We start from the raw sequence: 115343 nt of genomic DNA, 5'->3' as shown, positions 1-115343 counted from the left end.
CGCCGGGTGGTGGTGGCTCCCGGATCCGAGCGCGCCGCCGGGTGGCGGTGGTGGTTCGCCGGGTCAGGGGTGCGGCGCCGGGTGTCAGGGGTGCGGTTCGCCAGGCCGGGATGCGCGGGTGTTCAGTCCTCGCCGCGCACGATGGTGTCCTCGGCGCCCGGGCCCGTCTGCCGGGCCGAGGTGCGGTCCAGGACGGCGGGCAGGCAGGTACGCACTCCCCGGTCCCGACGGCGGCGGGCCTTCGCCCAGCCCGTCTCCGCGTGGGGTATGGCCGGTTTCTCGCTCTCATGCGCGGTCACGTCGTTCATCTTCCTTCTGCGTCCCGCCTGCCGCGGGAGCCGTTCGCCGGGCCGCCCGGCCCGGGGGTGCGTCGTGTGCCTGGCCGGGTCCCCGGGCCGCGCTGCCCGCAAACACGAAGGTGCGGGGAGCCGGTTCAGGTCCGGCCGCCGCCACCGCCACCGAAGGACCCGCTGGAACCGGGTGACCAACGCGAGCGGCGCTGGTCCTCGGCTCGCCGGGTGCCGACGTTTCCGAGCTGGTGCGGGCTGAGGCGTTCGCTCTCGTCACCGGCCCGGGGCACCTCATCGGGCTCGCGGACCTCGCGGGTCTCGCGGACCGGCCCGGACGCCGGCATCCTGGGCTGCTCCTCGGGCCGCGGCGGCGCCGGTTCGCGCTCACGCACCTTGGCACCCAGCCGGAAGGCCCAGATCAGTCCAGCGACGCAGGCCACTCCGGCGATCAGGATGAGGACGTAGCCGAAGACCTGAGCACCCGCGGCTGCTTCGTACATGGCAGTGTTCATGGTCCTCGGGTACCCGGCGCGGCGCGCCGGATGCGCGGGACGGCGCCGGTCAGCCGGGCGGCGGCGGCCGCCGCGCGCCGGCCGCAGACGTCAGCTATCCTCCGCTTCCCCCGCCGCCCGCTCCACCTCCGCCTCGACCTCGGCCCGCGGACGGCCGGTGTCCCTCGCGTACTCGCTCACCGCCGTCTGCAGATCGCGGGCGAGGTCCCGCCAGGCGCGCAGGGCGGTCTCGTAGGTGCCGGACTGGGCGCCCGTCATCCCCCGCTCGGCGGGCGGACCGTAGGTGTCCCGCAGTTCCTGGACCTGGGCCTGGGCGGTATCGGCCGCGATCTGCTTCGCGACCAGTTCTTCGAAGGTGTGCGACACGCCAACCGACCCTAGGCACGGGCAGCGTGCGGGCCCGGTACGACCTGCCGTGGACGGCCGCACGCGTACCCGAGTGGCGGTCAGGCGTCGGCACCCGGGTGGCGGCCGGTCGTCACCGGCTCCATGCGCGCCCGGACGGCCGAACGTCCGCGGACACCCCCTGCTCCCTGCACACACGCCGGAGACTTTCAGCCGCCGACAACCACGCCCGCACCCCGGAGACGGTCAGGCGTCGGTCACCCCGGGCGTGTCCTGGAGGCTCTCAGCCGTCCGGTGCCAGGTCCGCCCACACCTGTTTGCCGCCGCTGACCGGGACCGTCCCCCAGGCCGCGGAGACGGCCTCGACCAGCAGGATGCCGCGGCCGCCGGTGGCCTCCCAGCCGATGCTGGTGGGCTTGACGGGGCTGCGCGGGGACGCGTCGGTGACGGCGAGCCGCAGGCGGTGGTTGACCAGGCTGAGGTCGAGCCGGACCTGGCCGCTGGTGTGCACCAGGGCGTTGGTGACGAGTTCGGAGACGACCAGCAGGGCCGCGTCGAGGGTGTCCCGGGGGAGGTCCCAGGTGCGCAGGGTGCGCCGGGTGAAGCGGCGGGCGTGCCGGACCGCCTCGGGCAGCCGCCACACCGTCCAGCTCTCCCGCAGCGGCCGCACGGCCATGCCGTCGTAGCGCATCAGCAGCAGGGCCACGTCGTCGCCGCGGTGGGCGCCGCTGAGCAGGGCGTCGGCGACCAGGCCGAGGTGGGCGGGGTCGGCGGCGGCCAGTTCCGCGGCCAGCCGTTCCATGCCGTGGTCGAGGTCGGCGTCGGCGGACTCCACCAGGCCGTCGGTGGTCAGCGCGAGCAGCGTGCCGGGCTGCAGCCGGAGCGGGGTCATCGGGAACTCGGCCTGGGCGAGCACACCGAGCGGCGGGCCGCCCTCGGCCCGCAGGATCTCGGCGGTGCCGTCCGGGTGGCGCAGGACGGGCTGCAGATGGCCGGCGCGCACGCACCAGGCGGTGCCCTGCTCCATGTCGACGTCCACGTAGGCGCAGGTGGCGAAGAGGTCGGTCTCCATGTCCAGCAGCAGCCGGTTGGCGTGCGCGACGACGACGTCCGGGGCGTGGCCCTCGACGGCGTAGGCGCGCAGCGCCGTGCGCATCTGGCCCATCAGGGTGGCGGCGCCGGCGTTGTGGCCCTGCACGTCACCGATGACTAGGGCGACGTGGTGGTCGGCGAGCGGGATCACGTCGTACCAGTCGCCGCCGACCTCCAGACCGGCGGTGGTGGGCAGGTAGCGGGCGACGGCGACCGCGCCGGGCAGCCGGGGCAGGCGGCGCGGCAGCAGGGTGCGCTGGAGCATGCCGACGAGTTCGTGCTCGGCGTCGAAGGCGTGAGCGCGCAGCAGGGCCTGCCCGGTCAGGCCGGCGCAGGCGGTGAGCAGGGCGCGTTCGTCGGGCGCGAACTCGTGCGGCCGGTCCCAGCCGACCAGGCAGGCGCCGGCCATCCGGCCGCCGGCCGGAAGCGGCAGGACGGCGAGGCCGCCGGGGCCGACCTCGGCGAGGGCGGGTTCCAGCGCCGAGCCGGCGGGCCAGATCCGGGCCCGGCCCTCGCGCAGCGCGGCGGCCAGGGTCGGCATGGCGCGCACCGGCGCGTCGGGCCATTCGGTGCGCCACTCGTTGCGCCACACCTCGGGCCAGGCCTCGGGTTCGGGCGGGTCGAGGACGGTGACGACGAGCCGGTCGTTCTCCAGTTCGGCCAGGGCGATGCGGTCGGCCTGCAGGGGCCTGCGCAGGGCGTCGACGACGGCCTGGCCGACGTCCTTGACGGTGCCGGCCGTGGCGAGCGCGGCGGCCAGGCGCTGCACCCGGGCCACGTCGGTGACGTCGGAACGCTGGGAGGAGGCGTCGGCGACGGTGCCGTCGAGCCGGGCCGGGCGGCCCTCGCCGCCGGGCAGCAGCCGGCCGCGCAGCCGCAGCCACTTGGGCGGGCCGTCGGTCTGCCGGATGCGGAACTCCAGCTCCCGGTCGCCGATGGACATGTGGTCGGCCTCGACCACGGACATCAGCGCGGGCAGGTCCTCCGGCACGGCCCGGCCGAGCAGGGTCTCCACCCTGCCGTCGAAGCCCTCCCGGGTCATCCCGAACACCTGCAGGATCGCGTCACCGACCTCCACCCGGCCGGTGTCCATGGCCAGGCTGAAGGCGTCCACGGGCAGTTCACCGGTGTCGCCCGCAGCGACCGGGGCGGGTACGGCGACGGCGCGGGCGATCAGCCCCAGGCAGGCCCGGTCGTCGCCGCCGAAGCCGCCGGGGTGCTCGCCGACGGCGAGCAGGCAGCCGCTGCCCGCCAGGCCGAGCGGCAGGACGGCCAGGGAGAAGTCCGGGAACGGGGTGCGGCGCGCGTCCGGGCAGCCGGCGAGTTCGGCGGGACCGAGCCAGCGCGGCCGTCCGCTGCGATGGGCCTCCGCGACCGGGGAGGCACCCGCGGCCGGATAGCTGTCCCGCAGGCCGTACACGGTGCGCGGCAGGCCGGCCGACTCGGCGAGGAGCAGCACCGAGGGGTCGTCGCCGGGCGTGTACACCCCGGCGAAGGACGCCCCGGCGAACACGAGTGCCTGTTCGAGTACCCGGCGCAGCCGGTCGGGAGTGGGGGGCGAGGCCATGAGGGAGACAAGGACGGCTTCAGCACGTTCCGTTCTCGTGCTGCTGATCGCCGCAGCGCCCTCACTCACCACGTGGCCATTACAGCGCGTGTGGGGCTCCTGCGCAGCCCCTGTGCACGCGCGCTAGGCGGACATGCTCCGGATGCCCTTGCCGAGGGTGGCCGTCACCGCGGCCACGACGACCAGCACGGGGAACACCAGCATGGCCGGTGCCGGACTGAAGCGGGCCAGCAGGGCGCCGGCCAGGGCCGGGGCGAGCGCGGCGGCCGAGCCGGCGGCGAGCAGCACACCGCTGACCACCCGGCCCTGCAGGTGGTCCGGGGTGACGGCGGCCTGGTGAGCGAAGAGGGCCGCGTTCGCCGTCGGGCCGAGGAACACGGCCACAGCCAGCGGTACGGCGGCCAGGACGGTGCCCGCCAGCAGCGTGCTCACCGCCATCAGCACCGCGGTGGCCCAGCACAGCAGCCGGATCAGGACCGGCAGCCGCAGCCGCCGCTGGAGGACCGGGGCCGCGAAGGCGCCGAGGAGGCCGCCCAGGGCGAAGACGGTGCCGGCGAGTCCCACCAGGAACGGGGAGACACCGGCACGGCGCAGCGCGAGGGTCATCGCGAAGATCATGCCGGTGAAGGCCATGTTCAGTGGGGCTGCGATCACCAGCAGGGCGCGCAGGAAGGGATGCCCCAGCAGGAAACGCAGGCCTTGCGCGGTGGAGGCGCGGGCGGTCGGGGACGCCTCCCGCCGGGCCTCCTGGAGGGGCCGCCGGATGCGGGAGACGGCCAGGAGGGAGAGCAGATGACTCAGTGCGTTGCCGAGGAAGGGGAGGGCGCGGCCGAGCCCGAACAGCAGGCCGCCCAGCGGCGGACCGGCCAGTGACACGCCGTACGTGCGTGCCTCGTTGCGGGCGACGGCGGTGGTGAGCTGGTCGGGGCGGACCAGGTTGCGCACGGAGGCGTGCTCGGCGGTGCTGAAGACGGACGTGGCGGCGGCCCCGGTGACCACCACGGCGAGGATGACCGGCAGACTCGCGGTGCCGGCCGCGACCGTCCAGCCGAGGAGGACGTAGCCGGCGAGCCGCAGCACATCGCAGACGATCATCAGCCGGCGCCGGTCGAGACGGTCGGCGAGGACACCGGCCGGCAGCCGGCACACCAGGGCGGTGACGAGCCCGGCGGTGCCGACGAGGCCGGCTCGCGCCGGTGACCCGGTCTGCTGGAGCACCAGCAACGGCAGCGCCAGTTCGATCATGGAGCCGCCCAGGTCGGACAGGCACTGACCGGTCCACAGCAGATTGAAGTCCCGGTTCCGAGCCAGCCCCGGCGCCGCCCCGGTACCCGCCACTTCGGCGGCGCCCTCACTGAGTGGAGGCCGGCTCATGCGGAGTCCTCGACGGTCGCCGCTCCGGCACCGTCCGCGGTGCTCACCGCCTGGGTCCCCTGACTGCCGCTCGCCGCTCGGGCCGGGGCCCCGTCCTGCGGCGCTGGTGTCTGATCCAGGGCCCCCGCCGCTGCTGCCGGGGCCCCGGCGTCCGTCGCCGTCGTCGGCAGCTTCGTGGAGATGACCAGCAGCTTCGTCACGGAGCCGTCGTCGCCGATGACGTCCCGGACGTGCCGGAAGCCCAGGCGGCGGCACATCGCCAGGCTGGCGGTGTTCTCGGCGCCGACCATGCCGTACGCCTCGGTCAGCCCGAGGTTGTCGGCGGCATGCCGGAGCAGGCCACGCACCACCTCGCCGCCCAGGCCTCGCCCCCAGTACCCGGGGGCGAGCGCGGTGACGAGTTCGTGGCCGTCGACGTTGCCGGTCGGCTTCACCTCGGCGTGGCCGGCGTAGGCGCCCGCCAGCCACAGTCCCCACACGTCGAACCGGTGCTGGGGGTAGACGTCGGTGAGGATGGCGCGGAACAACTCGCGCAGCTGCGGTTCGGGCGCGAGGTCCTGCCCCATCCAGCGGCACACCTCCGCGTCGCGCAGCAGGGCGACGAAGTCGTCCTCGTGTTCGGGCCGGTAGGGGAGGAAGTCCAGGCGTTCGGTGCGCAGGACGGGGGTCATGGCGGGCTCCTCGGGTGAGATGCGGTGCGGTGGGGGCCGAGGGCGGTGGGGCGCCGGGACGGCGACGCGTGGGGGGGGGAGGTGCCGGGCCGGCACGGGTGCGGCCGGCCCGGCGTGCGGGAGCGGTGGAGCCGGCTCAGGCGCCGGCGTTCTCCATGCGTTCGCGCAGGCTCTTGGGCCGCATGTCGGTCCAGACCTCGTCGACGTAGGCGGAGCACTCGGCCTCGGTGCCCTCCTTGCCGACGGGCTGCCAGCCGGCGGGCACCTCGATGTCGGCGGGCCAGAGGGAGTACTGCTCCTCGTCGTTGCGCAGCACCTGGTAGCGGGTGTTCTCGTCCATGTCGCCTTCTTTCGTCGTGCGGTTCGGATGGTCGGTGGGGTCGTCGTGGTGGGCGGTCGGGGCGCGGGGAGCGCGAGGGCCGTGCCGGGCGGTCCGCCGGGGCGGTGCCTCGCGGGGCGGGATCGTCGTCACCGGCCTCCCCGGGCGTGCCGGGCGAGGTGGCGCAGGGCCTCGGCGAATTCCTCGGCCACCCGGCGCACGGTCGCGGTGTCATGGATGCCGGGCCGGTGGTGCCAGGTGAAGGCGAGCCGGCCGTGCTGCACCGCGCCCACCACCTCGACCGGGTGCGAGCCGGGGTCTCGGGGATCGTGGTCCTGCCCGAAGGAGCCGTGTTCGGCGCGGACCAGTCCGCCGCCCTGCGTCTCGGGGCGGGCGTCCCACTGGCCGAGGTAGTTGAGCACCACCTGGCTGTGGGCGTGGGCGCCGAGACGCCGGCGCACTTCCGGCGGGCCGAAGGTGCGCAGGGCGCCGTAGCCGATGCCGTTGCCGGGTACGGCGCGCAGCTGGCGGCGCACCGACTTCACCAGGGACCGCCAGTCGCGGTCCGGTCCGAGGTCGCCGGGGTCGGGGACCTGGACGGCGACCGGGTAGACGGTGGTGAACCAGCCGACTGTGCGCGAGAGGTCGACGCCGTCGAGCAGGTCCTCCCGGCCGTGGCCCTCCAGGTCCACGCGGACCCGGTCGTGTCCGGTCCAGCGGGCCAGCGCCAGGGCGAGGGCGGCGAGCAGCACGTCGTTGACCCGGGTGCGGTAGGCGGTGGGCGCGGCGCGCAGCAGGGCCGTGGTGTCGTCCTCGCCGAGTTCCACGCCGACCGTGGCGGCCGGTCCGGCCTCGGGTGCCGGGTCCGGGTCCGGGTCGACCGGTCCGACCTCGGGTGCCGGGTCCGGGTCGGCCGGGCCGGGTTCGGCGTCCACCGTCTGCTCCCAGTGCGGCAGTTCGTGGTCGAGGCCGCCCTCGGCGACGTGGGCGGCCAGGCGCCGGGACCACTCACGGAAGCTGGTGCCGCGCTCCCCGAGCGTGACCGGGTCGCCGTCGAGGGCCTGCCGGTAGGCGGTCTCCAGGTCGTCGCGCAGGATGCGCCAGGAGACCGCGTCCACCACCAGGTGGTGAGCGACGAGGAGGAGGAACACGGGCCGGTCCGGGCCTCCCGTGAACAGGGCCGCCCGCAGCTGCGGGCCGTGGGCCAGGTCGAAGCTCGCGTGCAGTTCGTCGCCGGCCTTCGCCATGGCCGCGTCGGCCTCCTCGGCGGACAGCCCGGTGAGGTCGTGCCGGGCGAGGATCTGGTGGCCGGTGGCGGGCGGCGGGTTGAACTGCCGCCAGCCGTGCTCGTCCCGGGTGAAGCGCATGCGCAGGGCGTCGTGGTGCTCGAGCAGGGCGTCGAGCGCGGCACGCAGCGCCTGCGGGTCGGGGGTGCCGTCGAGTTCCAGCAGCGCCGACTGGTTGAAGTGGTGGTGGGCCGCGCGGGGAGTGGTCAGGAACCACTCCTGGATCGGGGTGAGCGGGACCTCGCCGGTCACCGGGCCTTCGGCGGCCCGCCGGGGCGCGGTGCGGGCCACGGTGGCGAGTTCGGCGACGGTCTGGTGGGTGAACAGGTCGCGGGTGGCCACGTGCAGGCCGTCGCGGCGCAGCCTGGAGACGACCTGCATGCTCAGGATGGAGTCGCCGCCGAGCGCGAAGAAGTTGTCGTCGGCGCCGACCTCTTCGATGCCGAGCACATCGGCCCAGATGCGGGCGATACGGCGCTCGGTGTCGGTGCGGGGGGCGGTCCGCGGTCCGTCACCGGCCTGGGCGGGCCCCGGCGCGGGCAGCGCGCGCCGGTCTGTCTTGCCGTTCGGGGTGAGCGGCAGCCGGCCGAGCGAGACGAAGACCGACGGCACCATGTGCGGGGGCAGCAGCCCGGCCAGGTGCACCCGCAGTTCACCGACGGGCAGCGCGGACCCGGCGGGTGCGGTACGGGGGGACTGGGGGCCGGACGCTGCCGTCCCGGAGGAATCGGGACCGGACAGCGCCGTCCCGGAGGAATCGGGACCGGACGCTGCAGTTCCGGAGACCTCGGGGCGGGAGACCTCCGGGCCGGAGACCTCTGGGCCGGAGACCTCTGGGCCGGAGACCTCTGGGCCGGAGGGACCGGTGCCGGAAGACCCGGTGCCGGGTGTTGCGGTTCCGAAGACCTCAGGGCCGGAGACTTCGGTACCGGACGGCGCGGGGCCGGAAAGTCCGGTGCCGGAGGGACCGGTGCCGGACGGCGCGGGGCCGGAGAGTCCGGTGCCGGGCGGTGCCGTGGCGAGGGATTCGGTGGCGGACGGCTGCGCCGGTACGACGTAGGCGACGAGCCGGGCCGGCGTGCCGGGCGTCTCCCCCGCACGTACGACCACGACGGCGTCCCGCACCAGCGGGCTGCGGCGCAGTGCGCTCTCGATCTCACCGGGCTCGATGCGGAAACCTCGCAGCTTGACCTGGTCGTCGGCGCGCCCGGCGAACCGGAGCCGGCCGTCGGCGCTCCAGCGGACCAGGTCCCCGGTGCGGTACATCCGCTCCCCCGGCGCGCCGAACGGGTCGGGCAGGAACCGCTGGGCGGTGAGTCCCGGCCGGCCCAGGTAGCCGCGGGCGAGGCCGGGCCCGGCGATGTACAGCTCGCCGGTCACGCCGGGCGGTACGGGGCGCAGGGCGGCGTCCAGCACATGGACGCGGGTGCTGCCGGAGGGGCGGCCGATGGGCGGGGCGCCGGTGCCGGGGGTCAGCGGACCGGTCCAGGTGGCGACGACCGTCGCCTCGGTGGGGCCGTAGGAGTTGATCATCCGGCGGCCGGGGGCCCAGGTGTCCACCAGGTCGGCCGGGCAGGCCTCCGCTCCCACGATGAGGGTGCGCAGGCGGGGCAGGGCGGCGGCGGTCTCCGGCGGGACGGTGGCCAGCGCCGCCGGGGGGATCAGCGCGTGGCTGACGCGCCGTTCGGCGAGCACCTCCGCCAGCCGTTCCCCGACCAGCGGCCCCTCCTCGCCCGTCACCAGCGCGGCCCCGCTGAGCAGGGAGACGCACAGTTCCAGCACGGAGGCGTCGAAGCTCGGGGACGCGAACTGGAGCACCCGGTCGCCGGGGCCCGCCGCGTATCGCTCGGCGGCTGCCGCGGCGAAGGAGGCGAGGCCGCGGTGGGTGACGACGACGCCCTTGGGGGTGCCGGTGGAGCCGGAGGTGTAGATGACGTAGGCGGGGTGGGCGGGGGTGAGCGCGGTGGTGCGGTCGGTGTCCGTGGGCGCGGTCTCCGGTCCGTCGGCGGACCACACCTCGGCCGGGTCGCCGAGGACGAGGTGGGCGCCCGCGTCCCGGATCATGAACGCGCGGCGCTGCTCCGGGTAGTCGGGGTCCACGGGAAGGAACGCGCCGCCGGCCTTGGCGACGGCGAGTTGGGCCACCACGGTCGCCGCCGAGCGGGGCAGCGCGAGGGCCACCACGCGCTCCGGTCCGACGCCGTCCCGGACGAGCCGGTGGGCCAGCCGGTTGGCGGCCCGGTCGACCTCGGCGTAGGTCAGCTCGCGGTCGCCGTCGGACAGCGCCACGGCGTCCGGGGTGCGGGCCGCCTGCCGTTCGAACAGGGCGGGCAGGGTCGTCCCGGGCACCGGCGGGAAGGTGCCCTGGCCCTGGTCCAGCAGGGCTTTCAGCTCGTCGTCGGAGGTCAGCGGCAGGGCACCGAGCGGGCGGCCGGGGTCCTCGGCGACGGCGTGCAGCAGGGTGCCGAGCTGTCCGGCCATTCGTTCCGCCGTGGCCGGATCGAAGAGGTCGGTGTTGTAGGTGAGCAGGGCGTGCAGGGTTCCGGAGCCGGCCTCGGCGAACTCCAGGGTGAGGTCGAACGCGGCCTGCTCCGACTCCGGTTCGATGTCGGTGACGTCCAGGCCGGGCAGGTCGAGGGCGGCGGCCGGGGTGTTCTGGAGGACGACCATCACCTGGAACAGCGGGCTGCGGCTGGTGTCGCGGACGGGCTGCACCTCGTCCACCACACGTTCGAACGGCACGTCCTGGTGGGCGAAGGCGTCGAGGACCGTCTGCCGTACGTCACCGAGGAACCCGGTGAACGTCCGTTCGGACCCGGCGCGGGAGCGCAGTACCAGGGTGTTGACGAAGAACCCGACGAGGGACTGGGTCTCGGGCCGGTCGCGGCCGGAGGTGACGGTGCCGACGGCGATGTCCTCGGTGCCGGAGAGCCGGGCGAGGTAGGCCTGGGCGGCGGCGACGAGCGTGGTGAACAGGGTGGTGCCGTGGTCCCGGGCGAGCCGGGTGAGCCGCCGTACGGTCGGGGCGGGCACCACCAGGCGGGTGGTCGCACCGGCGGTGGTGCGCACCGGCGGCCGGGGCCGGTCGGTGGGCAGCTCCAGCGGTGTGGTGTCGGCCAGTTGCCCCTTCCAGTAGGCGAGGTGCTCGTCGGCTTCGGTGTCACCGGCCGTGCGCTGCCAGTGGGCGTAGTCGGCGTACTGCACCGGTAGCGGCGGCAACTCCGTGTCGTCGGCGTCGAGTTCCGCTCGGTAGAGGTGGGCGAGGTCGCCGAGCAGGACGGAGGTGGACCAGCCGTCGGTGACGATGTGGTGCAGGGCGAGGGTGAGGACGTGGTCGTGCGCGGCGAGCCGGGCCAGGCCGGCTCGCAGCAGCGGGCCCTCGCGCAGGTCGAAGGGGCGGGCGCGCTCGTCGGCGAGCAGCCGGCGCAGCGCGGATTCCCGGTCCGTGCCGGCGAGACCGGACAGGTCGTGCACGGGCAGCGGCACGTCGTGCGGCGGGTGGACCCGCTGGATGCCGTGTCCGTCGACGCTGTCGAAGGTGGTGCGCAGCGACTCGTGCCGGGCCACCACGGCGCCGAGGGCGGCGCGGAGCGCGCCGGTGTCCAGGGTGCCGCGCAGCCGCAGGGCGAGCGCGGTGACGTACTCGGCGCCGCCGGGTTCGAACTCGTGCAGGAACCAGAGGCGTTGCTGGGCGTGGGACATCGGCGCGACCGCGTCGCGGGCGACCGGTACGAGCGCCGGGCGGCCGGAGCCCCGCCGGTCGCCGAGCAGGCGGGCCAGGGCGGCCGGCGTGGGGTGGGTGAACACCGCGCGTGGCGTGAGGTCGGTGTCGAAGGCCTCGGCGAGGCGGGAGGCGAGCCGGATGCTGAGGATCGAGTCGCCGCCCAGCTGGAAGAAGTCGTCCTCCACGCCGGGCTGTTCGCTGCCCAGCACCTCACCGAAGACGGCCGCCGTGCGGCGCTCGGCCTCGGTCCGGGGCTCGACCCGTGTACGGCCCGGCAGCTCGTCCGGTGCGGGCAGGGCGGCCCGGTCGACCTTGCCGTTGCGGCTGAGCGGGAGGGCGGCGAGCGGGACGACGGCGGCCGGGACGAGGTAGTCGGGCAGGGTGCGGGCGGCGAAGGCCCGCAGCTCCTCCCCGTCCTGGCCGGCCGGTCCGACGACGTAGGCCACGAGCCGCTTGGCGCCCGGGCGGTCCTCGCGGGCCAGGACGGCCACGTCCACGACCTCCGGGTGGGCGGCGAGCGCGGCCTCGACCTCGCCGGGCTCCACCCGGAAGCCGCGGATCTTCACCTGGTCGTCGGCGCGGCCGAGGAACTCGACGGTGCCGTCCGGGCGCCGCCGGGCCAGGTCGCCGGTGCGGTACATGCGGGCGCCGGGCGGACCGAGCGGGTCGGCGAGGAAGCGGGCCGCGGTGTCGCCGGGGCGGCCGAGGTAGCCGCGGGCCACGCCCTCGCCGGCCAGGTACAGCTCGCCCGGGCATCCGGGCGGTACGGGCCGCAGCCGGGCGTCGAGGACGTGCGCCCGCATGTCGTCCAGGGGACGGCCGATGGGGACCGTGCCGGGCACCGCCGCCGGGTCGGTGAGGGCGCAGGAGGTCGCGAAGGTGGTGGTCTCGGTGGGTCCGTAGCCGTCCACGACGGTCAGGCCGGGGCAGGCGGCGAGCACGCGGCGCACGGCCGGTGCCGGTACGACGTCACCGCCGGTCCACACCTGCGCAAGGCCCCGGAAGCAGTCGGGGGCGTCCTGCGCGAGCAGCCGGAACAGTCCGGCGGTCAGCCACAGCGCGGTCAGTCCCCCGTCGGCGGCCAGCCGGCGCAGCAGGGCCGCGTCGACGCTCTCGCCCGGGGCCACGACCACGCAGCCGCCGTTGAGGAGCGGCGCCCACACCTCGAAGGTGGCCGCGTCGAAGGCGACCGGCGAGTGCAGCAGCACCCGGTCGCTCACACCGCCGGCGAACCGGCCGTCGGTGGCCAGCGCCGCCACGTCCCGGTGCCGCACCGCGACCGCCTTGGGCAGCCCGGTGGACCCGGAGGTGAACATGACGTAGGCCAGCCGGTCGGGGTCGGCGGGCGGCAGCGACTCCGCCACGGGCCCGGCAGGCTGCGGGGCGGCCGGCACCGGTTCCGCGAGGGCCCCGGCAGGATGCGCGGCCGGCGCCTGATCGGCCGTGTCCCCCGCACCGTGCGGCAGCAGGCCGGAACCCGGGAGCGAGGACGACTCCTCCGCCGGTTCCGGACCGGCAGGGTGCGCGGGCGGCGCCTGATCGGCCGTGGCTCGGCCGCGTGCGGTGCTCACCTCGGCGGCGGTGAGGCGGACGGTCGCGCCCGCCTGGGCGAGCAGGGTGTGGCGGCGTTCCTCGGGGGCGCGGGGGTCGACGGGGACGTAGGCGCCGCCGGCGAGGAGCACCGCGAGCTGGGCGACGACGAGTTCGGTGGAGCGGTCCATCAGCAGTGCCACCCGGTCCTCGGGGGCCAGCCCGTCGGCCAGCAGTCGCCCTGCCAGGGAGTGGGCCCAGTCCCGCAGTTGACGGTACGTCAACTGACGGTCGCCGTCGTGGACCGCGGGCGCGTCCGGGGTGCGGCGGGCCTGCTCGGCGAACAGCTCCACGGGGCTGCGCGGGGCGGCCCGGCGGGCGGTGGTGTTCCAGGCGGCCAGCAGCTCGCGGTCGGCCGGGGTGAGCAGGTCCAGGTCGGCCAGGTTCGTGTCGAACCCGTAGGCGAGGGCGGTGAGCAGGCCGGCCAGCCGGTCCGCGGCGCGCTCGGCGGTCGCCGGGTCGAACAGGGCGGGGTCGTAGGCCAGGTCGAAGCCGAGCCGTTCGGCCAGGTGGGCGCGGAGGCACCAGGGGAAGGTGGTGGCGTCGTCGGCGCGCACCTCCTCGACCCGGACGCCCGTGCGGGCCGTCGCCGACTCGTCCACGGGGTAGTTCTCGAACACCAGCATGCTGTCGAACAGCGCCTCGCCGGAGGGGACGTCGGCGACGGCCTGGATGCGGGACAGGGCCAGGAAGTCGAAGCGGCGGGCGTCGCTCTGCCGTTCCTGGAGGTCGCGCAGCCACGGCAGCACCGGGCCGGCGGGTATGCGGACCCGGGCCGGCACGGTGTTGATGAACATGCCGATCATGCCTTCGACGCCGGGCAGTTCGGCCGGGCGGCCGGAGACGGTGGTGCCGAACACCACGTCGTCCCGGCCGCTGGAGCGGGCCAGCAGCAGCGCCCAGGCACCCTCGACCACGGTGTTGACGGTCACTCCGGCGCGGGCGGCGGTCTCCCTCAGCCGCTGCGAGACCTCGGCGTCCAGCGTGTGGTGGACGGCGGCGGCGGAGCGGGCGCGGTGGGCCTCGGCGGGCGTGCGGTCGTACGGCAGCGGGGTGCGGGCGGTGAACCCGGCGAGGGCGTCGGCCCAGTGCCGTTCGGCCGCCGTCTCGTCCTGCTCGCGCAGCCAGTGCAGGAAGTCCGCGAAGGGCCGCCGCACCGGGGGCGCCGGGTCCGGGCCGTCGGTGAGCGCCGCGTAGCGTTCGCACACCTCGGTGAGGAGCTGCCCGGTGCTCCAGCCGTCGAGGACGATGTGGTGGGTGGACCACACCAGCAGCACCTCGTCGCCGGGCAGTGCGGCCAGGGTGAGCCGGGTGAGCGGCGCGATGGTGAGGTCCATGCCGGCCGCACGGTCGGCGGCGAGCAGCCGCTCGGTGGCCTCGGCGCGCTCGGCGGGGGTGAGTGCGCGCCAGTCGAGGTGGGTGACGGGCAGCTCGGCACGGCGGTGGACCAGCTGGACCGGGTGGGGCAGGCCGTGCCAGTGGACGCTGGTGCGCAGTGCCGGGGTGCGGTCGGCGACCTGCTGCCAGGCGGCGGCGAAGGCCTGGGGGTCGGCGACGCCGGACAGCCGTACGGCCGTACGGTCGAAGTAGGCGTGCTCGGTGTCGACCAGGCCGTGGAAGAGCATGCCGGACTGGAGCGGGGTGAGCGGCAGGACGTCCTCGGCGTGCCGGCCGGTGCCGACGAGCCGGTCCAGCTGGTCCTGGCCGAGACCGGCGAGGGGGAAGTCGGAGGGGGTGCGGCCGCCCGCCCCGGATCCGGCGCAGTGGGTCACGATCTCCCGCAGGGCCTCCAGGGTGTCCTCGGCGAGCCGGCGGACGGTGGCCCGGTCGTGGACGGCCGGCGGGTAGGTCCAGCCGAGTTCGAGGCGGCCCTGCTGGACCACGCCGGTGACGTCCAGGACGTAGGGCCGGGGCTCGTCCGGGTCGGTGTCCCGGCCGGCCGGGGGCAGGGCGCCGCGGAGCAGGCCGCCGGTGCCGGTGCCGTCGGTGTCCCATCGGCCGTGGTAGTTGAAGCCGACCTGCGGTGCGGGGGCCGCGGTGAGCGGGCTGCCGGGCACGAGGTGGCGCAGGGCGCCGTGGCTCAGGCCGTGCAGCGGGACCGCGCGCAGTTGCTCCTTGACGGAGCGGAGGGTGTCGTGCCAGCCGGCGTCCGGGGCGACGCGCAGGGCGAGCGGGAACTCGGCGGTGAACCAGCCGACGGTCCGGGACAGGTCCATGTCCGCGAACAGTTCCTCCCGGCCGTGGCCCTCGACGCCCAGCAGCACCGTGTCGCGTCCGCACCAGCGGGCCAGGGTGCGGCCGAGAGCGCTGAGCAGGACGTCGTTGACCTGGGTGCGGTAGGTCTCGGGGACCTTGCGCAGCAGGGCGTCGGTCGTCTCCGCGTCCAGGGTGACCGTGAGGGTGGCGGCGGTGCCGTGGGTGTTCGGGCCGGACCGGCCGGCGGGCAGCTCGGCGCGGGCCGCGGCGGAGCCCGTCCAGTACGGCAGGTCGGCGTCGAGTGCGCCGGAACGGGTGTGCCGGTCGAGCCGGACGGCCCACCGGCCGTAGGAGGTGCCCGTGGCGGGCAGTTCGACGGGCCGGCCGTCCGCCGCCGCCCGGTGGGCGGTCTCCAGGTCCGCGAGCAGGATGCGCCACGAGACGCCGTCGACGACCAAGTGGTGGGCGGTGAACACCAGTTGCCCGGACCGGCCCTGGCCCCGGTCGAAGAACAGGACACGGACCACCCGCCCGCCGGCGGGGTCCAGGGCGGACTGCGCCTCGTCCGTGAGCCGCTGGACCTCGGTCTCCAGCGCGGTGTCGTCCAGCGCGGCCACGTCGTGCCGGGTGAAGACGCCTTCCGGTGCCTCCGGCAGCACGTCCTGGCGCCAGCCGTCGGCGGTGCGGCGGAACCGGGTGCGCAGGGCGGCGTGGTGGCGCACGAGGGCATCGGTGGCGGTGCGGAGCGCCGGGCCGTCGGCGCCGGGGGCGAGTTCCAGACGCTGCGTCATGGTGAACCGGAGGCGCTGCCCGGGCTCGCGGCCGTCCAGGTACCAGTGCTGGATGGGGGTGAGCGGTGCCTCGGCCGGCTCCTGTGCGGCGGCCGGGCCGGGGGCCGGCTCGGTGACCCGCAGGGCGAGTTCGGCGACGGTCTGGTGGCGGAAGACGTCCTTGGTGGTGAGGGCGAGTCCGGCCTGCCGGGCGCGGGAGACGATCTGGATGCTGAGGATGGAGTCGCCGCCGAGCGCGAAGAAGTTGTCGCGGGCGCCGACGCGTTCGACGCCGAGCACCTCCGCCCAGATCGCGGCCAGGCGTTCCTCCGTGCCGGGCCGGGGGGCGACGTACGGGGTGGTGCTGTCGGGCTGGGCGGGCGGGGCGGGCAGGGCGCGCCGGTCGGTCTTGCCGCCGGTGGTGCGGGGGATCCGGGTGAGCGGGACGAACGCGGCGGGCACCATGTGGTCGGGCAGGGTGCGGCGCAGCGCGAGGCGCAGGGCGTCGGCGGACGGGACACGGCCGGCGACGGGCACCACGTATCCGACGAGCATGCGGCGGCCGGCGTGTTCGCGTGCGGTGACGGCGGCGTCGGCGACGTCCGGGTGGTCCAGGAGTGCTGCCTCGACCTCGCCGGGTTCGATGCGGAACCCGCGGATCTTGACCTGCTCGTCCACCCGGCCGAGGAACTCCAGCAGCCCGTCCCGGTCCCAGCGGGCCCGGTCGCCGGTGCGGTACATGCGCTCTCCCGGCGCCCCGAAGGGGTCGGCGAGGAAGCGGGCGGCGGTGAGGCCGGGCCGGTTCAGATAGCCGCGGGCCACCTGGGTACCGGCCAGGTACAGCTCGCCGGGTGTCCCGGGGGGCACCGGGCGCAGGGCGCCGTCGAGGACGTAGGCGCGCAGGTTGCCGCCGGGGCGGCCGATGACCGGACGGTCGGGCCGGTCGGCGCAGCGGCCGTAGACGGCGTCGACGGTGGTCTCGGTGGGCCCGTACATGTTGTACACCGCGATGCCCAGGTCCCGCTCGGCGCGCACGAGTTCGCTCCAGCCGGCCGGGGTGACGGCCTCGCCGCCGACGAGCAGCAGGCGCGGGTGGTGACGGCCGGGGGCGAGCATGCCGGCGGCGGTGAGTTCGCGCAGGAAGGACGGGGTGACGTTGACCAGGTCGAGGTGGTGGTCGGTGACCTGGCCGCAGAACGCCTGCGGGTCCAGGCGGGTGTCCTCGTCGATCAGGTGGACCTCGTGGCCGAGGGCGAGGAGCAGTGGTCCTTCCCAGGAGGTGTCGAAGGAGAAGGAGGCACTGAGCGCGGCCCGCAGCCGCCGTCCGCCGGTGGTGTGCGGGGCGAGGAGGCCCGCACGGTGGTCGTGGCAGAGGTTGACCAGCTGCCGGTGTTCGACGGCGACGCCCTTGGGGCGGCCGGTGGAGCCGGAGGTGTGGACGATGTAGGCGGTGTGCTGCGGCAGCAGGGGGCGGACCCGGTCGGCGTCGGTCGGGTCGTGGGCGGGCAGCCGGTCCCAGGGCACCGCAGCGAGGCCGGTCAGCAGGAGGGTGTGGGGGCGGGCGTCGGCGAGGAGGAACTCCTGCCGTTCCGCGGGGAGTCCGGGGTCCAGGCAGAGCAGGGTGGCGCCCGCCTTGAGGACGGCGAGCAGCGCCACCATCAGGTCGGAGGTGCGCGGGAGCCGTACGGCGACCACGTCCTCGGGTCCTGCACCCCGGGCGATGAGGTGGTGGGCGAGCCGGTTGGCCCGCGTGTTCAGCGCGGTGAAGTCCAGGGTGGTGTCGCGGGCGGCCAGGGCGGTGTGTCCCGGGGTCCGGGCGGCCTGGGCCTCGAACAGGGCCGGGAAGGTGGTGTCGGGCTCGGGCAGCCGGGCGCCCTGTCCGTGGCGGAGGACCTGGCGGCGCTCGTCCTCGGTCATCAGCGGCAGGCTGCCGACGGTCTGTCCGGGGTCCGCGGCGGCGGCCTCCAGCAGGGTGCGCAGCCGGGCGGCCAGACGTGCGGCGGTGTCGGCGTCGAACAGGCCGGTGTTGTACTCCAGGTGGCCGGTGAGGCCGTCGTCGCCCTCCACGAAGTCGAAGGCGAGGTCGAAGGTGGCGGTGCGGACCGGCGGGACCATCGGCTCGGCCGTCAGGCCGGGCAGCCGGGGCGGCTCGGCGCCGAGGTTGTGCAGGGCGACCATGACCTGGAACAGCGGGGTGCGGCTGGTGTCCCGCTCGGGCTGGAGGGCGTCCACCACCCGCTCGAAGGGCACCTCCTGGTGGGCGAACGCCTCCAGGACGGTGGTGCGCACCTCGGCCAGCAGTTCCCGGAAGGACAGGCCGGGGCGGATCCGGGCGCGCAGCACCAGCGTGTTGACGAACATACCGACCACGTCGTGCAGTTCGGGCCGCTCGCGGCCGGCGGTGACGGTGCCGACGGTGACGTCCTCCTGGCCCGCCCAGCGGGCGAGCAGGGTCTGGCAGGCGGCCACCAGCGCCATGTAGAGGGTCGCGTCGGCCTCCCGCGCCCGTTCACGCAACCGCTCGGTCAGCGCGGCGGGGAGGGTGAAGGTGACCAGGGCGCCGTCGCGGGTGCGGACGGCCGGGCGCGGCCGGTCGGTGGGCAGTTCCAGCGGGGTCACGCCGTCCAGGGCCCGGCGCCAGTGGGCGAGTTCGGCCTCGGCGCGGTCCGCGCGGGAGCGCTGCCAGGAGGCGAAGTCGCTGTAGCGGACCGGCAGTGCGGGCAGTTCGGGGCTGCGGTCCGCCAGGGCCGCCGCGTACAGCTCGCTCAGGTCGCGGGCGAGTACGCCGATGGACCAGCCGTCGGTGACGATGTGGTGCACGGCCAGGACGAGGACGTGCTCGTCGGTGGCGAGCCGCGCCAGGCGGGCCCGCAGCAGAGGCCCGGTGGCCAGGTCGAAGGGGGTGGACGCTTCCCGGTCCAGGAGGTCGTCCAGGGCGGCGCCGTCCGGGAGGTCCGTCACCGGGAGGTTCACGGGCCGGGGCGGGTGGACGGTCTGCCGGGCCTGGCCGTCGTGTTCGGCGAACGTGGTGCGCAGCGCCTCGTGCCGGGCGACCAGACCGTCCAGGGCGGTGCGCAGGGCGGCGCTGTCGAGCGTTCCGCGCAGCCGCAGCACGGACAGGGTCGTGTACTCGGTGCTGCCCGGCTCGAACCGGTCGAGGAACCACAGGCGTTGCTGGGCGTACGACAGCGGCGCCGGGGCGTCCGGGGCGGTGGCCGGGATGGTGTCGGCGGTGTCCGCGTCGCGGGGCTCGCCCAGCGCGGCGGCCAGGTCGGACAGCGTGGAGTGGGTGAACAGCAGCCGGGGTGAGACGTCCGTGCCGAAGGCGGCGCGCAGCCGGGAGGTGACGCGGACGGCGAGGATGGAGTCGCCGCCGAGGGCGAAGAAGTCGTCGTCGGCGCCGGCCTCGTCGGTGTCCAGGACGTCCGTCCAGGCGGCGGCGACCAGCCGCTCGGCCGGGGTGCGCAGCGGGGTCCGCGTGCCGTCGGCGGCGAAGCCGTCGGGGCCGGGCGCGGGCAGGGCGCGCCGGTCGAGCTTGCCGTTGACGGTGAGCGGCAGTGCGGCCAGCGGCACGTAGGCGGCCGGCACCATGTGCGCGGGCAGCAGTCCTTCGAGGTGGGCGCGGAGTTCGGCGGCGGGCGGGGGCGCTGCGGCGCGCTCCCCGGTGCCGGTGCCGACGACGTGGGCGACCAGCCGGCGGGTCCCGGCGGTGTCCTCGTACACGCCGACGGTGGCGGCGCCGACGCCCGGGTGGCTGTGCAGGGCGGCCTCGATCTCGCCGGGTTCGATGCGGTAGCCGCGGATCTTCACCTGCTGGTCGGCTCGGCCCAGGTACTCCAGTGTGCCGTCGGCCCGCCAGCGGGCCAGGTCCCCGGTGCGGTACATGCGGGTGCCGGGCCGCCCGAAGGGGTCGGCCGGGAAGCGGGTCGCGGTCAGGCCGGGCCGGTTCAGATAGCCGCGGGCCAGGCCCTCGCCGGCGACGAACAGCTCGCCGACGGCGCCCGGCGGCACCGGCTGCAGGGTGTCGTCGAGGACGTAGAGCCGCAGGTCGGGGATGCCGGTGCCGATGGGGCTCGCGGCGTCGGGGCGGGCGGTGGAGCGGTCCAGCGCGGCGTGGGTGACGTGCACGGTGGTCTCGGTGATGCCGTACATGTTCACCAGGCGGGGCGCGGTGTCGGGGTGGCGGGCGTACCAGTCGGCGAGCCGGCTCACGTCGAGGGCCTCGCCGCCGAATATCACCGTGCGCAGCGCCAGCCGATCGCCGACGTCCGGGAGTTCGGCGTCCGCGCGGATCAGCGGATAGAACGCGGACGGGGTCTGGTTGAGGACGGTGACCTTCTCGTCGGCGAGCAGGCGCAGGAAGTCCTCCGGGGAGCGGGCGGTGTCCTCGGGGACGATCACGAGCCGGCCTCCGTGCAGCAGCGGGCCCCACAGCTCCCACACCGAGAAGTCGAAGGCGTAGGAGTGGAACAGGGTCCACACGTCGTCGGGCCCGAAGCCGAACCAGTGCCGGGTGCGGGTGAACAGCCGGACCACGTTGGCGTGCGGGACGACGACGCCCTTGGGGCGGCCGGTGGAGCCGGAGGTGTAGATGGCGTAGGCGGGGCTCTCGGGCAGGGCACGCCCGGCCGGGCCGGCTGCCGGGCGGCGGGCCAGGCCGGCGCGCACGTCCGGGTCGTCCAGCAGCACGCGGGGTATGTCCTGCGGGCCGGCCGCGGTCTGCCGGACGGTGACGAGCGCGACCGGTTCGGCGTCGGCGAGCAGGTGCCGGACGCGCTCCGCGGGCAGCCCGGGGTCGATGGGCAGGTAGGCGGCGCCGGTTCTGAGGACGGCGAGGACGGCCACGACGAGGTCGGTGGAGCGGGGCAGCGCGAGGGCCACGAACGTCTCCGGTCCGGCGCCGAGTTCGGCGAGCCGGTGGGCGAGGCGGCCCGCCCGGGCGTCCAGGGTGGCGTAGTCGAGCCGCTCGTCACCGCAGACGACGGCCACGGCGTCGGGGGTGCGCGCGGCCTGGGCGGCGAAGAGGGCGTCCAGGGTGTCGGCGGGTCGGCCGGCCTCGGTGCCGTTCCAGTCGGCCAGCATCCGCTGGCGCTCCTCGGCGGTGGTCCAGGCGAGGGCGTGCACGGGCCGGTCGGGGTCGTCGGCGAGTTCGGTGAGCAGCAGGCACAGCCGGCCGGCGAGATCGCGTACGGTCGCGGCGTCGAACAGCTCCGGGTCGTAGGCGAGGTCGAAGCCGAACCGCTCGCCCTGGTAGGCCCGCAGCACCAGGGGGTAGTTGGTGGCGTCGCGGGAGGAGACGTCCACCAGGCGTATCCCGGTCGCGGCGGAACGTGTCTCGTCGAACGGGTAGTTCTCGAAGGCCACCATGCTGTCGAAGAGCGCGCTGCCGGCCGGCACACCGCTCAGCGAGGTCAGCTCGGCGAGGGACACCGCCGCGAAGCGCCGCGCCTGCGCCTGTTCCTCCTGGAGTTCCCGGAGCCAGGCGGCGGCACTGCGGCCGCCGTCCACACGGACGCGGGTGGGCAGGGTGTTGATGAACATGCCCACCATCGACTCCGCGCCGGGCAGGTCGTCGGGGCGCCCTGAGACGGTGGTCCCGAACAGCACGTCCCGCTCGGCGCTGTAGCGGGACAGCAGCAGCGCCCAGGCGCCCTGCACGACGGTGCCGAGGGTGAGCCCGGCCGTCCGGGCGGTGCGGGCCAGCCGGGCGGAGACCTCGTCGGACAGCGTGGCGGTGTGCACGCCCGCGGACCGGGTCTCGTGAGCCGGGCGCCGGACGCGGTCGACGGGCAGCGGGGTGGGCGTGGCGAACCCGTCGAGGACGGTCCGCCAGTGCGCGTGCGCGGCCGCGGAGTCCTGCCCGGCCAGCCAGCGCACGTAGTCGCCGAACGGCCGGCGCGCCGGTGGCCGGGGTGTGGCGCCGGTGGTGAGCGCGGCGTACTCCTCGAACACCTCGGTGAGCACCTGGGCGAGGCTCCAGCCGTCCAGGATCAGGTGGTGGGAGGTCCACAGCAGGTGCAGCCGGGCGTCGGGCAGCCGGACGAGGGTGAGCCGCATCAGGGGTGCCGTGCCGAGGTCGAGACCGCGTGCCAGGTCGTCGGCGCGCAGCCGCGCCAGCCGCTCGTCCCGCTCCGCCGCCTCCAGCTCGCGCCAGTCCAACCGGGTGACGGGCACCTCGACTCGGCGGTGCACGGCCTGGAGCGGCACCGGTACGCCCTCCCACACCACCGAGGTGCGCAGGGCGGGGGTGCGGTCGGCCACCCGCTGCCAGGCCAGGGCGAGGGCGTCGGGGTCGGTCACGCCCTCCAGCAGCAGTGCGGCCTGGTCCACGTACACGTCGTCCGGTCCGCCGACCAGGCGGTGGAAGAGCATGCCCTCCTGGAGCGGGGTGAGCGGCAGCAGGTCCTCGACGTCCCGGCCGTCGCCGGCGAGCCGGTCCACGCCTGCCTGGTCGAGGCGGGCCAGCGGGAAGTCGGAGGGGGTACGGCCGCCCGCGCCGGGCCGGGCGCAGTGCCCGGCGATGGCGGCGAGCGCCCGCACCATGGCCTCGGCCAGGTCCCGGACGGTGCCCTCCCGGTGCACCTGGTCGCTGTAGTGCCAGGTGATCTCCAGTTCGCCGTCGGCCACCAGGGCGGACACGTCGAGCAGGTGGTCCAGCGGCGCGCCGGGGTCCATGTCCCGGCCGGGTACGTCGGCGACGGGCGCGAAGTCGCCTCCGGCGGGCGCCTCCCACTGGCCGTGGTAGGTGAAGCACACCTGCGGGAGCGGCCGTTCGGCGAGGGCGCGGGCCTCCGGCCGGGGTGAGCCGAGGTGGCCCAGCGCCTGGTGGCCCAGGCCGCGGCGGGGCACGGCCCGCAGCCGTTCCTTGACGGACTTGAGGGTGGCTGCCCAGTCGTCCGGGCCCGCCGGGGCCAGGGTGACCGGGTACTGGGTGGTGAACCAGCCGACCGTGCGGGACAGGTCGGCGCCCCCGGCCAGGTTCTCCTCGCGGCCGTGGCCCTCCAGGGCGACCGTCACCCGGTCGGCGCCCGTCCAGTCGGCCAGCACCCGGCCCAGCGCGCTCAGCAGTACGTCGTTGACCTGGGTGCGGTACACGCCCGGCACCCGGCGCAGCAGCGCCTCGGTGGTGGCCCGGTCCACCCGGGTGCGGACGGTGCGCACGGAGCCGGCGAGCGGGGTGCCGGGGAGGTCGACGGGGAGCGGAGTGCGGGGCGCCGCCGCCTCCTGCGTCCAGTGGGGCAGGTCGTCGTCGAGGTCGCCGGCCCGGACCCGGTCGGCCAGGGTGTGCGCCCAGTCGGCGAACGGAGTGTGCTCGGGTTCCGGCCGCGGTTCCTCGCCGGCGGCCGCCTGCCGGTAGGCCTGCTCCAGGTCGGTGAGCAGGATCCGCCAGGAGACGCTGTCGACCGCCAGGTGGTGGGCGGTGAGGAACAGCCGCGGGCGCGCCCCGCCGGTCAGCAGGGCCGCGCGCAGCAGGGCTCCGGTGGCCGGGTCCAGGGCCGCGCGGGCGGCCTCGGCGGCCTCGGCGGGTGGGGTTCCGCGGTCGTGGCAGGTCAGGAGTCCGGTGGCCGGGCCGGTGCCGGGGTGCTGCCGCCAGGTGCCGTCGGCGCGGGTGAAGCGGGTGCGCAGGGCCGGGTGGCGGGCCACCACGGCGTGCAGCGCCCGGTCCAGGGCCCGCGCGTCGAGGTCGTACGGCAGGTCGAGCAGCATCGACATGCTGAAGTGCCGCAGCGGGCCGTGCGTGGCGAAGAACCACTCCTGCACGGGGGTGAGCGGGGCGGGTCCGTCCTCGTGCGGACGCCGGGGGGCGGGCACGGCGGCGGTGCGGCGGGACGCGGCGGCGGCCAGGTCGGCGACCGTCTGGTGGCGGAAGACGTCCTGCGAGCCGATGTGCAGGCCGGCGGCGCGGGCCCGGGAGACGGCCTGGATGCTGAGGATGGAGTCGCCGCCCAGCTCGAAGAAGTTGTCGGTGACACCGACCCGGGCCACCCCGAGCACTTCGGCCCAGATGCCGGCCAGGGTCTCCTCGTCGGGGGTGCGCGGGGCGACGAACTCCCGCTCCTCGGTGGTGCTTTCGGGCTTCGGCAGGGCGCGGCGGTCCAGCTTGCCGCTGGTGGTCAGCGGCAGCGCGTCCAGCGGGGTGAAGGAGGACGGCACCAGGGCGTCGGGCAGCACCTGGCGCAGGGCCGCCCGCAGGTCGGCGGGGGCGGGCCGGTGCGTGCCGGGCGCGGGGACGACGTAGGCGGCGAGGCGGGTGTGGCCGTGCGGGTCGGGCAGGGCGACGACCGCGGCGGCGGCGACGGCGGGCAGCGCGAGCAGGACGGCCTCGATCTCGCCGGGCTCGATGCGGTGGCCGCGCACCTTGACCTGGTCGTCGGCGCGCCCGAGGTAGTCGAGGCGGCCGTCGGCGGTCCAGCGGGCCAGGTCGCCGGTGCGGTACATCCGCTCCCCCGGCCCGCCGAACGGGTCGGGCAGGAAGCGGGCCGCGGTCAGACCCGGCCGGCCGGCGTAGCCCCGGGCGAGCTGGGCGCCCGCGAGGTACAGCTCGCCGCCCACACCGGGCGGCACCGGCTGGAGCCGGTCGTCCAGCACGTACGCCCGCACCCCGGGCAGGGGGCGGCCGACCAGCGGGCGGTCCCCGCCGTCGATGCGGCAGGACAGTGCGTCGACCGTGCATTCGGTGGGGCCGTAGAAGTTGTGGGCGGCCACGTCCGGGTGGGCGGCCAGCTCACGCCAGAGCGCGGGCCCGACCGCCTCGCCGCCGAGCATGAGGACCCGGGGGCGGTGCCGGGGGTCGGTGAGCAGTCCGGCGGGCAGCAGCTGCCGCAGGTAGGACGGGGTGACGTCGAGGAAGTCGATCCGGTGCGCGACGACGTACTCGACGAGGGCGGCCGGGTCCATCCGGGTGACCTCGTCGACCAGGTGCAGCGGGTGGCCGTCGGCCATCAGCAGCACGCCCTCGAGGGAGGTGTCGAAGGAGAAGGAGGCGGTGAGCGCGACCCGCAGCGGGCCGCCGCCCGCCTCGGCGACGAAGCCCGCCCGGTGGGCGGCCAGCAGGTGGGCCGCCGCGCGGTGGGAGACGGCGACGCCCTTGGGGCGGCCGGTGGAGCCGGAGGTGTAGATGACGTACGCCGTGTGGTCCGGGTCCAGCGGGGCGCGCCGGTCGGCGTCGGTGGGATCGGTGTCCGGGGTGGTCGCGGGCACGGCGCGCAGGGCCGCCTCGTCCAGCACCAGGGCCGGGCGGGCGTCGTCCAGCAGGAACCGGACCCGCTCCTCGGGCAGGGCCGGGTCCAGCGGGAGGTAGCCGGCGCCGGACTTCCACACGGCGAGGATCGCGGTGATCACGTCGGCGGTGCGCGGCAGCCGCAGCGCGACCAGCCGTTCGGGGCCGGCCCCCTGGGCCATGAGGTGGTGGGCGAGCCGGTTGGCGCGGGCGTTGAGCGTGCCGTAGTCCAGCCGTTCGCGCCCGGCGACGAGGGCGAGGGCGTCGGGGGTCCGGGCCGCCCGGCGCTCGAACAGCTCGCGGTGGGTGGTGCCGGCCGCGGGCAGCGGGGCGGGGTTCCAGTCGTGGACGACCCGCCGGATCTCCTCCCCGGACAGCAGGGGCAGGCTGCCCAGCGGGCGGTCCGGGGCGGCGCAGGCGCCCTCCAGCAGGCGTGTCAGCTGTCCGGCCATCCGCTCGGCCGTCGCCGCGTCGAACAGGTCGGTGCGGTACTCCAGCAGACCGGTCAGGCCGTCGCCGTCCGGCACGAACTCGATGCTCAGGTCGAAGGTCGCCGCCTGCCGGGGCACGGTGACCGGGGTGGTGACGAGCCCGCGGGGAGCGGTCGCGGCGGGCGGGTCGGGGTGCAGCAGGACCATCACGTCGAACAGCGGGTTGCGGCCGGCCTCGCGGAGTGCGCCCACCGCCTCCACGATCCGCTCGAACGGCGTGTCGCCGTGGGCGAAGGCGTCACCCACCGTCTCGGCCGCCCGGGCCAGCAGGTCGCGGAAGGAACCGGAGGCGTCCACCGGGGTGCGCAGCACGACGGTGTTGACGAAGAACCCGACGGTCCGCTCCAGGTCGGTACGGGACCGGCCGGGCGTGAGGGAGCCGACGGTGATGTCGTCCTGGCCGGACCAGCGGGCCAGCAGCGCCTGGGTGGCGGCGACCAGGGCGGTGTGCAGGGTGCTGTGCTGTTCCCTGGCGAGGTCGCGCAGGCGCGCGGCCAGCCGGGCCGGCACGGCGAAGGTGTGGACGGCGCCCTCGCCCGCCTCCTCGCCGCGCCGCGGCCGGTCCAGGGGCAGCTCGGGGGCCACCGCTCCGGCCAGCTTCCCCTTCCAGTGGGAGAGTTCGCCTTCGAGGCGGGCGCCCGACAGCTGGGCGCGCTGCCACACCGCGAAGTCCGGGTACTGCGTGGCCACGGGGGGCAGCTGCGGTGCGGCGCCCTGCGCGAGGGCGTCGTAGGCGGTGCACAGCTCGTCCAGGACCACGCCCATCGACCAGCCGTCCGTGACGATGTGGTGGGCCGTCAGCAGCAGGACGTGTGAGGTCGCGGACTCGCGCAGCAGCAGGGCGCGCAGCAGGGGCCCGTGCCGCAGGTCGAAGGGGCGGGCGTACTCCGCCTGCAGATCCGCGTCCAGGTCGCCGGCGTCCCGGACCGGCAGCGGCACCGGGCCCGCCGGGTGCACGCGCTGCGCCGGGCGGCCGTCGGTCTCCTCGAAGGTGGTGCGCAGGGCCTCGTGCCGGGCCACGACGGCGGCGAGGGCCGCACGCAGCGCCTCGTGGTCCGGTGCACCGGTGAGGCGGACCGCGACCGCGCTGTTGTAGCGGGCGTCGCCGGGCCGCAGCCGGTCCAGGAACCACAGGCGCTGCTGCGCGAAGGACAGCGGCAGCGGGCGGTCACGGTCGGCGCGCGGGATGCGCGGCCGGGCCGCCGGGGCGGCGCCGCCGGCCGCCCGGCCGGCGAGCCGCCGCCGCAGCGCGTCCCGCAGCTCGTCGGGCAGGGCCTCGGCACGGTCCCGCAGGGAGGGCCGGTCGGGCCGCGCGGAGCCGGAGGGGTGCGAAGGGGTCGAAGACGTCATGGTCGTCGGATCCTCACCGTTCGTGGTCGTGGCCGCCGGACGCGGCGTCTTCGGTGTCGTGACTGTCTGCGGGGTCCGGGCCGTCGCTGTCGTACGCGGGGTCCGGGCCGTCGGCGCCGTGCGCAGGGTCCGGGCCGTCGGCGGCGTACGCGAGGTACGGGCCGCCTGCGCCGTATGCGGGGTCCGGGCCGTCGGCGCCGTGCGCAGGGTCCGGGCCGTCGGCGCCGTGCGCGAGGTACGGGCCGCCTGCGCCGTATGCGGCGTCCGGGTAGTCGTCCGCGCATCCGGCGTCCGGGCCGTCGGCGGCGTACGCGGCCTGTTCGAGTTCGCTCAGCACCTGTTCCTCCACCAGCTCCGCCAGGGCGGCGACGGTGCGCGAGACCAGGACGTCGCGGGGAGTGAGCGTGACGCCGAACGCGTCGTTGGCCCGGGAGGCGATGAGCAGGGCGCGCAGGGAGTCGCCGCCGAGCAGGAAGTAGTCGTCCTCGGCGCCCACGGCCGTCTCCAGGGTCTCCTCCCAGACGGCCGCCAGCGCCTCCTCGGTGGGCGTGCGGGGTGCCACGTACTCGGGCCGCTCCCGTTCCCCGGCCGGTGCCGGGGCGGGCAGGGCCGCCCGGTCGGTCTTGCCGTTCTCGGTGAGCGGGAAGCGGTCCAGCACCACGAACGCGGACGGCACCATGTATCCGGGCAGCGAGCGGCCTGCCAGCTCCCGCAGTTCGGCGGGAGCTGGCGGCTCGGCGCCGGGGACCGTGAGCAGGTGGGCGACCAGCCGCGGCAGGCCCGGTTCGTCCTCGCGTACGGTCACCACGGCGTCCAGCACGCCCGGATGGCGCACCAGGGCCGCTTCGACCTCGCCCGCCTCGATGCGGTGACCGCGCAGCTTCAGCTGGTGGTCGGTGCGGCCGAGGTAGTGCAGTTCGCCCGCGCTGTCGCGGCGCACCAGGTCGCCGGTGCGGTACATGCGGGTGCCGGGCGGCCCGAACGGGTCGGCGGTGAACCGGGCCGCGGTCAGTCCGGGCCGGCCGAGGTAGCCGCGCGCCAGCGCCGGTCCGCTGAGCCACAGTTCGCCGGTGACGCCGTCGGGGACCGGCCGCAGCCGGGCGTCGAGGACGTAGGCGCCCGTGGCGGGCAGCGGGCGGCCGATGGGCGGTGCGGTGCCGTCCGCCGCCAGCGGGGCGGACCAGGTGGCGACGACGGTGGCCTCGGTGGGGCCGTAGGAGTTGACCATGCGGTGGTGCGGGGCCCAGCGGGCGACGAGTTCGGGACCGCACGCGTCGGCGCCGACGATCAGTGTCTTCAGGTCCGGCAGCGTGCCGGGCGTGTCGGGCGGCAGGGTGGCGAGCGCGGCAGGCGGCAGCAGGGTGTGCGTGATGCGCCCGTCCCGCAGGACGCCGGCGAGTTCGGCGCCGAGCAGCGGTCCCGGCCGGGGTACGACGAGACGGGCGCCGTGCGGCAGGGACATGCACAACTCCAGCACGGAGGCGTCGAAGCTGGGCGTGGCGAAGGCCAGTACCCGGTCGCCGGGGGCCACTTGGTAGTGGGCGGCCTCGGCGGCGGAGAACGCGGCGAGGCCGCGGTGGGTGACGACGACACCCTTGGGGGTGCCGGTGGAGCCGGAGGTGTAGATGACGTAGGCCGGGTCGTCCGTATCGAGCGGGCGGGTCCGGTCTGCGTCGGTGGGCCGGTGCCCGGGCACGTCGTCCGGCGGTGCGGCGAGCAGACCGGCGATCTCCTTGGCGTCCAGGGTGAGGGCGGGGGCCGCGTCGCGCAGCATCAGCGCGATCCGTTCCTCCGGGTAGGCCGGGTCGACGGGCAGGAACGCGGCGCCGGCCTTCGTGACCGCCAGCTGCGCCAGCACCATGTCCGCCGAGCGGGGCAGCAGCAGCGCGACGAGATCGCCGGGGCCGGCGCCCCGGGCGATGAGCCGGTGTGCCAGCCGGTTGGCCCGGTCCTCCGCCTCCGCGAAGCTCAGCGGCGCGCCGGCCGCGTCGAGCGCGGGTGCGGCCGGCCACCGGTCGACGGCGGCCTCGACCAGGGCCGGCAGGGTGGTGGCGGGCACCTGGCCGAGCGCGGGGCGGGCCGGTCCGCGCAGCAGCCGCTCGCGTTGCGCCGGCGGCAGTACGTCGAGGTCGTCGAGGCGGGCGGTGCCGTCCGAGGCGGCCAGGACCCCCAGGGTGTGCAGCAGCTGCCCGGCCAGCGAGGCGGCGGTGACCTCCTCGAAGTACCGCGGGTCGTAGCCGAGTTCGACCGTCAGCCGGTCGCCGGGCGAGACGACCACGGTGAGGGGGTAGTTGGTGGCCTCCCGGGCGTCCAGGTCCCGCAGGGCGAGGCCGTGCGCGCCCGCGGTCGCATCGCCGACCGGGTAGTTCTCGAAGACCACCAGGCTGTCGAACAGGGAGGTGCCCGGCGGGAGTTCGCCGAGGGAGTGCAGCGTGCCGAGGGGCAGGTGGTCGTGGCGGCGGTCCTCGGCCCGGGCCTCCTGGAACGCGCGCAGCCAGGTGTCGCAGCGGGCACCGCCGTCGACCTCGGTGCGGGCGGGGAGGGTGGTGATGAACAGGCCGGTGATGGTGTCGGCGCCGGGCAGACCGGCGGGCCGCCCGGAGACGGTGGTGCCGAAGCAGACCTCCCGCTCCCCGCTCCACCGCGCCAGCAGCAGCGCCCAGGCACCCTGCACCAGGGTGTTGAGGGTGAGGCGGTGCCTGCGGGCGAAGTCCTGCAGCCGGTGTGTCAGGTCGGCGCCGAGAGTCCGGGAGAGCCAGGTGCCGGAGCGGGCCGTGGCGTCCGGGGCGGGCCGGTGGTCGTACGGCAGCGGGGTCGGGGCGTGCAGGCCGGCCAGGGCGCCGCGCCAGTGCTCCTCGGCCTGGCGGGTGTCGCGGGCGGCGAGCCACGCGGCGTAGTCCGCGAACGGCCTGCGCTCGGGCAGCCGGGGCCGCTCGCCGCGGACCAGGGCGTCGTGCGCGGCCATGACGTCGGACAGGACGTGGAAGACGCTCCAGCCGTCCAGCAGGACGTGGTGGAAGGTCCATACCACCCGGACCGCGTCCGGGCCGAGCCGGACCAGGGCGAGCCGCAGCAGCGGCGCGCGGTCCAGGGCGATGCCCCGGGCGCGCTCCTCGGCGAGCAGCCGCTCCAGCTCCGCGTCGTGCCGGTCCGCCGGGATCGCGCTCCAGTCGTGTTCGGTGACCGGCAGGGTCACGTGCCGGTGGACGACCTGGAGCGGCACGGGTACGCCGTGCAGGACGACGGAGGTGCGCAGCACGGGGGTGCGGTCGACGACCTGCTGCCAGGCCGCGGCGAGGGTCCTCGGGTCGTGGGCGCCGTCCGCCACGAACGTGATCTGCTCCACGTACAGGCCGTGTTCGGCGTCGTCCAGGCCGTGCATCACCATGCCGGTCTGGGTGGGGGTGAGCGGATAGACGTCCGTCACGTCCGTCCCGTCGCCGACGAGCCGGTCGACGGCCGCCTGGTCCAGCGGGGCGAGCGGGAAGTCGGAGGGGGTACGGCCGCCGGCGCCGGGTTCGGCGCAGTGCCGGACGATCGCGCGGAGTTCACCGGTCAGCTCGGCGGCCAGCCGCGCTACGGTCTCGTGCCGGTGCACCTCACGGGAGTACGACCAGGTGAACTCCAGCCGTTCGCCGGTGACCCGGCCGAGGACGTCGAGGAGGTGCGGCCGGTCCGCGGAGCGGTCCATGCCGCCGGCGAGTCCGCCGTGCGGCGCGAGCAGCAGGCCGCCCGGCGTGCCGGTGCGGTCCTGTCGGCCCAGGTAGTTGAAGCAGACCGGCGGCAGGGCGGGCAGTTCGCGGCCAGCCATGGGGTGCAGGAAGCGCAGCGCGCCGTAGCCGACTCCGCCGTGCGGTACGGCCCGGAGGTTCTCCTTGACGGTCTTCAGGGCGGTGCCGGTGTCCGCGTCCCGGGGCACGTCCAGGGCGACGGGGTACATCGCGGTGAACCAGCCGGCGGTCCGGGCGAGGTCGGTGTCCTCGAACAGTTCTTCGCGGCCGTGGCCCTCCAGGGTCACCGCCACCCGGTCCCGGCCGGTCCAGCGGGCCAGGACCCGGCCCAGCGCGCACAGCAAGACGTCGTTGACGCGGGTGCGGTAGGCCTCCGGCACGTCCTGGAGCAGCCGGCGTGTCTCCTCGGCGTCGAGTCCCGCGGTCACACTCTCCTCGTCGGCGACGGTGTCGGAGCCGCCGGGGTGGTCGGCGGGCAGCACGGTGCCGGTGTCGAGGCCGCGCCAGTGGGCGAGTTCGCCGTCGAAGCCGCCCGCCTCGGTGTGCTCGGCGAGCCGTCGCGCCCAGGCCTGGAACGACGTGCTCTTCGGGGGGAGGGCGGGCCGTTCGCCGTCCCGCAGCGCGCGGTAGGCGGTTTCGAGGTCCTCCAGGATCAGCCGCCAGGACACGGCGTCCACGACCAGGTGGTGGGCGGCGAGCAGCAGCACCGGCCGCCCGCCGTCGCCGGGCCGGCACAGCGCGGCCCGCAGCAGCGGCCCGCCGGCCAGGTCGAACCCGGCGGCCAGGGCCCCGGCCACCTCGCCCGGGGCCGCCCGGTCGTGCACCTCCAGGTGCGGGTCACGGTCGCCGGGGGCGGTGCCGTACTGCCGCCACCTCCCGGCACCGGCCGGCTCGAACCGCATCCGCAGCGCGTCGTGGTGCTCCAGTACGGCGGCCAGGGCGGCCCGCAGCAGCGCCTCGTCGGGGTCCGTGGCCAGCTCGAAGGAGACCGTCTGGCTGAAGTGGGCGGGGTCGCCGGTGAGGGTGTCCAGCAGCCAGTGCTGTACGGGGGTGAGCGGAGCCTCGCCGGTCACCGGGCCCTGTTCGGCGGTACCGGCGGACCCACCGGGAGCGGGCATCCGCTCGGCGACGGCGGCGAGTTCGGCGAGGGTCTGGTGGGTGAACAGGTGCCGGGGGGTCAGCGCGAGTCCGGCCCGGCGGGCGGCGGAGACGATCTGGATGCCGAGGACGGAGTCACCGCCGAGGGTGAAGTAGTTGTCGTCTGCGCCGACTTCGGGCACGCCCAGCACCTCGCACCAGATGGCCGCGAGTGTCTGCTCGGCCTCGGTGCGCGGCGGCCGGCCGGCCGTGCCGGCGGTCGGCGCCGTCCACTCGGGTACGGGCAGCGCCCGCCGGTCGAGCTTGCCGGTGGCCCCGAGCGGCAGCCGCTCCAACGGGACGACGAGGGCGGGAACGAGGTGGTCCGGGAGACTGCGGGCGAGGAAGGCCCGCAGCTCACCGAGGTCGGGCAGGCCGCCCGAGTGGTTGTGCCCCTCACCGGCGGGGACCGGCGAGCCCGTCGAGCGGCTCTCGGTGTGGCCGGCGGTGACCCGGGAGCCGGCCGGGCCGCTCTCCGCAGCACCGACAAGATCCCGCGAGCCCGCCGCACAGTTCTCCGTCCGGCCCGCGGGGACCGGGGAGACGGCCGGGCCGCTCTCCGCAGCACCGACAAGGTCCGGCGAGCCCGCCGCACAGTCCTCTGTCCGGCCCGCGGGGACCGGGGAGACGGCCGGGGCGCCGTCCGCAGCGCCGGCAGGGGCCGGGACGGCCGTCGTCCGAGGCACCACGTAGCCGATCAGGCGGCGGTGGCCCGCGTGTTCGACGACGCGGGCCGCTGCCGCGGCCACGGCCGGGTGGCGGGCCAGCGCGGCTTCCACCTCCCCGAGTTCGATCCGGAAGCCGCGCACCTTGACCTGGTCGTCCCCACGGCCGAGGTAGACGAGGTCGCCGTCGGCCGTCCAGCGGACCAGGTCGCCGGTGCGGTACATGCGGCTGCCGGGCGGCCCGAACGGGTCGGGCACGAACCGGTTGGCGGTCAGGCCGGGGCGGCGCAGATAGCCGCGGGCGACGCCGGTTCCGGCGAGGAACAGCTCTCCGGGCGCACCGGCGGGCACCGGGCGCATCCGGTCGTCCAGGACATAGGCGCGGGCACCCCCCAGCGGCCGGCCGATCGGCGGGTCCCGGTCGGGGTCGGACGGGTCGCAGGTGAAGGCGGTGGCGTAGACAGTGGCCTCGGTGGGGCCGTAGATGTTGCGCACCTCGCAGCCGGGCACGGCCGCGCGGACCCGGCCCACGGTCCGGGCGGGCAGCCCCTCCCCCGCGAGGACGACGGTGTCCGCGGTGATCCGGACGGCGTCCTCGGCGAGCAGCCGGTCCAGGGCCGAGGGCACCGCGCTGAGCAGTCCGGCCCGCCAGGCCCCGGGGCGCTCGGCGAGGGCCAGCAGGTCGCGGACGATCTCCACGCAGCCGCCGGACAGCAGCGGCGAGAAGATCTCGAAGACCGACACGTCGAAGTTGAGCGAGGTGGACGCCAGCACGTGCTCCAGTCCGCGCCCGGTGAACTCGGCCGCCGCCCAGTCGGTCAGGGCCAGCACGGACGCGTGGCTGACCACCACGCCCTTGGGGCGGCCGGTCGAGCCGGAGGTGTGGATGACGTAGGCGGGGTGCCCGGGCAGCAGGGTGCCGCGCCGCTCGTCGTCGCCGACGGGCGTGTCCGGCACCTCGCCGCGCACCTCGGCGGCGGGCACCTCGGCGGCCCGCACCTCGCCGCCGGGCACCTCGAAGCCGGGCACCTCGGCGGCGCGCATCTCTGCGGCGGGCTCCTCGTCCAGCAGGATCCGGGCGTACGGGCCCTCGGGCAGCCGGCCGGCGGTCTCCGCCGCGGTGATCACGGCGTCGGGCCGTACGTCCTCGAAGAGGAACGCGACCCGCTCGGCGGGGTACTGCGGGTCGACCGGCAGATAGCCGGCGCCGCTCTTGAGCACCGCGAGGAGCGCGACGACCAGGTCGGCGGTGCGCGGCAGGCAGAGGGCGACGAAGCGCTCGGGTCCGGCGCCGGCGGCGATGAGCAGCCGGGCCAGCCTGCTGGAGCGGGCGTCGAGTTCGCGGTAGCTGAGGCAGGTGCCGGCGTGGCGGACGGCCGGGGCGTCCGGGGTCCGCTCGGCCTGCCGCCGGAACGCCTCGGGCAGGGTGCCGTGCGGTGCCTCGGCTTCCCGTCCGCCGAACCTGGTCACCAGTGCCCGCCCCTCGGCCGGCTCCAGCAGCGGCAGGTCGGCCAGGCGGCGGTCCGGTGCGTCGGCCATGCCGGTCAGCAGGGCGCGCAGGCTCTCGCCGAGCGCCTCCACGGTGGTGGCGTCGAAGGCGGCCGGGTCGTAGTCCAGGTGCACGGCGAGGGTGTCGCCGGGCGCGACGATCACGCTGAGCGGGTAGTTCGTCGGCTCCAGGTCCCGCTCCTGTTCCATGGCCAGGCCGTACCGGGCCAGAGACCCTTCGTCGAAGGGGTAGTTCTCGAAGACCACGATGGAGTCGAACAGGCCCGTGCCGCCGGGCACCTCGCTCCACGACTGCACCTGCGCGAGCGAGACGAAGTCGTGGCGCCGGGCCTCGGCCTGGGCCTCCTGGAGTTCGCGCAGCCAGTCCAGCAGCGGTCGCCGCCCGTCGACGCGGGCCCGGGTGGGCAGGGTGTTGATGAACAGGCCGACCATCGAGGTGACGCCCGGCAGTTCGGCGGGCCGGCCGGAGACGGTCGTACCGAACACCACGTCCTCACCGCCGCCGTAGCGGGACAGCAGCAGCGCCCAGGCGCCCTGGAGGACCGTGTTGAGGGTCAGCCCGGCCCGCTGGGCGGTCTCCCGCAGCCGTGCCGAGACGTCCGCGCCGAGGATCATCCGCACGGACCCGGAGGAGGAGGCGCGGTGGGCCTCGGCGGGCCGCCGGTCGCGGGGCAGTCCGGTGGGGGCCTGGAAGCCGGCGAGCGTGGTGCGCCAGTACCGCTCGGCGCGGCCGGTGTCCCGGCCGGCCAGCCAGCGCAGGTAGTCGGCGAAGGGCCTGCGCTCGGGCAGTTGCGGGCGGCGCCCGGCGGTCAGGGCGGCGTACCGCGCGCACACCTCGTCGAAGACCTGGGCAGCGCTCCAGCCGTCGAGCAGGACGTGGTGGAACGTCCACACCAGCCGGACCCGGTCCGGTGCCAGTCGGATCAGCATCAGCCGCATCAGGGGCGCGGTGCCGAGGTCGACGCCCGTCTCCCGGTCCGCGGCGAGCAGCCGGTCCAGCTCGCGCGCGGCGCGCCCGTCCGACCAACCGGACCAGTCGTGGTGGGTGACGGGCACCGTGGCCCGGTGACGGACGACCTGGAGCGGCTCCGGGGTCTCCTGCCACACCAGGTGGGTGCGCAGCACGGGGTTGGCGTCCGCGGTGTGCTGCCATGCCTCGGCGAGCGCGCGGGCGTCGGTGACGCCGGACAGCACCAGCTGCACCTGGTTGACGTACGTACGGCTGTCGGCGTCGAGCAGGCTGTGGAAGAGCATGCCGGCCTGCATCGGGGTCAGCGGGTAGACGTCCGCGACGTCCCGGCCGTCCCCGGCGATCCGGTCCACGGCAGGCTGGTCCAGCCGGGCCAGCGGGAAGTCCGACGGGGTACGGCCGCCCGCCTCCGGCAGGGCGCAGTGCGCGACGATGTCGCCGAGCGCCCGGAGCATGCCCTCGGCGAGCGCGGTGACCGTCTCCGAGCGGTGCCGTCCGGCACTGTAGTGCCAGGTGATCTCCAGCCGGTCGTCCTCGACCCGGGCCACGACGTCCAGCAGGTGCGGCCGTTCGGTGCCCGGTGCCTCGGCGCCGCCCAGGCCACCGGGCACCGCCCCGATCAGGGTCCCGGTGTCGGCGGACCAGTCGAAGCGGCCCAGGTAGTTGAAGCTGATGGCGGGCTCCGGCGCGCCGGTGAGCCGCTCCTCGCGGGCGAGGTGGCGCAGCACGCCGTAGCCGATACCGCGGTCGGGTACGGCCCGCAGCTGCTCTTTGACCACCTTCAGGGCGGTGCCCCAGTCCCCCGCCGGGACGGTCAGGGCGAGCGGGAAGAGCGAGGTGAACCAGCCGACCGTGCGGGACAGGTCGACGTCCTCGAACAGCCGGTCCTCGCGGCCGTGCCCCTCCAGGCCGACGGCGACGGTGTCGCGTCCCGTCCAGTCGGCGAGGACCCGGCCCAGCGCGGTGAGCAGGACGTCGTCGATGCGGGTGCGGTAGACACCGGGGACACGGCGCAGGAGGGCGTCGGTGCGGTCGCGGTCCAGCCGGACGGTGACCTCGCGGACGTCGGCCGCGGTGTTGCCGCCGTCGGAGTCGACGGGCAGCGGGTCGGCGCAGGCCCGGGCGGTGCGCTCCCAGTGGGCGAGCTGGGCGGCGAAGCGGTCGTGGCCGCGCAGTCGTCGGGCCCACGCCTGTACGGAGGTGGTGCGGGCGGGCAGCCGTACGGGCTCCCCGGACGCGGCCTGCCGGTAGGCGGTCTCCAGGTCCTCCAGCAGGATCCGCCAGGAGACTCCGTCGACCACGAGGTGGTGGGCGACCAGCAGCAGCCGGGCGGGCCGGGTGCCGTCGGCGGTGAACAGCCGGGCGGCGACCAACGGGCCCGTGCCGAGCCGGAGTCCGGTGTGCGCGGCCGTGGTGAGGCGTTCCTCGTCCGCCTGGTCGTGGACCTGGAGCAGCTCGGGGACCGGGCTGCCGGTGGCGGCGACGTCCTGCGTCCAGATGCCGTCGCCGTCGAGGGTGAACCGGGCGCGCAGGGCGTCGTGGTGCGTCCACAGGGCGGTGAGGGCGGTGCGCAGGGCGTCCTGGTCGACGGCGCCGGCCGTCTCGATGACGACGGACTGGTTGAAGAAGGCGGCGTGCGCCGGCCGTGGGTCGAGGAACCAGTGCTGGATCGGCAGGAGACCGGCTGCTCCGGTGACCGGTTCGGTGCCGGCGACGGCGGGCGCGGCACCGCCGGTGGCGGCGGCCAGTTCGGCCACGGAAGGGTGCCGGAACAGGTCGCGGGGGCTGAGGGCGAGTCCCGCGGCCCGGGCCCGGGAGACCACCTGGATGCTGAGGATGGAGTCGCCGCCCAGCATGAAGAAGTTGTCGTCCACGCCGACCCGTGCCACGCCCAGCAGATCGGCCCAGATCCCGGCGAGGATCCGCTCGGTCTCGGTGCGCGGGGCACGGTGGGCCTGCTCGCCGCCCGCCGACCAGTCGGGGGCGGGCAGCCGCCGCCGGTCGACCTTGCCGTTGGCCGTCAGCGGCAGCTCCGGCACGGTGACGAAGGCGGCGGGCAGCATGTAGTCGGGCAGACCGGCCGCCAGGTGGGCGCGCAGCCCGGCGGCGGAGGGCACCGCGGCGGCTGCGGCGGGTACGAGGTGGGCGGCCAGCCGCTTGCGTCCGCCGTCCTCGTAGAGGGAGACGACGGCCTCGGCGATGCCGGGGTGTGCGGTGAGCCGGGCCTCGATCTCGGCGGGTTCTACGCGGAAGCCGCGGATCTTGATCTGGTCGTCCGCCCGGCCGACGAAGTGCAGTTCGCCGTCGGCGCTCCAGCGCACGATGTCGCCGGTGCGGTACATGCGGGTGCCGGGCGGGCCGTAGGGGTCGGCGAGATAGCGGGCTGCGGTCGCCCCGGGCCGGCCGGCGTAACCGCGGGCCAGACCGGCGCCGGCGATGTACAGCTCGCCGGGTATGCCCGGGGGCTGGGGCTGGAGGGCGGCGTCCAGGACGTAGGCGCGGGTGTTGTCGAGGGGACGCCCGATGGGCAGCACGGCGGGCAGCGGGTCGCCGGCGCGGAAGACACGGCGGGTGGCGAACGTGGTGGTCTCGGTGGGGCCGTAACCGTCCACGACGGTCAGGCCGGGGCAGGCGTCCAGCACCCGGCGCACCACCGCGCCCGGCACGGCCTCGCCGCCCGTCCACACCTCCCGGGCGCCGCGCAGGCAGCCCGGGTCCTCCTGGGCCAGGAGGCGGAACAGGCCCGCGGTCAGCCACAGGCAGCCGACCCGCTGCTCGGTGACGGCACGCCGGACCTGGGCGGCGTCCAGGTCGGCGGGCGGGGCGAGGACGGCCGTGCCGCCGCGCAGCAGCGGCACCCACACCTCGTAGGTGGCGGCGTCGAAGGCGTGCGGCGAGTGCACGAGGACCCGGTCGTGCCCGGCGAAGGCCCGGTCCAGGGCGAGCGCGGCGACGTCCCGCTGGCGCACCGCGACGCCCTTGGGGGTGCCGGTGGAGCCCGAAGTGAACATCAGGTACTGGACGTTGTCGGGATGCACGGTCCACGCGGGCTCGGGGCCGTCGGTGCCCGAGGTGTCGTCGGCCCGCAGGACGCGGTCGCCGGGCAGCAGTTGCCGGGCGGTCTCCTCCCGTGCGGCGTCGGTGAGCAGCAGGCCGGCTCCGGCCTCGGCCAGGGTCCGGCGCAGCCGCTCGGCCGGCGCCCTGCCGTCCAGCGGCACGTACACCCCGCCGGTGCGCACGAGCGCCAGCTGGGTGACGATCAGGTCGGCGGAGCGGTCCATGAGGACGCCGACCGGGTGTTCCGGCCGTACCCCGAGCCCGGCCAGCCGTGCCGCCAGCCGGGCCGCACGGGCGTCGAGTTCTCGGTAGGTGAGGTGTTCGTCCCCGGCTTCCAGGGCCACGGCGTCGGGGGTACGGCGCACCTGCGCGGCGAAGAGGGCGGCGACGGTGGTGTCGGGCAGGTCGGTGGCGGTGTCGTTCCAGGCGTGCAGCACCTGTTCGCGGCGGTCCGGGCCGAGCAACGGCAGCCGGGCGGGCGGGCGTCGGGAGCCGGTGGCCATGCCGGTGAGCAGGACGGTCAGGTATTCGGCCAGGCGCTCGGCGGTGGCGGTGTCGAACAGCTCGGGGTCGTGTCCGAGGCGCAGGACCAGCTCCTCGCCCGGGTAGGCGGTCAGGCTCAGCGGGTAGTTGGTGGTCTCCACGCCCTCCAGGCCGGTCAGGCGCAGCCCGTGGACGGCGGCGAGGTCGTCGTCCACCGGGTAGTTCTCGAAGACGACGATGCTGTCGAACAGTCCCACGCGCTCGGGGAGTCCGGTGAACGTCTTCATCCGGGTGAGCGGCAGGTGGTCGAAGCGCCGGTCCTCGCTCTGGTCGTGCTGGAGCGCGCGCAGCCAGTCGAGCAGGGTGCCGTCGCCGGGGACGGTGACGCGGGTGGGCAGGGTGGTGATGAAGAGGCCGGTCATGGCCTCGGCGCCGGGCAGCTCGGGCGGCCGTCCGGACACGGTGGTGCCGAACACCACCTCGTCCCGGCCCGCCTGGCGGGCCAGCAGCAGCGCCCAGGCGCCCTGCACCAGGGTGTTCAGGGTGAGGCCGGAGGTGCGGGCCAGCTCTTCCAGCGCCCGCGTGGTGGCCGCGGGCAGCGTGCCGTGGACCGCGTGCGTGGACTCGGCGCGGTGGGCCTCGCGCGGCTCACGGTCGTACGGCAGCGAGGTGGCCTCGGTCAGGCCGGACAGGCGCCGCTGCCAGTGCCGTTCGGCCGCTGCCCGGTCGCGCTGCCGCAGCCAGGCCACGTAGTCCCGGTAGGGCGGGCGGTGCGGGAGGGTGCCGGGGCCGGCGGCGTGGTGGGCGAAGACGTCCGAGAGGACCTGGAACATGCTCCAGCCGTCCAGCAGCAGATGGTGGAATGACCACACCACGCGCACGGCGGTGCCGGAGACGCGGGCGAGGAGCAGGCGCTGGAGCGGGGCCCGCCCGAGGTCGATGCCGTCGGCGCGGTCCCGGGCGAGCAGGTCGTCCAGCCGGGTGCGGCGCTCGTCCTCCGTGAGGTCGCGCCAGTCCAGGTGGGTGACGGGCACGGCCGCGTGGCGCTGCACCACCAGCAGCGGTTCGGGTACGTCGTGCCAGACGGCCCGGCCGCGCAGCACCTCGGTACGGTCGGTCACGTGCTGCCAGGCGGCGGCGAGGGCCTCCGGGTCGGGCACGCCGTCCAGGACGAACGTCAGCTGCTGGACGTAGACACCGCGGTCGTCCTGGGACAGGCCGTGGAAGACCATGCCCGCCTGGGTGGGCGTGAGCGGCAGCACGTCGGCCACCGCGGCCGGGTCGGCGCCGGTGATCCGGTCCACGGCGGCCTGGTCGAGCCGGGCCAGCGGGAAGTCGGAGGGGGTGCGGCCGGCGGCTCCCGGCCGGACGGCGTGCCGGGCCAGGTCGTCGAGCGCGTCGGCGAAGCGCCCGGCGAGGGCCGAGACCGTGTCCTCCCGCTGCGGCCCGTCCGCGTAGAACCAGGTGAACTCCAGGCTGTCGCCGACGAGTCGGCCGACGACCTCCAGAGCGTGCGGGCGCTCGGCCGCCGGGTCGGCGTCCAGCTCCAGCGGGCGTACGGTGCCCCGGTACAGGCCGTCGGGGTCGTCCGTCGTGTCCATGCGGCCGAGGTAGTTGAAGCTGATCTGCGCGTCCGCGGTGCGCGGTGCCGCCCCGGGTCCGGCCAGCCGGCGCAGCGCGTCGTGGCCCAGGCCGTGCCGGGGTACGCCGCGCAACTGCTCCTTGACCTGCTTCAGTACGGCGTCCCAGCCGGCGTCCTCGGGGACGGCGAGCGCGACGGGGTACCGGGTGGTGAACCAGCCGACCGTGCGGCTGATGTCCAGCTCTGGGAAGAGTTCCTCGCGGCCGTGCCCCTCGACGTCGACCACCACCCGGTCCCGGCCGCTCCAGGCGCACAGCGCCCGGCCGAGGGCGCTGAGCAGGACGTCGTTGGCCTGGGTGCGGTAGGTGTCGGGCAGGGTACGCAGCAGGGCCGAGGTCGCTTCGGCGCTCAGGCCCACGGTGAGCGAGCGCTGCGCGGCGTAGGTGCCGGGGCCGCCGGTCAGCTCGGCGGGCAGGGCGGGCTCGGTGCCGGGGACCGCCTCGGCCCAGTAGGCGCGCTCGTCGGCGAAGCCGCCGGCCGCGGCGTGGGCGTTCAGTCTGCGGGCCCACTGCCGCAGCGGCGAGGACTTCGCGGGCAGTGCCGCGGCGCCGTCCTCGCCGGCGCGGCGGGCCCGGTAGGCACGGTCCAGGTCCTCCAGCAGCAGCCGCCAGGAGACTCCGTCGACCACGAGGTGGTGGACGGCGAGGTGCAGCACGTGCGGACGGCCGGGGCCGGGGTCGTGCAGCACGGCCCGCAACAGCGGTCCCCCGGCGAGGTCGAACGGGCCGAAGTGCGGGGTGTCCGACTCAGGGCCCGTGTGGCGGGCCAGCCGGAGGCGGGGCGCCCGGTCGTCGATGCGCCAGCCGGTCCCGGCGGCCGCGTCGTCGGCGGTGAAGCGGGAGCGCAGGGCGTCGTGGTGGGCGACCAGGTCGTTCAGTGCTTCTTCCAGTGCCGCCGGGTCCAGGTCGTCGGGCATCCGGACGGACAGCGCCTGGGAGAAGTGGCCGGAGCGGTCGCCGGCGGCGCCGAACAGCCAGTGCTGGATGGGCGTCAGCGGGGCCGTGCCGGTGGCCGCCTCCGGTGCGGGAGCGGCCTCGCGCGGGTCCGTGGCGGCGTCCGCGCAGTGCGCGAGGGCGGCCACCGTCTGGTGCCGGTAGACGTCCCGGGAGGTGAGCGGCAGACCCGCCTGCCGGGCGCGGGCCACCACCTGGATGCTGAGGATCGAGTCGCCGCCCAGCTCGAAGAAGTTGTCGTCGACGCCGACCCGTTCGATGCGCAGCACCTCGGCCAGGATCGCGGCGAGGGTCCGCTCGGTGGGCGTGCGGGGCGCCACGTGCCGGACCGCGCGGACCGCGGGGCCGGGGTCGGGGAGCCGGCCGCGGTCGAGCTTGCCGTTGGGACTGAGCGGGAGGGTGTCCAGCACGACGACGGTCGACGGGACCATGTAGTCGGGCAGCGTGCGGCCGAGTTCCCGGCGTACGGCCTCGGGTTCGGCCCGCTCGCCGGCGGCCGGCACGACGTAGCCGACCAGGCGGCGGTGGCCGTCGCCGTCGGTCGCGGCGACGGCCGCAGCCTCGGCCACGCCCGCGCAGCCGCGCAGTGCCTCCTCCACCTCGCCCAGTTCGATGCGGAAGCCACGCACTTTGACCTGCTGGTCGGTCCGGCCCACGTACTCCAGCCGGCCGTCGGGACAGCGGCGCACCAGGTCTCCGGTGCGGTACATGCGGTCCCCCGGCGCGCCGAACGGATCGGCGACGAACCGGGCGGCGGTCAGTCCGGCACGGCTGAGATAGCCACGGGCCAGGCCGCCGCCCCCGAGGAACAACTCGCCGGTGACCCCCAGGGGCTGGGGCCGCAGGGCGGCGTCCAGGACATAGGCGCGGGTGCGTGCCACCGGGCCGCCGATGGGCGGGGCCTGCTCCGGCAGCCCGTCGCCGGCGAACCAGGCGGTGGCGTACACGGTGGCCTCGGTGGGGCCGTAGATGTTGGCGATCCGGCAGCCGGGCATCGCGGCCCGCAACTCCTGGACCGTCTGCAGTGGCAGGGCCTCACCGGCGAGGACCACGGTGTCGGCGGTCACGGGTGCCGTGCCGCCCGCGAGCAGCCGGGAGACGACGGACGGCACGCCGCTGAGCAGCCCGGCCCGCCGGGGTCCGGCACCGTCGGCGAGGGCCGGCAGGTCGGCGACCACCTCGACGGTGCCGCCGGCCACCAGGGGGCAGAGCAGCTCGAAGACCGAGACGTCGAAGTTCAGGGACGTGGAGGCGATCACATGGGCCAGTCCCTCGGCACCGAACCGCTCCCCCGCCCACTCCGCGAGCGCGGCGACACTGCGGTGGGTGACCATGACGCCCTTGGGGCGGCCGGTGGAACCGGAGGTGTAGATGACGTACGCGGGATGGTCCGGCAGCAGCGGCCGGAGCCGGTCGGCGTCGGTCAGCTCGGTGTCGGCCAGGTCGCAGGCGGCACAGTCCTCCAGCAGCAGCGGTTCGCACTCCGGCGGCAGCGCGGAGACCGTCTCCCGGGTGGCGACGACGAGAGCGGGCCGGGCGTCGTCGAGCATGAGGCGGACCCGCTCGGCGGGGTACCCGGGGTCGACGGGGAGGTAGCCGGCGCCCGAGGTGAGCACGGCCCACAGCACGGGCACGAGGTCGGCGGAGCGCGGCAGGCACAGCGCGACCAGGGTCTCCGGACCCGCGCCGCGCGCGACGAGCAGCCGGGCCAGCCGGTTCGCACGCCGGGCGACCTCGGCGTAGTCCAGCCGGGTGGGTCCGCAGACGACGGCGGTACGGTCCGGGGTCCGTGCCGCCTGCGCGTGGAGCAGCCCGGGCAGCGTGCCGTACCCGGTCTCCCGTGCCGGGCGGGCGGGCGGGTTCCAGCCGTCCACGAGTGTGCGCTGCTCCTCGGGCGAGAGCATGGGCAGTTCGGCCAGCCTGCGGCCGGGGCCGTCCGCCATGCCCGCCAGCAGCCGGTGCAGATGGGCGGTCATCCGTGCGACGGTCGCCGCGTCGAACAGGTCCGTGTTGAACTCGGCGGTGAGCAGGCAGCCGCCGTCCGCTTCCGGGGTGAACTCCAGCACCAGGTCGAAGCGGGCGGCCGGGCGGGGCAGCGGATGTCCGGCGACGCGCAGACCGCCGGCGAGCGGCGGCACCGGCAGCGCGGTCTGCTGCACGACGAGCGCCTGCACCAGCGGGGTGCGGCTGGGGTCGCGGGGCGGAGCCAGTTCCTCCACCACTCGGTCGAAGGGGACTGCGTCGTGGGCGAAGGCGTCCAGCACCGTCGTCCGCATGGTCTCCACGTACCGGTCCACGGTCGTCCGCTCGTCCACCTCGCCGCGCAGCACGACCGTGTTGGCGAAGAAGCCCGGCACGTCCTCCAGGTCCCGCCGGCCGCGCCCGTTCGTGACGGTGCCGAACGCGATGTCCCGCTGTCCCGAGTAGCGGGAGAACAGCAGTGCGGCGGCACCCGCGAACAGGGTGAACACCGTGGTGCCGCGGCCCGCGGCGAGTTGCCGCAGCCGGGCGGTCAACTCCGCGGGCAGGGTGTGCCGGTGGGCCGCTCCGGCGGTGGTGCGCACAGCGGGCCGCGGCCGGTCCGTGGGCAGTTCCAGCTGCTGGATGCCCGTCAGGTGACGTTTCCAGTAGGCAAGGTCGTCGGTGTCCGCGTCGCCGGCCCGCCGCGCCCGCTCCCAGACCGCGAAGTCCGGGTACTGCACGGTGGGTTGCGGGAGTCCGTCGGGCTCACCGGTGGTCTCCGCGTGGTAGAGGGCGGCGAGTTCACGGGTGAGGACGCCCACCGACCAGCCGTCGGTGACGATGTGGTGCTGGGCCAGGAGGAGCAGGTGGTCCTCGGCGGTGAGCCGGACGAGCAGGGCCCGGGTGAGCGGGCCGGCCGCCAGGTCGTACGGGCGGCTCAGCTCCTCGGTGAGCAGTTCCTCGGCGGCCTCGGCGCGGCGCGCGCCGGGTACGCCGGAGACGTCGGCCGTCCGCAGGGGCAGGTCCGGCTCCGGTGCGACCCGCTGGACGCCCTGGCCGTCGGCCGTGGGGAACGTGGTGCGCAGGGCGGCGTGCCGCGCCGCGAGACGGTGCAGGGCGCGGCGCAGCGCGTCCGGGTCCAGGGCGCCGCGCAGCCGCAGGGCCACACCGGTGTTGTACTCGGTGCCGCCCGCGGTGAGGTCGTCCAGATACCACAGTCTCCGCTGCGCGCTGGACAGCGGCAGTCTGCCCTCGCGCGGGGCCGGCGGGATCGGCTCCGGCGCCGCGGCGGCCGACGGTTCGGCGAGCAGGGGGGCGAGAGCGGCGACCGTCCGCGCGGTGAAGACGTCCCGCACGGTCAGCCGGACGCCCAGCTCGTCGCGGACGCGGGCGAGGACACGGGCGGCGAGGATCGACTCACCGCCCAGGTCGAAGAAGTCGTCGTGGATTCCGACCTCTTCGAAGCCCAGGACGTCCGCCCAGATCGCGGCGAGGGCCCGCTCCTGGGCGGACCGCGGCGCCACCCGGCCGGCTGCGACCGCGCGCTCCGGCGCGGGCAGGGCCCGCCGGTCGATCTTGTGCTGCGGGGTGAGCGGCATCCGGTCCAGCACGACGACGGCGGAGGGCACCATGTGCGCGGGCAGCACGGCGGCCAGGGCGGCACGCAGGGCGACCGGGTCGAGGGGGTGCTCGGGGGCCGGGGCGGAAGCGGTGGGGTCGGCGGGAGTCGCCGGGTCCGTGGTGGGCGGGCGTCCGGCCGGGGTGACGTAGCCGACGAGGCGTCGATGGCCCGGCTCGTCCTCGCGTACCACGACGACGGCCTCGCCGACGGTGCCGGCCCGGCGCAACGCGGCCTCGATCTCGCCCGGCTCGACCCGGAAGCCGCGGATCTTCACCTGCCGGTCCAGCCGGCCCAGGAACTCCAGTTCCCCGTCGGCGGTCCGGCGCGCCCGGTCCCCGGTGCGGTACAGGCGGGCGCCGGGCGGGCCGAAGGGGTCGGCGACGAAGCGCGCCGCGGTCAGGCCCGGGCGGCCCAGGTAGCCGCGGGCCACCGCGTCACCGCCCACGAACAACTCGCCCTCGGCGCCGGACGGCACGGGCCGCATCGCGGCGTCGAGCACGTACACCCGGGTGTGCGGCAGGGCACCGCCGATCGTCGGCGTGCCGCCGCCGGCGGTGAGCGGCCCGGTCCAGGTGGCGACGATGGTGGCCTCGGTCGGACCGTAGCTGTTGATCATGCGGCGGCCCGGTGCCCAGCGGTCGACGAGCCCGGCCGGGCAGGCCTCGGCGCCCACGATCAACGTGCGCAGATGGCGTGCGGTGCCCTGTGCGGGGTCGGGCAGGGTGGCCAGTGCGGCGGGCGGGATGAGGGCGTGGGTGATGCGGTGCTCGTCCAGGACCGCGGCGAGTTCGTCGCCCAGCCAGGGCCCCTGCGGTGGTACGACGAGCGTGGCTCCGGACAGGACGGAGACGCACAGCTCCAGGACGGAGGCGTCGAAGCTCGGCGAGGAGAACTGGAGCACCCGGTCGCCGGGACCCACCGCGTACCGTTCGGCGGCTGCCGAGGTGAAACCGCCGATGCCACGGTGGGTGACGGTCACGCCCTTGGGGGTGCCGGTGGAGCCGGAGGTGTAGATGACGTAGGCCGCGTGCCCGGCTTCGACGCCGACTGCGGCCGGGGGTACCGCGGCGGTTTCGGTGTCGAGCAGTTCGCCCACCCGGCGCGGATCGTCCAGGGTGACCGCGGGAGCGGCGTCGGCGAGCATCAAAGCTCGGCGCTCGGCGGGGTAGGCGGGGTCCACGGGCAGGAAGGCGGCGCCCGCCCCGGCGACGGCAAGCTCCGCCGCGATCAGCTCCAGGGAGCGCGGCAGGACCAGGGCCACCACCCGGTCGGGCCCGGCTCCCCGGCGTAGCAGGTGCGCGGCCAACCGGTCGGCCCGGGTGGCCAGTTCGCGGTAGGTCCAGGTCCGCCGGCCGTCGGTGAGGGCCGGTGCGTCCGGGGTGCGGGCCACCCAGGCGGTGAACAGTTCGCCGAGCGTCGGACACCCCGGAGCCGTCGCGCTTCCCGGCGTGCCGGCGGTGGAGCCGGCCTGGGGCAGGGAGGACGCCGGTGCGGGCTTGTCGTGCAGGTCCGTCATGGGTGAAGTCCTTTGAGAGCGGGACGATACGGCGCGGGCCACGCGGGCGACCCGGCCTCGCCACGGGGCGGTGCGCGGGATCGGAGGTGACACGCCGGGGTGTGCGCGACGGTGGGGCGGTGCGGTGGGCGGGCCGGGGTGGATCGGATACGGACGGGGACGGGCGGGCCGGGGGAATCGGATACGGACCGGGACGGGCGGGCCGGCGGGGCGCCGGGCGGTGGCGGAGTCGTCCGGGGACGACGACCGGTTCACGGACCCGGTGGAGGAGGTGGCGGAGCCGCCCGGCGAGCGTCCGCCACCGAGCCCCACGGGAGGGCCCCGGCGACCGGAACCGCCGGCCTGGCGACCGGAAGCACCGGGCCGATGGCCGACACACTGGCCCCGGTGACCGGAACCGCCGGGCCGGTGGCCGAACCTCCGTGCCGGTGACCGGAACCGCCCGCCCCGGTGGCCGAATCACCGGCCCGGCAGCCCTTTACCAGTCCCATCGGCCCACACCACGCGGTCCGGCCCGCAGGCCCGGTGATCGGGCCGGTCACCGGACCGATGTTCGCGCCGGTGACGGGAACCTCCAGGCCCGGCCGGTGCCCGGCGGTGCGGCGCGCCGCCCCCGTGGCCCGATGGGCACCACCGGGCCCGCCGGAGTGCCGGACGGACCGACGGCGGTGTCCGCCCGGGTTCGGACCGGCCATCGCTGCCCCACCGGATCCGGACCGGCCATCGCTGCCCACCGGATCCGGACCGGCCGTGGCTGCCCCACCGGATCCGGAACCAGAGCGGCGGCTGCCGGAGGCCGGGCCCGGTGAGCCGGAACCGGTGCCGGTGACCGCGGCTCAGCCGTCGTCGGTACGGCGTGCCGTGCGCCCGGATATCTGCACCCGGTCGACCCGGCCGGTGGCCGGATCGCGGTGGAACCTGCCCCCGGGTTCGAGGCGTCCGGTGGCCGGATCGCGCAGATCGCAGGACAGGTCGGCGTAGCAGACCAGCGGAATGGGCAGGTCCCCGTCCACGGACAGGGCCGGCGTGCCGTCCGGTCCGGGCGCGATGCGGTACGTCGTGGTGCCGTTGCGGTAGGTGCCCGCGCAGCCGGCCAGGTCGACGGGCCGGCCCCGGTCCGCGACTGCCACGCCGGCGGGCACCCGGATGCCGGTGAGCCGGCCCAGTTCCTCGGCGAGGTCGCGCCAGAGCGCCGTGGCGCCCCCGGCGTTGCCCGTGAAGGCGACCACCACGCCGCTCTCCGGATCGGCCCGCAGATGACAGGACGTGCCCTGGGCGTTGCCGTCGTGGCCGCACCAGACACGGCCGTTCTTCCGGTACAGGGCGAGTCCGGGGCCCCAGCCGTCGGCGAGCGTGCCCGGGCGGGCGGCGGTCTCGGGCCGGCGCATCTCCTTGGCGACGGCGGGCGGCAGCAGGTTCGAGCGGCCGGTCAGCGCGTTGCCGAACGCGATCAGGTCCAGTGCGCTCGCGAGCAGCGCGCCGGCCGGCGCCTCCAGCGGCGCCAGGTTCTGCCGGGCCGCAACGGCCTGCCCGGTGGCGGTGTTGACGGCGTGTCCCGCGGCCACCGGACGGACGGGTGCGGCCTCACCGACGAACGCGGTCCGTACGCCGAGGGGTTCGAGGAGCAGCGCTCGCACGGCCTCGTGCCACGGCATGCCGGTGACGGTCTCCACCAGCCGTCCGGCGGCGACGTAACCGGCGTTGGAGTAGGAGAAGTCGGTACCGGGCGTGAACAGCAGGTCGCTGCCGGTGCAGACGGTCGTGAGGTAGCGTGCCGCGCTGGTCGCGGCGGCGGTGTCGGAGTCGGGACCGGTGGGCAGTCCGCCGGTATGAGTGAGGAGTTGACGAATCGTCACCTGAGGCGCTCCGGCCAGCTCGGGGAGGTGCTCGGCTGCGGGTTCGTCCAGGTCGAGGTCGCCGTCGTCGGCCAGGAGCATGACGAGCGTGGCGGTGCAGGGCTTGGTGAGCGATCCCAGGGGGACCGCGGTGCCCGCGGTGAAGGCCGCGCCGGTCGTGACGTCGGCCGTACCGGTGTGCACGGCGACGACACCGGTGCCGGTGTCGAGCGCGAGTTGGGCGCCGGGCACCCGGTGGATGCGGGCGAGGTCGTCGAGGCGGTCCTGTAAGTCCCGGTGTGACAGGGACGGCGTCCGGGAGGCGGCCGGAGCGGCGGGGATGGTGTAGGGCATGAGAAGGGGACTCCCGTTGGATGGGTCTCATGTGCGGGTGTGCCGGTCCGGCCCGAACGAGCGGTGTGAGGCCGGCCGGGGGCGCTGCGTGCGCCTGGGCTACGGTCTGCCGACCTCGACGGGCAGATGCCGTACGCCGATGATGACGGCCGGGTTCTGGTAGGCGATGTCCTCGTAGGAGGGGATCACCATGGTGCGGAATCGTTCATGCAACATGTGAAGAGCGATCCGCGCCTCCAGCCGCGCCAGCGGCGCGCCGAAGCAGAAGTGGATGCCGTGCCCGAAGGTCAGATGCGGATTGGGGTTCCGTGTCACGTCGAAGACGTCGGGTGCGGCGAAGCGGGCGGGGTCCCGGTTGGCGGCGCCCAGATGCGCCATCACCAGCGTGTCGGCCGGGATGTCGTGACCGCCGAGGACCACGGGCCGGGTGACCCGGCGGCCCAGCTCCGGGAAGGGCGGCAGCCAGCGCAGCACCTCCTCGACGGCGGCCGGGATGCGGGACGGGTCGGCGCGCAGCGCGGCGTCCGTGCCGGGGTGCCGGTCGAAGGTGACGACCGCGTTGCCCAGCAGCGCGGTCGTGGTGATGTGCCCGGCCACCAGCAGCAGGGCCACGAAGCCGACCATCTCCTGGTCGGCGAGGCGGACGCCGTCCACCTCGGCGGCTATGAGTCTGCTGGTGAGGTCGTCACCGGGGTTCGCACGGCGGGCGCGGATGTGTTCCAGCATGTAGCCGTTCATCTCGCGCACCGTGGGGGCGATGGCTTCCAGCGCACGTTCCAGGTCGGCCATGTCGGGCGCCTCGCCGAGCTGGTCGCCGCCGAACAGGACGCCCGCCCACTCCTGGAAGAGCCGGTGTTCCTCGGCCGGGATGCCGAGCAGTTCGGCGATCACGATGATGGGCAGCGGATAGGCAAGCGTCTCGACCAGGTCGAACCGGTCGCGGTCGGCGACGTCGTCCAGCAGCCGGGCGCAGACCGCCTCGATGCGGGGGCCGAGTCCTTGCACGACGCGCGGGGTGAAGGCCTGGCTCACCAGAGTGCGCAGCTTGCGGTGCTCCGGCGGGTCCATGCCGACGAAGTTGCCCTGGGTGAAGGTCTCGAAGTCGGACTGGGTGGGGGCAAGGGCGGAGAGTTCGGAGGAGTACGTCGCCGGGTCGGCGAGCACGGTGGCGACGGACTCGTGGTCCAGCACCTGCCAGACACGCTGGGTCTCGTCGTACCGCACCGGCCCGGCCTCGCGTAAGTCCCGCCAGCGGTCTGGTAACTCCTCCAAGAGAAGGCGTTCCCCCGTCGATTGCTTGCTGATCACCATGTCTCCTTGCTAGCTGCCGGCGCGTGCGGGCACGGAGGTTCACGCGCGCAGAGTGTGGCGGACCTGGGCGGTCCGGGGGTCCGGGGCACGGCTGTGCCACCGTTGTCTGGACATCGGACGAGAGCAGCGCGTGGCCTGCGCGGCCCTCCTGGTGGGCGGCGGGACGGTCAGCCGGCGTCGGTCCGGTGCGGGGGTCGGCTCTCGACCCTCAGCACATGCGGTGCATGACCCGGCGGCTGCGCGGCCGGCCTCGGCCCCGCAGCGCGCCCTGTCGTGTGGCGCGCCAACCCGACATCACCCATCCCCTCGGCGATTCCTCCCGCGCAACGATCACGCGGGACCCTCCCGGCTCCTGGACGGACAGCAAGGCCCCCAGCCCCGGCCGTTCGAAGCGAGGTGTGAATATACGCAGCCGTCGCCCATGCCGCCCCACGATTGGCATGATGCGCACCGCGCGACACCTTCGTTTCGATGGAACTCGGCCACAGTCTTCACGGCGAGTCACGTGCAAGCAACCCCCTGAAGTTGAACGGAGCGTACTCTGCCGGTGCTTTTGCGTCACTGCTCGGCCACTTGGCCAGGCTCCCGGGCGGGGGCCTCCGGCCGAACGTCGCACCGCGTGTGCCCAGAGGCCGCATCCGTAAACCGGCCGCGGCGGAAAAGGATGCCGAAGGTGCGCCGGCGGACTCTTCGCCCGTTCCCCGGCCACGTCGAGCCGGCGGTCCGACCGGCTGTTCGAGGGGTTGGCTGAGACCCGTTCTGAACTGGGGTGATGATTCGGCCAGCGAACACTCCGGGGGGCGCCGGCGGCAGCGACGCGACACGCCGTGGGCGGCTCCGGACCGCGGCCGACGCGCCTCGGCCGCCCGGCGCACCGACGCTGCGCGATCGACCGCCTGGGACGCGTGACAACCCGCTCTCCGCACAGAATCGGCCATCCTGGCGCGGCGGGGGCGCACATGAGGCACCCCGTACGAGGCCCGTGCTTCTCCCGTTGAGCCGTGCGCCCCGGCCGACGACCGCGACACGCCGAAGCGGGGCCGACCGTCGCCCCGGCCGCAGGGCCCGCCGGTCATCTGACGCCGGCCGGGCGACCTGCAGGCCCCACCGGACACATGACGCCCGCCCGGCGGCCCAGCACGACCTCACCGGACAGCCGACGCCGACTCGGTGACCTGCAGGATCTCACCGGACAGATGACGTCGGCCCGCTGCCCGCAGGACCCCGCGGACAGATGACATGACACCGAATCGCCGAGTTGCCGGACACGAACGTGCTCGTGTGCCGCCGACGCGGTCCGGCTCACGCCCACGGTGGGCGCCGGCGCACGGAGACGGCCGAACGGGGTATTTGGAAGCATCCGCCGCGCGGGGGCGGGCGCGCAGCCCCATGAACGTTCGCCGTGCACGGAGCGCCGCCGCGAGGGAGTCTTGTCCCCGGGATGCGACGCGCGGCCGGACGAGGAGGTGGTCGGCGTGTCCGACGGGCCGGTGCCGGACGGGCAGCGGCGGCCGACGCGGCGCCGCCGGACCGGCCGGTGCTGTCGCTCGCGCCGCCCACGCTGCTGGAGGAGGCGCACGGAAAATCCGGCGCGGTGTATCTGCTCAGGCCCGACGAACCGGTCCTGGAGATGGCGGTGGGCATGCCGCGAGCGTTCGCGGCGCCGTGGCAGCGGGTCGGGCCGAGCGCGCCGATCCCGGTCGCGGACGCGGCGCGCGAGAGACGGCTGGAGTGGGTGGGCGGGGAGGAGGAGATGACCCGCTGGGCGGGGAGGAGGAGATGACCCGCCGTCATCCGCGCATCGCCGTGGTGCTGCCGTACCCCTTCGCGCTGGCCACGGCGCCGGTGGCGACGGAACGCGCGGTGTACGGCGCGCTGTTCGTGACCTGGCCGGCTGCCCATCCGCCGGAACCGGCGGACCGGGAGCGGCAGCATCTGGCGGCGGCCTGCGGCCGGCTGACGCAGCGGCTGGAGCGGGCCGCGCGCGGGCGAGCCGTCATGGCACGGGCGGGGGCATCCGCCGCCGCTGCTGCGCCGGCTCGACGGGCGGGTGCGGGTGCCGGACCCGGCCGGGGGCCGCTGCTGGGGATCGACGCCCAGGCGGTGTATCCGACGACCGAGGTGGCGCTGGTGCCCGGCTCGGTGCTCGTCCTGTACACCGACGGTCTGGTGGAGCCGCCCGGCGTCGGCATCGGGAACGCGCCGGCCGACCTCGGCGAGTTGCTCGCGGAGATCGGCGAACAGCCGCTGGAGAGCCTGGCGGACGAGGTGGTCCGGCGCAGTGCGGCGGCCGGGGAGCGGGTGGACGACGTGGCCGCGCTGCTGCTGCGGGCGCGACGACGGCGGCTGATCCGCGGGACACCACCGGCCCTTCTCACACGGCCGTTGGCAAGACCCTCCTCGCACGGCCGTGGCCCCGCCCTCCCTCACACGGCCGTGGCCCGGCCCTCCCGCCGGAGGGCCGGGCCGCTTCCCGCCGGCCGGAACCGAGGTGAGGCCGTCGGGGGGTGCGGGGTACCGGTCGGCCTAGTTCGTGCCGGTGAGGGAGGAGGACCCGTCGTGCGCGGTGCCGCTGCCGGACTGGTCGCCGGCCGAGCCGGACGGGTCGGCCGGGTCGGCCGGGTCTGCGCTGCCGCCGGCCTCGTCTCCGCCGGCACCCGCCTGGTCTCCGGCACCCGCGCCGTCACCGGCACCCGCCTGGTCACCCGCACCCGCGCCGTCACCGGCACCGGCACCCGCCTCGCCGCCGGCACCGGCCTGGTCACCGGCACCCGCCTCGCCGCCGGCGCCGGCCTGGTCACCCGCGCCCGCCTGGTCGCCGGCACCGCCCTGCTCGCCGGCACCGCCCTGGCCACCGGCTCCGTTGCCGCCGTCGCCGAGGGTGGCGCCGGTGGCCTGGAGGGCGGTGGTCACGGGCTGGAAGAAGGTCTCGCCGCCGCTGGTGCAGTCGCCGCTGCCGCCGGAGGTGAGGCCGAGGGCGCTGCCGTCCTGGGTGAACAGGGAGCCGCCGCTGTCGCCGGGTTCGGCGCACACGTTGGTCTGGATGAGGCCGGTGACGGTGTCGACACCGTTCGGGTCGGTCTCGCTCTGGAAGTTGACGGTGGCGTCCAGGCCGGTGACCTGGCCGTCGTGCAGCCCGGTGGTCGAGCCCATCCGGAACACGGTCGCGCCGACGGTGGCGTCCGCGGCCTGCGCGATCTGCACGGTCTGGCCGTTGCCGACGTTGACCTCGCTCGGCGCCTGCGTGTTGGGGTCGTTGTACTTGACGAGGGAGAAGTCGCCCTCGCCGGGGAAGGTGGCCTGGTCGACGGTGGCGATGGGCTCACCGTTCTGGGAGTCGGACCACTCCTTGGCGGCGACTCCGCAGTGACCGGCCGTCAGGAAGGCGGGGCTGCCGTCGGAGGCCTTGACGTTGAAGCCGAGGGAGCAGCGGACGTTGCCGCCCTGTGCCTGCGAGAAGATGGCGTCGCCGCCCGACACGAAGGTCTTGAAGGTGCCGGAGGACTTCTTCAGGGTGGCCATGCCGGAGCCGAGGCTCTGCACCGTGGACTGCAGTCTGTTCCACTTGGCGCCGGTGACGGTGGAGTCGGCCGTGACGAGGACCTTGTCGGTACGCGGGTCGACGGCCCAGGAGGTGCCGGGGATGGTCGCCTTGGTCTTGAGCGTCCTGGCGGCGGCCTTGAGTTCGGCGGTGCTGTTCTCGACCTGGCGGACGACCGCACCCGCCTTCTTCGCCTGCACGACGACGTTGTCGTCGCCGTTGACCACGTTGACGACGAGCTGCTGCTTGCCGCTGTCGTAGTAGGACCCGGCGAAGGCCTCACCGAGGATCTTCTCCAGCCGGGCGGCCAGGTCCGAGGCGTCGGCGGCCTTCAGGGTCTTCGCGCCCGCCGCGCCGCTCGCGGTCGCGTCGTTCTGGTCCTGCGATGCGTTGGCGTTGGGCAGCAGGAGTGCCGCTGCTCCGAGGGCCGCGACACCGCCCACCGCTATCGCGGCCTTGCGCTTGGGCATTCGCTTGTGACTCAAACTTCTCGACCTCCTGGGGGCGAGGGTCTGCCGCTGGGGCAGTTCGTATCGGGGGTGGGTATCGCGGCGCCTGGATGGCCGTAGGTACGCACCGGCCGCGTGGTGCGTTCAATTCCGTTTCCCGGCGGGCGTGTCGGAGCGCCGAATCGGCCACGCTCCGCGTGTCGCGGCGGACTGCTGGGAACAATCCGCCCTATGACGATGACCAGCGCCGAAGCCGACAAGGTCCTCTCCGCCAACTTCGCCCCCTGGGTGCTCGATCTCGGGCTGACCGTGGAGGCGGTGGGCGAGGACCGGGCCGTGCTCCGTCTGCCCTGGTCGGACCGGCTGGCCCGGGAGGGCGGCGGGCTGTCGGGACAGGCGCTGATGGCGGCGGCCGACACGGCGACGGTGATCGCGGTGTCGGCGGCCCGGGGCGGGTTCGTGCCGATGACGACCGTGCAGCAGTCGACGTCGTTCCAGCGGGCGGTGACCGGCGCGGATGTCCTGATCGAAGCGGTGCTGACGAAGCTTGGCCGCCGGATGGCGTTCGCGGATGTCACCTTGAGCGATGCCGTTTCCGGTGCGCTCGCCGCGCGGGCGAGCACGGTCTACGCGATTCTGGGCTGACACACACAGCTACCGGTCGGTGACGGTCAGCTCCGGACACGAAGCGGAATCCCTCCTTCAGGGAATCTGCACATCCAATACCCAGCCACGTCACCGGCGACAGCGGATCTGCACATCCGCGCGCCCCCTGCGACGCCTTTGGCGAGAAGTGCCGGATTCGCGATCCCGTGGGCAAGGCACCCGGCGCGACGATGCCGTGCGGCATGTGAAGGAGTCGCCGACGTGACGTGCACACACCTGCACGGATGAGCCCCTTGGCGAGTCAATTGCCCAGGTGAGGGGCCTGGTTGATTGGAAGCGCGCCCCGCGTGCGTGCTTTGATCCATCGCACCGCGGGGTCCGGCGGGCCTCCGGAGACGGATGCCCGGCGCCCGCGGTCGGCGGCCGTCCGTCTGTCCCCAGAGGGGGCCGCTCTCCCCCTTGTGAAATATCCATACGAAGGGAAGTTCCACCATGAACTCCACCCCCCAGGTCGAGACCGTCGAGATCTCGGACGCCGAGCTGGACAACGTCTCCGGCGGCCTGTCCGTGAACACCCTCAACAGCACCCTCGCCACCGTGAACGAGGTTGCCCCGGGCGTCACCGGCCTGGTCAACACGGTCGTCGGCACCGCCGAGGGCGTCTCCGGCCTGAACACCTCCCCGATCAACGGCGTCGTCGCCGGTCTCTGATCGCACCCCGGTGTCACCGAAGTCCCGGAGCCGTCCCTCGGCTCCGGGGCTCTCGGATGCCCTGAAACAGTTGCGTCTCTCCCACAGGTGAGGGAAGTTCCGTGCAGTTCCGCCAACAGGCCCTCGCCAAGCTCCAGTCGCCGGAGGAGCTGGACCTTCCGGTGCGGCTGGCCCGCCCGCAGGGCTGGCTCGCGCTCGGCGTCACCGTCGTCGTCATGGCGGCGGCCTCCGTGTGGGCCGTGACCGGTTCGGTCGCCTCCACGGTGAGCGCGCCCGCCATCCTCACCCACGGGCAGGGCAGTTACCTGCTCCAGAGCCCGGTGTCCGGCCAGGTGACGGCCGTCCTCGCCCGGCAGGGCGACCGGCTGCCCGCGAACGCCCCGGTCCTGAAGGTCCGTACGGAGCAGGGCGATGCGGTGGTCCGTACCGTCGCCGCGGGCCGAGTCACCACGCTCGCCGCCACCATCGGTCAGATCATCCGGACCGGCGCCGGTGTCGCCGCCGTCGAGAAGACCGCCCACGCGTCCGACCCCTTGTACGCGACGGTGTACGTGCCCGCCGAGAACGCCGCCGCCATCCCGGCGCACGCCCCGGTCGACCTCACGGTGTCCTCCGTACCGACGCAGCAGTTCGGGGTGCTGCGCGGCGAGGTGAAGTCGGTGGACCGCAGCGCGCAGTCCGCCCAGTCGGTCTCCGCTTTCCTCGGCGACAGCCAGCTCGGCGAGCAGTTCACCCGCAAGGGCCGCCCGGTGGCCGTCCTGGTGCAGCTCGACAGGTCACCGGCCACGAAGAGCGGCTACCGGTGGTCGACCACCGACGGACCGCCGTTCCGGCTGGACTCCATGACCCTCGCCACCGGCTCCGTCCGGCTCGCCGACCAGCGTCCTCTCGATTGGCTGCTCCCGTGACCCCACCAGTGGGACAGACCCACGGCACCCGTGGCCGCAGACGGGCGGCTCCCGCGAAGCGCCCGGTCCCCAAGTCCCGCAGCGGCACGGTCCGTACCCCCACCGTGCTGCAGATGGAGGCCGTCGAGTGCGGCGCCGCCTCCCTCGCGATGGTCCTCGGCCACTACGGCCGGCACGTCCCGCTGGAGGAGCTGCGCATCGCCTGCGGTGTCTCCCGCGACGGCTCACGCGCCTCCAACCTCTTGAAGGCGGCCCGCAGTTACGGCCTGACGGCCAAGGGCATGCAGATGGACCTGACCGCCCTCGCCGACGTCCGGGCACCGGCCATCCTCTTCTGGGAGTTCAACCACTACGTCGTCTACGACGGCATGGGCCGCCGCTTCGGCCGGCGCGGGGTCTACATCAACGACCCCGCCAAGGGCCGCCGGTTCGTTCCCATGGAGGAGTTCGACGGCAGCTTCACCGGTGTCGTGCTGCTGCTGGAACCGGGTGACGGCTTCACCAGGGGCGGACGCCGGCCGGGCGTGCTCGGCGCCATGCCGGCCCGGCTGCGCGGCACCGCCGGCACCCTCCCGGCGGCGGTGCTGGCCAGTCTGCTGCTGGTGGTGGTCGGCGCGGCCCTGCCGGCGCTCAGCCGCACGTACATCGACATGTTCCTCATCGGCGGACAGACCTCGCTGCTCGGCGTGCTGTTCGCCGCCATGGCCACCTGTGTGCTGCTCACGCTGGTGCTGACCTGGCTCCAGCAGGCCAACCTGCTGCACGGCCGGATCATCTCCTCCACCCTCTCCAGCGCCCGTTTCCTGCGCCATCTGCTGCGGCTGCCGGTGACGTTCTTCGCCCAGCGCTCCCCCGCCGACCTGGTGCAGCGCCTGCAGTCCAACGACCAGGTCGCCGAGACGCTCGCCCGTGACCTCGCGGCGGCCGGCGTGGACGCGATCGTGGTCGTGCTCTACGCGGTCCTGCTGTACACCTACGACCCACAGCTCACGTTCGTCGGCATCGGCGTGGCCCTGCTCAACGTGGTGGCGATGCGCCTCGTCGTACGGCTGCGCGCGACCCGCACGGCGAAACTGCGCGCGGACACCGCACGGCTGACCAACACCTCGTACACCGGTCTGCAGCTGATCGAGACCATGAAGGCGACCGGCGGCGAGGACGGCTACTTCCGCAAGTGGGCCGGACAGCACGCGACCACGCTGGAGGAGCAGCAGGGGCTCGGCGTGCCGAGCGCCTGGCTCGGCGTGGTCGCGCCGACGCTCGCCACTCTCAACAGCGGGCTGATCCTGTGGATCGGTGGCATGCGGGCGGTCGAGGGGCACATCTCGGTGGGTCTGCTGGTGGCGTTCCAGGCGCTGGTCACCCGCTTCACCGCGCCGCTCACCCGGCTCAACGGCGTGGCGGGCCGCATCCAGGACTTCGCGGCGGACGTGGCCCGGCTGAAGGACGTCGAGAACTTCCAGGCCGACCCGCTCTACGCCCGCCCGGGCGGGGGCGACGCGACCCGGCGGCTGCACGGGCACGTCGAGCTGGAGAACATCACCTTCGGCTACAGCCCGCTGGACCAGCCCCTGCTCACCGGTTTCGACCTCAGCGTCGGCCCGGGGCAGCAGGTGGCGCTGGTCGGCGGCTCCGGCAGCGGCAAGTCCACGGTGTCCCGGCTCATCTCCGGCCTCTACACGCCGTGGGACGGGGTGATCCGCATCGACGGACGGCGGCTGGAGGACATCCCGCGCGGTGCGCTCGCCGCGTCCGTCTCCTTCGTGGACCAGGACGTGTTCCTCTTCGAGGGCTCGGTCCGCGACAACGTGGCCCTGTGGGATCCGTCGATCCCCGACGAGGCCGTGGTGGAGGCGCTGAGGGACGCGGCCCTGTACGACGTGGTGATGCGCCGGCCCGGCGGCATCCACAGCAGGGTCGAGCAGGACGGCCGCAACTTCTCCGGCGGTCAGCGGCAGCGCCTGGAGATCGCCCGCGCGCTGGTGCGCCGGCCGAGCATCCTCGTGCTGGACGAGGTGACCAGCGCGCTGGACGCGGAGACCGAGCTGGCCGTGATGGACAGCCTGCGGCGGCGCGGCTGTGCCTGTGTGGTGATCGCCCACCGGCTGAGCACGGTCCGCGACAGCGACGAGATCGTCGTGCTCCAGCACGGCACGATCGTGGAGCGCGGTCGGCACGAGGAACTGGTGGCGCGCGGCGGCGCGTACGCGGCGCTGGTCAGGGAGCGGTGAGATGACGACTGTGCAGGAGGGCTACGGCGGCGACCTCGTCCTCGGTGCGCTCGGCTCGCTGGGCACGCGGCTGGACTGCGCCGGCCTGAGCCGCCTGGACCTTCAGGGCCCGCAGGTGCTGTGGCTGGTCGCGGACGGCGCCCTGGACCTGTTCGCGGTGGACGCCGCCCAGCAGGGCCACTGGCACCACCTCGGCCGGCTGGAGGCGGGCACCCTGCTGCTCGGCCCGGTCGCCGGACCCGAGCACACGCTGGTGGCCCGCCCGGTCCGGGACTGTGTGGTGCACCGGATCGGCCTGCGCGAGCTGTACCAGCCGGCCGACACCCAGACCTGGTCGTACGACGAGTACGGCAACCCGCAGTACGTGCCGCCCGCTTCGAGTCCGCTGGAGTACGCGCTCGCGCTCGGCGTCGGCCGCGGTCTGTCCGTCCTGTTCCAGGCCCCGCTGGCCGAGGAACGGGGCGAGATGCCCGGGGGTAGCCCCGCGCGAGCTCGTTCGAGCGTGGGGGAGGACGACGACGTCTTCTGGATGCAGGTGCCGCCGGGCAGCGCGCAGTACGGCTCCCTGTACGGCGCGGAGGCCGCGGCCGATCTGCTGATGGACCCGGCGCTGTGGCAGAGCATGGTCGACCAGCAGTACCGGCTGCTGACCGCGCTGGACCGGTGGATCGAGCAGCTGGAACGCACCCACGAGACCCGGACGGCCGCCGGGATCAAGGCCGGTGAGGCCGTGCGGGCCCAGGCCGACCAGACCCTGCTGGCCTCCATCGGCAAGCGCTCGGCCCGCCGTACGACGGCAGCCGACGCCGACGCGACCTACGCGGCCTGCACACTCGTCGCGGAGGCCGCCGGGATCCGGCTGGCCGAGCCCGCGCAGAGCGGCACCGAGAGCGACCGGCTGGACCCGGTGGAACGGGTGGCGCTGGCTTCGCGGGTGCGCACCCGGGCCGTACGCCTGGACGGCCGCTGGTGGCGGGAGAACGTGGGCCCGCTGGTCGGCCACCGTGCACTGTCCGGAGCGCCGGTCGCACTGCTGTGGCGGCGCGGCGGCTATGTGGCCGTGCACCCCGGCACCGGCCGGGAGACGCCGGTCGAGAAGGCGAACGCGGAGGAGTTCGAGCCGCGCGCGGTGATGTTCTACCGGCCACTGCCCGACAAGCGCCTCGGACCGCTCGGGCTGATGCGGTTCAGCCTGCGCGGAACCCGGGGCGACCTGCTGAACCTGCTGCTCGCCGGGCTGGTGACGGTGGCGGTCGGTGCGCTGGTGCCGATCGCGACCGGCAAGGTGCTCGGCGAGTACGTGCCGAAGGCGCAGGAGGACCTGATCGTCCAGGTGTGCCTGGCCGTGATGGTGAGCGGGGTGGTCGCGGCGGCGTTCACGCTGCTGGAGAACCTGTCCATCCTGCGCCTGGAGGGCCGGATCGAGGCGGCGCTGCAACCGGCCGTGTGGGACAGGCTGCTGCGGCTGCCCACCCGCTTCTTCACCCAGCGCTCCACCGGTGAACTGGCCAGTGCGGCCATGGGGATCAGCGCGATCCGCCGGATGCTGGCCGGCGTCGGCCCGGTGGTCGCGCAGTCGGTGACGGTCGGCGCGATGAACCTGGGTCTGCTGCTGTGGTACAGCGTGCCGATGGCGATGGCCGCGATCGGGATGCTGGTCGTCATCGCGGCGGTGTTCGGGGGGCTCGGGCTGTGGCAGGTGCGCTGGCAGCGGCGGCTCGTGGTGCTCGGCAACAAGCTGAACAACCAGGCGTTCCAGACCTTGCGCGGGCTGCCCAAGCTGCGGGTGGCGGCGGCCGAGAACTACGCGTACGCGGCCTGGGCGCGGGAGTTCGCGCACAGCCGGGAACTCCAGCAGCGGGTCGGCCGGATCAAGAACCTCACCACGGTCCTCGGCACGGTCTACCTCCCGGTGTGCACCCTGCTGATGTTCATGCTGCTGGCGGGCCCGGCCAGGGGCGCGATGTCCGCTGCGGACTTCCTCGCCTTCAACACGTCGGTGACCATGGTGCTGACCTCGGTCACCCAGCTGACCGGCGCGTTCGTCTCGGCGGTGGCGGCGCTGCCGCTGTTCGAGGAGATCAAGCCGGTCCTGGACGCGACACCGGAGGTGCGCACGGCCAGCACCCCCCCCGGCCCGCTGTCCGGTGCCGTGGAGGCCCGCCGCCTCTCCTTCCGGTACGCCGACGACGGCCCGCTCGTCCTGGACGACGTGTCCTTCGCCGCACGGCCGGGCGAGTTCGTGGCGGTCGTCGGACCGAGCGGCTGCGGCAAGTCCACCCTGCTGCGCCTGCTCATCGGCTTCGACAAGCCGGTCTCGGGCAGCGTGCTGTACGACGGCCAGGACCTCGCGGCCCTCGACCAGTCCGCGGTGCGCCGCCAGTGCGGGGTGGTGCTCCAGCACGCCCAGCCGTTCACCGGCTCCATCCTGGACGTCATCTGCGGCACCGAGCCGTACACGCCGGAGGAGGCGATGGCGGCGGCCGAGCTTGCGGGGCTGGCGGAGGACATCAAGCGGATGCCGATGGGACTGCACACGATCGTCGCGGGCAACGGCGCGATCTCCGGCGGCCAGCGGCAGCGGCTGATGATCGCCCAGGCCCTGATCCGGCGGCCGCGGATCCTCTTCTTCGACGAGGCGACCAGCGCCCTGGACAACGACACCCAGCGCATCGTCATCGACAGCACCCGCAAGCTGAACGCCACCCGCATCGTCATCGCACACCGCCTGTCGACCGTCCTGGACGCCGACCGGGTCATCGTGATGGAGGACGGCAGGATCGTCCAGCAGGGTGCCCCCGCCGAACTCCTCGCGGACACCGGGGGCAGACTGCACGAGCTGGTGCGCCGGCAGCTGGCCTGAGACGTGCCGGGTCGGCTGCGGTCTTCGATGTCCCGAACAGCGGGGCGAGCCGGCGCAGGGTCAGGTTGGTTCGCCAGTAGGCCAAGACCAGGGCGGGTCTCAGGCCGCGGGGGTTCGTGGGCGTGAACCGACGAGTGTTCGCAGCATGGTGGCGCCCGCGACGACGGCTGCTAGATGCAGCACCGCGGCAACGGCGGGATTCTCCGGCGGGGTGGCGTCGGCCGGGTGGACCAGCGCAACCACCAGCGTGAGTGGCAGTTTCCAGCCGCTCCATGCGAACAGCGAGCCTGACCCGAGCCAGCCGATGGCCAGCAGGAGCCGACGGGACAGCCGGGGAAGACGAGCCCGGGCGAGCACCCAGAAGGCGGCCGCACCGGAGAGCGCCCAGAACGCGCCCAGGCCGGTCAGCACATACCCGTTGGCGTCCCGCTCGGCCGGGCGCGAGACTCCCAGCGTGCCGCCGACGGCCCAGTAGAGCCAGACCAGACCGACGACGGCCGCGACGACAGCCGCCCATGGCGCACCGGCACGGGTACCGTTCCCGACTCGCCCGGTGAATGCGTCCGGCCATCGGCGACGCAGGTAGGCGGGCAGCGCGACGGCAAGCCCCAGCCCCATCCCTGCAAAGCCGAACTGGACCAACGCGGCCTCCCAGCCGGGCATGGCGGCTTCGTCGCCTCCACCGTCCCCCGAGCCGCCGCGCTCGGAATCCAGCAGCGTACTGAGCACGGTGTACGGAAGGACCGATACAAGGAACCCCGACCCTGTCCAGGCACAGAACGTCACCAGCCATCCCGGTATCCGCATCCCCCAGGGCCTCACCAGTGCGAGCGCCAGCGCGATCCCGATCCCCGCCATGCCGATGGTCACCGTATTGAGGAGCACCCACCCGGCCTGGTCGAAGCCTTCTCCGGTCGGTGTCACACCGAGAAGCGAGCCGACCACCCAAGACACCTTGATCAACAAATACGGTGACAGTGCCAGTGCCGCCCCGTATGCCGCGCAACGCCCGACCCGATCCCAGCGTTCCACCCCGAAACCGCCTCTCCCTCGACAGGAATCCCAGCCTCGGGCCTCCCCCTGCGCGCGCACGTCCCCCGCCGGGAGTGTTCTCCTCCACCGCCCGACGGAGTCCGCCCTCGTCATCCGGGCCGACCGAGCGCGCGGGCGTCCTACCAACGGCTCACTCGCCGGAGCAGGCACACACTCCGCCGCTGCATCGGGTCATGAGGCCCCGCCCGCGCACATGTCCGGGACAAGCTTCAGCCGGGCGGGCAGCCGGACTTCGCGTCCCTGGCGGTACCTGACCGGACCGATCGGGCCGGACTCCGCCGCGATGCAGGGGTGTCCGCCGCGGCATAGCGTGTAACGAGGAGCAGCTCGCCTTGCGCGCCCGGGAGAGGTGAGGCCCATGCCGAACGAGCGGACAGAGGCACGCGAACGGTCCCTGGCCGAACGGCTCCGGTCCTCACTGCGCGGCGAGGTGATCGACCGCGGTCACCCCGGTTACGACGAGGCGCGGGCCGTATGGAACGGGCTGATCGACCGCCGGCCCGCGGTGATCGCCCGGTGCGCCGGGACGGCCGACGTCGTCGAGGCGGTGGCGGCCGCGCGCGAGCACCGGCCGGTCGTAAGCATCCGCGGCGGCGGGCACCAGGTCGCGGGGAGCGCCGTGTGCGACGACGGCCTGGTGATCGACCTGTCGCTCATGAAGGGCGTACACGTCGACCCCACGGCCCGCACCGCGCGTGCCCAGGCGGGCGTGACCTGGGGCGAGCTGGACCGTGAGACCCAGCTGCACGGGCTGGTCACGCCTGGCGGGGAGATCTCGGCGACCGGGATCGCCGGTCTCACGCTCGGCGGCGGCCTCGGATTCGTGATGCGGACGTTCGGGCTGAGCTGCGACAGCGTCCGCTCGCTGGAGCTCGTCACCGCGGACGGCAGGGTACGCACGGCGAGCCGGGACGAGGAGCCCGACATGTTCTGGGCGGCGCGCGGCGGCGGCCGGGGTCTGGGCGTGGTCACGTCCTTCGAGTTCGGCCTTCACGCGCTCGGTCCGGAGGTGGCCGGGGCGCTGGTTCTCCATCCGTACGAGCGCGCCGAGGACGTGCTGCGGGCCTGGCGGGACGCGACGTGCACCGCGCCGGAGACGGTCACGCCGGAGCTTCTGCTCTGGAGCGTCCCCGCCGACCCCTCGATCCCGCAGGAACTGCACCGGTCGAACTGCGTGATGGTCGGCGCCGTGTACGGCGGCCCGCCGGGCGACGGCGCCACCGCCGCGCTGGCGCCGCAGCGTGAACTGGGCCCGCCGCTCATGGACCTGAGCGGAACGGTGCCGTACGTCACGCTGCAGAGCGCGAACACGTGGCGGTTCCCCGACGGCGAACGCTACTTCATGAAGTCGCACTTCATGGAGGAACTGACGGACGAGGCCATCCGGACCCTGGTGGACTGGGACTCCCGGCGGCCGACTCCGGAGAGCCTGATCGTCATCCGCACCCTGGGCGGCGCTGTGGCGCGCGTGGGCCCCGACGACAGCGCGTTTGCGTACCGGTCCGCGCGCTACAACGTGAGCATCGACGCGGGCTGGCGGGACCCCGCGCTGGACGAGGCCGCGATCGGGTGGGCGCGCTCGGCATGGGACGCGATGAAGCCGTTCTCGAGCGGCGGGACGTACGTCAACTTCGCCGGGCTCGGCGAGGACGCGAGCGAGCTGCGGGGCGCGGTCTTCGGCTCGCACGAGGAGCGTCTCGAGCGCATCCGCGCCACGTACGACCCAGAGGGGCTGTTCGCGCTGGCCGCGCGCAGGCCGTGATTTTCCGGGGGCGGGAGGTTCTGCCGGAGGGCTCCACGGTGGGCCGTGCTCGCGGCCGTACCAGCGGTCGCACCCGTCGGTGCAATCCGAGCACGGCCGCGTGAGGGCGTCCTACGCGGCATGCCGGCTCGGCTGCGTCTGCTCGCCGCTGCGCCGTACTCCTTCCTCCGCGTCGGCCAGCCAGAAGAAGACCGGCGGCAGGCCGAGTTCGATCACCGCGAGGGCGATCTGGAACCCCTGCGGCCGGCCTTCGACGGCGAACGAGAGCAGCCGGCCCGCCCCGCCCAGCAGAAACACGCCGGCCAACCACCGCACGGCCCGGGCCGGGACGGGCCGCTGCCGGGCGGCCCAGAGCCAGGCCAGTCCGTAGCCGGCGAACGCGGCCCCCATGAACCGGCCCCAGCTGTCGACCGTCGCCCCGGCGGAACTCGCGCCGGGGATCGCCGCGTTGCCGAGCGCCACGTGGAACACACCGATCACCACGCAGGCCCAGCCCATGAGCTGGGTGAGTGCCCGCAGAGCCCTTGCCATGTTGCCTCCGACGCCGCGTCAGGTGCTGGTTGACATGTGTCTACTAGACTGGGAGCGCAAGTAGACACATGTCAAGTAGTGTGGGCGCGTGCCTTCCCGTCAGCGCCTCAGCCCCGCCGAGCGCCGCGCCCGGCTCCTCGCCGTCGGAGCGCGGCTCTTCGCCGCACGTCCCTACGACGACGTGCTCATGGAGGAGGTCGCCAGAGAGGCCGGCGTCTCCCGGGCCCTGCTCTACCGCCACTTCCCCAGCAAGCACGCCCTCTTCGCGGCCGTCTATCAGCAGGCGGCGGACCAACTGCTCGCCGACACGCGGCTCGACCCCGCCGACTCCCTGGTCGAGCAGCTCGTCCAGGGCATGGACGTCCACCTCGACTACTTCGTGGCCAACCGAAACGCCGTCCTGGCCGCCAACCGGGTTCTCGCGGGCGACCCGGTGATCCAGTCGATCATGACGAACGAGCTGGACGCACTCCGTGCCCGGCTGCTGGCCGCGCTCCCCCTCGCGGACGACGACGCCCGCGCGGCGGTGTCCGCCGTCCTGAAGAGCTGGCTGGTCTTCGTCCAGGTCCTGTGCGTCGACTGGCTCACCCGGGAGACCTGCACCCGCACCCAGCTCCGCGACAGCTGCGTCGAAGCCCTCCTCGGCGCCCTGCGGCCCCTGCTCCCCGAGGACCCCGCCGGCGAACGGCCGCCCCAGCGGCCCGGCACGGGCGCCTCGTCCGGCCCCGGGGCCGCAGGACGCGGTCCAGGAACGGTCTAGGAGGCCTCTGCCTCGTCACTCGTCCGGTCCGGCTCGTCGTGAGGGTGGGGCATCCAGTGATGTTCGGTGAACCAGCGGCCGAAGAGGGCACCGCCGTAGATCACGAAGCCGACGCCGATGAGCCAGGACTCGACGACGAGCACGGTGCCGACGGCGCCGTAGCTCAGGGCGTTGGTGACGATGAGCGGGGTGAAGACGAGGTAGGAGAACGCCCGGAGACCGGCCAGACCGATGACGGTGGCCAGCGCGCCCGGCAGCAGCGAGCGCCAGTGGACCTGGCCGCCCAGCAGGAAGCGCTGCCCCCACCAGAAGAAGAGCACTCCGCTCAGCGCGGACACCGCGATCCGCTGGTCGCCGTGGAGTGCCGTCTTGGTCGCCACCTCCTGGTAGAGGTACGCGGTCAGCACCACCAGCCAGGTCGCCTGCCGCCAGACCCGGTGCCATGGGCCGGACGCCAGGCCCCAGATCCTTTCGTAGGCGTTCTGCACGCTGCCTCCGAAGGCCACGCCGAAGACGGCGAGCAGCACGCCGCTCCAGACGCTGGTGGTGCCGATGACCTTGCGCGGCGGGCTGATGACGTCGGTGATGACATGCTCGGACCGGCCGGACAGCCCCATGCCGTCGGTGAGCCAGGAGGCGAAGCCGCCCCGCACCAGGGGATCGGCCGCGGCCACCACGATCAGCAGCGGCGCCAGCGTCACCAGGGCCAGGGTGGCGAACCCCATAGCCCGGTGCATCAGCTCCAGCTCGCGTCCGTGCTCGAACAGGGCCTGGACCCGCAGCCACTGCCAAGCCCGGTGCAGGCCGCGCCGCAACCGCCCCACGGCTCCTCCCGTGCTCGCCGCCCACCCGCTCTCGTGTGCCGATGCATCCAGCCTGGCACGCGCCGGGCAACTCGCAGCCGGAAGGCGGGCAGCGGCGGGGGTGCCCTGCTGCACACGGGTGAAGATCCGGTCCGTCCGGCGGGGCAACGTCGTCCCGCCGGCCGCGCCCCGGCGGCCGGCGTCACCGGCCGGGCCGAAGCCACCGGGTTCGCCAGGGGGCGACACGGCCCGCGGGTGCGCTGTTTGCGTGCCGCGTCGGCGGAGAATCGGAGTCCGTGCACAGCACCGAGGAAGAGCCGCCGGGCGGCCGGCGACGGACGCTGATCGTGAGCGCGAGCATGGGGGCCGGCCATGACACGGTGGCCGCAGAACTCGCGCGGCGGGCCGCGGCCCAGGGGCACACGGCCCATGTCGTGGACGTCCTGCGGCTGCTGCCGTACGGCCTGGGCACGGGGCTGCGCCGCGGATACCAGGCGTCGGTACGGCATCTGCCCTGGGTCTACGCCGGTCTCTACGGCGCGTTCCTGCGCGAGGGTCCCGGCCCCCGTCCCAGTGGGGTCCCGCTGGCCCGGCTCGCCGGGGACGGGCTGACGGACCTGGTGGACGAGCTGGACGCCGACGTGGTGGTGTCCGTCTTCCATCTGGCCGCGCAGCTGACCGGGCATCTGCGGGCCGAGGGCCGGCTGCGGGTGCCGAGCGCCGTCTTCCTGCTCGACTTCGCGGTGCACCGGCAGTGGCTGCATCCGGGCAACGACCGGTACCTGTGCCTCACGGACGCGGCGGCGGCCGAGGTGCGCCGGGCCGTGCCGGTACCCGTGGTGACGACCGGCCCGGTGGTCGCGCCCGCCTTCCGCGCACCGGCCCCCGGGGCAGTCCGCTGGCGGGAGCGATTCGCGCTGCGGGCCCCGGGCCGCCCGCCGGTGCTGCTGTCCGCCGGCGCGTGGGGAGCGGCGTCCCGTCCCGCTGCCACCGCCCGGCTGCTGGCGGGGGCCGGCTGGTTGCCGGTGGTGCTGTGCGGCCGCAACGAGCGGCTTGTGGCCCGGGTCTCCCGGGAACCGGCGGCGGTCGCCCTGGGCTGGGTGGACGACATGCCGGGCCTGCTGGCCGCCTGCCACGCGCTGGTGGACAACGCCGCCGGGCAGACCGCCGTCCAGGCCCTCGCCGCGGGACTGCCCGTGATCGGTCACCGCCCGTTGCCCGGCCACGGCGCGGACGGCGTACGCCGCATGGCCGACCTCGGCCTGTCGGAGCCGGCCGAGGACGGCACCGCTCTGCTGGACGCGCTCGGCCGGCTCGCGCAGGACGGCCGGGAACGCGCGGACCGGGTGGCCCGCGGCCGGGCACTCTTCCGGCGCGACGCGATGGAGTACCTGAACGGGCTGTGAGCCGGCCGGCCTCCCTCCCCGTCACTCGGCAGGCTCCCCCGCCGGCACGGCGGTACGGTCCACAGCCGGTCCCGGACCGTGCTCGCACAGTGGTCCCACCGAGAGGCCCGCCTCCCGGCACCCCCCGACGAGGGCCGGGAGCGCGCCCAGCGCCGCGTGCCAGCAGCCGGGGGCCGAGTGGCGGTCGGAGTCGTGGAGCAGGACGGTGCCGCCGCCGCGGAGGTCCGCCGCGACGCGGGCCTGCACGGACGCCGGGGTGGCGGCGGCCGTCCAGTCCTCGCCCCACGCCGACCACAGCACCGTCCGCAGCCCCGCACGCCGGGCGGCCCGCCAGCGTCCGGAGGTGAGGATGCCGTACGGCGGCCGGTACCACAGCGGACGCCGGCCGGTGACGGCCTGCACCGCGCGGACGGTCCGGGCGACGTCCTCGGTGTCCCGGGCGCACGAGGGGAACCAGGGCCGCGTGTGGGTCCAGCCGTGCACCCCCAGCTCGTGCCCGCGCCGTACCGTTTCCGCGGCCACCCCCGGGTGGCGCACCAGGTGCTCGCCGAGCACGAAGAAGGTCGCCCGCACCCCGAGCCCGTCCAGCGCGTCGAGGAAACGCGGGGTCGACACCGGGTCCGGTCCGTCGTCGAAGGTGAGCGCGATGTGCCGGTGGTGGCCGGTGCCCGCGAGCCCCGGGCACAGCAGCAGTCGTACGGCCGGAAGCCAGGTCGCCGCCGGGCCGATGTGGACCGCGGCGACGCCGGCCGGCAGCAGGACGGCCGCGGTCCACCAGGGACGTCCGGACACGGGGGACATTCGGTGACCTCCCTCCTCGGCGCAGCGGGTCAGGGCCTGCGGGGCTCGTGCAGCCGCTCACCGTCCTGACGCGGCGGGTGCTCCGGCGCGGACGTGTCCCACTCCCCGGCGACGGCCTGGGCGTGGGCCAGGCCGATGCTGCCCCCGCCGATCAGGGCGGCGCCGATCGCCTCGGGTATCAGACGCAGCCCGAGGTGGATCGTCTCGGCGAACAGGACCCAGCCGAGTACGACGCTGGTGAGCGCGTCACCGAGGGTGAGGGTGGGCTGCGAGGCCGTCAGCGAACCGGCCGCGAACGCGCCCTGCAGCAGCAGGAACGCGATGAGCCCGGCGCCGCCGGTGGCGTACAGCGACCAGTGCGCGAACATCGCCCCGGGACCGTCCGAGAGCCACCCCACGGCCTCCTTGAGCAGTGCCGCGGTGGCGGCGAAGGACACCGCCGAGGCGAGGCCGAGCAGGGCCGCCCTGGGCGCGCCCTTCACCGGGCGGGAGGCGGCCACCAGCAGGACGACGGCACCGAGCGCTCCGCCACCGCCCAGCAGCCAGGCCCTCGGTGGTGCGGACGGCCGGCCGGGTGATGGCGCGGCTGCCAGGAGGAACAGCGCCAGACCGAAGGCGAGCGCGAGGAACGCCAGCCAGGTCCGGCGGTCCGGCCGACGCCGGAAGACGACACTGCCCACGGCCAGCGTGAAGAGGAGTTCGGCGGCGAGCAGCGGCTGGACGAGGGACAGGCTGCCCACGGCCAGCGCCCCGGCCTGGAGCACGCTGGACAACGCCAGCAGCCCGGCCCCCGCCAGCCAGTACGGGCGCCGCAGCAGATGCGCGAACCGGCGCAGGGCGGGCCCCGCCCCGGTGCCCTCGCCCGGCTCCTGCACGGCGGCCCGACGCTGGAGCACCGAGGCGGACGCGTTGGACAGGGCCGCGAGCAGGGCGAGCAGCACCGTGACGGTGACCACGGCGGCTCACCCGTAGCGGGCGGCGAGCCGCCGGTAGAGCCCGGGGGCGGCGCCGCGCACCCGGGCGGGCAGGCGCAGCCAGCCGGGGACGTACACCTCGTCCCTGTCGTGCAGGACGGCGGACCAGACGGCCTCCGCCACGCGTTCGGGCGCCACCGGCCGCGGCCAGCAGCGGGTGTACGGGGTGCCGCGCCGTTCGAAGAAGGGGGTCGCGACCACACCGGGGATCACATGGCTGACTCCCACGCCGGAGGAGCGCAGTTCGTAGCGCAGCGCGTCGGCGAAGGTGGCCACGGCTGCCTTGGCCGCGGAGTAGACGGCCTCCCCGCGCACGGCCACGCTGCCGGCGAGGGAGCCGATGAGCACGATGCGTCCCGTTCCGGCCTCGACCATGTGAGGCAGCACGGTGCGCACCAGGTGCACGGTGGCCAGCACGTCGACGCCGACGACCTCGTCGATGCGGGCGTGCGGCATGCGGGTGAAATCTCCGGCCCAGCCCACGCCGGCGTCCGCCACCAGCAGGTCCAGCCGTCCGAGGTGGTCCAGGGCGAGGCCGGCCAGCCTGCGCTCGGCGCCGGGCCGGGTCAGGTCCAGCGGAAGGGCCACGGCACCGGCCTGGGCGGCCACCTGCTCCAGACGGGTGACGTCGCGTCCGTTCAGCGCGAGTCGCCAGCCGTCCTCGGCGGCGAGCCGGCGGGCCACTGCGGCGCCGATACCGGAGGAAGCTCCGGTCACCAGGGCGGTGCCGCCCCGGCCCGGGCGTCTCCCGGCGGGCCGGTCGGCGGGGGCCGCCTCGGGGAGGGAGGTCGCGACCGGCCCGGTGCGGTCCGAGGGTCCTGCGGGGGACGGGGAGTGGGACATGGTGGCGACCTCACTGCGACGGTGTGCACGGGCTCGCGGACTCCGGGGCCGAACTCTCGCGGTGTATCCAGGGCGCCACACACTGAAACACCGCGCACGGCGGAGCGCCCCGGGGCTGGTGTCGCACGGGAGCCGGGTCGCCCGATGGAGCCACCGGCGCCGACCGCCCCGTGCGCGTGACCGGCACCGGAGGTTCGAAAACACGCCGACCGACCCGAGCGAACGCCGGCTCAGTCCAGACCCGGCAGGGGAGCGAGCGCGTGGCCGGCACGGGAGGCCCGAGGGCACGCCGACCGATCCGAGCGAACGCCGGCTCAGTCCAGACCCGGCACGGGAGCGCCCGAGGGCACGCCGGCGCCGATGTAGCCGTCGTAGAACTCCTTCCAGGGCGCGCTCGCCCCGGCGTGCGGGCCGTCGGAGCGCTCGCCGCGCGCCGCGGCGTCGAGGGCGGCGAGGCACACCTCCCAGCCGGCGCCGTTGCGGGCGGCGGTGTCGGCGGCCGCGAGGACGTCGGTGAGCGTGAACCGTGTGCGTCCCGCGCCGACGGCCTCCAGGTCGAAGTGGAGTTCGTCGTCGCCCCAGGCGAAGGAGAGGTGCCGGGGCGGGTCGACGGCGAGGACACGGCCGGTGGACTCGGGCATGTTCGGGTCGCCGGTGAAGCGGATGGCGCCGCCGGGGCGCAGGTCCATCTCGGCACGGGAGGGGAACCAGGCGGCGAGTTCGTCGGGGTCGGTGACGAAACGCCATACCCGGTCGACGGGGTGGTCGTAGGTGCGGCTGAAGCGGACGGCGGGGCGGCCGTCGGCGAGGGTCAGATAGCTGCCGGTGAGGTCGACGGACATGGTGCCGGCTCCTTCGCGACGGGAGGGTTCAGGTGTCGTCCGACGTCTCGTCGAGGCGGCGGCCGAGGGCGTCCAGGCTGCTGTTCCACAGCCTGCGGTAGGGCTCCAGCCAAGCATCGAGCGCGGCGATCGGCGCCGGGTCGAGGGCGTGGACGCGGCGCTGTGCGTCCTGGCTGACCCGGACGAGGCCCGCCTCCCGCAGCACCTTGAGGTGCTTGGAGGTGCTCGGCTGGCTCAGCCCGCAGGCCTCGGCGATCTCCCCGACGGGCCGGGGACGCTCCAGCAGGAGCGCGACGATGGCCCGCCGGTGCGGGTCGGCGAGGGCGGTCCAGAGCGAGGCGTCGGACATTGCCCCACTATGCCTCGCAAGTTATATGCCGGTCAAGGAATGTAACCGGCCGCCCCCCCCCACGAGGAGACGCCCCCTCACCCTGCCCGGGCGACGCTTGAGACGGCGACGCTTGGGACGGCGCCGTCGGGTAACTCGCACCGGAGATCACCGCGACGACGGAGGGAGACGCCATGCCCGGCGGGAACGACCACGACCGCGAGGAGCGGCCGCAGACGGCTGTGGAGGAGGTGCTCCGGGAGGTCGAGGAAGCCGAGAAACGGGACGACAAGCACAAGACCGCCCCGGGCGAGGCCGGAGATGCGATCACCCCGAACACCGGAGCGCAGGAACAGGCCGACGGCGAGTGAGGACGGCACACCGCGGGCGGGGACTGCTCCGCCGGCACCCGGGCCACTCCGTACCGGCCGACGGCCCCGGCCCGGCTCGTGCAGTGCGCCCGGTGCCGGCCGCGTTCGGCGCCGGAGAGGTCCGATGACCACTCCGGCGTGCAGCCGATCACCAGGGGGGTGTCGTTCGGCAGTCGTTCGGATCAGGTCGGAGCAGGCCGCGGCGTCCGGTGCGGTGCATCGCGAGACGGAGGACCTCCCGCGTACCGGACTCGGGTGATCCGACAACCCGGCCAGGTGCCGTGCCGGGCGTCGCGGGCCCGGGCTGGATCCGGACGACACCCCCTGGTGCTTCGCTGCCGGCCGGGTACCCGCGCTGCATGAACCACCACGCGCGAGGACCCCAGCTCCCCCCGCCCCGCGGCCCCCTCTCCGCCGCGGTCACCGCGTACCTGCGCGGCACGGGCCCGCTCCCCCGCCCGGCCGACGCCGAGGCGGCGGACCCCTACGGCGACGACGTCCAGCTCGCCCTGTACCTCTGCTACGAGCTGCACTACCGCGGCTTCGCCGGCGTCCCGCCGGAGACCGAGTGGGACCCGGAGGTGCTGCGCGTCCGGGCCGCCCTGGAGCAGCGCTTCCTGTGCGCACTGCGCGCCGACAGCCCGCGGCACGACAGCCTGGACGACGCGCTCGCCGCCCTCCTGGTCGAGCCCGCCGAGGGCTCGGGAGTCACCCACTTCCTGTGCGCGGAGGGCGAGTTGTGGCACCTGCGCGAGTACGCCGCCCAACGCTCCCTGTACCACCTGAAGGAGGCCGACCCGCACGCCTGGGTACTACCGCGACTGTGGGGCCGGGCCAAGGCGGCGATGGCGGCGGTGGAGTACGACGAGTTCGGCGGCGGCCGGGCGGACCGGGTGCACGCACGCCTGTTCGCCGACCTGATGACGGACCTCGGCCTGGACACCGCGTACGGCCGCTACCTGGACGCGGCCCCCGCCGAGATGCTGGCCGTGGTCAACCTGATGTCCCTGCTCGGCCTGCACCGCCGGCTGCGGGGCGCGCTGGTGGGCCACTTCGCCGACGTGGAGATCACCTCCTCGCCCGGATCCCGCCGGCTCGCCGAGGCGATGCGCCGCACCGGGGCCGGTCCGGCCGCCGAGTTCTTCTACGACGAGCACGTGGAGGCGGACGCGGTGCACGAGCAGGTCGTCCGGCACGAGGTGATCGGCGGACTGCTCGACGAGGAGCCGGAACTGGCGGCGGACGTCGCCTTCGGGATCGACGCGACCGAGTACCTGGAAGACCGGCTGGCCCGGCGGCTGCTCACCCACTGGCGCGCGGAACGGTCGTCCCTGCGGGCCCCGCTGGAACACCAGATGTCACATACATCCTGAGCCCCGGGGTACCCGCGCGGCGTGATCGCTTGGTTGCTTCCGGGCGTGTACGCCCCGCAGGACGACACGCAGCTGCTGGCCGAGGTCCTCCGCGAGGAGGCCCTGCGGCCGGGCACCCGTGTGCTGGACGTCGGTACCGGAAGCGGCGCGCTCGCCCTCGAGGCGGCCCGGCGCGGCACCGATGTGACCGCGGTGGACGTGTCCCGGCGCGCCGTGTGGACGGCCCGGCTCAACGCCTGGCTGGCCCGGCTGCCCGTGCGCATCCTGCGCGGCAACCTCTTCGCACCCGCCCGGGGCCGGACGTACGACATCATCGTGGCCAACCCGCCCTACGTGCCGGCGCCCGACGCCCGGCGCGGACCGCGCGGCCGGTCCCTGGCCTGGGACGCGGGGCTCGACGGGCGGCTGCTGCTGGACCGCATCTGCCGCGACGCGCCGGCGCTGTTGCGCCCCGCGGGAGTGCTGCTGATCGTGCACTCCGCACTGAGCGACCCCGAGCGCACCCTGGAACTGCTGCGGGAGGCGGGACTGAAGGCCGCGGTGGTCCGGCGCCGCTGGATCGCCTTCGGCCCGGTGCTGCGCTCCCGGGAGGACTGGCTGCGCCGGCGCGGGCTGCTGGCCCCGGCCGAGAACAGGGAAGAGCTGGTGGTCATCCGTGCCGAACGACCCTGCTGACTCCACGCGGAACGATCCTGCGAAGTCCCCGCGAAACGCTCCTGCCGACTCCCGGCCGAACGGCTCTGCCGACTCCCGGACGAACGACCCTGCCGACTCCCAGGCGAACGAGTTTGCCGGCTCCCAGCCGAACGACCCTGCCGACTGCCCGCGGAACGGTCCTGCCGACTGCCCGTGGAACGATCCCGCGGTCCCCGAGCCGAGCGAACCTGCCGACTCCGCGCGCCACGACCCGGCCGGCCGGGCCCGCCGGATCACCGTGCAACGGCGCGGGCCCCTCCTGGTGGAAGGGCCCGTGGAGATCGAACTCGAGGACGGAACCACGGTGTTCTCGGACCGGTTCCGTGTCGCTCTGTGTATCTGCCGGCGCAGTCGCCGCTACCCCTGGTGCGACACGAGTCACCGGCACCGGGGCTGAACCCCCGGTCTAAACCTGTTGTTTTTCGCCGCTCCCCGGAAGGCCCCCCACGGACCTGTCCGGGGAGCGGCTCTGTGCCCGAGGCCGGCGGGCGGCCCCACTCCGCCCGCCTGCCCCGGTTCGAGATCGCAGGTTCCCCGCCCCAGGGGGCCGCACTCCCCAGTTGCGGGCCTGATCCGGCGTGCACGGGGATCCGTGCGATCCCGGTCCTTAGAACGCGAACAGGGTGCCGCCGACGGCGTCCCTCATGCACGCGTTGCCGAAGGTGCGCTCGTAGGAGACGCGCTTGCCCTGCCAGACACCCTGCACGGTGACGACGACGGGGTCGTACACCTTGGTGCACATGACGTCGCCCGCGGGCTTCAGGGCGTCGAAGTCGCCGCCCACGCCGCGCAGCTCGGCGCAGGCCTGGGCCGCGGCCGGGTGGGTGCCGGTGGCAGTGGGGGCGCAGGTCAGGGTGACGGCGCGCTCCGGGGTTGCCGTGGCCGCGTCGTTGCCGTGGCCGGTGGTGAGCACCAAGGCCGAGGGCGCGTACAGGGACGACGGGGCGGCGCCCGGTGCAGCGACGGCGGCCCCGAGGAGGGGTCCGCAAACGGCGGCGGCCGTGAGGCCGATGGCCGCTGCCCAGCGCGCGGTGTTCCGCATTGTGTGCATCCTTCCGCTCGAACAGACAGATCGCCGACTCCGGTCCGGTCGGGCGCCGGAGCGGCGAGCGCCACTCTGCCGAGTCCACCGGCGAAACTCACATCGAACCCATGGGTTTCAGTAACCTTTCGTGTTGAATCAGTGGCGTGAAGTCACGGAAGTCGAACGCCGTGACCCTGGAACAGAGCGGTTCCACCGACTTGGAAGCGGTCAGATGGCTGAAAATCAGCTGTTCGTTAATCGTCCTGAAACATTCCGAGTCCGCCCCCGGTAAGTCCCTTCATGACTCCTTGTGTTCACTAAGTGATCACGTGGAGCGGATGCGTTGGCCGGTGCGGGCCCCTCCCGCCGCGCACCTCTCCCGCTGTCGGCCTGGAGCATGACACGCCGCCGAACGGTGACTGCACCGGCGCCACCACCAGCCCGCCACCGGCACCGACGCCGGTTGACACACAGACGACGCCGATCGGCGCGCGGCGGACGCGGGTTGACGTACGGCGGACGCGGGTGATCGCGATTCCCCCTGCTCCCGCGCCCGACATACCGATCGGTATCGTCGGGCGGGCACACGGCCGACGACTGCCGGGAGGGGCGGATGGCGCAGCACTGGGCGGACTTCCAGTACGAGATCTATCTGAACGGGACGACGGGTGCCGTGCCCCGGCTGCCGACCGACCTGACCCGGCTCGAGGAGCTGGCCGGACACCGGCTCGGCCCGGGCCCCACGGGTTATGTGGCGGGCAGCGCGGGCGACGGCAGCACCGCCCGCGCCAACCGGGCGGCCTTCGCCCGGCGCCGTATCGTGCCGCGCATGCTGCGGGACGTGCACGAGCGGGACCTCACGACCGAGGTGCTCGGGCGGACCGTGCCGGCCCCGCTCGCCCTGGCGCCCGTCGGCGTACTGTCGATCATGCATCCGGACGCCGAGACCGCCGCCGCCCGGGCCGCCGCGGGGCAGGGCGTGCCGTACATCCTGTCGTCGGCGTCCAGCACGCCGATGGAGCAGGTGGCGGAGGCGATGGGCGACGCCGAGCGATGGTTCCAGCTCTACTGGGGCAAGGACCGCGACGTGACCCGGAGTTTCCTCGCCCGGGCCAGGGAGGCCGGGTACACGGCGCTGTTCGTCACGCTGGACACGCCGATACTGGGCTGGCGGCCCCGCGACCTGGACCAGGCGTATCTGCCGTTCCTGCACGGCGTGGGCACGGCCAACTACTTCACCGACCCGGCGTTCCGGGCCGGCCTCGCCAGGCCGGTGCACGAGGACCCGAACGCGGCGGTGCTGCACTTCCTCGGCCTGTTCGGGGATCCCGGTCACACCTGGCCGGACCTGGCCTTCCTGCGCGAGCACTGGGACGGGCCGATCGTCCTGAAGGGCGTGCTGCACCCGGACGACGCCCGACTCGCCGCGGACGCCGGGATGGACGGCGTGGTGGTCTCCAACCACGGCGGACGGCAGGTGGCCGGCGCGGTCGCGGCGGCCGACGCGCTGCCCGGGGTCGTGGACGCGGTCGGCGACCGGCTGACGGTGCTCTTCGACAGCGGGGTGCGCACCGGCGACGACGTGTTCAAGGCCCTCGCCCTCGGCGCGCGGGCGGTCCTGCTGGGCCGGCCGTACGTCTACGGACTCGGCCTGGACGGGCAGGCGGGCGTGGAGCACGTCATCCGGTGCGTGCTGGCCGAACTGGACCTGACGCTCGCCCTGGCCGGGCACACCGGCCCCGGCACGGTCACACCGGCGGACCTGGTCGAGACCCCGGCCTGACCCGCCCGTCCGCCGCCGGCTGCGCCCGCCAGGCCACTGGCTTACACCCCGCACAGCCTCTGACCGCGCCTCCACGCCGGTCCCTGGGGCGCCCCCCCCGACCCCTGGGCGCGCCCCTCCGACCCCTGGGCGCACTCCTCCGGTCCCTGGGCGCACTCCTCCGGTCCCTGGGCGCACTCCTCCGGTCCCTGGGCGCGCCCCTCCGGTCCCCGGGCGCGCCGCCCGCCGACTCCTGGCTGCGCCCCGCACGGCCCCTGGCTGCGCCCCGCACGCCGGCCTCTGACTGCGCCCCGCCCGCTGGCCTCTGGGGGCCCCGCCCGCCGGTCCCCGGGCGCGCCCCTCCGGTCCCTAGGCTCGCCCCTCCATCAGGGGCGCCGGACGGGCCGGCGGGTCCTGCGTGCCGGCGATGGACAGCGAGCCGGGACTCGCCGTGGGCGTGTCGGCCGTGGGCGTGTCGGTGCTCCAGCGCCGGCCGGCGGAGCCGTCCCGGACCTTGACCACGAGGTCGGCGCCGGCCTGGTCGCCGGCATCGGCACCGGCCAGGGCGAGCGTACGGTCCCAGTGGGGCAGCAACTCGCCCCGCGTGGTGAGGTCGTAGCGCACGTCGTCGCCCCGCTCGGAGCCGGCGGCCGCGCACGTCCCGAGGATGACCACGCCGGCGTCGGCGTGCGAGTCCAGGCACAGCCCGGGGCCGGCCGCGCTGCGCAGCAGCCCGTCGGCGTCGAGGCTCCACTGCTGCGTGACCGTGGTGGAGCAGACGGCGAGGACGGCGGCGGCGCCGGCCTCGGGCGTGCCCTTGACGTCCAGGCACAGGTCACCGGCGGCGTTGCGCAGCCGGACGGGCCGGCCGGCTGCGGGCAGGCCCGCGGAGCCGGGAGTGGTGGCGGACGGGGACCGGCCGTCGGAGCCGGGGACCGCGCTGGTGGAGGCGACCGGGCCGGTGCCGTCGCCGCCGTCCGGCCATGCGCTGACCGCGAGGACCGTGGCGAGCAGCCCGGCCGATGCCACACCGACGCCGGTCAGCAGCGTGCTGGACGACCAGCCGGTACCCGGTGCCCGGCGCACGGACGCCCCGAAGGGGAACCGATCCTGCCGCTCGTCCCGGGCCTCGTCGGCGCGGCGGCGTCCGGCGGGCGCCGCGCTCCGGCCGAAGAGCCCGGGTCTGCCGCCGCCGCGCCGGCGCCCGCCGGAACGACGGGAGCCGCCACGGGTGCGGGCCGGGCCGGAGCGGCGGCCGGGGCGGGATTCGAGGTAGCGGCGGGCGCCCCAGCCGAGTACGGACTCGGCGAGCAGCACGCCCAGGGCGGCGTCGGCGTGTCCCAGTTGTTCAGCGGCGTGCCGGCAATAGGAACAGCCCGACACGTGCTCCTGGACGTCCGGCAGCAGCGTGCCGCCCCGGCGGATCGGGACGTCCAGCAGGCGGTTGTAGTAACGGCATTCCTTGCCGGGCGCGAGTTCCCGGTGGGCCCGCGCCAGACCCTCCCGGAATTTGTCCCGGGCCTGTTGGAGTGCGGCCGCCGCGTTCTCGATGTCCAGACCGAGCAGCCCGGCGGGGACGCCTATCGGCTCGGCCTCGACCTCGGTGTGCCACAGCAGGGCCTGTTCCAGCCGCGGAAGGCCGTGGAACGAGCGGTCGGAGAGCGAGCGGTTCTCCGGTACGAGGTTCTGCGCGGTGCGCATTCCGCGGCCCCCGCCGGGTTTCCCGAGGCCCGGCAGTACGGCGGTGATCCGGTCGGTGCCGGACCAGTTGACGACCGTGTCCCGCACGGCCACCAGCAGGCGCGGGCGCAGCGCCTCGGCCGGTTCGCCGAGCGCCAGCCGTCCGAGGACCTGGTGGAAGGCGGTGGCGGTGACCATGTGGGCGAGCGGACCGGGCGCGGCCAGGCAGATGACCGCGTACTCCTGGGCCGGCTCCCAGTGCCGGGCCATCAGCAGGGCGGCGGACCGGGAGGCCTCCGCGTCGGAGCCGGCGCGCAGCGGGCCGGCGAGCGACTCGTCGGATTCTCCGGGATCGCCGCCGGGCGGCGGATAGGGAGGCCGAGGAGGGTGGGGGGTGGGCACTGAGCGGGTTCCTTTGGTGCGTGGTGCGTTGGTGCGTGTCTCTCGCGTTCACGCGCGGAGGGAGCGGAAATGCACCGCGTTTCAAACCCTTGCACAACTTCCACACGAGCAACAAGGCGCGCGCAAGACATCAGCCACTTTGAAAGAAAGTCAGAACTGGGTTGCATGACACGGCAGTTGGGAAGCCACAACTGTTTCTTCGTGCGCCCCGTGTGAAGCGTGCGCCCGCAGCCGCCGGACGCGCACGCTCCCGGAGCGTGCGGCCCGGTGGTGGACTGTGAGCCGGCCCTTCTCGGAAGGCCCCGCGCGGGACGGCGGCACTCCCGCGCGAGACCGGCCGCCGGCCCCGTTCCCTCCGCCCTCGGCCGGCGGCCCCGGCGGCTTCCCCCGCCGGCCCGGGGGCACCCGCCCGGAGCGGGGCCGGCCGGCCGACGCCGCGTCAGATCTGCCAGGAACGGAGCCGGTCGGCGGCGCCGTACACGTCGGTCTTGCCGGAGATCAGGTCGCGGGTGAGGTCGACGAGGGCGCCGTAGGGCGGGTCGATGCCGACGCCGCTGACGAACATGTAGGCCACGGCCGTCGCACAGGCGAACCGGGCGTTGGCCGCGGGCAGCGGCTTGAGCACGGCGAGGGTGTGCAGCAGCGCGGCGGCGCGCCAGGCGGCGTCGGAGTCCACGCCGAACCGGGGCGGGTCCACCCGGTGCCGGGCGACGGCGGCGACCAGCGCCGAGAAGTCGTCCACGGCCGGCTGGTCGGGCAACACTTCCTCGTGCCGCTGGAGCAGCCAGGGGACGTCGATGTGAAGGACGGAGGGCATCGCTCAGGCGGCCTCGCCCTTGGCGGGGGGCTCGTCGTCGGGGAAGGCCGTGGCGAACTCCTCGGCATGGGCGGCGAAGAAGTTCCGGAAGGCTTCCGCGCCCTCCTGCAGGGCCCGGTGCCGGGCGATGTCGGCCGCGGCGGCCTCGCGGACGAGGGCCTTCATCGACGTACCGCGTTCCTTGGCGATCTGCCGCAGGTCCTCGAGTTCCCGCTCGCTGAACTCCACGTTGAGAGCTGGCATGCCCCTCACGGTACCGCGAGGGTACTCGTGCGTAAATACGCACAGGTGGGGAGGCGTTGCCCCTGGTACCGGCGAGAGCCCGAACCGGCCGCCCGGCTGGGCGTGCCCCGCTCGGAGGTCCGCTCGGCGGGCCGGACACCCGGCGCGAACCCGGTGCTGCTGGTCCGCCTCCGTCACCGGGTGATCGGCGCGGACGGCCGACGTCGCAGAGATGTCCATGAGCGCTCCCGCCGCGCGTGCGGCCGCGGCTACAGCTACAGCGACGGCTGCGGCTGCGGCTGCGGCTGCGGCTGCGGCTGCGGCTGCGGCTGCGGCTGCGGCTGCGGCCGGAACGGATCTGCGCGTGACCGTCACGGGCGACTCCCCTCGTCAGGGCCCTCATCGGGACCGGACGTGCTCGCAAGTGATCGTGGCCCGTCGATCCTGACGTCCTGCCACACGCGATCGTTACAGGTCCGTCACCGTGCGGCTGCGGTCGGCCGGTCATCGGCCGGTTCTCCCCTCCGACCACACAGTCGGCCGTGTTCGGCCGGTCGGCCGGCTGCGGCGGGCGGCGTCCGCGGGAGTCCGCGAAGCACTACTCTGGAACACGCGTGAAATCACCTGTTCACTGTGAGTGTGCGCTTGGAGCGGCGACGATGAGCCGGGTCTATCCGTTCGACGACGCGGCGACGGCCCGGGCTGTCATCGACGACGACGGAACACTGGTCGAGTGGAACGAAGGCGCGCGGCGCCTGCTCGGCCACCCGGCCGACGCCGTCCTGGGCCGCCCTGCCACCGAGCTGCTGGCCGGCCCCGGCACCCTCGCCGCGCCGAGGGGCGCCCGCTGGGCGGGAACGGTCGGACTGCGCCACCGGGACGGCCGTACCGTCTCCGTGTGGCTGCTCGCCCACCGCCGCCCGCCGTGCGACGGACACCCGGGCGGCTGGACCGTGGTCACCCCGCTCACCGGCGCCGAACCGCCCGTCGGGGACGATCCGCTCGACGAGGCGGCCCTGATCCAGTCACCCTGCGCGGTCGCCGTGTACGACCACGCGCTGCGGCTGCGCCGGATGAACGACGCGATGGCCTCCGTCGTCGGCCTGTCCGAGGAGCGGGTACGAGGGCTGCGGCCCTCGGAGATCGGTGCCGAGCCGCAGAGCGACGAGCTGGAGCAGCACATGCTCCAGGTGCTGACCTCGGGCCGGCCGCTGGACCTGCAGACCTTCATGCGCACCGGCGGCGAGGACCGGGCCCACGCCTGGCTCGCCCGGATGGCACCCGTCAGGGACGCGCAGGGCCGGGTGCGGGGCGTGTGCCTGGCCGCGCACGACGTCACCGACAGCCACCGGGCCCGCCAGCGGCTGCAGCTCGTGAACGAGGCGAGCGTGCGCATCGGGACCACGCTCGACGTCCTGCGGACGGCGCAGGAACTGGCGGAGATGTGCGTCCCCGCGCTCGCCGACTTCGTCACGGTGGACCTGCTGGACCCCGAGGACTACGGCGGTGAGCCCCCGGCCCGCATCACGGCGCCGGTCACCCTGCGCCGGGCCGCCCACGAGTCGGTCCTCGGCGGGGTGCCGGAGGCGGTCATGAAGCCCGGGCAGACCGAGGTGTACCCGGCCGGCTCCCCGCAGGCCGACTCGCTCACCGCGGGGCACGCGATCATCGCCTCGGTGGCCGCGGGCGACCTGGACCCGTGGCTGACCTGGAACACCGTGCGCGGCGAACGGGTGCGCACCTTCGGCATCCACTCCTCGATGTCCGTGCCGGTCCAGGCCCGCGGTCTCACCCTGGGCGTGGCGGTCTTCACCCGGCACCGGCGCCCGGACGGGTTCACCGCCGACGACAGGCTGCTGGCCGAGGAGATCACCACGCGGGCCGCCGTCTGCATCGACAACGCCCGCCGCTACTCGCGCGAGCGGGAGACCGCCCTCGCGCTCCAGCGCAGCCTGCTGCCGCGCCGGTTGCCGCGCACGGCCGCGCTGGAGGCGTCCTCCCGGTATCTGCCGGCCGCGCGGGCCGGGGTGGGCGGGGACTGGTTCGATGTGATCCCGCTGTCCGGACTGCGGGTCGCGATGGTCGTCGGGGACGTCGTCGGGCACGGCATCCAGGCCTCGGCCACCATGGGCCGGCTGCGCACGGCCGTACGCACCCTCGCCGACATCGACCTGGCCCCGGACGAGCTGCTGACCCACCTGAACGACCTGGTGATCCGGCTGTCGGAGGAGTCCGGCGGCGAGGGCAGCCCCGGCGAGGTCGGCGCGACCTGCCTGTACGCCGTCTACGACCCGGTGTCGCGGCGCTGCTGCGTGGCCCGCGCCGGGCATCCGCCGCCCGTGCTGCTACGGCCGGACGGCGGGCCGGAGCTGCTGGACCTGCCCGCCGGCCCGCCGCTGGGCATGGGCGGGCTGCCGTTCGAGTCGGCCGAGGTCGAACTGCCCGAAGGCACCGTCCTCGCCCTGTACACGGACGGTCTGATGCTGTCCCGGGACGGGGACGGGGACGCCGGCCGTGAGCTGCTGTTCGAGGCTCTCGGGCGGGACTCGGACCCCCTGGACGAGACCTGTGACCGCATCCTGCACGCGCTGCTGCCGGCCGGCAGCGCCGCCGACGACGTGGCGCTGCTGCTCGCCCGCACCCAGGGGCTGCCGGCCTCGGCGGTGGCGACGTGGGACATTCCGGCCGATCCGGCACTGGTCGCGCCGGTCCGCAAACAGGTCGTGGAGCAGCTGGCCACCTGGGGGATGAGCGAGGCTTCGTTCACGGCGGAGCTGGTGGTCAGCGAGCTGGTCACCAACGCCATCCGGTACGGCTCGCACCCGATCCGGCTCCGGCTGATCCATGACGCGTCCACGCTGATCTGCGAGGTCTCCGACACCAGCCACACGGCCCCGCACCTGCGCCGGGCCAAGACCTTCGACGAGGGCGGCCGGGGCCTGCTGCTGGTCGCCCAGCTCACCCAGCGGTGGGGCAGCCGGCACATCCCGGAGGGCAAGACGATCTGGGCGGAGCTGCCACTGTACGAGGAGGACCTGTAGGACCTGCGGGGGGCGACCGAGGGGCCCACCGCCGGAGGCGACCGACGGGCCCCGCCGCGGGAGGAACGGCCGACGGCCCCCGCCTCCGACGGGACGGCCCACGGGCCCTGCCGCCGACGGGGCTGAGGGCACGGCCGACCGGCCTACGGGGTCGACGAGGCCACAAGATCGACCAGGCCGAGGGACCGAGCCGGGCCGAGGAAACCGGGGCGGGCCGTCCGTCGATGGGTGCGTGTTCGTTCAGGAGGCCGTCAGCCAGGGGCGTACCTGCTTGCGGGCCTCGTGCAGCCGTGACTTGAGGGTGCCGAGCGGGATGCCGAGGCGCTCGGCGATCTCCGCGTACTCCAGCTGGCAGATGTCCCGGTAGACCAGCGGCGCGACCAGGTGCGGATGCTCCCGTTCCAGACGGTCCAGGGCCTCCAGCAGGTCCACCCGGGAGCCGGCGATGACGCTGGTGGTGCGCGGGTCGACGGCGTACGCGGGCTCGATGGCGGCGGGCTGCTCGGCGGCCCGCCGCTTCAGCTCGCGGTACTTCTGCCGGCAGCAGTTGGCGACCACGGTGTACAGCCAGGTGCCGAAGCGGCTGCGCCCCTCGAACGCGGCGATGTGCCTGGCCACCTGGAACAGCACGTCCTGGGCGGCCTCCTCGGCGTCCTCCCGGCACGGCAGGAAGCGCCCGCACCGGCGCACGACCTCGGGCCGGAGCTCGGACAGCAGCCGGTCCAGGGCCGCGCCGTCGCCCGCGGCGGCACGCCGGGCGAGGTCCTCCGTCAGCGCGTGGTCCTGCACGGAAGGGTCCCCCTCGGAGTCGATATCAGGGCAGGCATGATAGTCGTATGCACCCCCTGGAGCGGATCGGCCGCCACCGCCTGGAACGGCCGCTGGGCAGCGGCGCCTTCGCCACGGTGTGGCTGGCCCACGACCCGGAGCTGCAAGCCCCGGTGGCGGTGAAGGTGCTCGCCGAGAACTGGGCGCACCGGCTCGACATCAGGGAGCGCTTCCTGTCCGAGGCACGGCTGCTGCGCCGGGCCGGTTCCGGCCGGCTGGTGCAGGTCTACGACATCGGGGAACTCCCTGACGGCAGACCCTACTTCGTGATGGAGTACGCCGACGGCGGCACCCTCGCCGATCTGCTGGCCGGCGGTCCGCTGCCGGTGCGGGACGCGCTGGCGCTGACGGCCGAGGCCGCGCGCGGTGCGGCGGCGCTGCACGAGGCGGGCGTCGTGCACCGCGACATCAAGCCGACCAACGTGCTGCTGCACACCGCCCCGGACGGTACCCGGCGGTTGCTGCTGGCCGACCTGGGCCTCGCCAAGAGCCTCGCGCAGGCCTCGGTGCTCACCCTCGCCGCGGGCTCGGCGGGCTACCAGCCGCCGGAGCAGGCCGAGCCGGGCGAGGGCATCGACGAGCGGGCCGACGTCTACAGCCTGGGCGCCGTCGGCTACGAACTGCTCACCGGGACCGTGCCGGGGCCGCCGGGGAAGGTCGTACCGCCCGGGCGGCTGCGGCCGGAGCTGGACGAGGACGTGGCGCGAGCGGTGCTGCGCGCGCTGGAGCCGGACCGGGAGCGTCGCTGGCCGAGCGCGGCGGCGTTCGCGCGGGAGCTGGACCGGCTGGCGGCGGGTCCCTCGGCGCGGACGGCGCGACGGCTGGACGGCGTCCGCGGCCGGCTCAACGCCGTGACCCTCGTGGTGGCCGCGCTCCTCGCCGCCACCGCCGCCGCGGTCACGGTGACCTCGGTGCTGCACCACGGCGGCAGCGCGGACGACGAGACGCGGGTCACCGACGCCACCGGGCGGGTGACCCTCCGGGTGCCCGCGGGCTGGGGCCGCGAACTGCGCGCCTCCGGCTGGGACCCGCACGCGCTCCGGCTGAGGTCCGGTCATGAGCCGGGGCTGGTGGTGGCCGACGACCTGTCCCGGTGGCCCGATCTGAAGGCCGCCGTGGACGGGGTGTTCGTCGGGGTCAGCGCGCACGGTGACGTCACCGCGAAGGTGAAGGGGCTCGCGCACTCCGGCTGCCACTACTCCGGCTCCCGGACGTTCACCGACGCGGACCTGCGCGGGCTGGTCCGGGCCTGGGACGACTGCCCGGACGGCGGTTCGGTCACCGAGTCGGCGCTGGTCCCGGCGGGCGGCCCGGCACAGCCGCAGGTGTACGTGCAGGTGCGCCAGCGGGGTGACGGTGACGCGACCGACAGGATTCTCCGCTCCCTGCGGGTGACCTGAGACGCCTGCCGGCAGTCGAGCCGGGGAAGAGAACGGGGAGAAGACGCCGGTGCGTCCCGAACTTTTCCGGCGACCCGTGCATCGGAGTGTGAGAACGGCGCATCCGGCGCCGACGGCATGCGTCCGACGCCTGCCGGAATGAACCTGGAGTGGTGAACGACATGGTGTACACCCCCCGGTCCGCGCGGCACGGGGCCCTGCTCGTGGGCACGGTCGCCGTGCTGGGCCTCCTGACCGCCTGCGGCAACAGCCCCGACGGGCGGAGCAACCCCCCGGCCACGGTCTCCGGCACGGCCGGGCCCGCGCAGGAGGGTTCGAAGAGCCCGGCGTCCGCCAGGGCCTCCTCCCCCGCCGGCGCCGCCTCGTCGTCCACGCCGCAGGCGACCGTGTCCTCGGGCGGAGCGACGAGCGCGACCAGCACGGCCGCGGCGAGTTCCCGCTGCCGCACCTCGCAACTGCGCGCCTCCGTGGGCCGCAACGACCCGGGCGCCGGCCAGGAGAACTTCCCGGTGGTGCTCACCAACAAGTCCGCCCGGACCTGCACCCTGCACGGCTATCCCGGCGCGGCCTTCGTCGACGCATCCGGTTCCCAGCTCGGCCCCGACCCCGAGCGTGAGCCCGGTTCCCCGGTCACCGTCACGCTCAAGCCCGGGCAGAGCGCCTGGTCCGGGCTGACCTTCTCCAACCCGGGGATCAGCGGGGCGAAGACGGCCACGCCGGCCGCGCTGCTGGTCACCCCGCCGGACGAGCACGACCCGCTGAAGGCGGCCTGGTCCGGTGGGGAGGTGCCCGTCTCCGGGAACTCCTCGACGGTCCGTCTGACGGTGCTCGGTCCCGGCACCGCTCCCTGACCCGGCCCTCTGCGCACGAACCCCGCTGTCACCCCCGAGGCAGCGGGGTTCGTCATGACGGCGCCACAACTGTCACGGAACGGCAACAGGCGCCACCTGCCCCGATCTTTACGCCGCCCCCCGCCATCGAACCCGGTCGACCGCACCGAGAACAGGCCCCACGAGGGCCACGACCAGGAAACCGGGGACACGATGAGCGGGATCACACGCAGGCGGGTACTGACGGCGGGGGCGACGGCGGGCGCCCTCGGGGCACTGGCCGCCTGCTCGTCGGGCACCGGCCTCTCGGTCGGCGGCTCCGCACCGGCGGACGGCAAGGACACCACACAGGCCCGCCCGGTGAAGCCCATCGGCGACGGCTCCACCGCCGACACCGGCGCCCAGCCGCACCAGCCGAAGCCGGCCCGGCTGCAACCGGGCCGGCGGCCCCCGCAGTTCGTGGTGTTCTCCTGGGACGGCGCGGGCGAGGTGAGCAACAAGCTGTTCTCCCGGTTCCGCAAGGTGGCAGCCGACCACGGCGCCGGGATGACGTTCTTCCTCAGCGGCATCTACACGCTGCCCGAGTCCAAGAAGCACCTGTACCGTCCGCCGCAGCACCCGGTCGGCGCCTCCGCGATCGGCTACCTCGCCGACCGGCACATCCACGCAACCCTCCAGCAGGTTCGGGCGGCCTGGCTGGAGGGTCATGAGATCGGCACCCACTTCAACGGGCACTTCTGCGGCGCGGGCGGCGTTCGCAACTGGTCCCCGGCCGAATGGCGCAGCGAGATCGAGCAGGCGGTGGACTTCGTCACCAAGTGGAAGACCAACACCGGCTTCACCGACCTCGAGCCGCTCCCCTTCGACTACCGCAAGGAGCTGATCGGCGGGCGCGCCCCGTGCCTGGAGGGCCAGGCCAGCCTGCTGCCCACCGCCGCCGCGCTCGGCTGGAAGTACGACGCCAGCTCACCGGGCGGTCTGCAGATCTGGCCGGGCAAGGTGCAGGGCGGCAGACTGTGGGACTTCCCGCTGCAGTCCATACCGTTCTCCGGGCACTCCTTCCAGGTGCTCTCGATGGACTACAACATGATGTTCAACCAGTCCGGCGGCAACCCGCTCGGCGACCGCGCCCAGTACGGCACCTGGCGCGCACAGGCCCGCGACACCTACCTGGCCGGTTTCCGGCGGGCGTACGAGACCAACCGCGCGCCCCTGTTCATCGGCAACCACTTCGAGCGCTGGAACGGCGGCATCTACATGGACGCCGTCGAGGAGGCGATCGGGGAGATGGCCGCGCACGAGGACGTGCGGTTCGTGTCCTTCAAGCAGCTGGTGGCCTGGCTGGAGGCACAGGACCCGGCGGTGCTGCGCAAGCTGCGCACGCTCTCGCCGGGCCAGTCCCCCACGGGCGGATGGGCGGAGTTCCTGGGCGCGGCGGGCAGCCCGTCGTCGTAACCCGTTCGAGGTCGTCTGTTTTCATGGGCGGGCGCACCGTGACCGATCCCGGAAGGACCCGCCCTGAACAGCCCGCTCGCCGAGGCCATGTCCGCCGCCTTGCTGGCCGCCGTGCTGGCCTGGGCCGTCGTACGCCCCTTCGGATGGCCGGAGGCGGCCATGGCCGTGCCCGCCGCCGGGCTCGTCGTCGCCACCGGCGCGATCCCCCTCGACCACGCTCGTGCCGAGGCGGAACGGCTCGGGCCGGTCGTGGGGTTCCTGGCGGCGGTACTGGTGCTCGCTCATTTCTGTGACGTGGAGGGGCTGTTCCGGGCCTGCGGGGCTTGGATGGCGCGGTGGGCGGCGGGGCGTCCGGTGCGGCTGCTGACGGCGGTGTTCGCGCTGGCCTCGGCCATCACCGCCGTGCTCAGTCTGGACGCGACGATCGTGCTGCTCACCCCGGTGGTCTTCGCCACGGCCGCACGCACGGGCGTACGGCCCAAACCGCATGTCTACGCCTGCACCCACCTGTCCAACACCGCCTCGCTGCTGCTGCCGGTGTCCAACCTGACGAACCTGCTGGCGTTCGCGGCGAGCGGGCTGAGCTTCACCCGGTTCGCGGCGTTGATGGCGCTGCCCTGGCTGGCGGCGATCGGCGCCGAGTACCTGGTGTTCCGGCGGTTCTTCGCCCGGGACCTCGCGGCGGCGGCCCCGGCGGGCCGGGACACCGGCGGGGCACCGGAGCTGCCGCTGTTCGCGCTGGTGACCGTGGGCTGCACGCTCGCCGGGTTCGTGGTGGCATCGGCAGTCGGCGTGGAGCCCGCCTGGGTGGCGGCCGCAGGCGCCCTGGCGCTGGCCGGGCGGGCGCTCGCACGCCGGCAGGCGACCGCGCTGACGGTCGTACGGGCGGCGGCCCCGGCCTTCCTCGCGTTCGTCCTGGCGCTGGGCATCGTGGTGCGGGCGGTGGTCGACAACGGGCTCGCGGACGTGCTCGGGCAGGTGATGCCGGACGGCACCGGGCTGACCGCGCTGCTCGGGATCGCCGCGCTGGCCGCCGTCCTGGCGAACGTCATCAACAACCTGCCCGCGGTGCTGGTCCTGCTCCCGCTGGCCGCGCCCGCCGGGCCGGGTGCGGTCCTCGCCGTACTGCTCGGTGTGAACGTCGGCCCGAACCTCACCTATGCCGGGTCGCTGGCCACGCTGCTGTGGCGGCGGATCGTGCACCAGCACGAGCACGGCGTGAACCTCGGCGAGTTCACGCGGCTCGGCCTGATCGCCGTGCCGTCCTCCCTCGCCGTCGCGGTGGTGGCACTGTGGGGGTCGCTCCAGGTTCTCTGAGGGGTGCGGACGCAGTGGAGGAGGCCGACCGGATGCGTGTGATCGCCTGGCTCGTCGAGGGCACCTGGCCCGCCTGTGTGGACGCCGTGCGCGCCCATGCGCCGGAGGACTCCGAGTTGGTGCTGCTGCATGTGAGCGGACCCGACGTGCCCGGGGTGGCGCACGGAGCCTTCGCCGGACTGCTCGGGCGCGGCCACCCGCGGGGGCACCGCGCGGCCGAGGGCTGGGGCAGCGATCCGGGGGACCGGCTGGAGGCGCTCGGCGATACGTCGGCGGCCGCGCTCCTCGACGCGGCGGCCGGGCGGCTGGGCCGGCCCTGCATGCGCGAGGAGCGGTCGGGCCGGGTGGAACGAGAGGTGGTGGCGGCCGCCGAAGGGGCCGGCCTGCTGGTGCTGGCCCGGGACGGGGACCGGTCCCGGCTCGGGCCGAAGAGCCTCGGCCCGGCGGTCCGCTTCGCCGTCGACCACGCGCCCTGCCCGGTACTGCTGGTGTGGCCGGAACCGGCCCCCGACCTGGCGACGATCCCTCCCCTACCGCCGCATCACCAGTGACCCGCGGACGGGTTCCCGCCTGCCGCCGCCCCGACCGCGCCCGACCCGACGCCCACCCCCGGCCGACCCACGACCCGTGACCCCGGCCGACGGGTTCCCGCCTGCCGCCGCACCGACCGCGCCCGACCCGACGCCCACCCCCCGCCGACCCACGACCCGTCACCGACGGCGCCTGAGCGGACGACCGTTGCCCCGGCCGTCTCGTCGGCCCGTGATGCAGCGGACGGTCCTTCTTCGCTGCGTACCGGGCTCAGCGGTGGTGGTGTCCGCCGCCTCCGTATCCTCCGTCGCCGCCGCCCCGGTCGCAGTACTGCGGGTACGCCGAGCACGGGTCGACGGTGGCGGTGGCTGAGGACGTCGGGCCGGGTGTCGTCGCGGTCGGCGTGGGACGGGCCTTCCCGGTGGCGGACGGCGTGGGGGTGGCCGGCGCGGTGGTGCTGGGCGGCGCGGTGCGGGTCGGCACCGGGGTGCGGTCGCTGTCCCAGTTGACGTTCTCCATCCGCAGATCCGGGTGGGCGGTGTCGACCGTCCAGCGCTGGGCGCTGCCCGCGGCACGGGTCTTGAGCACGAGGGCGCCGGAGCCGTCGGTGGCGGCCGGGGTGAGTGCCAGCTCCTGGTTCCAGCGGGGCACCAGGGCGCCCTGGAGGGTGAAGTCGTAGCGGATGCCGCGGGCGGCGTCGCCGGTGGCCGCGCAGGGGGCGAGGCGGACCGAGTAGCCGAGGCGGGAGTCCAGGCACAGGTCCGGCGCGGCGGAGCTGCGCAGCAGTCCGTCGGTCTCGTACCCCCACTGCTGGCTGGGGCTCGCGGAGCAGTCGGCGAGTTCCGTCTCGGCGCCCTCGACGGCCTTCCTGCCGACGACGTCGACGCACTGACCGGAGGCGAGGTTGTGCAGCCTGCCGCGCAGGGCGCCCTGCCCGCGGCCGTTCGCCGCGGCCCAGGACATGCTCGGGGAGGGGGTGGGCTCGCCCGGGGTCCGGGCGGGCTTGCCGGCGGCACCGGGAGCCGAGGAGTCATCGGAGCCGTACACCGACCAGAGCACCAGGGGCAGTACGACCAGGCCGCTGACGGTGAGGACGGCCAGGGAGAGGTTGCGGCGCCGGGCCCGCCGGGCGGCGCGGTGGAGGGAGCGGCGGGACTGGGCGGCCCCGGCGCCCTCGGTGCCGGCCACGGCGGAGGTACCGGCCACGGCGGAGGTGCCGGTCTCGCCGGGAGCGGCGGACCTCCCCGCTCGACGGCGAGCACCCGGCACAAGACGGCCGGCTGACGCGCCGCGGCCGGCCCGTGCGCCACGGCCGGCCGATGCAGCACGGCCGGCCGATGCAGCACGGCCGGCCGGTGCGCCGCTGTCGGCCGGTCGGCCGCGGTGGGCCGCCCTGCCCGGCGTGGTGGGCATGAAGGCTTCGCCGCCCTGAGGTTCGTGGGCATACCCGGCAGCCGGTGCGCCGGTGTGCCCGTCCCCGGGTATGCCGGCGTCCCCGCCCACCGGCGCGACGGCGGCGGCGGACGGCGCCGGGGCAGCTGGCTCCTCGGCGCGGGTGGCCCGGGACTCCACATAGCCGTGGGCGCCCCAGCCGAGCACCGCCTCGGCCAGTGCGAGGCCCAGGCCGTCGTTGAACCGGGCGAGTTGGCCGGCGGTGCTGCTGCAGTGGGGGCAGCGGGCCAGGTGCGCCCGCAGGTCCGGGTCGATGTCGGTGCCGCCGCGCCGGTAGGTCACGTCGAGCATGCGCAGATAGCGCTGGCACTCTTCCTCGGGAGCCAGTTCGCGGTGCACCTGGAGGCATTCCTCGCGGAGCCGTTCGCGGGCCCGGCGCAGTTCGACGCCGGCGTCCTCCTCGTCCAGACCGAGCAGGGCGGCGGGCACGGCCAGGGGCTCGGCCTCGGCCTCGGCGTGCCACAGCACGGCGCGGGAGATCTCGGGCACCCGCTGGAACGCGCGGGACAACAGCCGCCGGCCGGGGGGCGGGAGCAGCCGGGCTGAGGCACGTTCCCCGGTGCCGTCGCCCGACCGCAGGGCGGGGTGGAGGAGTTCCTGGCGGCTGTCGGTGTCCCACTCGGCCGCGATCCGGCGGACCGTGACCAGGATGTGGGGCCGCCAGGCGGCGGTCGGCCCGGACTGCCGGAGGGAAGCGCCGAAGAGCCGGGTGAACGCGGCGGTGGTGAGCATGCCGGCGGCGCGTGGTCCGTCGGTGCACAGCCGGGCGTACGCGAAAGCCGCCGCCCAGTGCCGGTCGAGGAGTTCACCGACAGGATGCAATGCGGGTGACGTTCCCGTCCACTTCTTCAGTTCGGCGCTCAACTGCTCGTCCGACAGGCCTGCCTCGTGCACAGCTGCATTCCTCCAGACGCTCTGCGAAACAATTAGTCCATACCAAATGATATGGCGAGGTCATGAGGCAGCTCGAACGTCCACCTGAGGCGGCTCTTTTGAAGCGTGGGGGGTGTACGGGAGCGGCCTGGCGCATACAGAGAGAATGTATTTGCCTGCGCGCCGACAGCGCACACTTTTGCACAACCGAACACGCCCTAACAAGAGATCTCCCGTTTCCCGGGATTCGCCGCGGACACGCACTTATTGACATTCCGTCAAGGGCAGCAATTTCTTCCCCATTGCAGCCGGCCCGTGCGGCAGGCAGGCAGCGCCGCACGGGCCCCGCCCAGCCGTCAGTGGCCGCTGACGGCCCGCGCGGTGTAGGGCTGCTCCAGCTCCTCGATCTCCTTGTCGCTCAGTTCCAGTCCGACGGCGGCCACCGCGTCCTCGATGTGGTGCGGCCTGGCCGCCCCGACGACGGGGGCCGCCACCGTGTTCCGGTGCAGCAGCCAGGCGAGGGCCACCTGGGCGCGTGGCACGCCCCGGTCGCCGGCGATCCGGGTCACGGCCTCCACGATCGCGCGGTCGCTCTCCAGGTACAGCTTGCTGCCGAAGTCGTCGTTGGCGCTGCGCTCGGTGACCGTGCCCCAGTCGCGGGTGAGCCGGCCTCGGGCGAGCGGGCTCCACGGCAGCACGCCGACGCCCTGGTCGGCACACAGGGGCAGCATCTCCCGCTCCTCCTCGCGGTAGAGCAGGTTGTAGTGGTTCTGCATGGACACGAACTTGGTCCAGCCGTGCCGTTCGGCGGTGTACTGCGCCTTGGAGAACTCCCACGCGTACATCGAACTGGCCCCGATGTAGCGGACCTTGCCCGCCTTGACCAGGTCGTGCAGTGCCTCCATGGTCTCCTCGACCGGGGTGGCGTGGTCGTAGCGGTGGATCTGGTAGAGGTCGACGTAGTCGGTGCCGAGGCGGCGCAGGCTGTGGTCGATCTCGGTCATGATGGCCTTGCGGGACAGGCCGGCTCCGTTGGGGCCCGGGCGCATCCGGCCGTTCACCTTGGTGGCCAGCACGATCTCGTCACGGCCGGCGAAGTCGCGCAGGGCCTTGCCGACGATCTCCTCGCTGGTGCCGTCGGAGTAGACGTTCGCGGTGTCGAAGAAGTTGATGCCTGCTTCCAGAGCCTGCCGGATCAGCGGGCGGGACGCCTCCTCGTCGAGCGTCCACTCGTGCGTGCCGCGGTCCGGCAGTCCGTAGGTCATGCAGCCCAGACAGATCCGCGAGACGTCCAGGCCCGTCGAACCGAGCTTCACGTACTGCATCGTTGCTGCTCCTGCCTTCGAGGCGATGGTCACGGCCGAGCCTACGACGTGGTCCGGGACCGACTTGACGACGCCGTCGCGCGGACGATTTGATCCTGGGACGTGCCGCGCCGCCCGGCGTGGGCAGGATGGAGCGGACTTGCCCCCCATGGGTGTTCTCCGCGCCGTGGGGTCCCCAAGGGCCCTGGGCGCCTGGTCGGCAGCTCTGATCGTCGCGGTGACGGCCCTGACCGGCTGCGGTTTCGGCGAACGGGACGAGAACGGTTCGCCGAGGCCCGCCGCCGTACGGCTGCCGCCGCGGAACGCCGGGTTCGACTACCAGATCGGCGGCGCCTATCCCCCGCCGAAGTCAGTGCGCATCGTCAGCCGCGACCGGTCCGACTCCCCCGCCCCCGGTCTGTACAACATCTGCTACGTCAACGCCTTCCAGGCCCAGCCCGCCGAGCGTTCCTCCTGGCCGGCCGACCTGCTGCTGCGGGACGCGCGGGGCCGGGTCGTCATCGACGAGGACTGGGCAGAGCCGCTCCTGGACATCCGCACCCACGCCAAGCGGGAACGGGTGGCCGCCCGGGTGAACCGGTGGGTCGACGAGTGCGCCCGGAAGGGCTTCGACGCCGTCGAGCCCGACAACTACGACAGCTACACCCGTTCCCAACGGCTGCTCAGCGCGGCCGATGCGACCGCGTTCATGTCCCTGTTCACCCGGCACGCGCACGCCCGGCACCTGGCCGTCGCGCAGAAGAACACCCCGGAGCTGGCCGGGAGGCGCAAGCAGTCCGGGCTTGACTTCGCGGTGGCGGAGGAGTGCGGGCAGTACGACGAGTGCGAGGTGTACGCGAAGGCGTTCGACGACCGGGTGGTGGACGTCGAGTACACCGACGCCGGTCTGCGCGCGGCCCGTGCCCGCTGGGGCGACCGGCTGAGCATCGTCCGCCGCGACCGGAACGTCTCCGAGCCGGGCAGCGCCGGTTACGTCCGCAAGGTGCGCTGAGCCCCCGCGCCCGGCCTGGTGCATGCCGGACGGCGGCCGTGCCCGCCCTCGGCACGGAAGGCGGATTGCTGCCCTCAGGTGATCGCCCGGCGTGGGAGCTGTCGGATTGTCGTACTGTCGGCTCATCCTCGGCGCAGACGACCGGCGCCCGGCCGGTCTCGGCCGCCCGGGAGGAACGCGGTGCCGACACGTCCCACCACCCTGAGAGCCCTGGCCGGGGCGGCACTGCTGCCACTGGCCCTCGTCACGCCCGCCTGGGCGCGGTCCGCGCCGGCGCCCGAGGGGCCGGCCACGCTGTGCGGGATCGCCGGCACCCTGCACGGCGCCCACGGTCAGCAGGCCGTGGTCAGCCTGTGCGCGGGCAGCGGCGCCCCGCAACTGGCGCTCTCGGCCCCGGCGACCTGCGGGCGCGCCGGCATGCGGGTCCGGTACAGCTGCCGTACGGAAGGCACCTGGAAGGCCCGGCGGGCCGGCCGGACGCTGGCCGCGGGCACCCTGCCCGGCTCGGGGGACTACTCGGGCCCGGGCACGTACGAGATCACCGCCACCGTGCATGTGCGCTCCAAGCCCGCCGGTGTCGACCTGACGGGCACGGTCCGGGCCACCCTGTCGCTGACCGCGCCCAAGGCCAAGCCGACGCACGCCGTCACCGTCGACCGGACGGTGCTGCGCCGGAGCGCCACGACCACGCTGACCTACACGATCCGCCGCGACAGCGAGGAGGGCGACAGCAACGCCCGGTTCGGGCTCATCGGACAGGCGGGCACGGGCGTGCGGATCGCCACGGCCGACGCCCGCTGCGTCCACCCGCTGGTCGGCCGGCACCCGGCGAAGACCCGGCTGGCGCACTCCCTGGACTGCACGCTGACCGAACTCCAGCCGGGCCACCCGGAGAAGGTGCGCGTCCGGATCACCGTCGGCGCGAAGTGTTCGACGGTGGTGTCGAAGCTCGGGTACTGGATTCCGAAGGGCCAGGAGCTGTACACCGGCGCCATGCTGCCCGGACCGACATTGACCTGCAGCTAGGCCGGAAGACACCTCCAGGCACCGCACGCACCCGGGTCCATCCCGCCGGCCGGCCGGCGGGATGGACGCGCGCCGAAGGGGCGTCAGCCGGTGCTGTCCCGCACGGTGATGGCGCTCACCGGGCAGGCTCGGGCGGCCTCCCGGACCATCGGGTCGCCCGTGCCGTCGTCGTGGCCGGGAAGGAGGGTGCTGTAGCCGTCGTCGTCCTGGGTGAAGACGCCCGGTGCGGCCAGCGCGCACTGTCCGGCGCCGATGCAGACGTCCTTGTCGATGTCGATATGCATGTGCAGAGCCTCTTACCAGGTGACGGGGAGTTCCAGCATCCCCTGGATCGTGTCGCCGGGTTTGAACGGGATGTCCTCGGCCGGAGCGGCCAGCCGCAGCCCGGGCAGCCGGGTGAACAGGCTGCCGAGGGCGATCTCCAGTTCCGCGCGGGCCAGGTTCTGCCCCAGGCACTGGTGGATGCCGAAGCCGAAGGCCAGGTGGTGCCGGCCGGGGCGGTGGAGGTCCAGGTCGTCGGGGTCGTCGTACTCGGAGGTGTCACGGTTGATCAGCGAGGTCGCGAAGAGCACGCCCTCGCCGGCCCGGATCGTGGTGCCGGCGATCTCGATGTCCTCCTGTGCCACCCGCTGCAGGCCCTCCGCGATGGACAGCATGCGCAGGAGTTCCTCCACGGTCGCGGGCAGCAGTGCCGGGTCGGTGCGCAGCTCGGCGAGGCGGCCGGGGTGCTGGAGGAGGGTGTAGGTGCCGAGGGAGATCATGTTGGCGGTCGTCTCATGGCCGGCCACGAGCAGGATGATGGCCAGCGAGACGGCGTCGGAGCGCTCGAGTTCGCCTGTGCGCAGCCGCTGGTGCACGATCTCGTCCAGGATGCCGTCGCCGGGCTCCGCCTCTTTCGCCCGGGCGTCGATGAGCCCGCCGAGGTACTCCTCCAGCCGCTCACGGGCGTCCTCGGTGTCGTCGGCCGTCGGACCGCGCAGCAGCCTGCGGGACTGTTCCTCGAAGAACTCGTGGTCGGCGTACGGCACGCCGAGGAGGCCGCAGATCACCATCGACGGCACGGGCAGCGCAAAGGCGGAGACCAGTTCGGCGGGCGGCCCCTGGGCGATCATCGCGTCCAGCAGCCCGTCCACGGTCCGCTGGATACCGGGGCGCAGTGCGGTGGCGCGCTTGACGGTGAACGCGGGGATCATCATCCGCCGCTGCCTCTGGTGCTCGGGGTCGTCCTCCCCGAGCAGGGCCACTTTGCGGTAGCGGGCGGCCTCGAAGCGGGGTGTGGGCGAGGGGAAGCCGGGGAGGCGGCGGTCGGAGGACAGGCGGGGGTCGGCGAGCAGGGCGCGGGCGGTGGCGTGCGCGGTGACCAGCCAGGCCTCGCTGCCGTCGTAGAGGGTGACGCGGGACAGGGCTCGCCCGTCGCGCAACGGGTCGTATCCGGTGGGCGGGTGGTAGGGACAGGAGCGGTCCTGGGGGAAGGCCACGGGTTCGGCCGGGCCGGTGGCGTCCGTCAGTTCCGTCATGGGAACACCTCGCAGACGAAAGAAGTGCGTCGTGCCGATCTTCATTAGATGCCCCAGGCACCTATAGGTCGACGGAAAGTTCGGCCAGTCGGGGGGTGCGCGTGATCTGTCCGAAGCACCGGGGGCAGGAGGGGTGGAAACCGGCCACGGTCCCGCGCCCGGCGTCCGCGTGGTGATCAGCGTGACGGCGGACGCGGCACGCGGTACGGATGAATCGTGCGGCCACCGGTGTTGAGGCCGGTGGCGGACAGCAGCCGAAACGACGAAGGGGACGGATCCCATGCCTCTTGAGGGCGAGTACGAGCCCAGCCCGACGCAGTGGGTGCGCGAGCAGGTCGAGTTGTACGAGAGTTCGGGCGGGACGCAGGGGACGACGCTGCGGGAGACCGGCCTGCCCGTGATCCTGCTGACCACCCGGGGTGCGAAGAGCGGGAAGATCCGCAAGACGCCGTTGATGCGGGTGGAGCACGAGGGCCGGTACGCGGCGGTCGCCTCGCTCGGTGGCGCGCCCAGGCATCCGGTCTGGTACTTCAACGTCAAGTCGGACCCGCACGTCGAGCTTCAGGACGGCCCGGTCAAGCAGGACATGCGGGCCCGTGAGGTCACCGGGCCGGAGAAGGCCGCGTGGTGGAAGCGGGCGGTGGACGCGTTCCCGCCGTACGCCGACTACCAGGAGAAGACCTCGCGCGAGATCCCGGTCTTCGTCCTGGAGCCGCTCGACGCGAGCTGATGCGGGCCGGTGTGCGCCCCGGCCCGGAGCCGCTCGACGCGAACTGATGCGGGCCGGTGTGCGCCCCGTCTTCAGAAAAATCTGTTCCGGGGACGTGTGAACGGGCTTCCGGGCGGGCACTCGTGCGTCAGGCCCCGCCGCGCTCCCCCGTCGCGGCGGGGCTCTCCTGTGCCTCACCCGTCGGCCGGTCGGTGACGTCCAGGAAGATCTGGTCGGCGTCCGGGAAGGTCCGGGCGAGGGACCGCTTGATGCGTACGGAGACCTTTTCGACGCGTTCGCTGTCCAGCCCCGGCGCCAGGTCGATCCGCGCGGCGACCAGGGTGGAGTCGAGGCCCATCTTCATCGTGAAAAGAGCCTCCACGCTGTCGATCTCCGGCTGGGCCCGCAGCAGCGCGCGGATCCTGCCGCTCGTCTCCGGGTCGGCGGCCTCGCCGATCAGCTGGTCGCGGGCGTCGCGGCCGAGCCGGTAGGCGACGTAGACCAGCAGCACGCCGATGGCCAGCGAGGCGGACGCCTCCCACACGACCTGTCCGGTCACCATGTGCAGGGCCATCCCGATCAGCGCGAGGGTCACACCGAGCACGGCCGTACCGTCCTCGGCGACGACCGTGCGCAGCGCGGGATCGCGCAGTGCTCCGAGGCCGCCGCCCTGCCGGCGCACCTGGTGCAGCGCCCGCAGCAGCGAGGCGCCCTCGGCGAGGAGGGCGACGCCCAGCACGATCAGGCCCGCCACATAGCCGCTGAACTTCTCCTCGGCGCCGCCCCGCAGGGCCTCGAAGCCCTGGAAGAAGGAGAAGCAGCCACCCATGACGAAGATGCCCACGGCGGCGAGGAGGGACCAGAAGAAGCGTTCCTTGCCGTAGCCGAAGGGGTGCCGGGTGTCGGCGGGGCGGCGGCTGCGGCGCAGCGCGGCCAGCAGGAAGACCTCGTTGAGGCTGTCGGCGACGGAGTGCGCGGCCTCCGACAGCAGCGCGGGCGAACCCGCGAGGACGCCGCCGACCGCCTTGGCGACGGCGATCACCAGATTGGCGACGAGCGCCACGAGAACGGTGACTTTGGTGTGCCGGTCGGACTTGGCCCCGGCCGGGCTGCCCTTCGACCGCTCGCCCGGCCGGTCGTCCGGCCGGCCGCCGGCCGGTGCGTGGCCGGGTGGGCTTGCGCCGTCGCCGGTCCGTGCCGGTGGCGTCCCCCGGTCCGTGGCCCGTGCCGGTGGCGTGTCCCCGTCCGTGGCCCGCGGCGACGGCGCCTCCTGGTCCGAGGTCCGTGCCGGTGTCGTTCCGCTGTGCCCGGCCGTGCGTCCGGCCGTCTCCCGTTCCGAAGATGTCCCGCTCATCTATCGCCGACTGCCCCCGACCGGACGTGTCACACCGTGCGGGGGCCGCGAAACGGGGAACGCGGTGCCCGAGAAGGCCCGCGACGGCGAGGAGGAGACATGGGCGACGACGGCAACAAAGCCTACGGCCACCGGACGTTCAGCCGGTCCAGGAGCCACTTCGCGGACCGCATCACCGCCGACGGCCGAGACGGCTGGCCGGTGCAGGCGGACCGCTACCGGCTGGTCGTCTCCCGTGCCTGTCCGTGGGCGAGCCGGGCGGTGATCTCGCGCCGGCTCCTGGGGCTGGAGGACGCGCTCTCGATGGGGATCGCCGATCCGGTCCAGGACGACCGCAGCTGGCGGTTCACACTGGACCCGGGCGGCCGGGACCCGGTGCTCGGCATCCGGTTCCTCAGCGAGGCGTACGACCGGCGGGAGACCGGCTACCCGGGCGGGGTGAGCGTGCCCGCGGTCGTGGACGTCCCCAGCGGGCGGCTGGTCACCAACGACTTCCAGCGGATCACCCTGGACCTGGCCACCGAGTGGACGGCCCTGCACCGCACCGGCGCCCCGGACCTGTACCCGGCCGCGCGGCGCGAGGAGATCGACCACGTGATGGCCGAGGTCTACTCGGACGTCAACAACGGTGTGTACCGGGCCGGGTTCGCCACGCACCAGAAGGAGTACGAGGAGGCCTGCACGGCCGTGTTCCGGCGGCTGGAACTGCTCGGTGAGCGGCTGTCGGGGCAGCGGTATCTGGTCGGCGACACCCTCACGGAAGCGGACATCCGGCTGTTCACGACGCTGGTCCGGTTCGACGCCGTCTACCACGGACACTTCAAGTGCAATCGCTGGAAGCTGGCGGAGCACCCGGTGCTCTGGGCGTACGCCCGGGATCTGTTCCAGACGCCGGGCTTCGGCGACACGGTCGACTTCGACCACATCAAGCGGCACTACTACGAGGTGCACACCGGTATCAACCCCACCGGCATCGTGCCGGTCGGCCCGGATCTCGGGGGCTGGCTGAGCCCGCACCACCGTGACCGGCTGGGCGGCCGGCCGTTCGGGGACGGCACACCGCCGGGACCGGTGCCCTCGGGCGAACGGGTGCCCGCACAAGGACGACCCGCATGAGGACAGCCTGAGGAGGAAGTAGTCACACATGGCCAAGAACAAGAAGAAGAAGCTCCCTCTTGCCTACCAGCCGGTCGGATTCGTGCTCAGCTGGGCGAGTGGCGCACTGGCCGGAATGGCCTTCCGCAAGGCGTGGAAGGCGATCCGGCACGAGGAGGACGCACCGGACGCCCTGGACCCGGACCGCGGCTGGGGCGAGATCCTGCTGGCGGCGGCCGTCCAGGGCGCGATCTTCGCGGTGGTGCGCAGCGCGGTGGACCGCACGGGTGCCAAGGCCATCGCCCGGTCGACGGGCGTGTGGCCGACGACGGACAAGGGCGGCCGGGACTGAGGCCCGGGGCCGGCCCAGCCGCACCGGCGCCGGCCGGCCCCACTCGCCTCGGCCGGCCCCCGCGTCTCGCCTCGGCCGGCCCCCGCGTCGCTGATGCCGGCCGGCCCCGCCCTGCCTCGCCCCGGTGTCCTCCCGCGGACTGCCCCGGCCGCAGGACCGGCCGGGGCTCCTTCGGCCGGCCGGGTGCCGGCCGACGCCGGCCGGCCTGTCTGCATGCCGCCGGCCGGCCCCGCACCGCTGTCGGTGGTCAGCCCTGTTTCGGTGCTGTCGGGGGCAGCAGGCGCAGGGTGAAGGAGTGGCCGGCGGGGTCGGCGTAGCCGCGTTCCTCGTACGGCCCCGCCGCGTCCCTCGTCTCGATCGGCCGGCCACCGAGCCCCACCACCCGGCGCTCGGCCTCGTCCAGGTCCTCGACGACGAAGTCGAGATGGGCCTGCAGGGAGTTCTCCGGGCGCGGCCAGCTGGGCGGGGTCGCGTTGACGTCGCGCCGGAAGGCCAGCCGGACACCGTCGGCGCCCCTGACCTCCACGAGGTTCGCGGACGAATGGGTCCGCTCCCCCTCCAGCAACTCCCTGTAGAACTCGGCGAGTTTCTCGGGCTCGGCGCAGTCCAGCACCACCACGCCCGCTTTCACCAGTGCCATGGATCCTCCCGGGATGTGTCCTCTTCCCAGCGGATATCCCGGGCCGTCGGATTCAGTCGGCGAGCAGCCACTCCCCGTCACGCATCAGCTCACGTCCGCTCAGCTCGTTCGCCTCGCGCCAGGCCTGGACCCGCTGCGGCAGGACGAGGAAGTACAGGTAGCGGGTGGACAGTTGACGCGGGTCGAAGCCGGTTTTCCCGGCGAAGACCTCGGCGTCCTCCTCGGCCAGGTCCTCCGGCGTCACCGCCCGGACGGTGCCCTCGATCATCACGACGTCCCGCGTCGGACCGATGCCGAGCCGGGCCGTGCCGGTGGACACGAGGTTGCGGCCGGTGGGGCTCTCGGCCGGCGTGGCGATGAGCAGCGAGGTGCCGTCCCAGACGAACGACAGCGGCACGAGGTACGGGGCGCCGCCGTCGGGCGCGGCGGTGGCGACCCAGGCGTCGACGTCGTGCTCCAGTCGGTGGAGGGTGTCCTTCTTGCGCTGCGCGGCGGTGCGGGCGGGGGGCGGGGTCATGGCGTACGGCCTCCTCTGAGTGATCGTCCCGTTCAGTGTGGCCGGGGGTCCCCCGTCCGCGCACGGAGTCGCCCGAGGTGTGTCCGGGCCGCGGTGAGGAACAGATCCAGCGCGGCCGGGTAGGAACTGGTGCGCATGGTGGTCACGAGGTGGCCGGCGGTTGCCGCGATGTGCGGGTGGCTCGCGGCGGGCAGCCGGCCGTAGGTGGTCCGCCACACCTCCGTCTCGGCCTCCCGGGCGGCCCGGGGCAGGGCGATGCCCGCGGAGTCCAGGGCGCCGAAGGCGAGGGCCTGGTCCACGAACACGTGGTAGATCCGCACCGCCTCCGGGTCCGGGAACCCGGCCCGGCGCAGCACGCCGAGGATGCTCTCCACGGCCCGGATCTCCTGCGCGCGCCCGGTGACACGGTGCGCGGCGAGCGTTGCCGCCCGGGGGTGCGCGAGCGCGCCGGCGTGCATGCGCAGGCCCAGGTCGCGCAGGTCGGCCACCCAGTCGCCGGTCGGCTGCCAGGTGCGCAGGGTGCGGCCGATCAGCTCGTCGGCGACGGCGAGCATCAGGTCGTCGGTGTGCCGGAAGTACCGGTAGAGGGAGCTGGGGTCGGCGCCGAGGGCACGGCCGAGGCGGCGCACGGAGAGGGCGTCGGCGCCGTGCTCCTCGATCAGCCGCAGTGCGGTCTCCACGATCAGCTCCTCGGACAGCACGACGCCCTGTTTCGTGGGCCGGCGGCGCTGCCGGGCGGCGGGCGGGACGACTCGTTCCGACATGGGGCCTCCCTGGGACGTGCCCGGCACCTTATGACAACATCGTTGACCTGTTAAGCGCCCCGGCAGTTTCATGTCCCGTCACCGGGGCCGACGTGGGCCCCCGCGGTGCGAGCGGAGAGCCGGTATGAGCGACCAACCTCTCGGAGTGGATCCCCCGTCCGGCAAGCTCCCGGCCTCGTGCGAGCACGGACCTGCGGGGCCCGGGCTGCGCAGGTCCCTGGGCGTGGTGGACGGTGTTGCCGTCGCCGCGTCGAGTACGGCGGCGACCACCAGCATCGGTATCGGGCTCGGGGTGACCGCCGCGGTGGTCGGCCCGCACCTGCCGGCGATCATGCTGCTGGCGTTCCTGCCGGTGCTGGGCATCGCCGGGGCCTACTCCCGGCTCAACCGGGTGGAGCCGAACGCGGGCAACGGCTACGTGTGGGTGGGCCGTTCGCTGAGTCCCTGGCTCGGCTTCATGGTCGGCTGGGTGAACTTCGTGGCGAGCGTGGCGTTCCTCGCGTACACCACGGCGGTCACGGGTTCGGCGCTGCTGCAGCTGGCCGGGCAGGCGGGCCTGCACCGGATCGGCTCGCTGGGCCTGGACCCGGACTCGACCGCGCAGACGACCGCGGTGGGGATCGTCGTCCTGGCCGGGGTCACCCTGACCGCGGTGACGGGTGTCCGCACGGCGGCCCGGCTGCAGACCTGGCTGCTGGTGTTCGAGTACGTGGTACTGCTCGGCTTCTGCGGCTACGGCATCGTCACCGGACCGCGCTCCTTCAGCGTCTCCTGGTTCGACCCGTTCGCGATCCCCTCGGCGACGGCACTCGCGCAGGGCCTGCTGCTGTCGGTGTTCTGCTACTGGGGCTTCGAGGCGGCTTTCACCGTCAACGAGGAGGTGCGGGACCCCGGGGACGCCTCACGAGCCGGAACCATCACCCTGGTGACGATGCTCGGGCTGTTCCTGCTGGGCTCGGTCGCCTTCCAACGCGTGCTGTCTGCGCAGGAGTTGGCCGGGCACGGCGCGCAGGGGCTGGCGTACTACGGGGACCGGCTGGCCGGCCGGCCGCTGGCCGCGCTGCCGCTGGTGGCGCTGATGTTCTCGGCGGTGGCCTCGCTCCAGGCCGGGGTCATCCCGGCGGCGCGCGGCATGTTCGCGATGAGCCGGGACCGTACCCTCGGACCGGTGTGGTCCAGGGTCAGCGTCCGGTACGGGACGCCGGCGGCCGGGACGCTGCTGATCGGGGTGCTGGCCGTGGCGGTGGCGGCGGGCGCGCTGGTGATCCCGCGGCTCGCCGACATGATCGACGCGGTCGTGAACGCCGTCGGCATCGTCGTCGCCCTGTCCTACGCGCTCACCGCGCTCGCGGCCGCCGTGCGCTTCCGGTCCCTGCTGCGGGAGGACTGGCGGCAGGGCGTCCGGGCGGTGGTGCTGCCCGCGCTCAGCGCGCTGGCCCTGCTCGGCCTCGGCGGCTACCTCGGCTGGTCCTTCCTCGACTCGGCCGACCATCTGGAACTGCGTGCGGACAACGGCTGGTTCCTGCTGCTCATGCCGGTCGCGATGATCGCGTCCGGACTCGTGGCGGCCGCGTGGGCCAAGTGGGTGCGCAGATCACCGTACTTCCGCACCGGCGCGGGCACCGACGCCGACTCCCCCGAGCTGCTCCCCACCACCAATTGATCCGTCAGGAAAGGCATCATGCGTACTGATCTGCTGTTCATCGGCGGCCCCGTCCTCACCCCCGAGGGCCGTGGCGCGACCGCCGTCGCCGTCACCGGGGACCGTGTCACCGCGGTCGGCGGGGACGAACTGCGCGACCTCGCCGGGCCGCGTACCACGGTGGTGGATCTCGCCGGACGGCTGCTGCTGCCCGGCTTCCAGGACGCGCACGTCCATCCGGTGCCGGCCGGGCTGGAGCTGGCCCAGTGCGACCTCTCGGACCGCACCACGGCCGAGGAGAGCGTGGCCGCCGTACGGGCGTACGCCGAGGCCCATCCGGAGCGGGAGTGGATCCTGGGCGGCGGCTGGTCCATGGAGGCGTTCGCGGGCGGTACGCCGACGAAGGAGCTGCTGGACTCGGTCGTCCCGGACCGGCCGGTGTACCTGCCCAACCGGGACCACCACGGCGCCTGGGTGAACAGTCGGGCGCTGGAGCTGGCCGGCGTCGACCGGAACACGCCGGACCCGGCCGACGGGCGGATCGAGCGGGACGCGTCCGGGGCGCCCGGCGGCACGCTCCAGGAAGGGGCGATGCAGCTGGTCGGCCGGCTCACCCCGCCCGCCACGGCGGCCGACCGGCTGGCCGCACTGCTGCACGCCCAGCGGCATCTGCACGCGCTCGGCATCACCGCCTGGCAGGACGCGCTGGTCGGCGACTTCCTCGGCATGGACGACCCGGCCGAGGCGTATCTCACCGCCGCCCGGGACGGTTCGCTCACCGCGCGGGTGGTGGGCGCCCTGTGGTGGGACCGGGAGCGCGGGGCCGAGCAGATCCCCGAACTCGTGGAGAGGCGGGCCGCGTCCAGTCACGGCAGGTTCCGGGCGGGCACGGTGAAGCTGATGCTGGACGGTGTCGCCGAGAACCACACGGCCGCGCTGCTCGACCCGTATCTGGACCGGTGCGGCTGCGCCACCGCCAACCGCGGCAAGAGCTTCATCGACCCGGCGCAACTCCCCCGGTACGTCACCGAGTTGGATGCGCTGGGCTTCCAGTGCCACTTCCATGCGCTGGGTGACCGGGCGGTGCGGGACGCGCTGGACGCGATCGAGGCGGCCCGGGCCGCGAACGGGCCGAGCGACACCCGGCCGCATCTCGCGCACCTCCAGGTCGTGCACCCGCGGGACGTGGCCCGGTTCGCCCGGCTCGGCGCCACCGCCAACATCCAGCCGCTGTGGGCAGCGCACGAGCCGCAGATGGACGAGCTGACGATCCCGTTCCTCGGGCCTGAGCGGGCCGCCCGGCAGTACCCGTTCGGGGCACTGCTGCGGTCCGGGGCGCGGCTCGCGGCGGGCAGCGACTGGCCGGTGAGCAGCCCCGACCCGCTTCAGGGCATCCATGTCGCGGTCAACCGGGTCGAGCCGGGCGGCACCGGTCCGGTGTTCCTGCCGCAGGAGCGGCTGAGCCTCGCGGACGCACTGACGGCGTACACGGCCGGGTCGGCGTACGTGAACCATCTGGACGACGGCGGCCGGATCGCCGTGGGGGCGCTCGCCGACCTGGTGGTGCTGGACCGTGACCCGTTCGCCGGACCGCCGGAGGCGATCGCGGAGACCCGGGTGGCGCTCACGTACGTGGGGGGTGAGCGGGTGTACGCCGCCGGATGATGCCGGGGCGGTGCCCCGCAGCGGTCAGTCGCAGCCGGCGCCCTGTTCGACCAGCGGCCAGGCCTCCACCCCGTCGGCGGTGCGGGCGTAGAGGGTCGTCTTGGTGTCCGTCAGCCACAGCCGCCGGCCGTGGCGGTGGTAACCGGTGTCGTGGGCGTCGGCGGGCATGCGGACCCGCCCTCGGTACGGCGCCCGCAGCAGGCCGTCCCGGGCGAGGACGCCCTGCGGGTCGCGGGCGTACCTGCGGCCGTCGAGGTGCAGGAAGGAGGCGGACTGCCAGCCGCAGTGCTCCCCGCCGGGCGAGCTGCTGAGCCTGCTCACGGGAACCCTTCTGCCCTCCCGGTCCGTCCAGATCTCCCAGTCGGTGGTGGCCGTGAAGCTCTCGGGGAGTTCGGCCGGGTCGCAGGAGGCGTTCGTCTCCGGGCCCCAGCCGGGCCGGTCCCGCTGGTCCCTGGCCACCACTACCGCCACCTTGGTCCGGCCGCCGACGTCGTAGGAGTACAGCACCCGGTCCTGCTCCGTGCGTTCCGCGCGGTAGCCGTGGCGGGGCACCTCCGGCTTGACCATGTCGAAGTAGAAGGCCAGCCCTTCCTGCGGAGTGTCGCCGCCGTCGGAGCCGCTCCAGGCCTCGGGTCCGGAGCCCTCGAAGATCTCCCCATCGCACTCCAGCGCCCGGCCGGCCGCCCCGGAGGCCAGGCGGAGTGCCCGGGCACCGCTCTCGTCGAGGTTCTGGGTGGGTACGTCAAGCGGTCCGCTGTACGGGGCGGCCGGCGGGGTGCCCTTCACCACCAGGTCCGAGCGCGGTCCGTCGTCGCACCCCACCACCGTCACGGCCGTCAGTACCGCCATCGCCACGAGCCCTCTGCGCATTCCCGCCCCTGTTCTCCTGTGCCGCGTGCCGTCCTTCGACGCCGCACGGGGCCGGAACGTTCAGCGGGTCTGCTGGAACGTGCGCCGGTAGGCCTGCGGGGACACCCCGATCGCCGCGTGCAGGTGCTGGCGCAGCGAGGCGCCGGTGGCGAAGCCGACCTCGGCGGCGATGCGGTCAACGGGCAGGTCGCTGGCCTCCAGCAGATGCCGGGCGCGGGCCACGCGCTGCTGGATCAGCCAGCGGCCGGGGCTGAGTCCGACCTCGTCGTGGAAGCGGCGGGCGAAGGTGCGCAGGCTCATCCGGGCGTGCCCGGCGAGGTCCGCCAGGGCGAGGGGCTCGTCCAGGCGCTCCAGGGCCCAGGCGCGGGTGGCGGCGGTGCTCGCGGCACCGCTCTCGGGCACCGGCTGCTCGATGTACTGAGCCTGGCCGCCGTCCCGGAACGGCGGCACGACACAGCGGCGGGCGACGGCGTTGGCCAGTTCGCTGCCGTGGTCGGTGCGGACGATGTGCAGGCAGATGTCGACACCGGAGGCCGCCCCGGCCGAGGTCAGGACGCGGCCGTCGTCGACGAAGAGGACGTCCGGGTCGAGGTCCACCCGGGGGAACCGGCGGCGGAACAGGTCGACCACCTGCCAGTGCGTGGTCGCGCGGCGGCCGTCGAGCAGGCCGGCCTCGGCGAGGACGAAGGCGGCGGTGCAGATGGAGACGATCCGCGCGTCGGGGCGGATGCGGGCGAGGGCGGCGGTGACCGCGTCGGGCAGCGCGTCCGGGATGTGGGTGGTCGGGACGGAGGTGACCACCACGGTGCCGGCCGTCTCCAGGATCTCCGGGCCGTGCGCCACGCCGATGGTGAAGTCGGAGTTGGTGCGCACCGGCCGGCCGTCGACCGTGCAGGTCATGACCTCGTAGTGGCCGTCCGCCGCGCCGAAGATGCGGCTGGGGATGCCCAGTTCGAAGGGGTAGACGCCGTCGAGGGCGAGGACGACCACCCGCTCCGGGGACCGGGTGCGCAGCTGCATGTCAGGCATGGCACGATCCTATCGAAGGTTGGCAATCGTGCCATTCCCTGGGCGCGCGAAGTCCGGCAGGCTGATTGACCATGAGCACTGTGAACACCATGCGAGCCATCAGCCAGGACACTCTCGGCGGCCCCGAGGTCCTGAAGGAAGTAGAGATCGAGCGGCCGGAGCCCGGCCCGAACGAGGTACTGGTCCGGGTGCGGGCCGCCGGCGTGAACCCCACCGACTGGAAGCACCGGGCCACCGGCGGGTTCCTGGGCGAGCCGCCGTTCGTCCTCGGCTGGGACGTCTCCGGCGAGGTCGCGGCGACCGGTATCGGCGTGGCCGCCTTCCGGCCCGGCGACGAGGTCTTCGGCATGCTGCCCTACCCCTTCGGCCACGGCTCGCACGCCGAGTACGTGATCGCGCCGGTCCGCGCCCTGGCCCACAAGCCGGCCTCCATCGACCACACCCAGGCGGGCGCCCTGCCGCTCGTCTCCCTGACCGCCTGGCAGGCACTGACCGAGCACGCGAAGGTCCACCCCGGGCAGCGCGTGCTGATCCACGCGGCGGCCGGCGGCGTCGGGCACGTGGCCGTGCAGATCGCCAAGGCGCGCGGCGCGTACGTGATCGGCACGGCGAGCGCCGGCAAGCACGACTTCCTGCGCGGGATCGGCGTGGACGAGCCGGTCGACTACCGGACCACCGATGTCACCGAGACGGTGCGGGACGTCGACGTCGTCCTGGACACACTCGGCGAGGAGACGTCCGTGGAGTCCCTGCGGATGCTGCGGCCGGGCGGTGTCGTCGTGTCGATCCTGCCCGTGGGCTCGGCGGACTTCTACGAGGAGGCCGAGCGGCTGGGCGTGCGCGCCGTGCGGATGCTGGTGGACGCCGACCGGTCCGGGATGGAGGCGGTCGCGGAACTGGCGGAGTCCGGCAAGCTGAAGGCGACGATCGCCGGGACCTTCCCGCTCGCGGACGCCGCGAAGGCGCACGAACTGGGCGACACCGGCCGCACGACGGGCAAGCTGGTACTGCTGGCGGACTGAGCGAAGCCCCCGCGTGGGCGACACGCGCCAAACTCGAAGACATATGTCAATCGAACATGCTCAAATTCCTTCCATCGAGGGTAACTTGACGATCGGGAACCGACGTCCGGGTGCGGGTGGGAGGTGGTGCCGCGGTGCGACAGGAGCCCGTACCTCTCACCCGGCAGCTGGGCATGTACCCGTTCCGGGGTCACACGGTGCTGGAGTTCCGGGGCGAGATCGACATCCTCGCGGCGACCGAGATCGTCCCGCACCTGGACCGGGTCACCGGCGCGCCCGGTGCCCGGGTCGTCATCGATCTGCGGCCGGTGGAGTTCTTCGACTGCTCGGGGCTGCGGCTGCTCTACCGGGCCCGCGCCCGGGTGCTGGAGCACGGCGGGCAGCTGCACCTGGTGTGCACGCATCCGCTGACGCTGCGCGTGTTCCGGGTCACCGGGCTGGCCCGGCTGCTGCCCCCGCACCCGAGCCTGGACGCGGCCCTGGCCCGCTCCGAGGCCGCGTCCGGCTCGCTGTGAGACCGGCGCCGGCACCCGGGGACCGGGGGCGCGCGCGTACACCAGCGGTGTGATTCGGCCGGTGCACCGGTCTGGTACGGCCGCGCGCGGGCATCCGGTCAGCAGGAAGGAGGACCGTCGCGATGACGACTTCCGTCAGGCACCTGCCCGGCTGGGCCAAGGCCGTGGCCGCGCTGGTGCTGGTGCTCGCCGTACTGTTCGCCGGGATCCGGCTGGCCGTACTGCCGGGCATCAAGGACCTGTTCGGCACCGAGACCCACGACCGCTCCGGACCCGCACTCCTCAAGTCGGTCCAGGACATGAGCCGTTACAACGCCGCGTCCGGCAACTTCCAGGTGGTCGTGGACCTGGAGAAGGACGCGAAGTTCCTGCCGGACGCGATCCGCGGCACCCGCACCCTGTACGTCGGCGCGGGCACCGTGGACGCCTACGTCGACCTCGGACAGGTCGGGGAGAAGGACGTGACCGTCAGCGGTGACCGCGCGTCCGCCACGCTCCGGCTGCCGCACGCGCGGCTCGGCCGGCCGGCCCTCGACCCCGACCACTCCTACGCCGTGTCCAAGCAGCGCGGCCTGCTGGACCGGCTGGGCGACCTGTTCTCGGACAACCCCAACAGCGAGCAGGCCGTACAGCGGCTCGCCGTCCGGCACATCGGCGACGCGGCGCGCGGCAGCGGGCTGACCGCCCGGGCCGAGAGCAACACCACCGGCATGCTGCAGGGCCTGCTGCGCTCGCTCGGCTTCAAGGAGGTGCACATCTCGTACGGCACCTGACGGGTGCCGGTCAGCCGCCCAGCACCCCCGGCAGGGCCAGCGCCCCCAGCAGCGTGGCGCCCACGAGCAGCCAGGCCACGTAGTCGCCGACGTGCCCGGACTGCAGGCGCCTGAGGGGTGCGGCCCAGTCGGGTGCGGCCGTCCAGTGCGGGCGGGTCACGGCGAGGCCGGCGAGGGCCACGGCCAGTGCGGTGGAGGCCACGCCCAGCAGGGCGCCGTGGAGCGTCCAGTGCACCACGGCGTGGGCGCCGCCCGAGCCGGCCTCGTTGACGGAACGGGCCACCAGGGCCCCGAAGCCGGGGACCACCCCGACGGCGAGGGCGGCGGCGAGCAGCACCGCGGGCACGGTCGTCATGGTGTCCGGGATCCGGCTGAGCCGGCCGGAGGTCTCGGGCTCCTCGTCGGAGCCGCTGGTCTCGTACTCGGCGTCGTCCGGGCGCGGTCCGAGGCCCAGGAACACGCGCGCGGTGACCCGCAGCACGGCTCCGGCGGTGATCGCGGAGGCGGCCACGAACACCACGGTGAGCGGACCGCCCGCCGCCTCCTCGGTGACCGCCTTGCCGAGCGCGGTGCCGAACGGCGGGAGGCCCGCGAGGCCGAGGGCCCCGATGCCGAACATCACCGCGGTGGCGCGCAACTGCCGGGCCTGTCCGTGCAGCGCATGCTCGTCGACGCTGCCGAACCGGTCCAGGAGGACACCGGCGCAGGCGAACAGGGCGGCCTTCACCCCGGCGTGGCCGAGGATGTACAGGGCCACCCCGTCGTCGCCCTCGGGGGTGAGGAGGCCGAGGCCGACGAGGAACAGGCCGGTGTGGGCGACCGTGGAGTAGGCGAGGAGCCGTTTGATGTGCCGCTGGTACCAGCACATGACGGCGCCGACGGCCGCGGTGACGGCGCCGAGGGTCACCAGGGCCCGGGTGAGGTCGGCGGCCGGGATGCCGCCGGGTCCGGCGAACACGGTGCCGTAGACGCGCCAGACGCCGTAGGCGCCCAGCTCCACCATCACGCCGGAGAGCAGCATGCACACGGGGGTGGGCGCGACGGCGTGCGCGTCCGGGAGCCAGAAGTGGAAGGGTACGGCCGCGGCCTTCACCAGCAGCCCGGTCAGCACCAGCACGAAGGAGGCGAGCACCAGCGCGTCCGGCCCGCCCGGCCCGGCCGCGGTGTCGAGCCCGCGCCCGATCATCGCCATCGACAGTTCCCCGGTACGGGCGTACAGCAGGGCGATGCCCATCAGCATGGCGTAGGCGCCGAGGGAGTTGACGACACCGAAGGTCAGGGCGCCCTGTACGGCCTTGGCCTCGTCGATGCGGTAGCCGGTGAGCGCGTAGGCGGTGACGCTCATCAGCTCGAAGAACACGAACGCGTTGAACAGGTCTCCGGCGATGGCGAATCCGCACATGGCGCCCTGGAACACCAGCATGAGTGCGGTGAAGGAGCCGGTGCGGCCGTGCGGGGGCTGGGCGAAGTAGCGCCAGGAGTAGGCGAGTGCGGCGAGCGTCAGCAGGGAGACGAGCGCGGCCAGGCCGAGCGCCGGGCCGTCCCCGACCACGAGGATGCCCACGCTCTCGCCGTCGGCGGGCAGCCAGCCGCCGACCCATTCGACCATCGGCGGCGAGGAGTTGAGCAGCAGCACGACGGCGAGAGCGGCCGTGGTGCCGGAGACCGCGAAGCCGGTGATCTCGGCGGCGATCCGGGGCAGGTGGCGGCCGGTGGCCACCAGCAGGGCGGCGCCGAGCAGCGGGATCGCGACGAGCAGCGGGAGCAGGTGGTGCATCAGCCGCGCAGCTCCCGGAGTTCGTCGGGGTCGACCGTGCCGTGCCGTTTGGCGATCTGCAGGACGAGGGCGAGCAGCAGCGCGGTGACGGTGGCCCCGACGACGACGTCGGTGAGGGTGAGGGCCTGCACCACCGGGTCGACCACGGGCCGGGAGCCGGGCTCGATGTCGGAGAAGACGGGCGCGGTGGCGCCGTCGCGGTAGCCGACCGCCAGCAGCAGGACGTACGTGGCGCACTGGCAGACGGCGAGACAGCCGACGGCGTGGATGAGGTTCCGGCTGGTGGCGAGGCCGTAGCAGCCCGTCAGGAAGACGTAGGCGGCGACCAGGTACGCAAGGATGTGCATCGCGGTGTTCACCTCCCGTGTTCTTCTTCCTCGGTGTTCAACTCCCGTGCTCCTCCTCGATCTCGACGGCCTGGTCGAGGAAGTGGGCGAGCAGGACGACGACCGCGCCGGTCACCTCCATGCCGATGGCGGCGTTCAGCAGGGGGACGGTGCCGCCGGAGGACAGGGTGTTGAAGGTGCCGTACGGCAGCAGGGTGTTGGCCAGGAAGGCGGTGCCGGCCAGGAGTCCGGCGAGGCCCAGCACGAGGTAGGCCGAGACGGCGAGCGCGTCGGCGGTCTCGTAGACGCCGAGCGGGCGGACCTGTTCCAGGGCGCGGTAGTCGGCGCCGAGGTAGAGCAGGTGCAGGGCGGTCGCGGCGACGACTCCGCCCTGGAAGCCGCCGCCGGGGCTGAGCTGGCCGTGGGCGACGATGTACAGGCCGCTGACCAGGGCGACGGGCAGCACGGTCAGCGCGTAGCGGCGGACCGGCCGGGCCACCTCGGCGGGTTCGGGCCGGTCCCGGTGCTCGTCGCGGGTCTGGCGCAGGAGAACCACACAGCCGAGGACGGCGGCGAACAGGATGCTCATCTCGCCGAGGGTGTCGTAGGCGCGCTGGTCGAAGTTGACGGAGGCGATGGTGTTGGCGGTGTGCCGGTCCAGGGATGCCTGTACGGCACGGTCCCCGTACGGGTGCCACCGGCCCCCGAAGGCGGGCAGGTCGAGGCAGGCGGCGACCAGCAGGGCGGCCAGCCCCGCGCCGCCGAAGGCCAGCAGCCACAGCCGGAGCCGGTTCACCGCGCACCGTCCTTGGGCCGGCCCCGCCGCCGGACCTTGCGTACGCACAGCATGATCAGCAGCGGGGTGAGGGCCGAGCCGACGGCGAGCTGGGACAAGCCGACGTCCGGCGCCTGGAGCACGGTGAACAGGGCGGCCAGGACGATCCCGAGCACGGACAGCACGAGCGCCTGGCGTGCCGGATCACGCTGGGCCACGGCCGCGGTGGCGCAGCCGGCCACCAGCAGCAGGGCCACGACGATCAGCGCGTCGGACACCGTGCACCTCCCCGCAGCACGCCGGCCGCTGCATACCCGGCACCGGCCGGGACCGGCATCCCCTCAGCCACCGCGCACCCCACGGAACCCGCCCGCCAGCGCCCGCGAGGCGATCACGTTGCCGCCGATCAGCAGGGCCCCGGTCACCAGCAGCTTCACCATGGCCCGGCCCGGCCCGCCGGCCACGCACAGCGCGACCACGACGGCCGCACCGAGCCCGGCCGCCGTCCAGGTCAGTCCCCAGGCGCTCGGCCGCTCCTCCGCCAGGTCGTCGGAGAGCAGCCGGGCGAAGACGAGGGTGCCGACCGGTCCCAGCAGGGCCAGGAGCAGGGCGAGGTCGACGTAGGACGGGCGGGCGTAGCCCTGGGAGAGGAGCAGCAGGGCGGGGCAGACGGCCGAGGTCGTGAGGTTCTGGGCGATCACCCGGCGGCCCGGCGGCCCGGTGGTCACCCCCCACAGGGCGGCTGCGCCTCCCCCGCCCAGTTCGACGGTCGCCGCCAGGATCCAGCCGTTCACCGCCAGGTCACCGCCCGCCGGCCGGCCCGGGCCAGCAGGGCGCCCACGGCGGCACAGCTCGCGCCGACGATCCGCTCCAGGGTGTCGACCGTCGTGATGAGCACGAGCCACAGCAGCGCCAGCGCCGCCCACCAGGCCAGCAGTTCACCGAGGACGAGGAGGACCGCACGCGGGGCCGTACGTCGGGTCATCCAGCACCTCCTCGGTCCGCTGTGCCCATGTGTGCGGCGATGTGTCCGGTACGCCGCAGGGGCATCCAAGCACCGCCGGACCCGCGGCGGAGCTGCGGCACGCGGGCCCGGATCCGGAGTGCCCCGGGAGCGTGAACGGAAACCACTGGTGTGCGCCCGGCGCCGGCCGGGTGACTGCATCCCGGGCCGCACGGCGGGTAACCGGCTTCGTACGCCGCAAAGTTGACGACTGGAGGAACCGATGGCCCGTACCGCCCTGCGCCTGCCCGCGGTGCTGCGCACCGCCCGGAAGCGGCAAGGGGCCGGGGAGGCCCGCCCGAAGGCCGCTCCCCCGGCGCTGCGCGCGCCCTGGAAACGGCGACCGGCCGACGGGGACCGCCCGCCCGCCGTCCGGCACGTCTGGCCGCTTCCCGTGCGGCTGCTGGTGGTCCTGGCGGCCTTCGCGTTCATGGTGGCGTTCGCCGTCGTCCTGGCCCGGATCACCCTGCAGCCGTCCCCCGCGTCGGTGACCCTGACGCACAGCAATCTGCACCCGGGCCGCTCCTTGCAGGCCTATCTGGAACAGGCGTCGCTGCGCGACGCTCTCCGGCAGCTGGGCGGGAACGTACTGCTCGGCGTGCCGTTCGGGGTGCTGGTGCCGGTCCTCGCCCCGCGGGCCCGTGGGGTGCTCCAGGTGCTGGCGCTCACGGCGCTCGTGATGCTCATGGTGGAGCTGGTCCAGGGCGCGCTGGTCACCGGGCGGGCCTTCGACATCGACGACGTCATCCTCAACACCACCGGTTCACTGGTGGGTTGGCTGCTGCTGGGGCGGCGGCTCGGGCGCGGGGTGCACCGGCGGGTGCAGCGGTCGGAGGCCGAGTGATCGTCAGCATCCGGTCTATACCAGAGTATTGACGGCTCCTTATCTCATTCCTTAAATCAAGAGGCGCAACTCTCTCGCCCCCCACCGAACGGAGAGCCATGCCCTCCCCGCGCCTGCTCCGCAGATGTCTGTTCGCCGCCCTGTCCGCCGTACTGGTCGGCTCCGCCGCCGTCGGCCCGGCCCGCGCGGAGACCGCCGCACCGGCGGCAGCGGCCGTCGCCGGCTTCTCGGACACCTTCGACGGCCCCGCCGGCTCGGCGGTCGACGGGTCGAAGTGGACCCTGGAGACCGGCGACAACGTCAACAACCACGAGCGGCAGTACTACGCATCGGGAACGAAGAACGCGGCCCTGGACGGCCAGGGCCACCTGGTGATCACGGCCCGCAAGGAGAACCCGGCCGGGTACCAGTGCTGGTACGGCAGCTGCCAGTACACCTCGGCCCGGCTGAACACGGCCGGCCGGTTCCACGCCACCTACGGGCATGTCGAGGCCCGGATGAAGATCCCGCGCGGGCAGGGCATGTGGCCCGCGTTCTGGATGCTCGGCACGCCGGTCAACTGGCCGGACTCGGGCGAGATCGACATCATGGAGAACGTCGGCTTCGAGCCGTCGACCGTGCACGGCACCATCCACGGCCCCGGCTACTCCGGCTCGGGCGGCATAGGCGCCGCCTACAGCCTGCCGAACGGCCAGGCCTTCGCAGACGCCTTCCACACCTTCGCGATCGACTGGTCGCCCGGCTCGATCACCTGGTCCGTGGACGGGAACGTGTACGAGCGGCGCACACCCGCCGACCTGGGCGGAAAAACCTGGGTGTTCGACAACAAGCCGTTCTTCCTGATCCTGAACCTCGCGGTCGGCGGCTACTGGCCCGGCGACCCCGACAGCTCCACCCGGTTCCCGCAGCAGCTGGTGGTGGACTCCGTCTCGGTGACGACGAGCGACACCTCCGCCGGCATGCCCGTCCGGGGCCTCGCGGGCAAGTGCGTGGACGTGGCCGGCGCGAACCCGGCGAACGGCACCCCGGTCCAGCTCTACGACTGCAACGGCACCGGCGCGCAGGCGTGGAAGGCCGGCTCGGACGGCACGCTCCGGGCGCTCGGCAAGTGCCTGGACGTGACGAACAACGGCACGGCGGACGGCTCGGCCGTCCAGCTGTGGGACTGCACCGGCGGTCCCGGCCAGAAGTGGACCGTCACCGGGGCGCACGACATCGTCAACCCGCAGGCGAACAAGTGCCTCGACGTCACCGGCAACAACCCGGCCAACGGGACGCGGCTGCAGATCTGGACCTGCACGGGCGGCGCCAACCAGAAGTGGACGGTCGGCTGAGCCGCCGGCTCAGCGCAGTGTCCAGGTGTACTTGTCCCCGCCCACGAAGCGGACCACGTCCGGATCGTCCAGGTCGTGGATGGTGATGCCGTGGCTGGCTGCCTTCTCCAGCACATCCGTGACGGTCCTGGCCTCACCGACCACCTGACCGTCGATCTCCATGATCCGGAAGGGCGGCTCGCCGTGCCTGCCCGGGCACACACCGAGCACCATGATCCGCGGGTGGGAGATGTAGGGAGCTGCTTGTTCGGTCATGCAATCGAGGGTAGAACGCAACCCGCGCGGACGGGTCGTCCAGCTGAGCCGTCCAGCAGACCGAGGACCGCCGCCTCCACGGCTCCTTGCATGGCCGGACGCCCCGTTATCTTCTTTGCGGTCCTGCAAGAGGGCCGCTGGCCTCCGGGCCCGGCATGACTGTTGCCCCCTGTCGAACGGATGACCTGGGGGGT

General features: G+C 74.4%; 73 protein-coding genes and 2 pseudogenes. 32 read left to right on the top strand and 43 right to left on the bottom strand.

Annotation, left to right across the window (positions count from 1 at the left end; translation table 11 throughout):
* Positions 1 to 122 precede the first annotated feature (122 nt).
* The 11 genes from ACZ4SF_RS34490 to ACZ4SF_RS34440 all read right to left on the bottom strand — a co-directional run bounded on the left by ACZ4SF_RS34490 (position 123) and on the right by ACZ4SF_RS34440 (position 49504).
* The gene (locus ACZ4SF_RS34490; RefSeq protein ID WP_468392374.1) at positions 123 to 308 is read right to left on the bottom strand and encodes a hypothetical protein; all 186 of its coding nucleotides are present in this window, start codon (positions 306 to 308) and stop codon (positions 123 to 125) included.
* Between the two features lie 125 nt (positions 309 to 433).
* Entirely contained in the window at positions 434 to 802 is a 369-nt protein-coding gene (locus tag ACZ4SF_RS34485; protein WP_468392372.1) for a DUF6479 family protein, read from the bottom strand.
* Positions 803 to 892: 90 nt separating this feature from the next.
* Entirely contained in the window at positions 893 to 1168 is a 276-nt protein-coding gene (locus tag ACZ4SF_RS34480) for a hypothetical protein (RefSeq protein WP_468392370.1), read from the bottom strand.
* Positions 1169 to 1430: 262 nt separating this feature from the next.
* Positions 1431 to 3806 carry a SpoIIE family protein phosphatase gene (locus ACZ4SF_RS34475; protein WP_468392368.1) on the bottom strand — a complete coding sequence of 792 codons (2376 nt, stop codon included), beginning with the start codon at positions 3804 to 3806 and terminating at the stop codon, positions 1431 to 1433.
* 123 nt (positions 3807 to 3929) lie between these two features.
* The gene (locus ACZ4SF_RS34470) at positions 3930 to 5180 is read right to left on the bottom strand and encodes an MFS transporter (RefSeq protein WP_468392367.1); all 1251 of its coding nucleotides are present in this window, start codon (positions 5178 to 5180) and stop codon (positions 3930 to 3932) included.
* A complete protein-coding gene (locus tag ACZ4SF_RS34465) occupies positions 5177 to 5851 on the bottom strand; it encodes a GNAT family N-acetyltransferase (RefSeq protein WP_468392365.1) in 675 nt (224 codons plus the stop codon). The genes ACZ4SF_RS34470 and ACZ4SF_RS34465 overlap by 4 nt, the downstream gene beginning before the upstream one ends.
* 136 nt (positions 5852 to 5987) lie before the next feature.
* Positions 5988 to 6323: an MbtH family protein gene (locus tag ACZ4SF_RS34460; protein WP_468392363.1), complete on the bottom strand. Its 336-nt coding sequence runs from the start codon at positions 6321 to 6323 to the stop codon at positions 5988 to 5990.
* Positions 6320 to 26797: a non-ribosomal peptide synthase/polyketide synthase gene (locus ACZ4SF_RS34455; RefSeq protein ID WP_468392361.1), complete on the bottom strand. Its 20478-nt coding sequence runs from the start codon at positions 26795 to 26797 to the stop codon at positions 6320 to 6322. Before ACZ4SF_RS34455 ends, ACZ4SF_RS34460 begins: the two co-directional genes overlap by 4 nt.
* A gap of 13 nt (positions 26798 to 26810) precedes the next feature.
* A complete protein-coding gene (locus ACZ4SF_RS34450; protein WP_468392359.1) occupies positions 26811 to 46043 on the bottom strand; it encodes a non-ribosomal peptide synthetase in 19233 nt (6410 codons plus the stop codon).
* Positions 46044 to 46879: 836 nt separating this feature from the next.
* Positions 46880 to 48232, bottom strand: coding sequence for a serine hydrolase domain-containing protein (locus ACZ4SF_RS34445; RefSeq protein ID WP_468392358.1), 1353 nt, complete (start codon positions 48230 to 48232; stop codon positions 46880 to 46882).
* Between the two features lie 99 nt (positions 48233 to 48331).
* A complete protein-coding gene (locus ACZ4SF_RS34440; protein WP_468392356.1) occupies positions 48332 to 49504 on the bottom strand; it encodes a cytochrome P450 in 1173 nt (390 codons plus the stop codon).
* 1505 nt (positions 49505 to 51009) lie between these two features.
* Here ACZ4SF_RS34440 and ACZ4SF_RS34435 point away from each other — a divergent pair.
* Positions 51010 to 51817: pseudogene (locus ACZ4SF_RS34435) on the top strand (SpoIIE family protein phosphatase); the annotation flags it as partial.
* A gap of 252 nt (positions 51818 to 52069) precedes the next feature.
* Here ACZ4SF_RS34435 and ACZ4SF_RS34430 read toward each other — a convergent pair.
* Positions 52070 to 53554 (bottom strand): S1 family peptidase, encoded by a 1485-nt coding sequence (locus ACZ4SF_RS34430; RefSeq protein ID WP_468392411.1) that lies wholly within the window; start codon positions 53552 to 53554, stop codon positions 52070 to 52072.
* Positions 53555 to 53764: 210 nt separating this feature from the next.
* Between ACZ4SF_RS34430 and ACZ4SF_RS34425 the strand changes: the two genes are divergently transcribed.
* From ACZ4SF_RS34425 to ACZ4SF_RS34405, 5 genes are all read left to right on the top strand, one after another.
* Positions 53765 to 54178: a PaaI family thioesterase gene (locus ACZ4SF_RS34425; protein ID WP_468392354.1), complete on the top strand. Its 414-nt coding sequence runs from the start codon at positions 53765 to 53767 to the stop codon at positions 54176 to 54178.
* 453 nt (positions 54179 to 54631) lie between these two features.
* The gene (locus ACZ4SF_RS34420; protein WP_468392352.1) at positions 54632 to 54850 is read left to right on the top strand and encodes a type A2 lantipeptide; all 219 of its coding nucleotides are present in this window, start codon (positions 54632 to 54634) and stop codon (positions 54848 to 54850) included.
* A 101-nt stretch (positions 54851 to 54951) separates the two neighbouring features.
* The gene (locus tag ACZ4SF_RS34415; protein ID WP_468392350.1) at positions 54952 to 55758 is read left to right on the top strand and encodes a hypothetical protein; all 807 of its coding nucleotides are present in this window, start codon (positions 54952 to 54954) and stop codon (positions 55756 to 55758) included.
* 8 nt (positions 55759 to 55766) lie between these two features.
* Positions 55767 to 57989: an NHLP family bacteriocin export ABC transporter peptidase/permease/ATPase subunit gene (locus ACZ4SF_RS34410; protein WP_468392409.1), complete on the top strand. Its 2223-nt coding sequence runs from the start codon at positions 55767 to 55769 to the stop codon at positions 57987 to 57989.
* Between the two features lies 1 nt (position 57990).
* Complete coding sequence (locus ACZ4SF_RS34405; protein ID WP_468392349.1) at positions 57991 to 60852, top strand: NHLP bacteriocin export ABC transporter permease/ATPase subunit; 2862 nt, start codon at positions 57991 to 57993, stop codon at positions 60850 to 60852.
* A 13-nt stretch (positions 60853 to 60865) separates the two neighbouring features.
* Here the strand turns inward: ACZ4SF_RS34405 and ACZ4SF_RS34400 are convergent.
* A pseudogene (locus ACZ4SF_RS34400) lies at positions 60866 to 60952 on the bottom strand (transposase family protein); the annotation flags it as partial.
* Entirely contained in the window at positions 60952 to 61884 is a 933-nt protein-coding gene (locus ACZ4SF_RS34395; RefSeq protein WP_468392347.1) for a hypothetical protein, read from the bottom strand. The pseudogene ACZ4SF_RS34400 and the gene ACZ4SF_RS34395, both read right to left, overlap by 1 nt.
* 379 nt (positions 61885 to 62263) lie before the next feature.
* Here ACZ4SF_RS34395 and ACZ4SF_RS34390 point away from each other — a divergent pair, with 379 nt between their 5' ends.
* On the top strand, positions 62264 to 63667 hold the full coding sequence (locus ACZ4SF_RS34390; RefSeq protein WP_468392345.1) for an FAD-binding oxidoreductase: 1404 nt from the start codon (positions 62264 to 62266) through the stop codon (positions 63665 to 63667).
* A 111-nt stretch (positions 63668 to 63778) separates the two neighbouring features.
* Here the strand turns inward: ACZ4SF_RS34390 and ACZ4SF_RS34385 are convergent, their stop codons facing one another.
* Complete coding sequence (locus tag ACZ4SF_RS34385) at positions 63779 to 64198, bottom strand: DUF4345 domain-containing protein (RefSeq protein ID WP_468392343.1); 420 nt, start codon at positions 64196 to 64198, stop codon at positions 63779 to 63781.
* Between the two features lie 88 nt (positions 64199 to 64286).
* Here ACZ4SF_RS34385 and ACZ4SF_RS34380 point away from each other — a divergent pair, with 88 nt between their 5' ends.
* Entirely contained in the window at positions 64287 to 64958 is a 672-nt protein-coding gene (locus tag ACZ4SF_RS34380) for a TetR/AcrR family transcriptional regulator (protein WP_468392341.1), read from the top strand.
* Here ACZ4SF_RS34380 and ACZ4SF_RS34375 read toward each other — a convergent pair.
* A complete protein-coding gene (locus tag ACZ4SF_RS34375; protein WP_468392339.1) occupies positions 64955 to 65782 on the bottom strand; it encodes a ribonuclease BN in 828 nt (275 codons plus the stop codon). The genes ACZ4SF_RS34380 and ACZ4SF_RS34375 overlap by 4 nt on opposite strands.
* Before the next feature lie 338 nt (positions 65783 to 66120).
* Between ACZ4SF_RS34375 and ACZ4SF_RS34370 the strand changes: the two genes are divergently transcribed.
* Positions 66121 to 67167: an MGDG synthase family glycosyltransferase gene (locus ACZ4SF_RS34370; protein ID WP_468392407.1), complete on the top strand. Its 1047-nt coding sequence runs from the start codon at positions 66121 to 66123 to the stop codon at positions 67165 to 67167.
* Positions 67168 to 67188: 21 nt separating this feature from the next.
* Here ACZ4SF_RS34370 and ACZ4SF_RS34365 read toward each other — a convergent pair whose 3' ends face one another.
* From ACZ4SF_RS34365 to ACZ4SF_RS34345, 5 genes are all read right to left on the bottom strand, one after another.
* Entirely contained in the window at positions 67189 to 67968 is a 780-nt protein-coding gene (locus ACZ4SF_RS34365) for a polysaccharide deacetylase family protein (protein ID WP_468392337.1), read from the bottom strand.
* A 29-nt stretch (positions 67969 to 67997) separates the two neighbouring features.
* Complete coding sequence (locus ACZ4SF_RS34360) at positions 67998 to 68924, bottom strand: DMT family transporter (protein ID WP_468392336.1); 927 nt, start codon at positions 68922 to 68924, stop codon at positions 67998 to 68000.
* 6 nt (positions 68925 to 68930) lie between these two features.
* A complete protein-coding gene (locus tag ACZ4SF_RS34355) occupies positions 68931 to 69785 on the bottom strand; it encodes an SDR family NAD(P)-dependent oxidoreductase (RefSeq protein ID WP_468392334.1) in 855 nt (284 codons plus the stop codon).
* Between the two features lie 314 nt (positions 69786 to 70099).
* On the bottom strand, positions 70100 to 70627 hold the full coding sequence (locus ACZ4SF_RS34350) for an SRPBCC family protein (RefSeq protein WP_468392332.1): 528 nt from the start codon (positions 70625 to 70627) through the stop codon (positions 70100 to 70102).
* Between the two features lie 28 nt (positions 70628 to 70655).
* Complete coding sequence (locus ACZ4SF_RS34345; protein ID WP_468392330.1) at positions 70656 to 70976, bottom strand: ArsR/SmtB family transcription factor; 321 nt, start codon at positions 70974 to 70976, stop codon at positions 70656 to 70658.
* 173 nt (positions 70977 to 71149) lie between these two features.
* Here ACZ4SF_RS34345 and ACZ4SF_RS34340 point away from each other — a divergent pair, with 173 nt between their 5' ends.
* From ACZ4SF_RS34340 to ACZ4SF_RS34325, 4 genes are all read left to right on the top strand, one after another.
* Entirely contained in the window at positions 71150 to 71326 is a 177-nt protein-coding gene (locus ACZ4SF_RS34340) for a hypothetical protein (protein WP_468392328.1), read from the top strand.
* A 359-nt stretch (positions 71327 to 71685) separates the two neighbouring features.
* Entirely contained in the window at positions 71686 to 72699 is a 1014-nt protein-coding gene (locus ACZ4SF_RS34335; protein ID WP_468392326.1) for an iron-containing redox enzyme family protein, read from the top strand.
* 45 nt (positions 72700 to 72744) lie between these two features.
* A complete protein-coding gene (locus tag ACZ4SF_RS34330; protein ID WP_468392405.1) occupies positions 72745 to 73374 on the top strand; it encodes a HemK2/MTQ2 family protein methyltransferase in 630 nt (209 codons plus the stop codon).
* Between the two features lie 253 nt (positions 73375 to 73627).
* Positions 73628 to 73792, top strand: coding sequence for a CDGSH iron-sulfur domain-containing protein (locus tag ACZ4SF_RS34325; protein ID WP_468392403.1), 165 nt, complete (start codon positions 73628 to 73630; stop codon positions 73790 to 73792).
* A 210-nt stretch (positions 73793 to 74002) separates the two neighbouring features.
* Here ACZ4SF_RS34325 and ACZ4SF_RS34320 read toward each other — a convergent pair whose 3' ends face one another.
* Positions 74003 to 74437, bottom strand: a complete 435-nt coding sequence (locus tag ACZ4SF_RS34320) for a protease inhibitor (protein ID WP_468392324.1) — start codon at positions 74435 to 74437, stop codon at positions 74003 to 74005.
* Between the two features lie 595 nt (positions 74438 to 75032).
* On the opposite strand from ACZ4SF_RS34320, the gene ACZ4SF_RS34315 reads away from it, so the two are divergent.
* A complete protein-coding gene (locus tag ACZ4SF_RS34315; protein ID WP_468392322.1) occupies positions 75033 to 76202 on the top strand; it encodes a lactate 2-monooxygenase in 1170 nt (389 codons plus the stop codon).
* A gap of 348 nt (positions 76203 to 76550) precedes the next feature.
* Here ACZ4SF_RS34315 and ACZ4SF_RS34310 read toward each other — a convergent pair whose 3' ends face one another.
* The 3 genes from ACZ4SF_RS34310 to ACZ4SF_RS34300 all read right to left on the bottom strand — a co-directional run bounded on the left by ACZ4SF_RS34310 (position 76551) and on the right by ACZ4SF_RS34300 (position 79323).
* Positions 76551 to 78263 (bottom strand): RICIN domain-containing protein, encoded by a 1713-nt coding sequence (locus ACZ4SF_RS34310; RefSeq protein WP_468392321.1) that lies wholly within the window; start codon positions 78261 to 78263, stop codon positions 76551 to 76553.
* A gap of 439 nt (positions 78264 to 78702) precedes the next feature.
* Positions 78703 to 79080, bottom strand: a complete 378-nt coding sequence (locus ACZ4SF_RS34305) for a toxin Doc (protein ID WP_468392319.1) — start codon at positions 79078 to 79080, stop codon at positions 78703 to 78705.
* A gap of 3 nt (positions 79081 to 79083) precedes the next feature.
* Entirely contained in the window at positions 79084 to 79323 is a 240-nt protein-coding gene (locus ACZ4SF_RS34300) for a hypothetical protein (protein ID WP_468392317.1), read from the bottom strand.
* Between the two features lie 638 nt (positions 79324 to 79961).
* Between ACZ4SF_RS34300 and ACZ4SF_RS34295 the strand changes: the two genes are divergently transcribed.
* Positions 79962 to 82343 (top strand): SpoIIE family protein phosphatase, encoded by a 2382-nt coding sequence (locus ACZ4SF_RS34295; protein ID WP_468392315.1) that lies wholly within the window; start codon positions 79962 to 79964, stop codon positions 82341 to 82343.
* A 240-nt stretch (positions 82344 to 82583) separates the two neighbouring features.
* Here ACZ4SF_RS34295 and ACZ4SF_RS34290 read toward each other — a convergent pair whose 3' ends face one another.
* Complete coding sequence (locus ACZ4SF_RS34290; protein ID WP_468392313.1) at positions 82584 to 83132, bottom strand: RNA polymerase sigma factor; 549 nt, start codon at positions 83130 to 83132, stop codon at positions 82584 to 82586.
* A gap of 47 nt (positions 83133 to 83179) precedes the next feature.
* Between ACZ4SF_RS34290 and ACZ4SF_RS34285 the strand changes: the two genes are divergently transcribed.
* From ACZ4SF_RS34285 to ACZ4SF_RS34265, 5 genes are all read left to right on the top strand, one after another.
* Positions 83180 to 84571 (top strand): serine/threonine-protein kinase, encoded by a 1392-nt coding sequence (locus ACZ4SF_RS34285; RefSeq protein ID WP_468392311.1) that lies wholly within the window; start codon positions 83180 to 83182, stop codon positions 84569 to 84571.
* A 161-nt stretch (positions 84572 to 84732) separates the two neighbouring features.
* Complete coding sequence (locus ACZ4SF_RS34280) at positions 84733 to 85422, top strand: DUF4232 domain-containing protein (protein WP_468392401.1); 690 nt, start codon at positions 84733 to 84735, stop codon at positions 85420 to 85422.
* Between the two features lie 192 nt (positions 85423 to 85614).
* Positions 85615 to 86856 (top strand): polysaccharide deacetylase family protein, encoded by a 1242-nt coding sequence (locus ACZ4SF_RS34275; RefSeq protein ID WP_468392309.1) that lies wholly within the window; start codon positions 85615 to 85617, stop codon positions 86854 to 86856.
* An 87-nt stretch (positions 86857 to 86943) separates the two neighbouring features.
* A complete protein-coding gene (locus ACZ4SF_RS34270; protein ID WP_468392308.1) occupies positions 86944 to 88173 on the top strand; it encodes an SLC13 family permease in 1230 nt (409 codons plus the stop codon).
* Between the two features lie 32 nt (positions 88174 to 88205).
* On the top strand, positions 88206 to 88724 hold the full coding sequence (locus ACZ4SF_RS34265) for a universal stress protein (protein ID WP_468392307.1): 519 nt from the start codon (positions 88206 to 88208) through the stop codon (positions 88722 to 88724).
* A 250-nt stretch (positions 88725 to 88974) separates the two neighbouring features.
* Here ACZ4SF_RS34265 and ACZ4SF_RS34260 read toward each other — a convergent pair whose 3' ends face one another.
* A complete protein-coding gene (locus tag ACZ4SF_RS34260; RefSeq protein ID WP_468392399.1) occupies positions 88975 to 90888 on the bottom strand; it encodes an RICIN domain-containing protein in 1914 nt (637 codons plus the stop codon).
* A gap of 497 nt (positions 90889 to 91385) precedes the next feature.
* A complete protein-coding gene (locus ACZ4SF_RS34255; protein WP_468392306.1) occupies positions 91386 to 92354 on the bottom strand; it encodes an aldo/keto reductase in 969 nt (322 codons plus the stop codon).
* 148 nt (positions 92355 to 92502) lie between these two features.
* On the opposite strand from ACZ4SF_RS34255, the gene ACZ4SF_RS34250 reads away from it, so the two are divergent.
* Together ACZ4SF_RS34250 and ACZ4SF_RS34245 are read left to right on the top strand one after the other, a co-directional pair.
* Positions 92503 to 93345 carry an endo alpha-1,4 polygalactosaminidase gene (locus ACZ4SF_RS34250; protein ID WP_468392305.1) on the top strand — a complete coding sequence of 281 codons (843 nt, stop codon included), beginning with the start codon at positions 92503 to 92505 and terminating at the stop codon, positions 93343 to 93345.
* A gap of 180 nt (positions 93346 to 93525) precedes the next feature.
* Positions 93526 to 94371 (top strand): hypothetical protein, encoded by an 846-nt coding sequence (locus ACZ4SF_RS34245; protein ID WP_468392304.1) that lies wholly within the window; start codon positions 93526 to 93528, stop codon positions 94369 to 94371.
* An 83-nt stretch (positions 94372 to 94454) separates the two neighbouring features.
* Here the strand turns inward: ACZ4SF_RS34245 and ACZ4SF_RS34240 are convergent, their stop codons facing one another.
* Together ACZ4SF_RS34240 and ACZ4SF_RS34235 are read right to left on the bottom strand one after the other, a co-directional pair.
* Entirely contained in the window at positions 94455 to 94655 is a 201-nt protein-coding gene (locus tag ACZ4SF_RS34240; RefSeq protein ID WP_468392303.1) for a ferredoxin, read from the bottom strand.
* Positions 94656 to 94667: 12 nt separating this feature from the next.
* Positions 94668 to 95888: a cytochrome P450 gene (locus ACZ4SF_RS34235; protein WP_468392302.1), complete on the bottom strand. Its 1221-nt coding sequence runs from the start codon at positions 95886 to 95888 to the stop codon at positions 94668 to 94670.
* A 280-nt stretch (positions 95889 to 96168) separates the two neighbouring features.
* Here ACZ4SF_RS34235 and ACZ4SF_RS34230 point away from each other — a divergent pair, with 280 nt between their 5' ends.
* On the top strand, positions 96169 to 96618 hold the full coding sequence (locus ACZ4SF_RS34230; RefSeq protein WP_468392301.1) for a nitroreductase family deazaflavin-dependent oxidoreductase: 450 nt from the start codon (positions 96169 to 96171) through the stop codon (positions 96616 to 96618).
* A 127-nt stretch (positions 96619 to 96745) separates the two neighbouring features.
* Here ACZ4SF_RS34230 and ACZ4SF_RS34225 read toward each other — a convergent pair whose 3' ends face one another.
* Positions 96746 to 97951, bottom strand: a complete 1206-nt coding sequence (locus tag ACZ4SF_RS34225) for a cation diffusion facilitator family transporter (RefSeq protein WP_468392300.1) — start codon at positions 97949 to 97951, stop codon at positions 96746 to 96748.
* A 99-nt stretch (positions 97952 to 98050) separates the two neighbouring features.
* Here ACZ4SF_RS34225 and ACZ4SF_RS34220 point away from each other — a divergent pair, with 99 nt between their 5' ends.
* Both ACZ4SF_RS34220 and ACZ4SF_RS34215 read left to right on the top strand, forming a co-directional pair.
* Positions 98051 to 99067 carry a glutathione S-transferase family protein gene (locus ACZ4SF_RS34220; RefSeq protein WP_468392299.1) on the top strand — a complete coding sequence of 339 codons (1017 nt, stop codon included), beginning with the start codon at positions 98051 to 98053 and terminating at the stop codon, positions 99065 to 99067.
* 28 nt (positions 99068 to 99095) lie between these two features.
* Positions 99096 to 99398, top strand: coding sequence for a DUF4235 domain-containing protein (locus ACZ4SF_RS34215; protein WP_468392298.1), 303 nt, complete (start codon positions 99096 to 99098; stop codon positions 99396 to 99398).
* A gap of 247 nt (positions 99399 to 99645) precedes the next feature.
* Here ACZ4SF_RS34215 and ACZ4SF_RS34210 read toward each other — a convergent pair whose 3' ends face one another.
* Genes ACZ4SF_RS34210 through ACZ4SF_RS34200 form a run of 3 tightly spaced genes read right to left on the bottom strand, consistent with a single transcriptional unit; the run spans position 99646 to position 101319 of the window.
* On the bottom strand, positions 99646 to 100038 hold the full coding sequence (locus ACZ4SF_RS34210) for a VOC family protein (RefSeq protein WP_468392297.1): 393 nt from the start codon (positions 100036 to 100038) through the stop codon (positions 99646 to 99648).
* Between the two features lie 52 nt (positions 100039 to 100090).
* Positions 100091 to 100555: a pyridoxamine 5'-phosphate oxidase family protein gene (locus ACZ4SF_RS34205; RefSeq protein ID WP_468392296.1), complete on the bottom strand. Its 465-nt coding sequence runs from the start codon at positions 100553 to 100555 to the stop codon at positions 100091 to 100093.
* 32 nt (positions 100556 to 100587) lie between these two features.
* The gene (locus ACZ4SF_RS34200) at positions 100588 to 101319 is read right to left on the bottom strand and encodes a TetR/AcrR family transcriptional regulator (protein ID WP_468392295.1); all 732 of its coding nucleotides are present in this window, start codon (positions 101317 to 101319) and stop codon (positions 100588 to 100590) included.
* 124 nt (positions 101320 to 101443) lie between these two features.
* Between ACZ4SF_RS34200 and ACZ4SF_RS34195 the strand changes: the two genes are divergently transcribed.
* Positions 101444 to 102982, top strand: coding sequence for an APC family permease (locus tag ACZ4SF_RS34195; RefSeq protein WP_468392294.1), 1539 nt, complete (start codon positions 101444 to 101446; stop codon positions 102980 to 102982).
* 18 nt (positions 102983 to 103000) lie between these two features.
* On the top strand, positions 103001 to 104626 hold the full coding sequence (locus ACZ4SF_RS34190; RefSeq protein WP_468392293.1) for an amidohydrolase: 1626 nt from the start codon (positions 103001 to 103003) through the stop codon (positions 104624 to 104626).
* Between the two features lie 24 nt (positions 104627 to 104650).
* Here the strand turns inward: ACZ4SF_RS34190 and ACZ4SF_RS34185 are convergent, their stop codons facing one another.
* Together ACZ4SF_RS34185 and ACZ4SF_RS34180 are read right to left on the bottom strand one after the other, a co-directional pair.
* On the bottom strand, positions 104651 to 105496 hold the full coding sequence (locus ACZ4SF_RS34185; protein WP_468392292.1) for a hypothetical protein: 846 nt from the start codon (positions 105494 to 105496) through the stop codon (positions 104651 to 104653).
* Between the two features lie 60 nt (positions 105497 to 105556).
* Positions 105557 to 106525, bottom strand: a complete 969-nt coding sequence (locus tag ACZ4SF_RS34180) for a GlxA family transcriptional regulator (RefSeq protein WP_468392291.1) — start codon at positions 106523 to 106525, stop codon at positions 105557 to 105559.
* A 71-nt stretch (positions 106526 to 106596) separates the two neighbouring features.
* Here ACZ4SF_RS34180 and ACZ4SF_RS34175 point away from each other — a divergent pair, with 71 nt between their 5' ends.
* The 3 genes from ACZ4SF_RS34175 to ACZ4SF_RS34165 all read left to right on the top strand — a co-directional run bounded on the left by ACZ4SF_RS34175 (position 106597) and on the right by ACZ4SF_RS34165 (position 108835).
* Positions 106597 to 107547 carry an NADP-dependent oxidoreductase gene (locus ACZ4SF_RS34175; RefSeq protein ID WP_468392290.1) on the top strand — a complete coding sequence of 317 codons (951 nt, stop codon included), beginning with the start codon at positions 106597 to 106599 and terminating at the stop codon, positions 107545 to 107547.
* Between the two features lie 134 nt (positions 107548 to 107681).
* Entirely contained in the window at positions 107682 to 108062 is a 381-nt protein-coding gene (locus ACZ4SF_RS34170; RefSeq protein WP_468392289.1) for an anti-sigma factor antagonist, read from the top strand.
* Positions 108063 to 108184: 122 nt separating this feature from the next.
* Positions 108185 to 108835, top strand: a complete 651-nt coding sequence (locus ACZ4SF_RS34165) for a DUF4230 domain-containing protein (protein ID WP_468392288.1) — start codon at positions 108185 to 108187, stop codon at positions 108833 to 108835.
* Between the two features lie 10 nt (positions 108836 to 108845).
* Here the strand turns inward: ACZ4SF_RS34165 and ACZ4SF_RS34160 are convergent, their stop codons facing one another.
* The 6 genes from ACZ4SF_RS34160 to ACZ4SF_RS34135 form a co-directional block, all read right to left on the bottom strand.
* Positions 108846 to 110612: a complex I subunit 5 family protein gene (locus ACZ4SF_RS34160; RefSeq protein WP_468392287.1), complete on the bottom strand. Its 1767-nt coding sequence runs from the start codon at positions 110610 to 110612 to the stop codon at positions 108846 to 108848.
* On the bottom strand, positions 110612 to 110959 hold the full coding sequence (locus tag ACZ4SF_RS34155) for a sodium:proton antiporter (protein WP_468392286.1): 348 nt from the start codon (positions 110957 to 110959) through the stop codon (positions 110612 to 110614). Before ACZ4SF_RS34155 ends, ACZ4SF_RS34160 begins: the two co-directional genes overlap by 1 nt.
* 37 nt (positions 110960 to 110996) lie before the next feature.
* A complete protein-coding gene (locus tag ACZ4SF_RS34150) occupies positions 110997 to 111734 on the bottom strand; it encodes an MnhB domain-containing protein (RefSeq protein ID WP_468392284.1) in 738 nt (245 codons plus the stop codon).
* The gene (locus ACZ4SF_RS34145; protein ID WP_468392282.1) at positions 111731 to 111991 is read right to left on the bottom strand and encodes a Na(+)/H(+) antiporter subunit B; all 261 of its coding nucleotides are present in this window, start codon (positions 111989 to 111991) and stop codon (positions 111731 to 111733) included. The genes ACZ4SF_RS34150 and ACZ4SF_RS34145 overlap by 4 nt, the downstream gene beginning before the upstream one ends.
* Before the next feature lie 63 nt (positions 111992 to 112054).
* Positions 112055 to 112507 (bottom strand): MrpF/PhaF family protein, encoded by a 453-nt coding sequence (locus ACZ4SF_RS34140; protein WP_468392280.1) that lies wholly within the window; start codon positions 112505 to 112507, stop codon positions 112055 to 112057.
* Positions 112504 to 112698, bottom strand: coding sequence for a hypothetical protein (locus tag ACZ4SF_RS34135; RefSeq protein WP_468392278.1), 195 nt, complete (start codon positions 112696 to 112698; stop codon positions 112504 to 112506). Before ACZ4SF_RS34135 ends, ACZ4SF_RS34140 begins: the two co-directional genes overlap by 4 nt.
* Before the next feature lie 241 nt (positions 112699 to 112939).
* Here ACZ4SF_RS34135 and ACZ4SF_RS34130 point away from each other — a divergent pair, with 241 nt between their 5' ends.
* Positions 112940 to 113560 (top strand): VanZ family protein, encoded by a 621-nt coding sequence (locus ACZ4SF_RS34130; protein WP_468392276.1) that lies wholly within the window; start codon positions 112940 to 112942, stop codon positions 113558 to 113560.
* Positions 113561 to 113658: 98 nt separating this feature from the next.
* A complete protein-coding gene (locus ACZ4SF_RS34125; protein ID WP_468392275.1) occupies positions 113659 to 114894 on the top strand; it encodes an RICIN domain-containing protein in 1236 nt (411 codons plus the stop codon).
* Positions 114895 to 114903: 9 nt separating this feature from the next.
* Here ACZ4SF_RS34125 and ACZ4SF_RS34120 read toward each other — a convergent pair whose 3' ends face one another.
* Positions 114904 to 115149: a hypothetical protein gene (locus ACZ4SF_RS34120; protein WP_468392273.1), complete on the bottom strand. Its 246-nt coding sequence runs from the start codon at positions 115147 to 115149 to the stop codon at positions 114904 to 114906.
* Positions 115150 to 115343 lie beyond the last annotated feature (194 nt).

The sequence above is a fragment of the Streptomyces sp. NPDC027663 genome (genome assembly GCF_055566415.1).
Note: the sequence above shows the minus strand (reverse complement) of the source record. Positions and strands in the feature narration are given on the sequence as shown.

Bases quoted from the DNA above. Each gene is read 5' to 3' on its own strand.
- ACZ4SF_RS34215 (WP_468392298.1), top strand. From the start codon at position 99,096: ATGGCCAAGAACAAGAAGAAGAAGCTCCCTCTTGCCTACCAGCCGGTC.
- ACZ4SF_RS34125 (WP_468392275.1), top strand. From the start codon at position 113,659: ATGCCCTCCCCGCGCCTGCTCCGCAGATGTCTGTTCGCCGCCCTGTCC.
- ACZ4SF_RS34420 (WP_468392352.1), top strand. From the start codon at position 54,632: ATGAACTCCACCCCCCAGGTCGAGACCGTCGAGATCTCGGACGCCGAG.
- ACZ4SF_RS34355 (WP_468392334.1), bottom strand. From the start codon at position 69,785: ATGTCCCACTCCCCGTCCCCCGCAGGACCCTCGGACCGCACCGGGCCG.
- ACZ4SF_RS34265 (WP_468392307.1), top strand. From the start codon at position 88,206: ATGCGTGTGATCGCCTGGCTCGTCGAGGGCACCTGGCCCGCCTGTGTG.
- ACZ4SF_RS34345 (WP_468392330.1), bottom strand. From the start codon at position 70,976: ATGTCCGACGCCTCGCTCTGGACCGCCCTCGCCGACCCGCACCGGCGG.
- ACZ4SF_RS34475 (WP_468392368.1), bottom strand. From the start codon at position 3,806: ATGGCCTCGCCCCCCACTCCCGACCGGCTGCGCCGGGTACTCGAACAG.
- ACZ4SF_RS34340 (WP_468392328.1), top strand. From the start codon at position 71,150: ATGCCCGGCGGGAACGACCACGACCGCGAGGAGCGGCCGCAGACGGCT.
- ACZ4SF_RS34350 (WP_468392332.1), bottom strand. From the start codon at position 70,627: ATGTCCGTCGACCTCACCGGCAGCTATCTGACCCTCGCCGACGGCCGC.
- ACZ4SF_RS34200 (WP_468392295.1), bottom strand. From the start codon at position 101,319: ATGTCGGAACGAGTCGTCCCGCCCGCCGCCCGGCAGCGCCGCCGGCCC.
- ACZ4SF_RS34285 (WP_468392311.1), top strand. From the start codon at position 83,180: ATGCACCCCCTGGAGCGGATCGGCCGCCACCGCCTGGAACGGCCGCTG.
- ACZ4SF_RS34250 (WP_468392305.1), top strand. From the start codon at position 92,503: ATGGGTGTTCTCCGCGCCGTGGGGTCCCCAAGGGCCCTGGGCGCCTGG.
- ACZ4SF_RS34295 (WP_468392315.1), top strand. From the start codon at position 79,962: ATGAGCCGGGTCTATCCGTTCGACGACGCGGCGACGGCCCGGGCTGTC.
- ACZ4SF_RS34205 (WP_468392296.1), bottom strand. From the start codon at position 100,555: ATGACCCCGCCCCCCGCCCGCACCGCCGCGCAGCGCAAGAAGGACACC.
- ACZ4SF_RS34190 (WP_468392293.1), top strand. From the start codon at position 103,001: ATGCGTACTGATCTGCTGTTCATCGGCGGCCCCGTCCTCACCCCCGAG.
- ACZ4SF_RS34490 (WP_468392374.1), bottom strand. From the start codon at position 308: ATGAACGACGTGACCGCGCATGAGAGCGAGAAACCGGCCATACCCCAC.
- ACZ4SF_RS34335 (WP_468392326.1), top strand. From the start codon at position 71,686: ATGAACCACCACGCGCGAGGACCCCAGCTCCCCCCGCCCCGCGGCCCC.
- ACZ4SF_RS34305 (WP_468392319.1), bottom strand. From the start codon at position 79,080: ATGCCCTCCGTCCTTCACATCGACGTCCCCTGGCTGCTCCAGCGGCAC.
- ACZ4SF_RS34240 (WP_468392303.1), bottom strand. From the start codon at position 94,655: ATGCATATCGACATCGACAAGGACGTCTGCATCGGCGCCGGACAGTGC.
- ACZ4SF_RS34430 (WP_468392411.1), bottom strand. From the start codon at position 53,554: ATGCCCAAGCGCAAGGCCGCGATAGCGGTGGGCGGTGTCGCGGCCCTC.
- ACZ4SF_RS34120 (WP_468392273.1), bottom strand. From the start codon at position 115,149: ATGACCGAACAAGCAGCTCCCTACATCTCCCACCCGCGGATCATGGTG.
- ACZ4SF_RS34455 (WP_468392361.1), bottom strand. From the start codon at position 26,797: ATGACGTCTTCGACCCCTTCGCACCCCTCCGGCTCCGCGCGGCCCGAC.
- ACZ4SF_RS34450 (WP_468392359.1), bottom strand. From the start codon at position 46,043: ATGACGGACCTGCACGACAAGCCCGCACCGGCGTCCTCCCTGCCCCAG.
- ACZ4SF_RS34210 (WP_468392297.1), bottom strand. From the start codon at position 100,038: ATGGCACTGGTGAAAGCGGGCGTGGTGGTGCTGGACTGCGCCGAGCCC.
- ACZ4SF_RS34175 (WP_468392290.1), top strand. From the start codon at position 106,597: ATGAGCACTGTGAACACCATGCGAGCCATCAGCCAGGACACTCTCGGC.
- ACZ4SF_RS34485 (WP_468392372.1), bottom strand. From the start codon at position 802: ATGAACACTGCCATGTACGAAGCAGCCGCGGGTGCTCAGGTCTTCGGC.
- ACZ4SF_RS34220 (WP_468392299.1), top strand. From the start codon at position 98,051: ATGGGCGACGACGGCAACAAAGCCTACGGCCACCGGACGTTCAGCCGG.
- ACZ4SF_RS34255 (WP_468392306.1), bottom strand. From the start codon at position 92,354: ATGCAGTACGTGAAGCTCGGTTCGACGGGCCTGGACGTCTCGCGGATC.
- ACZ4SF_RS34135 (WP_468392278.1), bottom strand. From the start codon at position 112,698: ATGACCCGACGTACGGCCCCGCGTGCGGTCCTCCTCGTCCTCGGTGAA.
- ACZ4SF_RS34230 (WP_468392301.1), top strand. From the start codon at position 96,169: ATGCCTCTTGAGGGCGAGTACGAGCCCAGCCCGACGCAGTGGGTGCGC.
- ACZ4SF_RS34235 (WP_468392302.1), bottom strand. From the start codon at position 95,888: ATGACGGAACTGACGGACGCCACCGGCCCGGCCGAACCCGTGGCCTTC.
- ACZ4SF_RS34155 (WP_468392286.1), bottom strand. From the start codon at position 110,959: ATGCACATCCTTGCGTACCTGGTCGCCGCCTACGTCTTCCTGACGGGC.
- ACZ4SF_RS34445 (WP_468392358.1), bottom strand. From the start codon at position 48,232: ATGCCCTACACCATCCCCGCCGCTCCGGCCGCCTCCCGGACGCCGTCC.
- ACZ4SF_RS34130 (WP_468392276.1), top strand. From the start codon at position 112,940: ATGGCCCGTACCGCCCTGCGCCTGCCCGCGGTGCTGCGCACCGCCCGG.
- ACZ4SF_RS34195 (WP_468392294.1), top strand. From the start codon at position 101,444: ATGAGCGACCAACCTCTCGGAGTGGATCCCCCGTCCGGCAAGCTCCCG.
- ACZ4SF_RS34300 (WP_468392317.1), bottom strand. From the start codon at position 79,323: ATGCCAGCTCTCAACGTGGAGTTCAGCGAGCGGGAACTCGAGGACCTG.
- ACZ4SF_RS34270 (WP_468392308.1), top strand. From the start codon at position 86,944: ATGTCCGCCGCCTTGCTGGCCGCCGTGCTGGCCTGGGCCGTCGTACGC.
- ACZ4SF_RS34180 (WP_468392291.1), bottom strand. From the start codon at position 106,525: ATGCCTGACATGCAGCTGCGCACCCGGTCCCCGGAGCGGGTGGTCGTC.
- ACZ4SF_RS34185 (WP_468392292.1), bottom strand. From the start codon at position 105,496: ATGCGCAGAGGGCTCGTGGCGATGGCGGTACTGACGGCCGTGACGGTG.
- ACZ4SF_RS34470 (WP_468392367.1), bottom strand. From the start codon at position 5,180: ATGAGCCGGCCTCCACTCAGTGAGGGCGCCGCCGAAGTGGCGGGTACC.
- ACZ4SF_RS34370 (WP_468392407.1), top strand. From the start codon at position 66,121: ATGGGGGCCGGCCATGACACGGTGGCCGCAGAACTCGCGCGGCGGGCC.
- ACZ4SF_RS34385 (WP_468392343.1), bottom strand. From the start codon at position 64,198: ATGGCAAGGGCTCTGCGGGCACTCACCCAGCTCATGGGCTGGGCCTGC.
- ACZ4SF_RS34365 (WP_468392337.1), bottom strand. From the start codon at position 67,968: ATGTCCCCCGTGTCCGGACGTCCCTGGTGGACCGCGGCCGTCCTGCTG.
- ACZ4SF_RS34260 (WP_468392399.1), bottom strand. From the start codon at position 90,888: ATGCTCACCACCGCCGCGTTCACCCGGCTCTTCGGCGCTTCCCTCCGG.
- ACZ4SF_RS34280 (WP_468392401.1), top strand. From the start codon at position 84,733: ATGGTGTACACCCCCCGGTCCGCGCGGCACGGGGCCCTGCTCGTGGGC.
- ACZ4SF_RS34165 (WP_468392288.1), top strand. From the start codon at position 108,185: ATGACGACTTCCGTCAGGCACCTGCCCGGCTGGGCCAAGGCCGTGGCC.
- ACZ4SF_RS34425 (WP_468392354.1), top strand. From the start codon at position 53,765: ATGACGATGACCAGCGCCGAAGCCGACAAGGTCCTCTCCGCCAACTTC.
- ACZ4SF_RS34465 (WP_468392365.1), bottom strand. From the start codon at position 5,851: ATGACCCCCGTCCTGCGCACCGAACGCCTGGACTTCCTCCCCTACCGG.
- ACZ4SF_RS34405 (WP_468392349.1), top strand. From the start codon at position 57,991: ATGACGACTGTGCAGGAGGGCTACGGCGGCGACCTCGTCCTCGGTGCG.
- ACZ4SF_RS34320 (WP_468392324.1), bottom strand. From the start codon at position 74,437: ATGCGGAACACCGCGCGCTGGGCAGCGGCCATCGGCCTCACGGCCGCC.
- ACZ4SF_RS34225 (WP_468392300.1), bottom strand. From the start codon at position 97,951: ATGAGCGGGACATCTTCGGAACGGGAGACGGCCGGACGCACGGCCGGG.
- ACZ4SF_RS34390 (WP_468392345.1), top strand. From the start codon at position 62,264: ATGCCGAACGAGCGGACAGAGGCACGCGAACGGTCCCTGGCCGAACGG.
- ACZ4SF_RS34160 (WP_468392287.1), bottom strand. From the start codon at position 110,612: ATGCACCACCTGCTCCCGCTGCTCGTCGCGATCCCGCTGCTCGGCGCC.
- ACZ4SF_RS34315 (WP_468392322.1), top strand. From the start codon at position 75,033: ATGGCGCAGCACTGGGCGGACTTCCAGTACGAGATCTATCTGAACGGG.
- ACZ4SF_RS34275 (WP_468392309.1), top strand. From the start codon at position 85,615: ATGAGCGGGATCACACGCAGGCGGGTACTGACGGCGGGGGCGACGGCG.